Here is a 101,568-nt window from a genome sequence, read left to right as displayed (position 1 = left end):
CCGGCTGCCGCGTGTGCGGCCACCGCGCTTTGCCACAGTCTCCAAAGTAGTCCCCGCTAGATTTTGATGGGAACTACTCTGGATAGGTTCGCCTCTCGTGTCCACACGGCCATCAGCGGACGGTTACCCTGAAAAGGATGCCTACCGAAACCGTTGGCAATCACTGGTTGAGACGATTTGGGACGTGGTGCCGGCAAGGGACTCAGGGAGTAATGCTTGGAGCAGTTGTGTCAAGCAACTGATCTCGGCTGTCGATAAGGGACGTCCCGAGCGAGCAGAGGCAATTCAACGACTTACATACCTCGTGTTACGCGATTCTCTTGATCTGAGCGAGAAGGACGCCTTCGGTGCGGCTTTATGGTCAGACGTGGAGGACCGTGGCGACGCGCTTCCAGAAGGCACAAATCTGCTCACGAGCACATTCGCCGTGCTTCCTGCAGCGGATGGAATCGATGCAGTGGGGCGGGTCCATGCCCGGTTGTTTGGGGCGGGAGTTGTTGCTGATACTCTTCGAATTTCGGAAGCCGATTCGAGAAATGTGGAGGAGAAGCAATCCTATCTTCTGTCGCTGCAGCACGCCGCAAATTTGGGTTTCTATCCGACTTCGGTTGAGGCCACGAGTATGTTCGACGAAATCCTTGCATGGATTGAAGAAGCGGGCGAAAGTTCTGGCGCCCCGCGATTCTTTGCTGACTTGCCGCAATGGATTCAAGATCGGGCCGGCATCATTATCTCCACTGTACTCTTACCGTCAATGGCTGCCGAAGAGCGAACTGCGGGACGATGTGCGAAATTGTTTGCGGCAGTTGAACGAGACAGCGAATGGAACGGCTTGGCCGCCTTGTGCTACTTCTCGACTTGCCTCGATGGCGTAGCGTCCAGGCTCTCTAGGTTGGTTATGAAGGGGCTAATTGCGCCAAATCATCGTGGTGTCCAAAGCGCGGCGTTTGCTGTGGTGAGCTGGGCGGAGCGTAGTAAAGAGGCGGAAAAGGAGGTTCCGTACGAGGTCTACAACCGCTTGGCATCTGCAATTGAACTCGTCCCGGAACATGGTCTCAACGCGTTGTTAGAGTGCGCACGAAAGCTACTGGCCATCGGTGGAGTGCCTGCAGACTTTGCCGTTCGTTTGACGCACGCTTTGTCAGATCTCTTTTCTCGGACGAATTACACAGAGATTGACCCCGCCAGTAGCCGAGCGGTATCGATTTCGCTGGTACGAGCACAATGCGTAAGGCTTGCGGCGGCATTAACGTCGCAGGTCCAGGACGACGAAGCCCTCGAACGGTGGATGGAGGAGGCTAAGACCGACGCGTTACCCGAGGTGCGTTTTGCTGCCGCACATTAGTGATCCCGAGAAGCCGCCGGGGCGAGACAGCAGATGGTGGCCTACTTAGTTCGCCATGCTGCTTAATCACTGATGGCGCGCGCGACCGCCTAGCTATCGCATGAAGCCCGCCAAAGACAATGCGGTTGCCTAGAAAGGGATCTCATCAATGGAAATGTCCAAATATTCGTTGTAGTCGAAGACACCTTCAGAGGTAACTAGCTTTAAGGCGAGTGTTCCAGAAAGTTGATATTCGCTCTTCAATTCTTCACCGTTGAAGATGCTTGCCATCAGTCTAGTCCCTTTGAATTCCAACCTTCCCCATACGTCTTTTCTCAACCGTCGAATTGGAACATCGAGGAAATGCTGGATTGTGCCATCTTGCGCGGTCCCTGCTCTGGGGCAAGTTTTACCATTCTGCGAGATCGACCAGCGATCTGAGGTTAAAAGATATGCCGCCTCAATTTCAGGAGAAGGTAGATTGGAGTCGTTCTTCAAGTCGATAACGAAGTCGACTTCAGCAGTAGCTTCCCATTTATCACGCCTGACAAGTCCGGATGGCTCCCGAAACTCGACCTTAATGCGGCTGCGTCGCAGGGTGCGAATCTCTTCCTGCGCCCACTTAAGTTCAGCCTCTAAGCTCGCCGCTAGTGTCGACGCGGACGCGCCGTGTACGATATGGCGGCGATGCTTGAGGTCGAATGGGATATCCGCTGCGTCGGACGTAAGCAAGATGCAGAGTTTGCCTTTGGCGTGAGCGTATCCAACTTCGTAGAAGACATTCGGATTCTTGTCGCTCATGTCGGCGATCACGATGTCCGCTAAATCGATTTGCCGATAGATGCGCTCAAGCATCCCCTCTTGATAAATTTGCTCGTCTAGGCGCTCAGCCCGTACCCCGAGTTTCGCAGCCGTGTCCTTAATTCCGTAGAGATAGAGATCCTTGAACTTTTTGTCGAAAGGCATAACGACAAAGGCGAAGAGGTCTTCGTTTTGACTCATTCTGTGCGGCGTAGGGGCGAGTGGAAACGACATTGTATCCATGGCTGCATTCGACGACTCAACCCTACTTACCCCTCTTTCGGGGGGGGGTGATTGACGAGGCTTGAGGCTCTTTCTCGATCTTTCTGACGGTGGGTACTCTGATGCGCTACTCGGAAAGTAGGGTGAGGCGTGGGACAGCTGCGCATCGGCAGCACCCGAGAATTATTAACCCTACGGAAGTGGATGTTGCGTGACGAGCATGGAACTAGTTAAATTTCTCCTATTGATATCATAGAGGTAGTATTGTGAAGGCGATATTTATAATTATTTGGTTGTCGATTGTTTCTTTTATTGTGTTTACTACGGGATATAGCGAAAGCAATACGTTGCGATCGGTGGATACCACGTTTGTATTTTTGGGTGCCGTGTTTGGAAGTATCGTTGGTTTGCTTGGTGATACCGTCGACACAACAAAGATGACGGTAAAGCCGGAAGCTCTGGTTCCAATCTCAGGAGCTCAATGGATATTCATTGGTGTTCGCGTAACACTTGGGCTGTTTGCAGCTGCGGTCCTTATCTTCGCTGCACCCAAAGTAGTTAGTGTGGGAGGGCTAGGTGCAGTGTTTATCGCTGCTGGAGTCGGATTTTCAGTGGATACAATAAAGAAGCTGGCCGCTAAATCTGTTGGATAAGCTTCGGACAAATGCCGAAAATTAAATAGCCTGTAATTTTAAAATTTGAAGGTGTCGGCTTTTGATCGAAGTCGACATTTCTTTCCGGTACCTGGATTGCCGACACCTTGAAGAGGCCCGGCAGCGTGAATTCGCCGGCGCCCTTCTTGTGAATCGAACTCACGATTGCACAGTCTTCTTGTCCAGTTCAGTCTGGGCAACCAGGTGAGCCAACAGGCTCGACTTGCTGAAGGCGTCCTTCAGCGGCTTTGCTACAGGCACTGCGGCGACCTTCTTGGCCGCATCGTCTCTCTACAGGGAAACCGAGTAATTGAACTCCTCGGCGAATCTCCATACGAAGAAGCGCTTTGGCAAGAATCCGTTTACCGGCCAGGACCAATGGTTTGCTGCCAAGCTGGCATCCGTGAAGGTCAAGGTTCGTCCGCTGCAGAAGCTGAAGGATGCAGCGCTGTAAGGGATACGACCTTGCTCGGGCCAACCGGAGGGATACGGCCCTCTTCGCATTTTCAGACCCTGAGATTGGTAGCTTTTGATTCCGTCGGTACTCCGAGAGCACTGAAAATGGGGGCGTCGAGACGGGCTGGCTCTGTTTTGGTGGATTCATCTGCTAAGCTTGTCGTCAGCACAAAAAATATTGGAGAAAGACTGAATGGCAACCTACAAGCAATTGCTGGCCCAGAAGGAAGCTCTCGAGGCCCAACTCGCTGAAGTGCGCGCAAATGAGGTGGCGGGCGTCATTGACCAAATCCGTACGCTGATGGAGCAATACAGCCTGTCCGTTGAGGACATTCAAGGTAAGCGCCGTCGTGGTCGACCCGCCGGCAGCGGAGTCGCCAAGGCAGCCAAGGAACCGCTGCCTCCGAAGTACCGCGATCCGAAGACTGGTAACACCTGGTCGGGCCGCGGGCGTGCACCTGCTTGGCTGGGCAAGAATCCAAATCGGTTTCTGATTGAGCAAGAGTAGTCTCCACTGTTCAACAGGTCGGGGAGTTGCGTCTCATTGCATCACCTGGCCAGCTGACATCACGAGGACCTGAAATCCGAGTCACCCCAACGGCGATAATTCCCTATGCGGATGACTTGCGTGGAAACTGCTGATCTTGCAAGAATTCCCATTTTCGGTTCTAATGCCAGCGACAATGGGCTGTGTCGCGAAGTTGTACGGCGGAAATTGTGTCGTATTCCCTAGCTCAGTACGCTATCTTGCAACGTAATATTGTTGCCTACTCGGAAGTAATAACCGAACCAAGCAACCGTAGTATAGTTGCCGCGATCAGACTTTAGCTAAGTCACTTTCCGGCAGAGCGCTGAAGCAAGTGCTGGCGGCTCATTGTCACATCTTGTTCTTCAGATATGCGGAGCGCAGAACAACTCGTCGCTCGACAAGTTGGGAAAGCATAACATTGCATTCCCAATTTTCTGGATAGCGAATCTCCTCTACTACTCGAATATGTGCGACGGCATCCAACGCCGAAGATTTAGACGCATCGAGAACTTTAACCTGATCATATTTCATCAAATGCTCGCATACGCGATATGCGTAGCCATTTGAGCAGAACGTTCGATGTTCAGTAATTGCATGCTGAGAAGGCGATTGGCTGAGAAGCTTCTTGAGGTGAGGGATAAGATTCATGCTCGCCGCCTTATTCGACCTTTGCCTGCTTTTCCGGAGCATGTGCCGCCACCCGAGTCGTGTGAGCTCTATTTCTCCGATGGACGGGCAAAGAATTCTGCCAAATGCTAAGTAGGCAGCGTGAACTAGCTTTCTTCGTGCAGCTAGTGACGCTCCAGTTCTCTGGCTAATAATGATGCCGCGACCGCCTGTGTTTCCAGCGCGCTTGTGATTTGCGCATCTCGCAAGGTCATAAATCATCGCTGGAGTGACACGATGATACGCGCCGTACTCTTGCGGACGAGTTGTCGTTGTCGGATGAACATAGGCCCAATAAATCTCGTTGGCATCGCGATCGACCCATGCAAGACAGATTTCGTGGCTTGTTTTGATTGCCTCTTTTTTGGCAACCCCTTTTAACTTGAATCCACTTTTCAGCGGCTCGCCATAAGTGGGGCCAGACTTAACCTGAGAAAGGATCACCAGCCGTTCTCCTTCATACCAAGGATGCTTGGCTGAGAAGGCCATATCGATCTTAGAGTTGTCTTCTTCTCGAGAGCCCCAATGACCCTCCCCACGGCATGCCAAAATAATTTTGGCCATGGCGTACGATTCTGAATCGCTACCGTTAATAGGGTTTTGCTGCCTGCCCTGCAGTGCTGCAGGCAGTGGTTTGGAAAGCAGTAAGCTTAACATCTTCGGATCTCGTCTTCTCTCTCCTCAGATTCTATCAGTGTCCGATTTTTCTTTGCTTGTGCCTTGGGCGTCTCGACTCTTGGTCCGAACTGCGTGTTCCCCACTGCTGCGGCTCATTTCCAGTGGACTGGCCGGCCCGGCTGGGATAGGGCCTGAATCGATGTCTTGTTGTTAAGATTAAGGGACCCGGCTGCCAAGACGGCTCATGTCGAGTCCTCTATGTCAGAGCCCTTCGAGGCATTTTTGATCTTCAAGATTGGGGAAAGCCGACCGATATTGATGCGGGGAGGCTCAATTGATGAGCCGTTGCTCAGTACATGCTCATATTTGACGAAGCGGCAGAAATACTTCGGAAGGTGGAGGCCCATCTCCTAGGGGTGGATGCCCTGCCTTTCCGGCTCGCAGCGAAGATACAGTGGATCGTGCATCTTCCATTCCCTTTCCTCTCCATCGGAGTGCGCGAGAGGCGAGCGGTTGCGGTGCGATGGAGCTTGCTGTCGGCCGCATTTCTTCTGATCGGCCAAATTTTCATCGCATGGGTCGGAATTGCACGAACGGAATGGGCGAACTATGTATCCATTTCTTGCATGCTGGCGCCTATCCTGTTGATCGCCTTTGCGCTTCCAAGTACGTACGGCGCCAGCGGTGTAACTTCGGATGATGTAGTTCTGGTGAGACGCCACCTACAAGAGCGAGGGTTTTCAAAAGAGTTCGACGTCGAACTGCTGAAGAAGTGCATCAAGCAATTCGAAGATCGTGTACGCGTGCGCATCGTCGGGCTGAAATGGATTGTCGGCTTACTTTGGGCCAGCTTTCTCTACTTCTGGAGTAAGGCCATTGAGGCGTCAGCTATGACGGTGCTACGATCCGTGGGGCTGGCTGTTGGCTTGTTCTTCGCAGTTCTCGTCGGATATCTCTTGGTCTGGGGGTACGAGTCGGCCGTGAATCGTCTTTTCAACTCACTGGCGTTTGGTTGCGATGAACTCTGTAGGGAACTCAAAAATAGAGCCCCCGTCTTGCGGTGCATCGACGCGGATTGCAGCGAGCGCACCTAAATGGAGTTTTTTTCGCGTCTGCGTACCCGTCTTGCGGTGGCGCTCAAGGATGGTAGTCGCCAACAGCAACTAGGGCGAAGTCGGTAACCAGATGATCGCCGTTGCATATGAGTCGGTCGCGTCCTGTGTCCGGACGACGCATCCACCCGGATGCCCAAATCGCGAAGCGGCTTCTTTGGCGCAGCAGGTATTGGCGGAATGGTGCTCATCATCTCCTGGATTTCACCTGTACTACGCAAGCCGGAGGCAGCCTACGGCGGCGTTCATCATTGTTGCCAACGCCCTGCGAGAAGAAGGATCTTGCCAAGCAAGACGGAGGGGCTGACCAGAAGGGGGATGTCGGGCGCCGGCTTGCAATGGCTTCTCGTTTCGCTCCGAAGGTCGGCGTTCCGGTTGCTGGAGCCTCCGCGGGTAACCAAACTTGCTCGCGCCTTAAAGGCGCCCCCGATATCTGCCACGAAGCACCGGCCTCCGGACAATCTGTGCGGTCTGAAGAGGGGCGCGTCCAAACGCTGGGATCCGAAGTGAGCGCTCATAGCTCGCTACTAGCAGTCCGAGCTCACCTGCAAGCGATTGGAAGTCCGCTGCGAGCTTCGTGGCGCCGTTCCTGTGGATGGCTACGAAATCTGCTCGAGAGAACGGCGCTACATATGCGTACCCATTTGATCCCTTTGCGAGCAACCACCAAAGCGGCGTGTCGTTTCCGAAATCAAAAAGGACCGGGGCAGTGGTGTCTACCCACTCTCGTACTATGGGGCAAGCATCATGGCGAACTCGGCGCACCGGAGAGTTTGAAGGCAGCCGTAGTCCTTCATTCCACGCGTCATTGAAGCGCTTGCGGTCTGTCTTCCGCCTGGACCCATCTACCACCCAGGCAAGCTTCTTGTAGAAGACATTGCGGGATCGACGCTCGTCAGGATTGAGGTATGAGTGTTGCAGCTCAATGACCCAGCCGCTGTCGGTCTTAACATCGGCGATGTGCTTCGCCCCATTTTCATCGATTTGGACAACTTCCTGCCAGTTGCTGGGGAACTCATTTTTCCATGCTCGATGCCATTCGCCTTCGTTCTCCCACCATGGATCGCAGGCTCGCCTCGCCTTATGAGCCCAGTGCCAGGTATTTACTTCGCCGCACTTTGCGACCATCGGGCCGGCACAAACGGGGCATGCACCAGCAAGACCTGGCTCGGCCTCCCGGCGTTCTTCGTTCACGATAGAGAATTTCATGTTCGTATCGTCCTGAACTCTGCTGGAATTGGAGGCGGAACTAAGAAGTGCGCGGATTGGGGCAGCCAGCGCTGCTCTGCGGTTTCAGGGAGCTTTGGCGCGCGATTAGACCATCGTCGTCCATAGGCCAGTACGCGTGCAGGAGGCAAAGTCTTTGCCGCGTACAGGCATTGATGATCGGAGGCCAAGATAGTCTGGGTCGGCATGCAGGAACATGGCCTCCGATAGGCGACCATTTCAAGGGCGCGGCACGTCATAATCCTTCCGAATTTCCCGCCTTGTCCGAAATCGTTCCAGAGTCATGGATTTCATCAGCGAAAGAGGTAACCGCGCATCACACAATGGTTCTGTGATTGCGACGACCTTCTTACCCAGTCGCACGTAGCCCTCTTGCGTGGGGTGAATCTCGTTCTCCCAATCGGCCGTGGCCCCCGGTGCGTTCACTTCGGCAGGGGCTAACGTGCCTTGGGTCCAAACCACATGGAAGTTCTCGATCGGTGCGATGTCAAACGGCGGTGCTATGCGAGTGCCCGCAGGGGGATTGAAATCCAGAGCGCAGATGACGCCGGCAAGGCGCTGCATGAATTCGATTGTTAGCTCCTTCCAGTCTGCGGTGGGAATTTCGTAGTCTGTCAGCGCCTTGTAGAGCCACGGGCCGAGTGTCGGTCCAGCCCCCACATCTCTTGGCATAGCCAGATCGTAGACGTGAGTGACAATGGGCGTATCTTTGTTGTATTTGCTGGTGGCCCTCAGTTGGTTGATGGCGTTGTACTGCTGTACTAGGTAAGCGGCAAATACGCTCCAGCCCTCTTCCCGGATATACCGCTGGACGCCTGCGCCTGGGTCCCACTCTTCCTCAGTCAGTAGCAGACGGCAATCGGCGGGGAGTTCCTTGTCGATCTCGCCCGGATGCAATTGCAGCGCATTAATCAAATCGTTGCCCCCACCGGATAGTAGTAGCGCACTCCACCACTGCTCCCGGGCGCCGCTTAAGTACCCCTGGAAGCGCGGGTCACGTGTTAGCAGCGAAGTGGCAGGAAGTCCCGCCATTCGTGCCAGCGTCCTACCCGGGTACGCGCAGTTCACCGCGGCCGCTCGCTTGGAAAAGAACATGTTTTTTAGCATGTTCGTGCTGTTCGCCTTCAACGTGTTCGTGGAGAACCAGGAATCCCCCTGCGCGAGGAACTGGTACTGATAGCTGCTCAAGTCCACGCCCGAGTTGTAGACATCGGCGGCCCAGAAAACATCCAGTCGGTTCGACATTTCCCCTCCTTTGTGATTTTGGTTGTGAGACTGTCGCGACTCACAAGCGGATCGCAATCTGCTCAGCGTTGCAGATTAGGCGGGGGAGGCAAGCTCTTGTATTAGCCCTTGGTAGGAAGCTATGGGCGCTGACTTCCGCTGAGTCAGGCCGGGAGTCGCTGCCAAGACGTACCGCGTAATCGCCAGCGGGGGTGGGCTCCGGCGCGCTTGGCAAAATGGCCTTGGCGAAGGCGTTCTGGCTGAAGTGATGAATATTCAATAAATTTGAATAACTATGACGACGATAGCCCACTTTCTCCGGGTGGACGGTCGCTATAGTTCTGCACATGGACAGCGCAGCAACGCAGCCAAGCAAACGAAGCGGAGCCGGCGCCGTCCACCATAACCTCAAACTTATTGAATACCTTTGATTCCGGAGAACACCATGTCGAACGCCAAGCTGCAAGTCCTGACCCCGCGCAACAGCCAGCTGATCATCATCGACCACCAGCCCCAGATGGCCTTCGGCGTGCAGTCGATGGACCGCCAGACCATGAAGAACAACGTCGTGGGCCTGGCCAAGGCAGCAAAGATCTTCGACGTGCCGACCACCATCACCACCGTGGAAAGCGAATCGTTCTCCGGCTACACCTACCCCGAACTGCTCGACGTCTTCCCGGGCAAGGAAACACTGGAACGCACGTCGATGAACTCGTGGGACGACCAGAAGGTGCGCGACTCACTGGCCGCCAACGGCCGCAAGAAGATCGTGGTGGCGGGCCTGTGGACCGAAGTCTGCAACACGACGTTCGCGCTGAGCGCGATGCTCGAAGGCGACTACGAGATCTACATGGTGGCCGATGCCTCGGGCGGCACGAGCAAGGAAGCGCACGACTACGCCATGCAGCGCATGATCCAGGCCGGCGTGGTGCCGGTGACGTGGCAACAGGTGCTGCTGGAATGGCAGCGTGACTGGAAGAACAAGGAAACGTACGACGCGGTGACGGGTCTGGCGAAGGAACACTCGGGCGCGTACGGCATGGGCATCGACTACGCCTACACGATGGTGCACAAGGCGGCGCAGCGCACGCAGGCCGCGCACGCGTCGATTGCCCCGGTGCATGCGCCGGTAATCGAGTACTGATACCCAAGGTCGGCGGCGAGGAATCCGATAGCTCCAAAGCGAGCAACCGTCCGAACTGGCTGCCGTCCGATTCAGTGACACTCACATCAAGTATCGAAATCTTTTTTCACGATCGCTTCCGCCATCGTCGTTCGAAGGGTCCTGCGGCTGTAAGGCGTCGAGATGAACGGGGGAGTGGTGACCGTCTTGCGCCAGAGATTGGCGACTGGCCCTCAATATTTCACCATCCTTGGGCTCGCTCTAGGGTCTATGCGCATGAATCCGACCATACTTTAACCCCCCGTTGGTAGGGGTTCGGCTGCGTCAATCCTCGGCAGAATGCGATGGCTACCGTATTTCTCTCAGATCGTCATGACCAATCTAGATACCGAAGATAAGGAATCGTCATCGCTGCTGTTCGTAGCGAAATGCACGATGGTGTGCACACTTCTAGTCGCCACTATTGTTGCAGCCATCTACGCATTCGCCTTTTGGGGTAGGTCGATTGAAACGCAGCCCGACGCTTGGGGTCAGCTTGGCGATTACTTTGGCGGCGTAATGAATCCCATAGTCGGTTTAGCGACTGTAGTGCTGATCTTCGTTACTGTCCGCATACAAACCCGGGAGCTGCGCTCTTCGCTCGAAGAACTTCGGCAATCGAACCTAGTACTCGAAGCACAACTAAAATCGACGGCGCGGCAGAATTTTGAGCAAACCCTATTCGCATGGCTTAGCAACTACCGCGATCTTCTGGACTCTGTCGTGGTTATCGGTGAAACAACAACCTTTACCGGACGAAGAGCCCTACATTCGATGTACCTCAGATTTATTTCGCCGAAAAGGTTGTTGACATCGAAGATAGAAGCTGTGGCTCCAATACGACGCGTGATGATCGAAGCAACGCGGAACCGTGGGCATCTCACCGAACAGATGATCGATTCTATCGAAGAAGCCCCGCGCACGGCGCTAGTAGCCTTTGCCGAGGAGAGTTTCGGCGAGCTGTATGCGGAACACGAATATCAACTCGACAGTCTTTTCAGAACATTGTTCCGTATCTTCCGTTGGATAGACGAGCACGAGGAGCTGAGCGTCGAACAGAAGTGGTTCTACGCCGCGCTTGTTAGAGCACAGTTATCGTGGACGGAGCTTGCTTTCCTGTTCTACAACGGTTTGTCTGCAAGAGGCTCGCCATTTGCCACCATCGCAAACAAGTATGCAATATTCGATAACCTAAATCTCAACTCAGACATTGCGTTGTGGATCACAAAGTTGTCGAGGATCCCGGATCCCTACGGTATTGCAGCGTTCAATTCCGCCGAGGCTAAACGACTGCTTAGAGGAAACTGCCAGGAAGATCGGGGCAGGGCGGAAACGTCCTCGCGTTGCTTGCAGCAACTGTGATGACGATTACGTAAAGCCTGAAAGTCTAAAAATTAGACTCATCCCAGAACAGCGGCCGGTCACCTCAACGCGCAATTGTGTGGTCAACTACGTTGACAGGTATGCGGCCCGGGCCTTCTATCAGCGAAAGCCGTAGCAACGCTAGCTACTTGTCTATCCATTGGTGCTCCGCGAACCAGGCTGGGTCGACTGAGTACGGGGTAGCCTTCAGAGGAAGTGGGTGCCGCGTCCACCCCACCTCTGCACTAGGTAACTCACACAAAGGCCGTGGGAAAATGGGAGCCTCTCGTACCAGAAATTGCTTGGAGGAAAATGGCAAACAACCTTTTTGTGTCCTATGACCTGATGGCGGAAGGACAAAACTACGAACGGGTAGCGGCGGCCATCAAGGCATTGGGGAGCTGGGCAAAAGTTCACAAGTCGCTATGGTATGTGAACTCAAGTTTCACTGCTTCGCAGGCGCTGGATTATCTCCAGGCTGCCGTCGATCATAACGACAAGATCCTTGTTATTGATACGACAAATAACAGCGCAGCCTGGAATATCCTTGACCCACAAGTGGCAGCGCATATCAAGGAAAACTGGATCAAGTAACACCTACGCATTCAGCTGAGAACTGAATGCGTAAAAGCCTGCCTTAGGTCTATCCGACTCGCGTTGGTATCAGCGCAAGTCGGGCCAAAGCTCATCGAAGATGAGTTCGTTTAGAACTAGGCGGGATAGGTCGCGCTACTTTGAGGCAAGCTGCCTCTCCAGCTCAGTTTGCCAAGACTATCTCGCGCCGTGCTCCGCGTGCCTCAAGTTCCACCTCTCCTCCGACGATGGGCGGGCGGGCGTAATACTCGAGTACTCCATTGCGGAGCGCATTGCCGAGCCCTCCGAGCAGTTCCGGGCTCAATAGTTTTGGAATTTCCGCAACGTGAAAGATGGCCAGTTGATTTACATCGGTCCACGTTAGGCCAGCTTGCGTCAGGCTCGTGCCGATAGTATCGATGGTGAACTTGGCTCGCTTGGCCATCGCGGCAGGGCTAGTATCGCCTTCTTCAACAACGGTACCGTCACGCATGATGTCTGCGGTGCCCGAGAGGCAAAAGCCTCCCTGACGCGCCGACGTCGGTGCGGTAAAGCTGAATGCACACATCGACGGATGCTCCGGTGCATTCAATGCAAGTGCAATGTTGGAGCGGCAGACCGCACTCAAATCTCCGTACAGTAGTCCCCAACGTTTCAACTGCTCAAGATACGGAGTGTTGAAGCTCGACCAATCGGCCGGTGTGAGTTGTGCCGGGACGCGCATTTCGATTCCGCAGAAAGACTGGACAGGCCGACCAATGCCCCGCAAGTAGTTCTCGATGAATACGTAGGCGTCTGCTAGCGGCAGCCAGTTTTGCAACTGCACACGTACAACTTCGAACCCATCGTGCGGAACGATGCCGGTGCAGTACGCGATGCCACCGGGAAGGACGCGATAGCCTCCGACTTTGTTATCCAGCATGTGTGCGTAAGGGCCAGTGGGGATCGCCTCTATGACGGAGGCATTGAGGCTGTTCGACAGGGTATTCATGGTGTGAGTCCGTGAGTCAGATGGACGCCATATCCAGGCATCGGGCGTTAAGGAAGGTCTAACTCCACCGGAGCAAACCAATTGGTAAGCGACAGCCCACCGTCGACGACAATTGACGCGCCGGTGACGTAGGACGAGATTCGATCTGACAGTACTGCCAGGGCCAATGGAGCAAGGTCCGAGCTTTGGCCCAGGCGACCCAGCGGGATGTGCTGTGTAAGGGAAGGGTCTGCCACGAACCCACCGGCGGCTATTGCGCCTGGCACCAACGCGTTCACACGAATGCCGAATCGGCCGCAAGCCTTGGCCAATTCCTTGACCAGCATAGCTAGCGCCGCTTTTGCGGTACTGTAGTGCGGAAGATTGCGTGGCGTCGTCGCGTGAAGCGACGTGAGGAAAAGAAACGAGCCGGGCTCTCGCGCATCAATTAGTTTGCGGGAGAATTCCTGCGCCAAGTGAAAACCGGCATCGACGTTGACAGAGCGCATGACGTTCCATGTTGCACGGTCCACGGTGAAGATGTGGTCGCTTTCTTTACGCGCAGGCGATGCACTGTGCACGAAATGAGTAACAAGGCCAATCTCTGAAGATGCGTAGTCAATCAGCGCCGTACAGCCTTCGGGCGTCGAAAGGTCTCCGTGCCACGGCTTGGCTAAGTCCGGGCGCGGGCAACTGTTGATTGCGTCGTCGATTCTGCGGCGGTCAACGTCTGCAAAGATTGTTGGTACCCCTTCGCCGACCAATGCTGAAGCGATTGCTCGACCGATCCCATTGCCCGCCCCGGTGACTACCGCAGCATGCTTGGTGGGGTCGAAGGCGTTCGTAAACAAGCTCATGGTGGCCTCTCTGGGCTAAAAATTGGGCGAAGGCGGCTCGGAAGCCTGAGAATCACCTCAGCAAGATCGCTTTCGCGTGCACCGGAGAATCTGGTGCGCTGCGACTGGCGGCCGCTCGAACTCAAGTCATCGCGGCTAGAGGGCCGCGATGAATCGACGCATGGGCTAGCAGCAGTGCACGCAATTTCACGACTGTCCTGGTGAACGGGCAGTCTTTGGCGTTAGATTGTCGCCATGTCGATGACGAATCGATACTTGACGTCGCTCTTCTTCATACGCTCGAAGGCGGCCTCAATGTCCTTCATGTCAATCATCTCGATGTCCGAAGTGATGCCATGTTTGGCGCAGAAATCGAGCATCTCCTGTGTCTCCGGGATCCCGCCAATTAGCGAGCCAGCTAGCTGGCGACGCTGGAAGATCAGATTGGCAACATTGGGCGACGGATGGGAGGTGTCAGGCACGCCCACCATCGTCATCGTGCCGTCTCGCTTGAGCAGTGCCATGAAGGCATCCAGGTCATGCGGTGCCGCGACAGTGTTGAGGATGAAGTCAAAGCTCTTTGCGTGTGCCGCCATCTCGTCGGCATTGCGAGAAACTACGACCTGGTCGGCGCCAAGGTCTCGAGCATCCTGAATCTTCGCCGGAGAGGTTGTGAATGCAACCACCTCAGCGCCCATCGCGTGTGCGAGTTTGATCCCCATGTGGCCTAGACCGCCGATGCCGACAATCCCTACCTTCTTGCCGGGACCGACTTTCCAATGGCGCAGTGGAGACCACGTGGTCACGCCAGCGCACAGAAGTGGCGCAACTGCGGCCAAGTCAGCTTCGCCGTGTGAGATCTTCAATACGAAGTGTTCATCGACGGTGATGCCTGCCGAGTACCCGCCAAACGTATTTTCGCCACTTCCGTCGAGCCAGCCGTTGTACGTTTGAAGCCAGCCGTGCGGCCCTTCGCAGTACTGCTCAAGGCCGTCGTGGCAAGAATCGCAATGGCGGCAGCTACCTACCATGCAGCCGACACCGACTACGTCACCGACCTTATGCTTGGACACTGCGCTGCCGACGGCAGTCACGCGTCCAATGATTTCATGTCCGGGAACGAGTGGGTAACGCATCCCAGGCCATTCGCCGCGGGCGGCGTGCAAATCTGAATGGCACACGCCGCAATAGAGGATATCGATGGCGACGTCTAGTTCCCCCACTTCGCGACGGGGGATGGTGGTCGGTGCAAGCGGTGTGGTCGGCGACTGCGCCGCGTAGGCTTTTGTTTGCATGAGTTTAGGTTGTTACCTGTTCATTTCGTGGGCGTTTGTAACCAGCTGACAGCGCGTCAAGCGTTTGGCAGTTCGGTCAGGCTGTATAGGTGACTTCAGCCGTCCAGGCGTCGTTGGGTTGGCTGTGGAGTTTCCAAAATTCCTCTGCGATGCCTGCGGCCTCAATTGAGTCGGGTTTCACGAACGCGGCGACTGTTACCGATGCGACATGCACACCTTGGGTCTTGGCTGTGTTGAAGAGCCCGTGGGCCAAAGCACGGATTCCCGCCTTGCCAAGACTCAACGACAAGTACTCGGGATTGGGGCTGATCGCGAAGAATCCACCAGTCAGTAGGATTGCTCCCGACTTCCGTGTACTCATACCGGGCATGGCAGCCTGCGCTGCAACAAGCGCTCCGCCAATGTTCACAGAAAGGTCAGAGACAAACGTATCAGTCGGCTGATTCGCTAGCGTTGCCTGCCTCAGAATCGCTGCGTTGTAGTGCAGGACGTCTACAGCTCCCCGTTGGCTTTCCACGCTATTGACGAGTTCAACGAGTGCGTTGGGGTTGCTGGCATCAACGGCTCTTGCCTCGGCTGAGTAGCCTTGAGCAATCAACCGATCGCTTAGTTGGCGCGTGCGTTCCAAGTCGCGAGCAGAAAGTACGACATGGAACCCTTCGCGGGCGAAGCGCTCTGCAGTAGCGAAGCCGATGCCGGGTCCCGAACCGATGCTAAGAAACGTCTTCATTTTTTGTGTGCGGATGCTAGGAAGTGTCTAGATCCACGAAGACTAGCAAATGCATAATGAGAGATAATCCGGCAAACACGCAGAAATATCATGCAAGATATGCAGGAATTGCTCAGCAAGGTGAGCTTGGAAGAACTCTCAGCCTTTGTTGCGGTTGTTGAAGCACACAGCTTCACGGATGCGGCGAAGACTGTTGGGCGGGACGCGACCATTGTGTCGCGCCGCATCGGGCAACTGGAGCAACGTCTGGGGGTTCGGTTGCTTTCACGCACGACCCGACGGGTAGTCCTGACCGAGGTCGGCGCCCTTTACTACAAGAGGGTTCGGGCTCTATTGGACGAGTTAGGCAGCGCCAATGAGGAGGCCAGCAATTTCGCAGCGAGTCCTCAGGGCCTATTGCGCATATCTCTACCGGTCACGTTCGGCCGGCGCTGGATAGCCCCACTTTTGCCTGGTTTCTTGGCCAAACATCCGAAGATTAGGGTCGATGCAAGATTCGCAGATCGCTACGTCGACATCGTTGCCGAGGGCTTTGACGTCGCGGTTCGTGTTGGTGTCCTACGTGATAGCTCGCTGGTCGCTCGTCGCATAGCGCCATTTCGAAACTTGCTGTATGCAGCGCCGGCGTATATCCATACGCGTGGTTTGCCGAAAGAACCCGAAGATCTTGAGGCTCACGCGTGTCTCGGGTTCATCAATCACGCTAGCTGGCCGGACTGGGTGTTGAAGAAAGGGGTACAGCAAAAGACAATCCGGCCCATCGGCCCCCTGAACTCGGATAGCTCCGAGGCAATCTTGCAGGCAGCAATCGAAGGCGCGGGAATCATATTGACGCCAGACTGGCTCGCCGATGCAGCGGTAAGAGCAGGTGAATTGGTCCAAGTACTGACCGATTGGCAGGCGGCGGAAGAGGGCGGTATCTATGCAGTGATGCCGCCAGGACGGCTAGTGCCCTCCAAAACTCGAGTTTTCGTTGATGAAATTGCTCATGCGGTCTTGGCAGGGTTGGACCATGAGCGAGCAAAAACGAGAAGGCGAGTGGCAAAACGCAAGGATGGCTAGGTCGGGCGGGGCGTGGATGTAGCCACGCGACTCCGCGTCCGCACCTCAGCATTCCCGAAGGCGTTCCCTGCGCCTACTGCAGCAAATCTGTTGGTAAAACGCTCTGGACGAGCGCTTCCAAAAAGCCGTTCGCGATTTGAATCTATGACTGTCCGCTGCAGTGGGCTTCACCGAGACCTATCGTGAATTGCCATTTTCGGCTGCTTCGGAAATGCGTTGCGCGAGGAGTGTCGCCGCCGCTTGCCGACTATGTGAAGGACGCTCCACCAGACCAATTTCCCGGAAGAAGGTCGCACTGCCTAAGTCGAGTACTGCAACGCCTTTGGGAATCTCGAGAGCGTCTGTCATGGGTAGCAGCGCTACACCAAGCCCGTGGCGGACGAGTTGTGCGATGCCTTGGAGTTCGTCTAGTTCGATTGCATCCTTCACGGAAATTCTTGTGCGCCGCAAGAATTGGTCGACCAGCCTGCCACCGAAGGAGCCACGGTCGTAGCGGATAAAGGGTTCGTTCTCCAGCAACTCTTTCCAATCTGTCCTTTTGAGCTTTTGAGGTGCTAACAGCACAAAGGGTTCGGAGCGAAGCACTCGCCATTGGAGGTCAGATGGCAAGGCGAAGGGAGGCTTGATCATCACGGCAATATCGACTTCGCCGGAATCTACCTGTCCAAGCAGGTTGAGTGACACACCAGGCATCAATCGGATCCGATACCCGGGGTTCTCATTGCGAAAGACTGCGAGGGCATCTGCTAGGAATGACACCTGGGCCGACGCAATTGCACCAACCCGAATCAGGCCGGTGCGCGGGCTGCTTGCTGTACGCCCCAGCTTTCCATAGACGGCCATCATCTCTTCAGCAACCGCTAGCGCCTCACGACCAGAGGTATTCAAGACGGCGGACCGACCAGTGCGGTCGAACAGAGGAAATCCAAGCTCTTCCTCGAGCCTGTGGATTTGTGCGCTCACGGCCGATTGCGTGAGACCAATGTGGGCTGCTGCATTTGCGAAAGTACCGTAACGCACGACGGCCATGAAGGTCTGGAGTTCTCGAAGCATAGGTGTTGATCACAAATATTGTTGCTAAGGGCAAAAATATATCGCTTTTTTTGTATGGTGGACGGCAATAGACTAGCTTCACTTGCTGGCTTTGCAAAGATATTCCGGTGTTGCCAGCCGCCGAAGTACCCCCATGAATGCCATGACGACTACTCAAAACATGCCTCCGTTTCACCTCGCCTTCCCTGTCAACAATATCGCTGAAGCGCGCCAGTTCTACGGCGAGTTGCTGGGCTGCCCTGAAGGCCGCAGTGCTGAAGATTGGGTTGACTTTGACTTCTATGGTCACCAGATCGTTGCCCACCTGGCACCGGACGAAGTTGGTCATCGCAAGACCAGTGCTGTCGATGGCGACGCGGTTCCCGTGCGTCACTTCGGCGCAGTTCTGTCGATGGCGCAGTGGGAAGCTCAGGCCGAGAAGCTGAAGGCGGCAGGCATCAAGTTCATCATCGAACCGCACATTCGCTTCAAGGGCGAGCCTGGCGAACAGGCAACGATGTTCTTCCTGGATCCGTCGGGCAATGCCCTGGAAATCAAGGCGTTTGCTGACATCAGCTCGCTGTTCAAGAAGTAACACCATCCTTGGTGATCAACGGCGATGGGGGTAGGTCGGATTCCCCATCGTCGATAGCCGCAAAGACGGCACCAAAACAACACGACCATTCTCCTCAGCTCTGACTTCAGCACACAGATGCAAAGACATCTCGGTGTTGACGCGTGCGTCGACAGCAGGTGCGTGCGCAGTAGTTTCCCTTCTTTCCCGCGGACGGATCCCATCCGCCGCATGTTGGGCTCATTAGCTCAAGTCGAGACTGATTCAAGGAGAAATCATGCATAAGACCCTTCGTGTATTCGCTGCAGTAGCGCTGCTGGCGGTGGTTGGCGGCGTCAACGCCGCGGACTTGGGGCCGACGCTCCAGAAGGTTAAGGACACTGGCGTTATTACACTCGGTGTACGGGATTCATCTGTTCCCTTCAACTACAACCTCGGTGGTGTCCGTCAGGTTGGTTACTCCTACGACATCAATCTGAGGATTGTGGACGCCGTTAAGGACCAGTTGAAGCTCCCGAACCTGCAGGTCAGGGAAATCCCGATCACTTCGCAGAACCGAATTTCTCTGCTTCAAAACGGCACCATCGACATTGAGTGTGGCTCGACCACAAACAACCTCGAGCGCCAAAAGCAAGTCGCGTTCTCGAACACAATCTTCATCATCGGTACCAGGCTGCTGACACGCAAGGACTCAGGCGTGAAAGACTGGTCTGACCTTAAGGGTCGAAACGTAGTTGTCACTGCGGGTACGACGTCGGAACGCTTGCTTCGCAAGATGAATGATGACCAGAAGCTTGGTATGAACATCATCAGCGCTAAGGATCATGGCCAATCATTCCTTACGTTGGACTCGGGTCGTGCGGTCGCATTCATGAACGACGATGCAATCCTGTTTGGCGAACGTGCGAAGGCAAAGAACCCCCAAGAATGGGTGGTCGTCGCCAGACCGCAGACGCAAGAAGCCTACGGCTGCATGCTTCGGAAAGACGACGCGTTGTTCAAGAAGGTGGCTGACCAGGTCATCGCCGGTTTGATGAAGGACGGATCCATCAACGCGATGTACACAAAGTGGTTCACGCAGCCGGTACCTCCCCGTGGCTTCAGCGTTGATTTCCCGATGTCGGATGAGATGAAGGCTCTCATTCGCAATCCCAATGACAAGGCTCTCGACTGATTAGTCGCCTTGCTTCCCAGGAAGCGGAAACGAGTTTTCCGCTTCATCCTCCTGACTACGTCGTCAACATTCCGATGCTATCCAACCTACTCAATGCGGTGAAGCCTTCACCGACGCTTGCTATCACCAAGACCGCCGGCGAGATGCGACGGCGTGGGGTCGATGTTATCGGTTTGTCGCAAGGCGAACCGGATTTTCCGACTCCTGAACACATCTGCGAGGCGGCAAAGCAGGCTATCGATGCTGGCGCAACGCGCTACACAGATGTCGATGGAACACGGGAACTGAAGGAAGCCATCGCCCGGAAGTTCTGGCGAGATAACAGTTTGTCGTATGAGACAACTGAGATCAGCGTAGGAACGGGTGGTAAGCAGGTCATCTTCAACGCACTCCTCGCGACGATCAATGTGGGAGATGAGGTAATCATTCCCGCTCCCTACTGGGTGTCCTATCCAGACATGGTTCGTCTGGCTGGAGGCGTTCCAGTTGAAGTGGAGTGCAGCGAGCAGCAAGGCTTCAAGGTAACGGCTGCCCAACTCAAGGCCGCAATCACGCCGCGAACCAAGTGGATCATTTTGAATTCCCCGAGCAACCCGACGGGTTCTGGGTACTCGCGCACTGAGCTCGCGGAGATTGGCGAAGAGCTTTTGAAACACCCGCACGTGCTGGTGATGACCGATGACATGTACGAGCATATTCGCTACGACGGCTGGCAATTCTCGACAATTGCATCGGTTGTGCCTGAGCTACGCGATCGCACGCTGACGGTCAACGGTGTCTCCAAGTCATACGCCATGACCGGTTGGCGAATCGGCTACGCAGGTGGACCCACGACGCTGATTCAGGCGATGAGCACCATCCAATCGCAGAGCACAAGTAATCCATGCTCTGTGGCTCAAGCCGCCGCCTTGGCTGCCCTTGATGGATCGATGGAATTCATCACGCCGCGCAATCAGGCATTCCAGCGCCGGCGAGATGATTGTCTTTCGGCGTTGAACTCCATTGAAGGCTTGAGCTGCCGAAAGCCAGAAGGAGCGTTCTACCTTTTTCCGTCGTGCGGCGGTCTAATTGGTAAGGCGACCCAGGATGGAGTCGTCCTTAGGAATGATGTCGACGTTTGCCAGTACTTCCTGGATCGCGCCCACGTGGCGGCTGTGCCTGGTAGCGCCTTTGGGCTGGAGGGCTACTTCCGGATTTCTTTTGCGACATCCGACGAGCGACTTGCCGAAGCGTGCAAGCGTATCAAGGAAGTCTGTTCCGTACTAGCGTAAGGAGTGTAATCAATGGATTTGGGAATCGCCGGAAAGCGTGCGCTGGTGCTGAGCGCGGGTGGCGGGCTAGGGTGCGCCATCGCTGTCGCGCTTGCCAAGGAGGGTGTTGAAGTCTGCATCTCGGATCGCGACGAAGGAGCACTTAAGGCCACCGCTGACAAAGTTGGTGGTACCGGCGCTCGAGTTCATAGCTTCGTGTGGGACCTGGGCGTCCAGGAGCAATGGGTAGGTGGCGCGAAGTCCGTGCTATCTGAGGTCGGTGGTATCGACATCCTTGTGAACAACACCGGCGGGCCGCAACCAGGCCCGGCCTTTGGTCACTCTACGGCCATTTGGCACGAAGCTTTCAATTCCATGGTGCTGTCTGTGGTGGGAATTACAGACATCCTCCTCCCCGGTATGCGGGAGCGTGGTTGGGGGCGCATCATTACAAGTACGTCGTCCGGAGTTATCTCGCCGATTGCAAATCTGGCGTTGTCGAACGCTACTCGGATTTCGCTCGTAGGCTGGTCTAAGTCTCTGGCGCGAGACGTGGCGCGCGATGGTGTAACGGCAAACATCGTTGTCCCGGGGCGCATCGCCACGGCGCGCACAAAGTTCCTGGATTCGGCGAAGGCGAAAAGGGAAGGACGCGAAGCCGGAACAGTGCAGGCAGAAAGTGAGGCGAGCATCCCAATGGGACGTTATGGCACTCCTGCGGAGTACGCAGACGCCATAGCGTACCTTGCCAGCGAGAGGGCTTCCTATATTACTGGGACGACCCTGCGTGTTGACGGCGGATTGATTCCCACTGTTTGACGTACCTATCTAACTAGACGAGGAGAGCAACATGGCAGTATCTGATAGTGAAATGTTCGAGGCGTTGTCAGGCGTCACCACGGCCACGCTGACCACCATTCTCCTGAAGAAAGGGCTTCGGAATGTGTGGATCCGGGGCGCATTTCCTCTAGTCCAAGGTTCCGAGCGCATTGTTGGGCGCGCGTTCACGGTGCGCTTCGTGCCATCCCGTGAAGACCTTGCGACTCCGGAATCTTGGGCTTCTCCGAAGTCGAGCCGAGGTGCGATCGAGCAGATGCCGGCAGGATGCATCGCTGTAGTGGACGCAATGGGTGTGAAAGACGCCGGAATTTGGGGCGATATCCTTTGTGCGCGGATGGCAAAGCGTGGCGTAAAGGGACTGGTTACGGATGGGGTAGTTCGCGATTTGGCTGGCGTTTTGGGTACCGGCCTCCCAGTCTGGGCGAGTGGTGCAGCTGCGCCGCCTTCGGTGGCGGGACTAACCTTTGTTGACTGGCAGCAGCCGGTGGCGTGCGGTGGCGTGGCGGTGTTCCCGGACGATGTGATTGTCGCTGATCAAGACGGCGCCGTGATTATTCCGGCCGCCCTGGTTGCCGATATCGTGGATGCGGCTGTCGAGCAAGAGCGGTTCGAAGGCTGGATCATGGACGAAGTGAATGATGGTGCGGTCCTTCCGGGCCTTTATCCGCCGAACGAAGCCAACAAGGCTAAGTACGAAGCAAGCAAGAAGTAAGTACCGGTGTCAGTGGTGTTACGGCGATGCAGGTGGGCACCTGCATCGCTTTTTTTCGTTCGCCGCCGAGATATGCTCCATTCGGCGATTGGCGCAGGACGAATCCATACAGCCACGAAGTAACAAGAAGGCTGAAGGTCTCTTCAGGTCGGCTACAGCCCGTCGCCGCCGGGTTCTTCGGCCGCTTGGACAGTCGGGCTCTTCCCGGGTGCGGTCTCCCAAGGCGCGACACCTGAAACGGACGTTCAGATCTGGCGTATGCTCATCGCTTTACCGGACAACGGAGATATATGGCGAAGTTGAATTTGAACGGTAGAATGCCCGTTGGCGACTATATCTGGTCGATGGGGCGCACCATTGACGGGCTAGCTTGGATCGGAACATCAATTGCGTCGCTCGTACTTGCAATCGGGTTGCTCCTCGGCGTTTCGTTAGCACCGTTGCGGTACACAGACGACGCGTCCGCTATCACCGCGCTCTTGCTATATCCGGTCCTGAGCTTCGTCCTCGTGGTCCGCGCACGCTACGTTTCGCAATCTGCATGGTTCGGTGTCCTCATTTGTTGCGCATTATTTTTCGGACTCCACTTCTATAAGGGCAGAATACCTACCCTCTACGACGCAGTCAGGGTAGTAAAGTGCGCGTTCCGGAGTTGCCCAACGCCATAAGCGCTCGGGAACAGCCGTCGGTCAATGCAGGTTTCGTCCATCAAATGACCGTTGTTGGCGATATCAAAGGTCTCCTTAGGGGCGGTCAGAGGCGGTGGGACCTGAGCGATGGATCGGGCGAGCCCGGTTGCAGATTTAGCCTCTATGGCGGACCTCTAGAACAATGGCGATCCCAATTTGAGGCGTGGCAGGCTGCCCGCGGCGCGGGAGATTTCTGGGAAATGGTAAGGGAGGCTGACTGACCCTCGCTGCGCAAGGTCGCCCCTGCAACCCAGTCACCGGATCCGGACTCGAGTGAACTGGAGAGAGGCGGTAGATTCTCCCGGCACTTGCATCGTCGTGCAGGCAGGAGCCGCCAATTGTGTGAGTAGCGCCGATGCCCGTCGCAGTTGCGTCGGTTGCTTGCGGGGGGGATAGTCGAACGAACGAGACTTCTCCCAGTTGACCGGTTACGGCACTCATCCTGGATCAACCCACTCTTCAGAGTTGTTGTGCAACTTTCAGCCTTCTCAGATCGGGCTAGCGTCTAAGCGTTGCACTTCTTGCGAAGCATGGCGCTCTACCCCATGTCGGACCGTCATCCTAAACGACCACAACCTTTTGGCATAAAAAAGGATGATTCCACACGGGGGAGAGCGGCCGTTAGCCGACAGTGCTCAGTTCGACTTCGTGGGAATGTTCAACGGGACTGGCTGCGTAAGCGTCTCGGGTCGTAGGATTCGGTCGAGCTCTTCCTTTGATAGCAACCCCTTGCTCAGCACGATGTCATAGACGCTGCCACCGGTGATGTGAGCTTCCTGGGCAACGGCCGTCGCGTTCGCATATCCGATGTACGGATTCAACGCAGTTACCACACCGATTGAATTCTCCACTGTGGCGCGCAGCTTGTCTGCGTTTGCAGTAATGCCCTTGACGCAGCGCTCAGCAAGCGTCAAGCATCCGTTTCGAAGGTGGCTGACGCTCTTGAACAGGCTGTGAGCGATTATGGGCTCGAACGCGTTGAGCTGTAGTTGTCCAGCCTCAGCTGCGAAGCTGACGGTGACGTCATTACCAATGACCTCGAAGGCGATCTGATTGACGACTTCCGGGATCACAGGATTAACCTTGCCGGGCATGATGCTGGAACCGGCCTGCATCGGCGGCAGATTGATTTCGCCAAGGCCGGCTCGCGGGCCACTGGAAAGCAGGCGCAAGTCGTTGCATGTCTTGGAGAGCTTCACCGCCACGCGTTTGAGCACGCCAGAGAGCTGTACGAAGGATCCGCAATCTTGCGTGGCCTCGATCAGGTTGGGTGCGGTCTCCAGCGGAATGCCAGTAATCTCGCGCAGGCGTTGGAGAACTAGCGGTGCGTAAGAAGGATGTGCGGTAATGCCCGTTCCAATCGCTGTAGCACCGAGGTTGATTTCGCAGATAAGCATTGAGGCCTCACGAAGACGCTGTTCGTCTTCGCCCAGCATGACAGCATACGTACTGAATTCCTGTCCTAGCGTCATCGGTACCGCGTCTTGCAACTGAGTGCGACCCATTTTGATGATGTGGGCGAACTCTTCGGCCTTAGCCTCGAAAGCTCGTCGCAAGACCGCCATTGCCTCGATGAGGCCGACAATGCCAAACCAGGTAGCGACCTTGAGCGCGGTTGGGTAGACATCGTTGGTGCTCTGCCCAATGTTGACATGTTCGTTCGGGTGCAGGTGTTGATATTCGCCCTTACGGTGGCCAAGCAGCTCCAGCGCACGATTGGCAATGACTTCGTTGGCGTTCATGTTGGTCGAGGTTCCCGCACCACCTTGAATCACGTCAACAACGAACTGCTCATGGAGCGCGCCGGCCATCAGTTCCTTGCAGGCCGCCACGATTGCGTTACAGCGCGTCTCGTCGAGCAGGCCAAGCTCGTGATTGGCGAGTGCTGCAGCTTGCTTGATCGCAGCAAGTGCCTTGATTAACTCCGGGTAGATGGAGATTGGAGTACCCGTGATTGGGAAGTTCTCAACGGCGCGCAGCGTATGGACACCATAGTAGGCCTCCGCGAAGACCTCGCGGTCGCCAAGGAGGTCGTGCTCGGTTCTGAAATTTTCTACGGTCATGGCTTACGCTCCTGGCGCAAATGGGTTTAAGCGGTATGGCGAAAGTCTAGTGAGTCGACTGTTCCGTTGCTAGGCTCCATGCAAAGACAGTATCGAGAGTAGTGGGGCACAGACATCGTTATGCAAATAACGTATAGATATTTGTTGATGGCTGGACGAGGATATCTCTGGATACTCGGGGAGTAACGAGCTCGTTCTTTTCTACAGGCGAATCCAGGGCGGCGGCAGAGGTAACTGTCTGGGATTTCAGCATGGGCAGGGCACCTCTTCGCCCACAAATAGAAACGGCCCGCAGCCAAGGGTGTCTTGGCATGCGGGCCGTCTGGTAGGTATGTCTGGGCACACGCCCAGACGGAAAGCACTCTGTTAGACGGTGCTGCTCTCTACCTCGTGCTTTGCGTTTCGGTCCCACTTTGCGACAACGATTGGAGCGATTGCGTTCCCAAGGACATTAAGTGTCGTAGTGCCCATCTCCATCATGCGGAAGACGCCGGCTACGAGGGCCACACCCTCAAGAGGAAGTCCAGCACTTGCAAGTGTGGCGGAGAGGATCAGCAGAGCGAACCCCGGAACACCGGCTGCGCCCTTCGAAGTCAGAACCATCGTCACGACCAACATGATCTGCTGGCTAATGCTGAGGTCGATGCCGTAGAGCTGAGCAACGAAGATGGTCGCGACGCCAAGGAAGATGGACGCACCGTCGAGATTGAAAGCGTAGCCAACGGGTACGACGAAGCTAACGATGCGCGGCGGTACGCCAAAGTTCTTCAGCTTCTCCATCAATTGCGGCATGACGGCTGCAGAGGCTGCGCTCGAGAACGCGAGAATCAGCTCATCCTTGAAATAGCGGATCAGTGTGAAAATGTTGGTACCAGCGTACTTTGCAATCGAACCTAGAACGACAAATGCAAAGATTGCGAGGGAGAGATACACCACGGCAATCAGCTTGGCCAGCGGGAGAAGCGATGCAAAGCCAAAGGTGGCAATGGTCACCGAAATCATGCCGAAGACGCCGATTGGCGAATAGGCCATGATAAGGCCGGTCAGGCGGAACATGCCTTCCGCTACGCTGCGCATCATGGCGACGACAGGCTTCTTCGCTTCACCCGGCAACCGGTTCAGCGCGAGTCCGAACATGACAGCGAAGAAGATAATCGACAGGAGCTTGCCTTCCCCGAGCGCCGTAACGATGTTATCCGGAATGATGTTCAGGGCGATCTTCAGGACGTTGGATTCGGTGCTTTGCAGTTGAGGTGCTGAAGCATGTGCGTGGATGAGTTGGCTGTCGGAAAGCCCCACCCCAGGCTGGAAGACGTTTGCCGCGACCAGTCCGATGATGATAGCCAGCGTGGTGGCACCAAAGAAGTACACCATGGCTTTCGTTCCCATGCTGCCGAACGACTTGCTCTCATCAGAGCCGGCGATGCCTACCACCATGCTACAAAAGACAATGGGTACCACGATCATCTTCATTAGTTTGATAAAGATGTCGCCGAGTGGCTTGAGCATTTCTGCGACTAGCCAGTCTTTGTGCGCGGGATGGGTGTTGAGGTAGTACCCAACGACGATTCCAAGAACGAGGCCAATGGCTATCTGCCATACGAGGGGGATGCGCACCCTGCGAGTCGTAGCAGCATCGCCTGCAACGGAGTCGAGCAATGGGTTCGAAGTGGGGGCGTGATTCGCGCTTTGCATTGGGTCTCCAGATGGACCGCCGTGGAGATTGTTGTTGTTATCTGCGAATGTGCAGGGCCACTGACGATGAATGCCATGCCTGTGGCACAGCGGTTCACGAGTACGGGGCTGGACGGCCTCGCATCGAGTCGGGAAGTCTAGCGGCGGTCCAATCGGATTAAAAACGATATATTTTCCCGCTCACCTCCAATAATTCTGATGATTCGATGGGGCGTCCAGGTTTATCGGGGTGTTGTGTATTGTGAGATTCACATTTTCCGCGGGTGCGAAATCGATTGGCCCAGATCGCGAGCAGACCTGTACTCAGATCACCACCTGGCGAGGACTAGATCGAGTCTCGGTCGAGTGGATTTTGAAATCCGTAAGCATCAATTTTTATAGTGCTTGTGACCAAGATATATTGTTTTTTTTATTGCTGTGCTCCACCTATGATCCTCTGCACAACGAGGCCTCACAGGCCCAACTAATTCGAGTCGCGAGGAACTCCCGGCTTGTTCACCCCGCAAGATCTACATCCAGATCACGCTGAAATCGGTGTGTGCATGTCGCCTTCGTCGGCTCGACTATCGAGACGCAGACCATCATTGGAGGAGACAGAAATGCGTACAGGACCCTTGGCAAAGCGCTGGATTACCGGTCTTTCAGTTTCACTATTCGCGACAACCGCCTTCTTGGCCGGGTGTGGCGGGAGCGACGATAGCAGTAGTAGCGCCAGCACTCCGTCAACGACTCCAGCACTGCTAACGGCTGGTGCCGCAGCCACCGGCGATGACTACAGCGCCCAAGTCGCGCAGCAGGTTCTCAAGCAGGGCGGAAATGCTGTAGATGCTGCCGTTGCTACGGCGTTCACGCTGGCGGTCACCTATCCCGAGGCCGGAAACATCGGCGGCGGGGGCTTCATGAACATCTACATGGACGGCAAGCCATACTTCCTCGACTACCGCGAGGTCGCGCCGGGTGCTGCAACGAAGGATTTCTATTTGCAGTTCAAGGACGGAAGGGGAAATCAGGATCCCAACAGCAGTGTGATTGGCGCGCAGGCTGTGGGCGTGCCTGGAACTGTGATGGGCCTTTGGGAGGCGCAGAAGAAATTCGGGAAGTTGACATGGCAACAAGTCATGGCGCCGGCCATCGCGCTTGCTCGCGACGGATACCTTCCCTCGCAGCAGGCCGTAGACTGGGTCAAGTGGGTAAATACGACTTATCCGAACTCCCCCTATCCCTACAATTTGAACGAGTACTTTGGTGCCATGAAGGTGGGCGCTCTCTTTCGCCAGGCGGACTTGGCCGCTACGCTTGACCGCATTTCGTCGGGCGGTGCAGATGAGTTCTACAAGGGTAAGACTGCCGATCTTGTTGTGGCATCGATGACTCAGGATGGTGGAAAGGGGCTCATTAGTAAGGCTGATCTTGCTTCATACAAGGTGGTCTGGAGAGAGCCGATTTCCTTCAACTGGCAGGGTATGACCGTGCTCACGGCACCTCCGCCCAGCTCAGGGGGCATCGCTTTGGCTCAGCTGCTCGGAATGAAATCGACGCTGAAGAGCACGCTGTTTCAAGGGGTGACGGTCAATAGCGCACAGTACATTCATCTCAACGCGGAAATCATGAAGCGTGTGTTCGCGGACCGTGCGCAGTATCTCGGCGATCCGGCATTTGTCGATGTGCCGGTGGCAGGGCTGCTCGATTCAACCTACATTGCGCAACGTGCCGCGGAGGTCAATCCAACCTCGATTACCCCGACGGCGAACGTACAGCCTGGCGCCCCGAAGTTCCACACCACGCATTTCTCGGTGGTGGACCAATGGGGTAACGCAGTGTCAAACACGTACACGCTGAACAACCCATATGGCAGCGCCGTGGTGGTTCGGGGCGCGGGGATCGTGCTCAATGACGAGATGGATGACTTTGCCACGGTTCCTGGGCAGCCGAACGCTCTTGGGGTCATAGGTGGGGATGCCAACGCGGTGGCACCTGGCAAGCGTCCGCTGTCGTCGATGTCGCCGACGATCATGCTGAAGGATGGCAAGGTAGCGATGGTCCTCGGTACGCCTGGTGGTTCTCACATCTTTACGAACCTCTATCAAGTACTCGCCAATGTCTATGACTATGGCATGACGCTTGACAGTGCGGTGAAGAACCCCCGATTCCACCATCAACTTCCGCAAGGAACTCAAATCCAGGATGAACCATACTCGCCGCTGCCCAGCTCGCTGGTGTCTGAGCTTGGTTCGCGTGGGTACACGGTAAGTACGTCGTTCTTCAACACCGACGTGCAAGCCATTCAGATCGTGAATGGAAGCCCCGTGCCGGTCGCTGATCCGCGTGGTCGAGGCAAGGCGGTGATTGGCAACTAAGTTCGTTGCTGGCCAGCGTAGTTTCAAATCTGGGCGACGGTGTCCGTTCCAGGAGATGGAGGAACGGACAATCGTTTCCTGGTTCGCGCCGGCCGGAAGGCGTGAGTGATTTGCGTCAGCTTTTCTTACTTGCCTTCGGCTTCGCTGGAAGCATTGCCGAAGCCATCATTGCGATGCCTTTGAGCTCCGCATGGGACACGCCATCGCGCGCGGGGATCGACATGCCTTCCAGCAGGGTGTTCAGTGCCCCGCCTAGTGCATTGACGTCAGTGTTGGCCGGGAGGTGTTGGTCTTCGATTCCCCGCGCTATACGTCGCAAGAAATGGTTCTTGCCCTCTTGACGCAGCTTCTTCAATGCCTCAATGACCTCTTGGGAGTCCGGTGACACGTTGATGGCGGCTAGCACTACGAGGCACCCGCATGGTGCGCCAGGGGAGGAGAGAATCGCGGCAGACTCCGAAAAGAAGCTCCTTATTGCCTCGTGCAAGTCGGGCTCGTCGTGCATGCGCTTCCATGCGTCATCCCAATAGACGGCTTCGTAGTGACTGACTGCCTCGAGGAAAAGCTTGGCCTTGTTTCCGAACGCTGCATAGAGGCTTGGTGGATTGATTGTCATCGCCGTACACAGGTCGGCGATGGATGTGGGTTCATAGCCTCTGCGCCAGAACACGTTCAGCGCTTGGTTCAGTGCGGCCTCGCGATCAAATGCGCGTGGCCGTCCTTTCGCGCGAGACTGGGCGGGAGTGGTCGAAGTGCTCGACATGCTTTTCTAGCAACCTGAAAGAGGTGTTGACAATATCTGTAGTGGTTACTATACAATATGTATTCTGTAGTGAGAATTACAGATATTGACCGATCAACCGCAGCCACTTGACGATGGTTGCCGCAAATCTTCGTTGAAGAGACTAGGAGCTTTTATGTCTAAGAACATCAAGACTGTTTCCACTGAGGAGTACGATGACGTGGTCGCAACCGTGGTGAAGTACGTCGAAGGGCTGCGTGTGGGCAGCCCCCAGGGAGTCGCCGCAGCCTTCCACAAGGATGCCGTCATGTATGGCTTCACCAATGGCGAACTGCTCGGCGGCCCTATCAAGAACCTGCTCGATTTCGTTCAGACCCACGGCACGGCCCCTGATATCAAAACGCGTATCGACGTCATCGCGATCACGCCGACCACTGCGGTGGTGCGAGTGGACATGGAGAAGGACGCCATCGGTGCGGACTACACCGATTTCCATACGCTTCTGAAGCTGAACGGCACTTGGCAAATCGTTGCCAAGGTGTTCCATATGTACGAAGGCTAAGATTGCGCGTGTGCCTTGGCTCCATACGGCAGGGCACTTCACGTGGGAGAGAGACTTGGATATCTTGTTGGTTGGCTCGACGGGACTTGTTGGAAAGCAAGTTCTCGAACTGGCGTTGGCGGACCCCCTCGTTCAACGCGTTGTGGCACCAACAAGACGTCAGCTCCCAGGACACGACAAGCTCGTGGCACCTTTCGTGGACTATGAGCACTTACCTGATGATGCGCCTTGGTGGAACGCTGATGCCGTCATTTGTACTCTCGGAACCACGATGCGTGCCGCAGGCTCTCGACAAGCCTTCCGACGTGTCGATCACGACTATCCCCTTGAGGTTGCGAGGCGCGCAAGTATCCATGGCACGCCGACCTTTGTATTGAACTCCGCCATCGGCGCAAGCGTGTCTTCGCGATTCTTCTATAACAGGGTGAAGGGGGAATTGGAGGATGATTTGGCGACTCTGCCGTTCAGCTCGCTCACATATGTGCGGCCAGGGCTGATAGACGGTCATCGTTCGGAGTTCCGCCTTGGGGAACGACTCTTCGTCAATGCTTTGAGGCAGGTCGATTCCATTCTTCCCCGCGCTTGGCGTCTCAATCCCGCGCACGAGATTGCGATGGCACTGTTGCAAGCCGCTAAGTCTGCGCCCGCAGGTGTACACGTAGTGGCGTCAGACCAGATGGTTTGAGGTTCCTTACCTGAAGAGGGTATTCGGTCAAGGTGTCTTGAATGCGTTCTTAGCTGGGGGCATTGCCTGTCCCCTGGCGAAACCTTGAGGCATCACGCGCTATATGCGTACCAATGACGCGATAGAGGAGTAGCTCAAGCGAGTTCCCCTTTGTCCTCTCCATCGGGCCACTCCTGGCTCAGTTGGGTAGCGCAACCGAACGTTCGAGTCGTGCAGGACGGATTCCTGTTTGTTATCAATGGATTAGCTATCGCGCTTGACCTGCGTCTGACCGGGTTATGATTGTGCGATTCGCCTTCTCCAGGCCAAAGCTGACGGCGATGTTCATGGAGGCTGCACGGCGTACCATTCGGCATAGGCTCTTCGAGTGATCGGTTGTGGTGAGCGCCGCAAAGATAACAAGTTTGATCCCACTACCTCTCAGCCCCGATTTCTAGCGCTAGCAGCTGCAGCAGCAGCACAGCTCACATCCCTTACAGAACGTAAAAATCTACAGTGGGTCTAGCGCACTTGGGCAATAGCTCGCTGCAAATAGCTAGCGCACCAGTGTGAACAGCAACGGGTCATGGGCTACTCCAAGAAGCATGACTTACACCGCTATATGAGCGTGTCGAGTGCGACTTGCAGAACTGGACTATAATTTCCGTTCGTGTCATACAGTCCATCACCGAGCGAATTGCAGACCAACATATGAAACTTGCGAAATCAGCAAACGCGCTTGCCGGTCACAATGCGGGCGACGCAAAGTTCGCCTCCGTCGAGCGGTATTCGTCGGTCGCGCGAACTGTGGAGATTCTCTCGGATGCTTGGGGTTTCCTGGTTCTGCGTGAGTGTTTCTTCGGTGTTCGGAGGTTCGAGCAATTTCAGGCGCTGCTTCAAGTACCTCGGACGACGCTTGTACAACGCCTTACGAAACTCACCGAACTTGGGATTCTGACAAAGGTGCCGGTTGGTGGCCGGCATGAATACCGCTTTACTGACGCGGGGCGCGACCTGTATCCGACAATGCTCTCCCTCCTTGCGTTCGGGGACAAATGGCTCGCCGGCGACGGCTTGCCGCCACTGCAGTTATTCCACAAGTCTTGTGGCCATTCGTGTTCCCCGCGTGTTGCTTGCTCGCACTGCAATCAGAGCATCGAAGCAAAGCGGGTGCGGTACCGGGATGGTCCTGGAGCTGGCAGCGAGGTTCGCACTGAAGTAAGGAAGCGGTCGCGGCGGACTTCTGATCCTGCTGTATTGGAACGTGTTCGGCCATGTTCGGTGGCCAGAACGCTGCAGATTATTGGCGATCGCTGGTCGTTTCTAGTCATACGCGAGTTCTTCTACGGAGTGCGTCGGTTCGATGAATTTCAGTCTCGCTTAGGGATTGCTACAAACATTCTTGCCGACAGGCTACAGCGCCTGACTGAAGAGGGGGTCATCACTAAGCGCCAATATCAGGAGCGCCCCGCTCGTTTTGAATATCTCATGACTGAGATGGGGATTGATCTTTACGGGGCGATGCTCGTGATGATGCGCTGGGGCGACAAGTGGCTCTCGGGGGGTAAGCCGCCGCTAACGCTGCGGCATAGCGACTGTGATCACGATTTCTACGCCAAGGTGGTCTGTACCCAGTGCGGCGAGGAGCTAAATCCTCGTGATGTTTCTTACACCCTCCGCTATCAACTGAACGCGCCCCTTTCGGCTGCGGCTTAGTCGCTAGTCGCTCCAGCCTCAGCCATCCCTCTGCCTCGTCCATCCGCGACGAGGCCAGCATTTTCTCCGGGGCGATCCCCGGTCCATCCTCGGCGCCTCCGACTTGCGCGTGCTTATCCCTCCCGCCGCTTGACTCCCTAGGAATTGCCTCCTCCCGAAGGCCCCTAGGGAAAAAGTTACTTGCATAACTAAATTGTAATGGCTACGCTTTGGCAAAAAGCAAGGGTATTTAGGAGGAAGGCGATGTTTTCATCGCTTGCATTGTTGAGTTCAGACGACGGAGACAGAAATGAAAAAGAGTGTCTTATCGAGCATTTATGCCGCACTATCGTTCTTCACGATTGCCGGGCACGTGCAGGCTCAAAGCAAGATTTCGGATGATGCGGTGAAGATCGGTGTGCTGACCGATATGTCAGGGCAGTTCTCACACGAATCCGGGGAGGGTGCCGTCACTGCGGTGAAGATGGCTGTGCAGGACTTTGGCGGCAAAGTCCTGGGCAAGCCAATTGAAGTCATCGTGGCTGACCACCAGAACAAGCCTGACGTGGCAGCTACGCGGACACGGGAGTGGTTTGACACTCGTGGAGTGGACTTGGTCACGAACCTGATCAATTCTGCGGTCGCACTCTCCGTCGTAAACGTCGCGAAGGAGAAAAACCGGATCGCTATCATCAACGGTTCCGGGTCGTCACGACTTACAGGCGAAGCATGCACGCCAAACAGTATCCATTACACGTATGACACCTATGCCCTTGCTACTGGCACAGCAAAGGCTCTGATTGGGCAGAAGTTTGATTCGTGGTACTTCCTTACCGCGGACTATGCCTTCGGTCACTCACTTGAGGCGGATGCGATGCAAGTTGTGAAGGCCAGCGGCGGCACTGTGGTGGGAGCAATTCGCTACCCTGTGGACGCGAGCGATCATTCTTCATTCTTGCTTCAGGCGCAGGCTTCCAAGGCGAAAGTGGTGGCGCTGGCCGGATCTGGTAAAGGATTCGTCAACGCAATGAAGGCTGCGTCGGAATTCGGACTCACTGGAAAGCAGAAGATCGCTGGTCTACTGGTGTGGGATACAGATATCCACGCCCTTGGCCTGAAGCAAGCTCAAGGGCTTGTCCTCACGACTGCGTTCTATTGGGACCGTAACGAAGCCACGCGTGCCTGGGCGAAGCGCTTCTACGACAAGATGAAGCGGATGCCGCATATGGGCGACGCAGGAGACTACTCATCGACGATGCACTATCTCAAGGCCGTCCAGGCTGCTGGCACCGACGACGCTAGCGCTGTCATGGCGAAAATGAGGGAAATGCCGATCAACGATTTCTTCGCAACAAACGGCCACATTCGGGCCGACGGTCGCATGGTCCATGACATGTACGTCTATCAGGTCAAGGCACCGGGCGAGTCCAAGTATCCGTGGGACTACCTGTCTCTGTTGAAGACGATTCCCGCGAACGAAGCTTTCCGACCGCTAGCGGAGAGTAAGTGCCCATTGATTGGAAAGTAGTCGTCATAGTTGCTTCATGCCCGGAGCGACTTGCCCGTTCAGAGCTGACGTTCTAGTCATGCGCCGCAATCGAACTCCTGGCCTGGCTCCTGATCCCTGCGCCGAGACGCAGCAAGCCACGTCCCCTCACGACAAGGGCGACCACGACCTTCTGGCGTTGGGAGAGCGCATCCGCTCGCTGCGAGCATCGCGGGGTATGTCGCGCAAGGATCTGGCGCGACATGCCGGCGTCTCGGAGCGCTATTTGGCAGTGCTGGAAGGCGGCGCTGGCAACGCTTCGGTGCTGCTGTTGCGCAAAGTAGCGAGTGCGTTGGACGTGACGCTGCCGGTGGTGCTAGCGGATGTGGAAGGGTTTAAAGGGCAGCATGCAGCCGATTTCGCTCAAATGATCCAGTGGTTGGCACGATTGTCGGACGAAGACTTCATGCGTGCGCGCGAAGTATTTCGCCATGCTTTTGCGCCAACGGGAGCGGGCTGTGACGCGCGTAATCGCCGTATCGCGCTTATTGGCCTGCGGGGAGCTGGCAAGTCTACGCTGGGCCGGGCGCTGGCCGAGGCCCGGGATGTGCCGTTTATAGAGTTGCACGCCGAAATTGAGCGAGAGGCTGGCACAAGTCTGTCGGAAATACATGCGCTGTATGGGCAGGCGGCCTACCGTCGCTATGAGTTACGGGCGCTCGAGCGCACTGTGCTCGAGCACGACCGGTTCGTGTTAGCCGCACCCGGTAGTCTGGTGTCTCAGCCGGCTACGTTCAATCTCCTCTTGACGCGGTGCTATACCGTCTGGGTGCGGGCGTCACCGGAAGAGCATATGGCGCGAGTAGTTGCCCAGGGTGATATCCGCCCCATGGAAGGCAGCGGCGAAGCAATGGCCGATCTGCGTCACATTCTTCATGCGCGAGCGCCTCTCTACGCCCGAGCGGACCTGACAATCGACACGAGCGGCGAAGATCCTGCGACAACGCTGCAAAGGCTGCGCACACAACTCCCCATTGCGGCTCTTTAGCCCGGAACGATAAGAATCATTCGACAGCCCCGTGGCGAGTCGCATCTCCAGATTTTTGGGGGAGGCTCATATACAGCGAGCTGCGTTGTGACATCAACTGGTTGCTGTGAACGAGCCGGATTCCTTCGATCCAACTGCCGCCCCCGGGAAGTGGTGACCTTTCTGCGAATGTCCGACGTGCAGACTTGGTTGCTTCTAGTTGCGGCGAGCACGATCTGTTTCTGACGACATCCATGGCGGACCACCTGAGCATTTCGGGAGAGGGCAGTGCACCGCCGGCCGGACTACAGTCATGGCACCTAGCGTTGCGCATACAAAACCGGCGTCTCCTTCACCTTCTAGGGATTTCCCTCGTTAATGCAAGTGCCTAACAGGTTGCATTGAGCCAAAAAGCTCAAGTTTTATCTTGCGCAGCAAGTTAAATAGTCTAATAATGCAAGTGACACTCAGCACCTAACCCATCGTCATGAAAAGCTTCGAATTTCACAATACTCGGTCGTTGGTAGTCGAACGTGGCGGCGCCGCGAAGTTGCATGAGCGCATTGCGGCGATGGGCTGCAGCAGTGTGCTCATAGTCACGGATCCGGGTCTGCTGGCCGCGGGCGTTCTCGAGGGAGCGTTGGCAGGACTTGCTAATCATGGTCTGCGCGCAACGGTGTTTTCGGATGTGCAAGCTGACCCGCCGGAACACGTGATTCTTGCAGCGGTTGCTGCCGCAAGAACTGCCGAGGTGGATTGCGTTGTAGGCTTTGGTGGCGGAAGCTCGATGGACGCTGCCAAGCTAGCAGCCTTGCTGGCCTGCAGCGGCGAACAGATCGCAGAAGTCTATGGCGTCAATCAGGCGAAGGGCCCGCGCCTACCGCTGATCCTCGTGCCGACGACCGCTGGTACCGGTTCCGAAGTAACGCCGATTTCGATCGTGACCACTGGGGTGGGGGAAAAGAAGGGTGTCGTCTCTCCAGTGCTTCTGCCCGATGTGGCTCTGCTCGATGCTGAGTTGACGTTAGGACTGCCGTCCCAAGTAACCGCCGCGACTGGCATCGATGCCATGGTTCATGCCGTCGAGGCGTTTACCAGCAAACGGCTGAAGAATCCCATCTCTGATTGTCTTTCTCGCGAAGCGCTCAGTCTGCTCTCCGGATCAATTCGGCGAGCGTGCGTCGACGGGGGAGATCTGGAGGCTCGCGAGCATATGCTGATTGGCGCCTGTCTAGCTGGTATGGCCTTCGCGAACGCTCCCGTTGCTGCAGTACATGCGTTGGCGTATCCAATCGGCGCGCGATTTCATGTGCCGCACGGCTTGTCCAACTCGCTGGTCCTCGCACCTGTAATCCGGTTCAACATGGTGAGCGCGGCCGGCCAGTATGCGGAATTGGCGCCTATCGTCATGCCAAGGGCGACAGGAAGCGAGCACCAGAAGGCTCAAGCCCTGGCAAAGTACCTAGGTGACCTCGCCGGCGATCTCGGTCTTCCGACGCGTTTGCGCGATGTTGGAATTTCCGACCTCGATGTGAACCTGCTCGCGTGTGATGCGATGAAGCAAACACGGCTGCTGATCAACAATCCGCGAGAGCTTGGCTTCGATGATGCCGTTTCTTTGTACCAGGAGGCGCTGTGAGCGAGAAAGCTGTTCCCACCCGGCGCGAGTCATATTGGCATTTCGAAACGATGCCGACTCGTTGGGGCGACAACGATTCCTATGGCCATGTCAATAACGTTGTGTATTACGCGTTCTTCGACAGCGCCGTGAACCGACACCTCATTGAACGTGGCGCTCTCGATATCGCTTCCAGCGAGGTCGTAGGCCTCGTCATTGAGACACGGTGCACCTTCTTCGCATCCATGGGGTTTCCGGACATTGTCAACGTCGGACTCAAGGTGGTGCATCTGGGAAAAAGCAGTGTCCGCTATGAAATTGCTCTTTTCCGAAACGATGCCGAAGAGTGTTCCGCCTTGGGGCACTTCGTTCATGTCTACGTTGATCGCGCTACAAATCGACCCGTGCCCATTCCCGAAGCGGTTCGAACAGTGCTGCAAGCATTGTCGGATTGAACGGAAAAGCTCAGATAACAGGAGGGACAACAGATGGAAATGGTTGGTGAGGCACGCCTCGAGGCGGCGCGCGAGTTGGTGTGGGAGGCTCTCAATGACCCCGCCGTACTACAAGCGAGCATCCCTGGATGCGAGTCGCTCGAGCGGACCGCTGATAACGAGTTCACGGCAACGGTCATTTCAAAAGTCGGTCCGATCAAAGCACGCTTTGCCGGTAAGGTCTCCCTGTCCAACATGGTGCCTCCCAAAAGCTATACCCTGACCGGAGAAGGGTCCGGCGGCGCAGCAGGATTTGCCAAGGCGGATATTGAAGTTTCGCTCGACGCGCTTGAGCCGACCGTCACGATGCTCCGGTACGGCGTCAAGGCTAACGTGGGCGGGAAGCTGGCACAGCTCGGCTCACGCATGATTGATGCCGCCGCCCGAAAATCGGCTGACGACTTCTTCGATCTGTTCGGCAAGCAGGTTAATTCTCGGGCGGAGAAGGCGGCTCCCGCCAACGGGGCGTCTTTTGATATCAACGAGCTGGTAGCCGGGGCGCCTGCAGCGGAATCCGCCGAGTCGGTGGCCTCCGCTGCGAACCACGCTGCCACCGCGAGTGCTGCAGTGGAATCGCATGGTGCGGCGCACCGCGCTGCGGATGAGTCGCCTGCTTCGGCCGCTCCAGCGAAAAGCGCGCCAACGCCCCACTCGCAGGAGGCTGCGCCGAGCCCTGCTGCACACCAAGCTGCAGTGATGGATGTTTTGACGTCGGAAAAGATCAAGGTTTGGATCTCCGACCAGATCGCTGTGGTAACCCTCAATCGCCCAAAGAGCCGCAACGCGATGACGTACGCGATGTGGCTGGCAATCCCGACCATTCTCGCCGCCCTGGACAGGAATCCGGAGGTTCGAGCTGTGCTGATCACCGGTGCAGAAAAGGACTTCTGCGCAGGCGCTGACATCGCGGAGTTTGAGAAGGTGCGTTCCGATGTTGCGCAGGCGACGGCCTATGAGGTGGCGGTAGACGCTTGCTGTGATGCGATTACCAAGATCTCGAAGCCCACCATTGCGGTGCTGCGGGGCTATTGTCTGGGCGGCGGTGCGCATCTGGCAATGTCCTGCGATTTCCGCTTCGCTGCTGCCGATGCGATGTTTGGCATCCCTGCTGCCCGCCTCTCGATCATCTATGGTGTGAAGGGAACGCGCAAACTTTTGTCCCTTGTTGGGGTATCCCAAGCGAAGATGATTCTGTACGGCGCGCAACGCTTCGATGCTACGAAGGCTCTCAGCATCGGATTCGTGGATCGCGTCGCCGGCCTGGAAAACGACAAGCCCGCACTCTCCTTCTGGGAGCGACTGATCGGCGCCAAAGCGCGGCCAGCACAGGGCGGGGATCCGATGGCCGATGCGAGAGCCTTTGCCTCCTCGCTCACGGTCAATGCGCCGCTGAGCATGGCAGGCGCCAAGTACCAACTCAACGGAATGGTCGGAAGCACGAGCGGCTTGGATCTGGCGCGCGCCGAGGCGATGATCGCGGCAGCAGCGGGTAGTGACGACTATCGCGAAGGTCGTGAGGCATTTGCCGCGCGGCGCGAGCCGAAGTTCCAGGGCCGCTGACGAGAACTGAAATGAAACCAGCACCCTTTGACTACCGTGCGCCCGACACCATCGACGAGGTCGTCGAGTTGCTCGCGGCCCATGGCGGGGACGCCAAGATCATGGCCGCCGGGCAAAGCCTGACGCCCATGCTCAACTTCCGGGTCGTGCGCCCGAGTCTGATCATTGATGTCAGTCGCCTCATTGAGTTCGACTATGTGCGCCCGCGTTCGGATGGCGGGCTGACGATCGGAGCCCTGACGCGTCATCGCGTGCTGGAGACCTCGCCCCTCGTTGCAAGCCGCTTCCCGGTGATCCCGGAAACGATGGTGCACGTCGCTCACTTGGCCATTCGGAATCGGGGAACCATCGGCGGCAGCCTCTCTCATGCAGATCCCGCAGCGGAGCTGCCAATGATTTCCCGCCTTCTGGACGCGCAGATTGTAGCCCGCTCGGTCCGCGGTGAGCGGTCAATCGATTCCAAGGACTTCTTCCTGGGGCCACTCACCAATGCGCTCGAAGAAGATGAGATGGTGATTCGTGTCGAGGCCCCCGGGTTACCCGCCGGTATGGGTTGGTGCTTTCAGGAGTTCGCGCGTCGCGCCGGTGACTTTGCCTTGGCCGCGGTGGGTGTCCTCCTTGAGGTGCGCGACAGCACCATTCACCAGGCACGTGTCGCCATGATGGGGGTCGGTGACACGCCCTTGCGACGTACGCAAGCCGAGGAAATCCTGCTTGGGAAATCCCTGTCGGAGCCCGTGATTGCCGAGGCGGTGCGAGCCGCTTGCGCGACACTCGAGCCGAGTCTCGACCTGCACGCATCGCCGGAATTTCGCCGTCACCTGGCTGGTGTTCTCATGGAGCGCGTGTTGCGCAAGGCATGGCAACGTGCGATTGGAGACAAGACATGAGCGATTCAAAGATTCCCCTCCAGCCAGTCTGGATGCTGATTAATGGTGAGCCGTGCGAGCGCGAGGTTGAACCGCGTCTGCTGCTTTCCGATTTTCTGCGACACACCCTCGGCCTCACGGGTACCCATGTTGGATGCGAACACGGGGTGTGTGGTGCCTGTACCGTGATGGTCGACGGGGATAGTGTCCGCTCGTGTTTGATGCTTGCCGTGCGGGCCAATGGCTGCGACGTCCGGACGGTAGAAAGCATGGGCACAATTGACGCCCTCAGCCCATTGCAGGAAGCCTTCCGGGAGCACCACGGTCTTCAGTGCGGGTTCTGCACGCCCGGCATGTTGGCGACGTGCTCCGACGCCCTCGCAAAGTACCCCCTGACTTCGGAGGAAGAGATCCGCGACGTTCTGTCGGGAAACCTCTGTCGCTGCACCGGCTACCAGGGAATCGTGGAAGCGATGCACACGTGCATCGCCGCGCGCAATGCCTTGCGCGATGCTGCGGCAGATACCAATCAGGAATAGACAAAGAGACGTCCCATGAAGATGCATATCCTGAGCGGCGGTCGGCTGCGCATGCGAAAGAGCGTTTATCTACCTGAGGCAGAGCGCACCGAGACGATCGACTTGCCCGTATCTTGCGTTCTGCTTTGTCATGCGCAGGGCAACATTCTGTTTGACACGGGATGCCACCCCAGCACGACTCACGATGCAGCTAGCCGGTGGGGCACGATGGCCAAGGCCATGGTGCCTATCGGTGGAGAACAGGACAACGTCGTGTCCGAACTTTCAGCGCTCGGCTTGATGCCCGAAGACATTGACGTTGTCATCAACTCCCATTTCCATTCGGATCATTGTGGGTGCAATGAGTTCTTCAAGCGCGCAACGATCTATTGCCATAGCAAAGAACTGGAGGCCGCACAGGGAAGCGAGGCCATTCAGCGTGGCTATATCCCGGCGGACTGGCAACACCCGATGCCCACCGTTACGGTCGACAACGAGCACGATTTCTTCGGAGATGGCCGACTGACGCTCCTGCCGCTGCCCGGCCATACGCCCGGCACGCTCGGGGCTGTGGTGAATTTGTCGCGAGATGGCAGCTTCCTCCTGGCGGCAGACGCTGTGGCCTTGCGTGAGAACCTCGATCGCGAAGTGATGCCCCGCAATACGTGGGACCCGAATGCAGCGATGGCCTCACTTCGCGAGATTCAGCGTTTGGAACGGGCCGGCGCCACGGTACTTTTTGGTCACGATGCGGTGCAGTGGGAGCAGCTCCGAAAGGGGGCGGAAGCATATGAATGACCGAGACACTCAAGTCGCTCAGCCGCAGGATACCGAGGCGGATTGCGGCAGGGAAGGGCAGAAGTTTGTCGGTAAGCCTGTCCGCCGAGTGGAGGACGCCAGGCTGCTGACGGGCCTGGGGCGCTATGTCGACGATGTGCCCGCTGGACATGCGCTCCAAATGGCGCTGGTACGGAGCGATCAACCGCACGCGCGCATCGTCGATATCCATACCGCCGTGGCCAAAACGATGCCGGGTGTTGTGGGTGTCTATGTCTGGTCCGACTTGGCACACCTGGTGAAGCCCGCAATTGCGACGTCGCGCATGAGCGGTTACCAGCCAACGCCCATTCATGCGCTCGCGAATGGTGTGGTCCATTTTGTTGGCGAGCCCGTTGTGGCCATTGTCGCCCGTAGCCGATATGAGGCAGAGGATGCAGTGGATGGCATCGAGATCATCTACGATCCGCTGCCAGTCGCAACAAATCCAGAAGCCGCAGTGGAGCCCGGCGCGCCAATCTTGCACGAGGGCTTCGAGAGCAACGTTCTGGTAGAGCGCGCATTTGTGCGCGGTGAGGTCGATGCGGCCTTCGCAAATGCGGCGCTGGTGGTATCGGGAAAGTTCCGATTCCACCGCAAGACATCGGCGGCCATGGAGCCTCGGTGCTACTTTGCGGACATCGATCCCGGGCGAGATTCTCTGACGCTGTACACATCCAGCCAGGTGCCGGGAATCGTGCGGGATGCGCTAGCAGATCTCCTCAATATGCCGGGCAACCAGTTGACGGTCATAGCACCCGATGTCGGCGGCGGATTCGGTGGAAAGACGTCGGTGTACCAGGAGGAAATGCTGGTATGTACGCTCGCCCGAAAGCTGGGTCGCGCCGTAAAGTGGACTGGTGATCGACTCGAAGACCTGCTCTCCACCAGCCAGGCGTTCGACGAGCGCGTGGCGGCGGATCTGGCGCTCGATGAGGAGGGGCGCATCGTCGGACTGCGCGCGAATGTCATCGGCGACGTAGGCGCCTACTCCATCTACCCGTGGACGGCCGGGATCGAACCGGTTCAGGTCATCAGCTTTTTGCCCGGGCCCTATCAAGTGCCGGCCTATCACGGGCATGTCCGGGGCGTGACGACGCCGAAGTCACCCACAGGACCGTATCGCGGGGTGGGGCGACCGACGTCCACCTTCGTCATGGAACGTCTGATGGATATGGCTGCCGGCCGCCTGGGTATGGACCCCGCTGATATCCGGCAGCGCAATCTTGTGCAGCCCGATCAGTTTCCCTACAAGACGGCAGTTGGCATCGTGTGGGATCAGTCAGCCTTTACAGAAGGACTGCACGCCGCCAAGGAGCGCTTTGGATACACGCAAGCCAGGGTAGAGCAGGAACAGGCCAGGGCGGAGGGGCGTTGGATCGGCATTGGCATTGCGTGTTACGCAGAGCTGTCGGGCATCGGGTCCCGCATCTCCGCTTCGCCGGGCATGCCGATCAATACTGGCACGGATACGTGCGTCATTCAGCTCGATTCCACCGGTGCGATTCGGGCTTCGTTTGGCTGTGCCTCACATGGTCAGGGCCACGAGACAACGTTGGCGCAGGTGCTTGCCGATGAGCTGGGTGCACGACTGGAGGACCTTCGGGTCGTGACAGGCAATAGTGCGGCGGTTCCGCACAGCACCGGTAGCTACGCCAGCCGCACGGCTGTGATCAGTAGTGGGGCAGGCATCCTGGCCGCCAGGGAGCTTCGTCAGCGGATGCAAAGAGTCGCCGCCTTTCTGCTGTCTGTGACGGTCGACGATCTGGAGATTGTTGACAGCAACATTCGCGTCAGGTTGGGCGACGGCAAGCTTTCGTTTGGAGAGCTTGCAAGGGCTTTGTACTCGCAGATGGGTCGGGTGCCGCCAGACGTACGGGAAGAGATGTGCGTAAGCCGTGTCTACGATCCGGTCGTTGGCACAACGAGTTCGGCAACGCACCTCGTGCAAGTCGAGGTTGATCCCCAGACGTATGCCGTGCACATCCAGAAGTACGTGATTGCCGAGGATTGCGGTCGTATTATCAACCCGTTAATTGTGACCGGACAAACGCGCGGGGCTCTGGCGCAGGGTGTTGGCGCAGCGCTGCTCGAAGAGGTCGTCTATGACGCTGATGGTCAGCTCTTGACCGCCAGCCTGGTCGACTATCTGCTGCCGTCGGCTCCGGAAGTGCCTGCGCTCGACATGGTCCACCTCAAGGCCGAGGCCCCCAACACGCTTGGCGGATTCCGCGGCATGGGTGAAGGCGGAACGATTGGATCTCCCGCGGCGATTGCGAATGCGGTTGCCGATGCGCTGAGCTCTTTCGGCGTTGAAATTTCTGAGTTACCTGTCACGCCGGAACGGCTGTTCCGGCTGATTCACCAGTCAAAGCTTGATTCCACGGAGGAGTAGAAGAATGCAGTTCGAACTTGAAGGCAAGGTAGCCATTGTCACGGGTGGCGCCCGAGACGTCGGTCGCGAGATCGCCCTGGGCCTGGCCAAGGAAGGCGCAAGCGTCGTCGTGAATTATCACGGATCGAAGGCTGCGGCCGAGTCGGTGGTCAAGGAAATTGAAGACATCGGGGGACGTGCGCTCGCGATTGGCTGTGACATCGCCAATCGCGCCCAAGTGGATGCGATGGTGACCCAAACCGTCGAAACGTTCGGTGGGCTCAACATCCTCGTCAACAATGCAGGCCTGGTGTTTCGCAAGCGATTCATCGATACCACTCCTGATGAGTGGCGAAAGCAGATTGACGTCTGCCTGTACGGCACGTTGAACTGCACGCAAGCGGCGCTTCCCCATCTCGAAGAGCAAAAAGGTGCTGGCCGGATCATCAGCATCATGGGCGACTCTTCGCGGGTTGGCGAATCCGGCCTGGCCATCGGTGCGGCGGCACGAGCCGCGAACATCGCACTGATGAAGTCGATTGCTCGCGAGACCCGTGGTGGCACCACGGCAAACGCGGTCGCGCTGGGGCTGATCGAGACCGCTCACGATCCCGAGTTCATGGAGGCGAACAGGGAGAAGCTCACGAAACTCTATCCGCTGCGTCGCCTTGGTCAGCCCGCAGACGTCGCGCCGCTGGTCGTGCTGCTCGCGTCGGGTCGCGGTAGCTGGATTACCGGCCAGGTCATCAGCATCAGTGGCGGCTTCAGCATGGTCTGAGGAAAGGGCGCTCGGCGAAAAGAGCGCAAGCACGCTGAGCGTTTCCAGTATGGGGAGACAACCATGATTCACACAGAACTAATTGTTCCGGTATCGGAACTTCTTCGCCGGCACGCCAGCCAACGGGGCGAGAAGGTCTCGTTCCAAGACGCAGCAGGGTCGGTGACCTACGCAGAGTTGAACACTGCCACAGCCAATCTGGCAAGCCACCTAGAAAGACTTGGAGTCGCTCAAGGAGACCGCGTCGCTGTCATGCTACCGAGTTCGGTCAACTGGGTTGTGAGTGTACTGGCGATTGTGCGGGCCGGGGCCGTGGCAGTGCCAATCAGCATCGACGCCACGGATGCCGAGATTGGTTATCGTCTGGCAGACGCTCAATGCGCGGTGACCATCACGAGCACTGCCAAAGGGGTACAACTCGATGCGCTGACTCGAGATCTGGGAATTCGCTCATTGGTGATTGAAGTTCAGAATGCCAACGAGCCTCCATCTGAGAACTCGTTTGCAGAACTGATCAACGAAGGTACTGGCGACCTACCACGCGAAGCTTCCGACATTGATGCGCCGGCATTCGTTGTCTACACATCCGGAACGACGGGTAAGGCAAAGGGCGTGGTACTAACCACCCGCAGCATGCTGTGGGTGGTTGCTGCGTGCTGGGCGCCCATTGCGGGCCTTAATGAGAGGGATAAGGTCCTGTCCTTCTTGCCCCTGTTTCACTCGTACGCTCTCAACCTCTCCGTTCTCGGAATTCTCGCAGTGGGTGCCACTGAGTACGTCGGGGAAAAGTACTCGACAGCGGAGGCTTTGCGGTTGCTGCAGACGGGCGAGTACACCGTATTCCCGGGTGTACCAACGATGTTTCACTACCTTCTCGAGGCAACGCGTGAGACTCCCTCGTTGCGCTTCGACAGTCTGCGTGTCTGCCTCAGCGCGGGCGCGATTCTCCCAGCCGCGGTGAATGAGCAATTTGAGCGTCGCTTCGGCGTGTCGCTTCTCGATGGATATGGCATCACCGAGACTTCCACAATGGTCACGATGAACTGGAACTCCGGGACGCGTGTCATGGGGTCTTGTGGCCTGCCAATTCCTGGAGTAGAGACGCGTATCGTCGATCCGGTGGACGGGAGGGATGTGGACGTTGGTAAGGAGGGCGAGTTGATCGTCCGAGGACCCAACGTCATGAAAGGCTATTTGAACAAACCTGACGAGACGGCTGCCGCTCTGAAGGACGGCTGGTATCACACGGGCGACCTGGCGAAGCACGATGCGGCTGGCTATTTGATCATTACCGGTCGTCTCAAGGAAGTCATTATCCGCGGGGGCCAGAACATTGCGCCGGCCGAAGTCGAGGAGGCCATCATGACGTACGCCGGTGTGGCGGACTGCGCGGTTGTCGGTGTACCGCACGCCATGCTTGGAGAGGTTCCGGTCGCGTTTGTGGTTGCCCGTATTGGTGAAAGCGTTGATGCGGATGGGCTCAAAGAGCACTGCTCCACCCGGCTGTCAGCCTACAAGCTTCCGGCGAGCGTCCGGGTCGTTGACGGTATTCCACGAACCGGTTCCGGAAAGATCATGCGTTTCAAGCTGAGAGATCTCGTCACTGGCACCGAACGGTAACCGGCATACAGAAGAGTGAACCAGCACGCGCAGCAAACAAATAGTTTCAGACAGGAGTCACGCATGCAACAGAGCATTACCGGCGTAACGCTGGGCCTAAAGGACCCAGAGCTGTTCCGGCAGCAATGTTATCTCAACGGAGAGTGGATCGATGCCGACGATGGCACGGTGCTGAGGGTCAACAACCCGGCAACCGGTGAGCTCGTCGGTACCGTTCCTCGGATGTTGGCCGCCGAAACTACCCGGGCGATCCAGTCGGCGAATCGAGCGCTCCGTTCTTGGTCGAAGAAGACTGCCAAGGACAGGGCGCAGATCTTGCGCCGGTGGTTTGAGCTGATGCTGATTCATCAGGACGATCTCGCTCTTCTGATGACGTTGGAGCAAGGCAAGCCCCTGAGTGAAAGCCGCGGCGAGATTTCCTATGCAGCGAGCTTTCTCGAGTGGTTCGCGGAGGAGGCAAAGCGTGTGTACGGCGATACGATCCCGGGACATCAGCCCGACAAGCGGATTGTCGTTCTGAAGCAGCCCATCGGTGTTTGCGCAGCGATTACACCGTGGAACTTTCCAGCGGCAATGATCACCCGCAAGGTAGGCCCAGCGCTTGCGGCCGGATGCACGATGGTCCTTAAGCCTGCGAGTCAGACTCCGTTCTCCGCGCTCGCACTGTGCGTGCTGGCTGAACGAGCGGGCGTCCCGCCTGGAGTCCTGTCATGCATCACCGGTTCGGCGAGTGCCATCGGAGGAGAACTCACGGCGAATCCGATAGTGAGGAAGCTGTCTTTCACCGGGTCCACTGAAATCGGGAAAGTTCTGCTCGCTCAATGTGCAGCGACGGTCAAGAAAGCGTCGATGGAACTGGGTGGAAATGCTCCGTTCATTGTTTTCGATGACGCGGATATCGAAGCGGCCGTGAAAGGTGCGCTGGCCTCCAAGTTTCGGAACGCCGGTCAGACTTGCGTATGTGCGAATCGGCTTCTGGTTCAGGACGGGATCTATGACCGTTTTGTGGCTAGGCTGGCTGAGGAAGTGAGCAAGATGGTAGTCGGCGACGGACGGCAGTCCGAAACGACGATTGGCCCACTCATCGATGTTGCCGCAGCGAAGAAAGTCATGGAACACGTCACCGATGCAGTTTCGCGTGGCGCGAGTGTTGTGGTGGGCGGTGACTATCACGCGCGCGGCGGAAACTTCTTCATGCCAACTGTGCTCGCCAATGCAACCCGCGACATGCGCATCTTCTCAGAGGAGACGTTTGGTCCAGTTGCTCCGATCTTTCGGTTCCAGACCGAGGAGGAGGCGATTGAGATGGCGAACGACACGCCATTTGGACTGGCCTCGTACTTCTATGGCCGCGATATCGGTCGTATCTGGCGGGTATCCGAATCACTCGAATACGGCATCGTCGGCGTCAACGAAGGATTGATCTCCACAGAAGTTGCCCCGTTTGGAGGCGTCAAGGAAAGCGGCCTAGGTAGAGAGGGATCGAAATATGGGATCGAAGACTATCTCGAAGTGAAGTACGTCTGCATGGGCGGTGTGTAGGCCCACGCGGGCGGGTTAAGGCCCGCCTACAGACGTGCCTCAATCGTCCCGGCGTCGACGACCGGCCAGCGATGCATGTCTGTTGAAAGCTTCAAGATGCACGGCATGTTTCTCAGGAGCAGAACGTGGCGATATATGAGTTTGACGGTGTCAGGCCAGAGATTCATCCGACAGCGTTCGTTCATCCGCTGGCTTGCTTAATCGGGAGAGTCGTCATTGAAGCCAACTGCTACATCGCACCGTTTGCTTCGCTACGAGGCGATTTCGGCTGGATCGAAGTAGGCGAGGGTAGCAACATCCAGGAATCGTGCACCTTGCACGCAAAGCCTGAGGAAGCTTGCCGGCTCGCATCGAACTCGCATGTCGGGCACGGAGCGATTGTTCATGGGGCGAGTCTCGGGAAAAACTGTCTGATTGGGATGAATGCTGTTGTGATGGACGACGTTTGCATTGGCGAAAACTCGATCGTCGCAGCATCGGCGTTCGTCAAGGCTGGCATGGTGGTTCCGGCGAACTCGTTGGTCGCAGGGATACCTGCGGCATTGGTCCGTGTACTCAGCGATGCCGAGATTGACAGGAAGACTACCGCAACCCGTCGCTACCAGGCGTTGGCCGCGGACTGCCATCGATCCCTGCTCCTTGTGGGGTAGGCAGGCATTCTGGGAGCGTACGGCGGTGACACGTAGTGATCGCAGAGGAGGAGACGGTGTTGGATGTCTGCAGAGAGAGGACCCTCGGGTGGCGCGCCGAGCGGGCATGGCACGGACGTGGTGCAGCGTGGCATTGGTTGCGACGCGAAGGCTCCCTTACGGCTCATCTTCGCAAGCTGGGGGATGTCCGTGTGATTGTCCTCTTTGAGGGCTTCATTGAACTTCGTGCACGTGCAAGCGTCATGGGCGGCGTTACGCCCAGATCGGCCTGGGCGCGGGACGTTACCCTTTGTGTTGATGGACGGCCAGCCATTATGGCGCGAAGCTTGGTGGAGGCTAAGGACAGCATCACCGGTTGGCGCTCAATTAAGGGGTTGGGTGACAGTCCTCTCGCCACACTCCTTTACCACGATACCGGAGTATGCCGCTCGAGGTTTGAGTATGGCTTGCTTGGCCGCGAACATCGGCTCTTCCGGTTGGCTCGCCGTATCGTGCCGGAATCGCATACGCCTCGCCTTTGGGCGCGGCGGTCGGTGTTTGAGCGACAAGGAGCGAGGCTCGCCGTCGCCGAATGCTTTTTACCTTGGTTGTATCAGGAACACCCGGTGGCTATGACACCTTCATAGTCGCAGACCGGAATCCCATAGAGGAAATCACTTGCAGGCCATCGACGCGTTGTGCGCGCCGATGCGGCGACTTGCGCCCGTTGATCTCGAATAACGCCGCTCTCGTCGTCGCGCAGGTGCCAATTGATCGGTACTAACCGTGATCCCGTATGGGTTCGAAAGAACCGGAGGCCTGGCGACTGAGGGCGGTCGTCAATACTCCCACGGAATTTTGAGAACGTACGCGGCTTCTTGATATCCGCGCTACTTGGCCACCGCTATCGTGGGCCGATTCTACAAGAGCCTCCCTCGCAGTTCGAATCCAATGAACCCGAAAAACGGGTCGATACATAGCCTGACTTAGGAGACTTGCAATGCGTCACATCGACGTTCACAAACTGGCGGATGATGCCCGCCTCAATAGCTTCCATGCCGTCGTGCTGATCTGGTGTGCGGTGATTATCGTGTTCGACGGCTACGACCTGGCTGTGGCCGGGGCTGCTCTGCCGTCGATCATGACGGAAATGGGAGTCGATGCGACAAGCGCGGGCTTCATGATGAGCTCCGCGCTGTTCGGGATGATGGGGGGAGCGATTTTCCTGGGGACCATTGCAGATCGAATCGGGCGCCGCAAGGCCATTGCGATCTGTATTGGACTGTTCAGTGTCTTCACTGCGGCGGCAGGATTCACGAAGGACCCGGTTGTCTTTAGCGTGATGCGATTCCTGGCTGGCCTAGGAATCGGCGGTGCGATGCCGAACGTGGTAGCCCAAATGACCGAGTTTTCTCCGAAGCGCATCCGTAGCACGATGGTGACGCTGATGTTCAGCGGCTACGCAGTAGGAGGCATGCTGGCGGCTGCCTTAGGCAAGGGCCTGATTGAGTCGTACGGGTGGCAGTCGGTCTTCATTGCAGCCGGCTTGCCGGTGTTCTTGATTCCGATGATTCTGAAGTCCATGCCTGAATCGATGCCGTTTCTCATCAAGGAGGGACGCCGGGATGAGGTGCAGAAGATTGTAGCTCGGCTTGAGCCGGCTTACCGGCCGCAGGCAGACGATAACTTTGCTCTGCCGACAACGGACAAGGCTGACAATGCGCCCATTCGACACCTGTTCCGGGATGGACGGAGTCTCAGTACGGTGATGTTCTGGGTTGCGTTTTTCATGTGTCTGTTCATGATCTACGCCTTGAGTTCCTGGCTGGCCAAGCTGATGGCCAGTGTTGGATACAGCCTCGGCTCCGCACTTACCTTCGTGCTGGTACTGAACTTCGGTGCAGTTATCGGCGCGATCGGTGGTGGCTGGCTTTCGGATCGCTTCCACATCAAGTACGTGTTGATGAGCTTCTTCGTGCTCGCCGCGGTGTCCATCTCCATGCTCGGCCAGCCGGTGTCGACACCGGCGCTTTTCTTCCTGGTGGGTATGGCCGGCGCGACGACCATCGGCACACAGATCCTGCTATACGCGTACGTTGGGCAGTTCTACCCGATGGCCGTACGGTCTACGGGCATTGGTTGGGCGTCTGGCGTGGGTCGGAGTGGTGCCATTCTTGCCCCCATCGTAATCGGCATGCTGGTGAGCATGAAGCTCCCGCTCCAGCAGAATTTTCTGGTGATTGCTGTTCCCGCCCTCATCGCTGTGATCGCGACAGCGTTCGTGAACCACAATCGGTCGGCTTCCGCTTCCGAGCAGCATGCCGGATCGGAACCTCTCCCCGCGTCCGCGGGTGAGTCCCGTTCGACGGCGCTTCAATAAGGGCACGCCGGTTCCCGCGCTGCTACTTTTGGAGCAATGATGGAAAGCATCGACATCGACGTGTTGAGAGCATGTCAGCAATGGGCTGACAGTGGACGCGCGTGCGAACTGGTAACCGTCATCAGGACTTGGGGATCGAGTCCACGTCCTGAGGGAGCAATGCTTGCGATTCGCGATGATGGGCGGGTCGTTGGCTCGGTCTCTGGGGGATGTATCGAGGATGAACTGATTGACCGGGTACGGCGGGAGGGCATTACGCGTACCCGGCCAGAGATCGTGACCTACGGCGTCACGGGTGACGAGGCGCATCGGTTCGGGCTGCCGTGCGGCGGCACGATCCAGTTGGCCGTGGAGCCTCTTGTTGGAGCCTGGTGGATGGGGCCGCTGCTGGCCCGTCTTGCCAACCGCTATCTGGTAGCAAGGCGGGTGAACATCGCGACGGGGGCGGTCTCGCTCGAGCCGGCAACAGCCTCGATGGCATTGACGCTCGCCGGCGACGTGTTGACGACAGTTCACGGCCCACGCTGGAGGCTTCTGATCATCGGTGCAGGGCAGTTGTCGCAGTTTCTCGCGAGAATCGCGGTAGCGATGGACTATGACGTCAGCGTTTGCGATCCACGGGAAGAATACCGGGATGGCTGGCAGGTCGACGCGGTCGAGGTCATCCATGCCATGCCGGACGACTTGGTGATTGATATGGAGCTTGATCATAGGAGCGCGGTTATTGCGCTCACGCACGACCCCAAGTTGGACGATCTCGCGCTGATGGAAGCCCTGAAATCGCCGGCTTTCTATGTCGGCGCTATTGGGTCTCGGCTCAACAGTGCTCGACGACGAGAGCGCCTCAAGGAGTTCGACGTCAGCGATGCGCAGGTAGCGAAGCTCCGCGGTCCGATTGGCCTGTTCATCGGGAGTAAGACGCCCCCTGAAATCGCCATCTCCATTCTGGCCGAGCTTACTGCTGCAAAGAATGGGGTCGCGTTGCCCGATGCGATGCGGACGGCTGGCGGAAAGCAGGTCATCGCAGATGGGATGAGTTGCAGCGTCAGCAGGTAGTTGTGGCGCTCATTGAGCGCTCCATTGGATTTTTGCTTTCCTCAAGTTCAAGGATTTCGAATGCGATTTGTTTTGTTGGGTGCGCCTGGTGCCGGTAAAGGCACGCAAGCCAAGTTCCTTTGCGAGAAGTTCGGCATTCCGCAAATCTCCACCGGCGACATGCTGCGCGCCGCGGTGAAGGCTGGTACGCCGCTGGGCATCGAAGCCAAGAAGGTGATGGACGCGGGAGGACTAGTGTCGGATGACATCATTATCGGCCTGGTGAAAGACCGCCTTAAGCAGGCCGACTGCGAAAATGGCTACTTGTTCGATGGATTCCCGCGCACGATTCCGCAGGCCGAGGCTATGAAGGAAGCCGGCGTAGCCATCGACTACGTGCTAGAAATTGACGTACCGTTCGACACCATCGTCCAGCGCATGAGTGGCCGACGCGTGCATGTGGCATCGGGCCGTACCTACCACATAGCCTACAACCCGCCTAAGGTCGAGAACGTCGATGACGAAACCGGGGACGCACTAATTCAGCGCGAAGACGACAAGGAAGAGATCGTGCGCAAGCGCCTGGACGTCTATTCGCAACAGACGCGACCATTGGTGGATTACTACTTGGCCTGGGGGGCAGAAAGCGACGCACCATCCAATATGGCGCCTCCACTGTTCCGCAGCGTTCAGGGCGTCGGTAGTGTAGGCGAGATCGCGGAAAGACTGGCCAGCGTGCTTGCATAGCCTTCATTCTCGGAAGCGAGGAAACAAATGTGAATGTGGCGCGGGGGAGCGGAAGTGAATCAAACTCGGCGGAATGTCTGCGAGGCGCACGCGCAATTTTCGCTGGCGAGAGTACTTCCTCAACTACGCCGCCTCATTCGGCCCAGCAGGGAGCTATCGCAGAGGGCAGGAAGGTACGTGACTCTGCCGTGCAAACTCGGCCGATTGCGCTGTTTGGTATCTTGGAATGTCACAAGACTGAGCTTGCTTGGGGGCTTTCGCGTCGCCTTGAATCGCCTTCGATTTCCACGAAACCTTGCACATGGCATTCGGAGTTCCGTACCGGATCCTCCTGGGACTCTACACACCTGAGCACTTTGCGGAGCTTGAGCAGGATCGCCGGAAACACCGCCTTGAATGAACAAACGTTCAGGTTCCTTCTGGAACATGCTTTTGTCGTTTGCATAGACGCGGCACACTGCTCTGCTACGTCCTGAATCTTTGGTTTCGGAGAGGGCTGGTCATATCATGAGGGTACGACTTCGCACGGCACATGTGGTCGTCTATGTATCGGGGATTCGGCTTCGCCTTGGAAATACTCGGAAAAAGCGAAGCTGTGTCGAGGACGCGGTGGGCTGTTGAGCGAATTGGCTCCTAGCATGCGGAGGGTAGCATGAAGGTAGTGATTAACGACGACTGCGGGTATCTGTCGTTGTCCTTGGAGGCCTTCGCGAGATACTGCGAACTCAAGACACTGCAATCCATTGGCCTCCCGGTGACTGATGGCTGGGCAGTTGACTTTGAGCATGGCCTGGCAAGACCAGTGAACCTCGAGGCGTTGGATCGATCGGATCCGGCCCTTATTGGCGTCGCAGAGGAACTGGGTCAAAAAGCCGGCGCCCAAGGGACGGAGCTAAGGATCATTGAATTGCCGGAAGATGCCAAATGGCATGTCCGGACAGTGTGCGGCTTCGAGTTCCTGCAGCTTTCTGACGCGCTTATTCCCGCTCGCTAGCCTCTTCGTGATGCAGATCCTTGGAAATGGACCGGAGCGATGAGTTGGCACCACTTATGGCCCCGGATGCCAACTACACGGATACGTATCAGAGGATGTGCCTGATGCCTGCGCCGACGCCGGTCTGATTTACGTCAGCGTAGCCTGCGCCGCCGTTGGCACGCTAAGGGCAGACTCGCCCTTGTTATTGAGGAAGCATTCAAGAAGAGGTCTATTCACTTGGACATGCTATAAGCGGTCGCAGTTGCATAGCTGATGGCGTCATTCGGTGAGTCGCAACGATCGGTGCGTGGCAAATGCCGGCTCGGAGTACATGGTGGGGTGAAGTTGTAGGGCCTGCTCAGCCAATGCAGGTGTAAAAGAAGCGATAACCGACCGTTGCAGTGAGGGGCCCGACTAGGCGGGCCGCCGCAAAACGATGTATTAGTCAGCCAACTCCATGGAAAGCTCACTCCGCTTGATGCTGGCAATCGGACCGAGGATCGAGCTATCGAACGGACGCAGTTCGCGCTGGCTCGCAAACAGCTTCGGCATGTCAGGGTTGGCGAGCGCACTACGTCCTATTGCTACCAGGGTTGCGCCGGAGGCAAGGACCTCTTGCGCACGCTCAAGACTATGAAGGTTGCCATTGGCGATAATGGGGACCCCGGGAGCATATCGGTGAGCTAGCGCTACGAGGCTGGTCTGTCCACCTTCGAACGCTGGCTTCCATGCTTCGAATTCGGTGACGTGGAGGAAGTCGACACCCGCCGCAGCCAATGCGCGAAATATGACCTTAGCATCGGCTTCGCCTCCGGCCCACTTGCTTGGGAAGTCGTTCACTTTGCCTTGCGAGATTCGGATGCCGACTGGGATTCGCCCATTAACTTCGGTTTTCACTGCTTTTATGATTTCTACGAGCAGGGCAACACGACGCTCAACGTCACCACCCCATTTGTCTGAACGCTGATTAGTCGCGAAGCTCAGGAACTGATCCAGCAGGTAGCCGTTGGCACCGTGAATTTCGATGCCGTCAAAACCTGCTTCGACCGCGCGTCGGGCAGTGTCGACGAATCCGCATACGGCTTCTTCGATCTCTGCTGGAGAAATTTCGGACGGCTTTGCGTAGACCCCCTCGCCATAGTAGAAGGCCATCTGCTCACCCTTCGGCTGAACGGCCGATGGGGCGATGGTGTGTGACTTATAGCGGTTCCCTTGGCTCAGGGCTCCAGCGTGCATGATCTGGGCGAACATCTTCGCGCCTTCGTTCTGGATGGCCTTTGTGATATTGGCCCACGCCGCAGCCTGTTCTGAATCGGCGAGCCCAGGCTGAAACAGATAGCCTTGGGAAAATGCCTGGTCGGTATAGAGCCCTTCCGTGATTACCACGCCGAAGCCGCCGCGAGCAAAGCGGAGGTAGTAGTCCTGCATTTCTTGGGTGGGTACGCCTGCTTCCGTAGCCGTCACGCGCGTCATAGGTGCAACGACCAAGCGATTTCGCACGGGGATCCCATTTATATCGAAGGGAGATAGAATGTTGGTGGCCTTTTCGTTCGTCGTCATGTGCTTTGGTTGAGATGATGGGGAGGTTGAAGGCCATAGTAGGTTTCTGATCAGCACAAACCAAGTTGACAAATCGTGAAGGCGTTATAACGATTTTGGATATAAAAAGTGCAGTTATCTGACCTTCGTATATTTACTTCGGTTGTTGCCACGGGGAGCCTTTCGGGGGCAGCAAGACAAATCGGCATTGCGCCGATGCAGGTATCCCGGCGTATCGCGACCCTCGAAGAGGAACTCGGAGTCAGGCTGTTTCACCGTACCACCCGTTCGGTATCGTTGACTGCGGAGGGAGAAGCGTTTTTGCCCTATGCGCAGACAATGACGGAGGCAGAGGAGAGTGCTCGTGCTGAAATTGGCCCTTCGACCTCCATTGTTTCGGGGGTGTTGAGGTTAACTGCGCCAAGCGTCTTCGGTCAGACCATCGTCCTACCCTTGCTTCAACGACTGATGAGTCTGCATCCGGAATTGCGAGTTGACCTGGATCTGTCCGACCGCGTTGTCGATATCGTTGGTCAAGGGCTTGACCTGGCATTACGCGTGGCGCCGCTCGAAGACTCGGAGCTTGTCGCTCGAAAACTGGCACCGAACCCACGGATTATCTGTGCATCGCCTGGTTATCTGAGTACTCATGAGATCCCTCGGATGGTAGCGGATCTCGATAGCCATGAATGCATCCTGCTGCAGGCGGTCCCGCGATGGCCGTTGCGGATCGGAGGGGAACTGGTGCGGAAGCGCGTCATAGGTAGAGTGACGACTAGCAGCGTTGATGCAGTTCGCATTGCAGCGATACAAGGATTGGGGCTCGCAATGCTCGCGTATTGGGATGTTTACCAGCATCTCGCAGACGGAACGCTGGTTGAGGTGCCACTTCAGGACGCCGCCATGGAAGAACTGTCCGTATGGGCCGTCATGCCCACGCGTCGCTTCTTGCCGACCAGAGTAAGACTATTTCTGGACGAACTTGAAGGCGACCTTGTAGCCAAACATCGGGCCGCCAGTGTTCAACATGGATTCGGCGGGCATCTCGATCCTTTGCGCGGCGGTTGGTAGCTCGCTTTCTGGGGTTCTGGCTATCGGTGTCTCTGTCTTTGACTGGAGCAGGCTCCACGGAAGCCGATCGCAAATCCACCTCGTTCTCCAACCCTTGTTTCGCAGGCTTGTGGCCCGAATTGGTTGTGGTGCGGACGCGCCAATAACACGCTCCGCGGCCAGTTGAGTTGAGGAACGTTGCCCCGGAATTTATGGGCACGTCCTCGATCGCAAGTGGCAAATCGCTTCCGAATCAGGGTCACTAGACGACCGGTCGGTTTTTGGGTATGATGGCAACACTATGAAGAAACCGACCCACGACATGCGGCAACACATCTTGGATGTGGCCAAAGCTCTAATGACGACCAAAGGCTACACGGCAGTGGGCCTGGCGGAGGTTGTCGCCGCGGCGGGCGTGCCGAAGGGTTCCTTCTATTACTACTTCAAGTCAAAGGAAGAGTTCGGTCAAGCACTTTTGGATAGTTACTTTTCCGAATATTTGTCGACGGTAGATGAGATGCTGGGCGGTCAAGGCCAAGCATTGGCGCGGCTCCGAGGCTATTTTGCATTCTGGGCGGAGAAGCAATGCACAGGTTTAACCGACGGGAAATGTCTTGTGGTCAAACTGGGCCCAGAGGTATGCGATCTTTCGGAAGATATGCGTCTGGTACTTGAAAGAGGAACGGACGGAGTCATCGCGCGGATCGCGAAGTGCATAGAACAGGGCCAGGCTGACGGGTCCATTACGTCCCGTATGCCTTCCCTTGCCCTGGCGGAAACCCTCTACCAGTTGTGGCTGGGTGCCTCTTTGTTGTCAAAACTCAGCAAGGACGGGGCGCCGTTTGAGACGGCAATGTCCAGCATGGAGCAAATGCTCGTATGAGCATTTTTTTTGATGGTCGAACTAGACGACCGGTCTACTATTTGGATGGATGAACATGACTGACAACGCTAAACGAACAGACCTCTTCTCGCCAGTGGAATTTGGATCGCTGAAATTGGCCAATCGCATTGCGATGGCGCCGGTGACGCGCAGTCGCTACGGCGAAGAGGGAGTGCCTAATGAGCTACACGCAACCTATTACGCACAGCGCGCCGGAGCCGGGCTGATCGTGGCGGAGGCGACCAACATTTCTGCTCAAGGCCGGGGTTATGCGGCGACTCCCGGCATTTGGAACGACGAGCAAGTGGCAGGCTGGAAGAAGGTGACCGACGCGGTGCACGCCGCTGGCGGAAAAATCGTTAGCCAGCTCTGGCACGTTGGGCGTTTCTCCAGCGTCGAACTACAACCCAATGGCGAAGCGCCGGTTGCGCCGTCTGCCGTTAAGGCCGAGGGCAACACGTACACCGTTGACGGCTTCGTACCGGTCTCGATGCCTCGTGCTCTGGAGACCGACGAGATCCCTGGAATCATCGAGCAATACAAGCGCGCAGCTGAGAACGCGAAGCGCGCCGGATTCGATGGCGTCGAAGTGCATTCGGCCAACAGCTATCTGCTGGACCAGTTTCTTCGCGACTCCACAAACCATCGCACTGACCAGTATGGTGGCTCTATTGAAAATCGCACGCGTCTGACGCTCGAAGTTACCGAGGCGGTTGTGAACATCTGGGGTAGCGACCGCGTGGGTATCCGACTGTCGCCCGTGTCTCCTGATGCTGGAAACACGCCGCCCGACAGCAACGTCATGGCGACATACGGTCACCTGATTCAGAAGCTGAACAAATTCAAACTGGCGTACATGCACTTTGTCGAGGGTGCAACGGGCGGCTCGCGTACCGTCCCGGCAGGCGTTGACCTGGATGCACTGCGTGGCCTGTTTGATGGGCCTTATATCGGCAACAACGACTACAACCTCGAGTTGGCAATCGACCGCCGCAGCGCCGGCAAGATCGACGCTGTTGCATTTGGTCGTCTCTTCATTTCCAACCCCGACTTGGTGAATCGACTGCGCTATGGCGCGGACCTGACTATCGCCGCTCGCGAAACGTACTACGGCGGCGGCGCGAAGGGGTACACCGATTGGCCTACCGCGGCAGCTTGATCTCAGTCTCGCGCGCGCTCAACTGACCTGCTGCGCGATAAGGCGCGGCAGGCTCATCTACTAGGAAATGTCACCATGAACTATCTGCAGAACAAAACCGCAATCGTTACCGGTGGGTCGTCGGGTATCGGGGCAGCCACGACACGGGCACTGCTCGCGAATGGGGCGAATGTGTTGGTTGTCTCCAGGGACAAACAGGAGCTCGATTCGTTTGTGGCCGGAGTGCAAGACCTCGGCGGGAAAGCTGCCGGTTTCCAGGCTGACGTGACGAATCTTGAGCAGTTGAAGGCAGCAGCACAGTTCGCGTTCGACACTTTCGACTCCGTTGACATCCTGATCAACAACGCAGGCCTGATGCTTTTCTCGAACTGGACAGACCTTGCAGTCCACGACTGGGAAAACATGGTCAATGTGAACATCAAGGGTTATCTGAACGGCGTAGCGGCTGTATTGCCTTTTATGCTGAAGCAACAAGGTGGCCAAATTCTCAACATGGACTCAGTAGCCGGTCATCAGGTGTCTCCATCTGCTGGCGTCTACTGCGCAACCAAGTTCTTCGTACAGGCTATGACGGAGTCGATGAGGAAGGAGCTTGGTGTCCACCACGGTATTCGTGTCAATACCGTGAGTCCGGGCGTCATCAACACCGGTTGGGCAGACAAGGTAACTGATCCGGATGGTCGTAAGGCCGCCCAGGAGCTGAACAAGATTGCCATCAAACCGGAAGACGTCGCTGGTGCAGTCGTCTTCGCGCTGAACCAGCCGGCAACGGTCACTATCAACGATCTGATCGTCTCGCCGACCAGGCAGGACTGGTAAGTCCCTAATCCCAAGGAGCTATGTCATGAGCAATCCGACTTACGTACAAGAATACAAAGCCATTGTCGAAGTGCTGAACAAGTACAACGAGGGTGGTAAGCAGGCGAAGAGTAGCGTTATGAAGCCTGCGTTCAGTGACAAGGCGACCATCTTCGGTGTGGATGGCGAAGGAAAGCTGACGGGCGGCCCGATTCAAGGCCTGTTCGATACCATTGACAGCGACGTTTTTCGTCCGTCGCCTGAAGCCCAGGGCGTAATCGTGAGTATCGATATCGTCGGTACGGCAGCCAGCGCTCGAATCGACACGAACGACATTTCTGGCTTCTGCTTCACGGACTTCTTCAACCTGCTTAAGGTCGACGGGAAGTGGACTGTGGTCAGCAAGATCTATCACACGCACGTTGCCCCCTAACCCTGATCGGAAGTTGCGCAGATGCCTATCGTTAAATTCAACGCGGTTGTGGACGACGACGCCACGCGAACTTGGGATGTGCTGAAGGCCTTTGGCGAGATCAGCAAATGGCACCCGGCAATCTCGGACAGCCATATTGAGGATGGCAAAGCTGATGGCCTGGTGGGCTGCATTCGGCGTCTTACCCTGGTCGGCGGGGCAGTGTTGCGGGAGCGCCTACTTATGGTCGACGAGCGAGAGATGGCATTCTCCTACTGCTTTGAGGAGGCTCCGCTTCCGCTGGACAACTACGTCGCAAAAGTTGAGATGATTCCAGTCACTGATCAGAAGAAGGCCATCATCAGATGGACCGCAAGCTTCGACGTACGTGATTTGGCCCAACAAGTAGAGCAGGCTGAGGGAGTTCGGAAGCTGGTAGTCGATGGGCACAAGAGCTTGCAGGAATTTCTGAAACTGAACCCGGCGAACTAGGCCGGCATCGCGGTCCACGTATGCACATACGTGGACCGTTGGTTTTTCTGGATCGCCACATGGACAACCACATTGCCGCGGTTCCCCTCGACAAGGCATACCGCTTACTCAACCACGGACCGACGGTCCTTGTTTCGTCTCGCCACGAAGGCGTGGATAACGTCATGGCTGCAGCTTGGGCGTGCGCACTCGACTACGCCCCCCCAAAGCTGACAGTCGTACTCGACAAGATCGCGAAGACTCGTGAACTTGTCGAAGGGAGCGGAGCTTTTGTAATTCAAGTTCCTACGGTGGCCCAACTACAACTCACGTACGAAGTTGGTCACGAAAGCCTGTCGACGCAGCCGGACAAGCTCACGCGTACCGGTGTCGATGTGTTTGGAATCGAAGGCCATAACTTACCTTTCGTTTCTGGCTGTTCGGCATGGCTCGCCTGCCGTCTCATCTCCGAACCCCACAATCAAACTACCTACGACCTCTTTATCGGCGAGATCGTGGGCGCGTGGGCGGATACGCGAGTCTTCCAGAACGGCCACTGGCTGTTTGAAAAGGCCGAGGCTGAGTGGCGTAGCTTGCACTACATCGCGGGAGGGCATTTCTACGCGATTGGTGAGTCGCTTGAAGCCAGACAAAACTGATGGCAACGCGTGATTCCTTTGTTTCGAAAACGGTGCAGGCGTCAATGACAAGCCGTGCCATGGGCCACGATATTCTCAAGGAGCTCAATCGTGTTGGATGTGTGCAAAGAGCGGCCAATTGCCTGGCGGGACGAGCGAGATTGGAGAGGGCAGGAAGACGCCTGGAGTTGGTTAAGCCGGCAGGGCTCGCTAACAGCGCACCTTCGGACCCTCGGTGACGTGGAGGTCGAAGTCCTGTTCGAGCAACTGATTCGTATTGGCCCCCACGCTAGCGTGTTGGGGCGGAATCGGGAGTTGAACGTTTGGGCAAGGGACGTCGTACTACGCGTGGATGGTCGTCCGGCCGTTGTCGCTCGGACCTTGGTGGAGGAGTTCGCCAGCAAGACGAGTTGGCGGGAGGTCAAAGGCTTGCGCCAGACTCCGTTGGCCACAATTCTCTACGCAGACGCCCGAGTCCGACGCTCGGATTTCCAGTATGGATTCCTTGGACGTAGCCATCGTTTGTATCGACTTGCCCGAAGAGTCGATCCTCGCCTCGGTGAGAATCGATTGTGGGCAAGACGTTCTGTTTTTGAACGTAATCGCACAAAACTTGCAGTCGCTGAGTGCTTCATGCCTTGGGTCTATGGGAACTAGCCGCGCGCTTCCGAGGGTTTGATACGACTGCGTTGGAGGTCATCATTGCCGCAACAATGGCATTGCAGGCAGCAATAGTCTCAAGGACACCCCGGACTTCCCCAAACACTTCGTGGCCTCCTACCTAGATTGGTACGCGGCCCGTCGGGCGTCGCTTTACCAGTGGCCCCTTCCGTGCTTCTCAATCGCAAAATGCTAATACATTCACATTGACAGATTGTATTACGGCTCGTAGCATGAGCACAGATCAGACACCGGGGCTATCTTGCCCTGCGGACGACCTAGAGCGTCCACCGCGCCCGGTAGCGCTGCACTGCAGCTGGAGATTTGGATTCACGCGGACTGGATGCCAAGCCTTGTTGACTTGGCCGCTCGGACGGTTCTTAACTCAGCGCGCCACCCTGGCGCGCTGAGCACGTGCCGATGCACAGTAGATTTCTAGAATCCGTTCTCCGTTGCATTGTCGCGTGACGACACAAAAAAATACGTAGACGGAGGAGACATGAATTCTGCCAACCACCTCATGGCATCCACACCTGCCCGAGATGTGCTCCAACAAGGTGCCGAGGAGAATGCGGTATTCCGCAAAGTGACGGCGCGGCTGATGCCGTTTCTCCTAGTGGCATACATCCTGGCCTATCTGGATCGGATCAACGTAGGTTTCGCGAAGCTCTACATGCTGAATGACCTTCAATTCAGCGACGCAATTTACGGGCTTGGGGCGGGCTTGTTCTTTATTGGATACTTCTTCTTCGAGGTACCCAGCAACCTGCTAATGCATCGCATTGGCGCACGGCTAACGATTTCGAGGATAATGATTCTCTGGGGCATCATCTCCGGCGGGATGATGTTCGTTCAGACGCCGATGCAGTTCTACGTGATGCGCTTTCTACTTGGCGTAGCTGAGGCAGGATTCTATCCCGGTATCTTGCTTTACCTCACTTACTGGTATCCGTCGAACCGGCGTGCTAAGGCAGTCGCGCTATTCATGCTTGCTATCCCCTTGTCGGGGGTATTTGGTGGGCCATTGTCTGGTTGGCTGATGGACGGCCTGAATGGATACCACGGATTGAAGGGCTGGCAGTGGATGTTTCTTGTCGAAGCCACTCCATCCGTAATCGTTGGAATCTTGACGCTCTACTATCTCGACGATCGAGTTGCTGGCGCGAAATGGTTGAACGACGATGAGAAGCAGCTTATCGAACGGGTACTGGCAGAAGATAAATCTGCAATCACGGAGCATTCTTCCGTATCAAGTGTCTTCGCGGACCCGCGGGTATTGAAGCTTTCATTGATCTGCTTTTGCATGCTCCTTGGTCAATATGCATTGACCTTTTGGCTGCCTTCGCTAATCAAGCAGTCTGGTGTCAAGACCGCTCTTGACGTTGGTCTTCTGACGGCCATCCCGTTCGGCGTCGCAGCAGTAAGCATGGTGGCCCTAAGTCGTAGCTCTGACAGACGAGGGGAGCGCCGCATTCACCTGGCAGGCGCACTGGCCGTCGGCGCAATTGGACTGTTGTTCAGCGCAATGTTCGAAAGTGAAACCTCAATTGCAATCATCGCGTTGGCGGTTGCGGCGGGCGGCATTCTTGCAGCCGCGCCGATCTTTTGGGCCATTCCATCGGCCATCCTGAAAGGGGCGTCCTCCGCTGCGGGACTTGCCTTCATTTGCTCCATCGGGAACCTTGCCGGCTTCATCAGCCCGTACATGATCGGTTGGGTTAAGGACGCCACGCACAGCACGAGTGCTGCCCTGTACTTGCTCGCTGCGATGCTCCTCGTCGGCGCTGCATCAACGCTAAGAGTGTCGCGTTACAGCGCATAAAGACAATACGCCCCTCACTTTTACGGGCCACCAGGACCTACGCATACCAAGGTTTTGAGACAGACGGCTGCCGATTCTGCAGAAAAGGTGCGTCGTCAAACCTGTGTAAGAAGAACTACGAGGAGACACTATGTCGGAAGGAAAGGTTCGTCTTGGAAAGCTGGTGAATCTGTTGACGGCAGCTGGCGTCGTATGGGGAGGCGCGGCAATTGCTGCCCCAGCGGTGTCACTGCCTTCCTCTCCTGAGGTTATCGCGCCAAGGCTCTATGTCCTCGATTGCGGGACGCTCGTGTACAACAGACCCGAGTTCTACAATCTAACTCGGGACGAGGTCAAAGACACGAACATGCCTGTGACTTGCTACTTGGTTGTGCATCCCAAAGGAACCCTTCTGTATGACACAGGCTTGAGTGACAGCTTGGTGGGACGTCCTCTCTACGAGAACATCCAAGTTGGGTATGCGCAGATCAAGTTCAATACTCTGCGCGGCCAGCTCGCTGAGATCGGCGTAGCGCCGAAGAAGGTTGACTACCTGGTCATTTCCCATTGGCATTTCGACCACACGGGAAATGCCAACGACTACGCTGATGCCAAGTGGCTGGGCTACCAGGCCGAGCGCAACGAGATGTTCGGCCCAGAAGCTCGAAAGTCGCCGACGTTTCAAGACTACGCCGCGCTCGAGCAATCCAAGTTCGTAGCGATCAACGGCGAGTACGACGTTTTCGACGATGGCACGGTAAAGGTTATTCCGACACCAGGACACACTCCAGGTCATTCATCTCTGTTCGTCAAGCTCAAGAACACTGGACCGATTGTGCTTTCGGGTGATTTGTATCACTACGAAGAAGAACGCACACTCAATCGCATGCCGGACAGAGAGAAAACCGCCGGTACTCCTGAATCGCGAGCTGCAGTCGAAGCCCTCCTGAAGAAGACAGGCGCAAACCTATGGGTCGGCCACAGCATGGAGTTCTTCAAGAACGTGCGGAAAGCGCCAAGCTGGTACGACTAAGTCACTCATTCGGCGCCGCGTCCGGTGCGGCGCCATACCTGCAGGCCGTGCAGCTTCTGACTGCTACACCTTCCGGCTTACAGCGTCAATTCACACAATCGATCAATCATATTGTCAGACAAACTGCTATGATTGATTTCAGAACAAACAAACTAGGAGACATTCATGCTGCAATCCAAACTCATGCGGCTGCTGGGCGCCTCCGCGCTCGCGCTGGCGGCTACCACGGCATTCGCACAGACTGCAAAGCCCACTGAGCTGAAGGTCGGAATCTCCACATTCATGACTGGCCCAGCCTCCGTATTCGGGTTGCCAGCGAAGGCGGCCGCGGAGATGCTGATCGAAGATATCAATGCGAAGGGCGGTATCGGTGGGGTGAAGGTTGTGCCGTCGTTCATTGACGAGGGCGTCGGAAGCGATAGATTGCTTTCGGAGTATCGTCGGCTCGTTCAGGAGCAAGGTGTCCGCGTGATGCTGGCGTCGATCTCGAGCGGAAGCTGCAATACGCTTGCTCCGGTGGCCGAAGATCTCAAGGTCGTCAACATCATGTACGACTGCGCCGCACAGAAGATTCTTGAGGACCGTCGCTACAAATATGTGGTTCGCTCTCATGCGAACACTACGGCGGAGCACCTCTCAAGCGTGCTTTATCTGTTGCGCACCAAGCCCAACTTCAAAACTATCGCAGTCGTAAATCAAGACTACGCACACGGTCGCGACTCGTGGGAAATGTTCATCACGGCGCTGAAAACGTTCAAGCCTGATGTGCAGGTCGTCGCGGAGCTGTTCCCGAAGTTTGGGGCAACCGACTTCTCGACGGAAGTGAGCCGACTGCAGGCGCTCAAGCCGGACGTGGTGCTGTCTACTTCCTGGGGCGGCGACCTGGATACCTTTATCCGCCAGGCTTCGCAACGAGGTTTGATGCGCAACTCCACTTTTATGCTGTCTCTCGGCGAAAGCTCCCTTGAGCGTCTTGGCACGACGCTGCCGGAAGGCGTGATTATCGGCGCTCGCGGTGATCACTATTTCCTGCATCCGCAGTTTAAGGACGATCCAAAGTTCCAGGCGTTCGTGAAGCGCTTCAAGGACAAGACGGGCAAGTACCCCATCTACCCGGTCTTCCACATGGCTCAAGCGCTCGCGGCCCTGCAGACCGGCTACGAAATCGCGTTGAAGAAGAATAACGGCGCATGGCCTACCGACGCTCAGCTTGCTGAGGCTCTCCATGGCTCCGAATCGGCAGGTCTGACGAACAAGGTGAAGATTCGCGAAGATGGCCAAGGCATGGAGTGGCAACTGTGGGGGGTCACGAAGAAGTCGCCCAACTACAACTTCATGGTCTTGGACAAGATGGTCATGTACCCGCCTGAGTTGGTTACGGCACCAGTTGGCCAGAATTCGCTGACTTGGGTGAAGACCCTGAAGCCCACCATCGTCAACGATCCGAGCATCGTCTCGTTCCCGGTCACGAAGTAAGCAGCAGAGCAGGGCGACGTCTGTTCGGCGATGTTGCCGATAGGGGTCGCCCTCACTTTCCTGGGCTTTCGCTGGAGTAGTTAGTAATGGATTTCCAAACTGTATTGCTAGCGATCCTCGACGGGTTGTCGTATGGAGCGCTGCTGTTCCTGGTGGCCGTAGGTATCACCATCATCTTCGGCGTGATGAACATCATCAACATGGCACACGGGAGCATGTTCGCCATTGGGGGGTATCTCGCTGCGACAGTAGGCGGATGGATGCTGACGGCGACGATGTCGCCATATTGGTCCATCGTGCTGTTGCCGGTAGTTGCGATTGTGGTTGGCGTTTTGATCGGCGGGCTTCTTGAGTCGCTGCTTATTCGCCGAATCTACGGCAAGAACCCGGTCCTTCAGTTGCTTGTCACCTTCGCAGCATTCATGATTTTTGAGGATCTGCAACGGATGGTTTGGGGCGGGCAGCCGTACTCGTCGAGCGAGCTCGTGACAGCCCTGGGCGTAGTGGACGTCTTCGGCATTAGCTACACGACATATCAATTGCTCGTTGTTCCCGGCACGGCGCTTCTGGTTTTCTTTGCTCTGCGCCTTGCATTGCGCCACACCCTCATCGGCAAGCAAGTGGTGGCTGTGGCTCACAACCGTGAGGTTTCTACTACCCTCGGCATCAACGTCCGACGTGTCTGCTTTCTGACGTTTGTCGTCGGGTCAGCGCTTGGAGCGCTGGGCGGCGCCATGTCCGTGCAAACCACATCATGGGTCTTGGGCATCGGCTCGGAAATGATTGTCCTGTCATTTGCAGTCGCGGCGACCGCCGGCCTTGGCCAAATCGAGGGTGCGCTGGTAGCGGCAGTCATGATTGGCCTGGCTCGCTCATTCTCGGTCTACCTGATGCCAGAGCTGGAAGTTTTGACGCCATACATCATCATGACGTTGGTGCTGCTGTTCCGCCCGCAGGGCTTGTTCTCGGTTACTCAAGCACGGAGGGTGTAATGAGCTCACCAATCATTCAGTCGAGTCCAGCCATGGCACCTGCGAAGAAGGCGTCCAAGCTGTCACTATTTGCGGTTATCGCTATCGCTCTGGCCCTTGTCGGCATCCTGGTGCCGCAGGTTCTGCCCTGGATCAAGACGCCGTTCATTTTCACAACAGCGTTTGGTATTGCCGCGCTTGGCGTTTCTATCCTTGTGCGGGCCGGTCAGGTGTCCTTTGGGCACGCAATGTACATGTGCCTGTCTGGCTATTTCGTCGCCTACATGTCGCGTTGGATCCAAGGTCTGGACACGATTCTCCTTATTCTTGCCGGAACCGCGTTCGCAGCGTTCAGTGGCCTAGTGATCGGCTCGTTTGTGGTGCGCTATCGAACGATCTTCTTCGGGATGCTGAACCTTGCGCTCTCGATGGTTCTCTTTGCCGCTCTCGGTAAGTTCTATGACTACACAGGTGGCACGGACGGCATGCGGGTGACGCGGACTGCGATCTTTGGTGTCGAACTGGAGCGTGACGGTTTCGAGTCGGCGTTGCTGTACCTGTCGATTGCCTTGGCCGTCTTCGTCGGCTATGCGATCTATCGCTACTTCCGGTCGCCCGCAGGCGAGGCCCTGACGGCGGTTAAGACAAACGAGACCCGTTTGGAGTACGTTGGCATCTCAACTTATCGTGTGTTTCTGATGGGTTACGTGCTTTCGGCGACCCTGTGCGGTCTGGCAGGCGCCATCTTCGCGATTAGCCAGGGGCTTGTTACTCCAGAGATGGGGTATTGGGTCCGGTCTGGCGAAATTGTGTTCATCTCGATTCTTGGTGGGGTCCTTCATCCTGTCGGAGCGTTCATCGGTTCCCTGATTTTCGAGTTCGTCAAACTCTATGCGGCTGCCTATATCACGGGTGCATGGCAGATGACGCTGGGCATCGTGCTTCTCATCATGGTGTTCTTTGCACCGGATGGCGTTGCGGGGTTGTTGGCCAAGCGAGTGGCAAGGAAGGCCGCGGTCAATCAGAAGCAGGGAGGACAACGCTAATGGCGCAAACTCTGTTGAGCACCACGGATCTGAATCTCGCCTTCGGAGCGGTAGTGGTGGCAGACCGAATCAACTTTGAGTTGACAGAGGGCGAGCGCCTGGCCGTAATTGGCCAAAATGGCGCTGGTAAGACTACGTTTATCAATATCTGTACGGGCCTTATTCGCCCCAACAGTGGTGAGGTTCGCTTTCGCGGCGAAAAGGTTACGAATCTGCCCCCACGGGTGATCGCCCGCAAGGGGATGGTTCGCAGCTTCCAGCTTCCGCAGTTGTTCTTGGAACACTCACTTCGGGATTGTGTGCGCATTGCAGCTGCGGGCCGCGCTGGCAAGTTGGGAATGTGGCGGTCCTTGGAAGATTCCGTCTCCGCAACGACCATTGAACACGTGCTGGAGCTGGTAGGGCTGCGGGACCGCGCAGACGCGCCGTGCGAATCGTTGCCAGAAGGTCAGCGAAAGTTACTGGATATTGCGATGGCAATGGTGTTGGAGCCAAAGCTGCTCATCCTTGACGAGCCGACAAGCGGTGTATCAACTGATGAAAAACACGCCCTGATGGAGACCATTATGGCGGCGCTGGACGAGCAGAAGATCACCACAATCTTTGTCGAGCACGACGTGGACATCGTGGAACGTTACGCGACGCGGGTCGCTGCCTGGATTTCTGGCCGAGTTGCGGCCGATGGTGCGCCGGCGCAGGTTCTTAATGACCCTGAAATCCGTACCAACGTGTTGGGGGAATGAGTGCAATGTTAAAGCTATCTCAAACCACCATTCGGCTGGCAGGTATCGCAGTTCTGCGAGGGGTGAATGCCGAGTTTCACAAGGGGCAACTGGTTGCGGTGATCGGCCGAAACGGCGCCGGGAAGACCACGCTCCTGCGCTCGATTATGGGGCTTATCCCACTTGAGAGCGGGCGTATTGAGTTCGATGGCACGGACTTGGCAACAGTGCCGGCACACCGTCGCACCAGTCTAGGATTTGGTTATGCGCCTGAAGACCGCGTCATGTTTCCTACTTTCACTGTGGAAGAGAACCTTAGACTTCCCTGTCAGCTCCTTGGGCAGTCTAAGGTAGAAATTGACCAACGGCTAGAACGCGTGACGGAAGTGATTCCGCAGCTTGCGCAGCTGTTACCCCGCTCAGGGTCAGCGCTGTCGGGTGGCCAAGGAAAGATGGCTGCGCTGGCTCGTGCGCTTATGGCGGGTACCCGGTTGGTGCTGCTGGATGAGCCATTTCAAGGACTCGCCCCTGTGCTCGCAAACCAATATGCGGAAGCGTTGCGCAAACTGCGCGACCTGACGCCGGACCTTTGCGTCGTCGTGACCGAGTCGAACCGCAGCCTGCTGCGGGATCTGCCCGATGTGAATCTGATTATCGAACGCGGGGAGTGCCGTATGCAGTCGGAGCTCGACGCGGTAGCCGCTCACTAATCCAAGGAAGCTAGATGAAAATCCGTTCTGCAGTACTGCACTCGATGGATGCGAAGACACCGTTTGCAGAAACCAAGCCGTTGCGAATCGAAGAATTGGATCTGGACGAGCCAGGCCATGGGGAAGTGCTTGTTAAGATGGTCGCGGCAGGCCTTTGCCACTCCGACCTGTCGGTGATGACAGGTGTTCGTCCTCGCCCCGTTCCCATTGCATTGGGGCACGAGGCTTCAGCTCGAGTTGTGCGAACCGGTCCTGGTGTAGTAGACCTCAAGGAAGGCGATCTTGTGGTGTTGGTGTTCGTGCCAAGCTGCGGTCACTGTCTGCCTTGCGCAGAGGGCCGTCCCGCACTGTGCGAGCCGGCGGCTCAGACTAATACCGACGGTACGCTGTTCTCCGGCGCACGGCGTCTGCACCTGTCTAATCACCAGGCTGTCAATCATCACACCGGCGTTTCGGCCTTCTCGGACCATGCAGTGGTATCGCGCAACTCTTGCGTGAAGGTCGACGCGCCGATCGACCCTGTGGAGGCCGCATTGTTCGGCTGCGCAGTGCTCACCGGCGTTGGCGCAGTCATTAACACCGGTGGCATCAAGGCTGGCTCTACGGCTGCCGTCGTTGGCTTGGGAGGTGTGGGACTGTGCTCTCTGCTTGCTGCGGTCGCCTCGGGAGCCCGCGAAGTTATCGCGGTCGACATCCACGACAGCAAACTGGATATCGCACGCTCGCTCGGTGCTACCGCCGTGTACAACGCCCGCGATCCGGAAGCCATTGAGAGAATCCGTGCAGCAACGAAGGGTGGCGTGGACTATGCGTTCGAGATGGCCGGCGCGGTGCAGTCGATGGAAACCGCATATAGCATTACCCGCCGCGGTGGCACGACGGTTACTGCGGGACTTCCCGCTCCTACGGACCGTTGGCCGTTCCGTCAGCTCAGTTTGGTTGGCGAAGAGCGCACCATCAAGGGTAGCTACATTGGTTCGTGCGTGCCCGTTCGGGATGTCCCCCGTTACATTGGCATGTATCTCAACGGCAAGCTGCCTATCAACAAGCTGATGGGCAAGCGCCACACACTCGATCAAATCAACGAGGGCTTCGATAGGCTGGCCGGGGGCGAAAGTCTCCGTGACGTCGTCGTCTTCTGAATAGTCACGGATCAGGCCTAGGAGCGGTTACATGAAGACCTACAATCATTTCATCAACAACCGATTTGTTGAGCCCGCTGAGGGCGAGTGGATGGATACAATTAATCCGTACACTGGCGAGGCATGGGCACGCGTGCCGAAGGGAAGCGCGAAAGATGTTGATCTCGCTGTCGAGGCAGCCAAGCGAGCTATGACGGAAGGCCCATATGCAAAGATGACGCCTACGGAGCGCGGCAAGATGATGCTGCGCCTTGCGGAACTCGTTGCTGCAAACGCCGAGCGGTTGGCCGAGGTTGAGGTGCGCGACAATGGCAAGCTGATGTCTGAGATGCGAGGCCAGCTCAACTATCACCCGGAATGGTGGCGCTATTTCGGTGGCCTCGCGGACAAGTTGGAGGGTGGTGTCGTTCCTATCGACAAGCCCGAGCATTTTGCCTTTACCACCCATGAGCCCGTAGGCGTCGTGGGTGCTCTGACGGCCTGGAACTCTCCGCTGATGTTCATTGCATGGAAGTGTGCTCCGGCCATTGCCGCAGGATGCTCGGTGGTGGTCAAGCCCTCAGAGTTCACGTCAGCATCGACGCTTGAGTTTGCGGCGTTGACCAAGGAGGCGGGCTTCCCCGATGGCGTTTTCAACGTCGTGGCAGGCCTCGGTCCGACGGTCGGCTCAGCGCTAGTCAACCACCCGGACGTGGCAAAGATCACCTTCACGGGGTCGGACGCCACCGGTGCGGCGATCTATGCGCAAGCGGCAAAGACCATGAAACGGGTTACGCTTGAACTGGGAGGGAAGTCCCCGAACATCGTGTTTGCCGATGCGGACCTGGACAAGGCGGCAGCGGGTGCGATTTCCGGAATTTTCGCGGCCACAGGGCAGACATGTATCGCAGGCTCTCGACTTCTGGTCGAAAACTCCATCAAGGAAGCGTTTACCAAACGGCTAGTGGAGCTCGGGGCGTCGGCCAAGAAGGGCGATCCCATGAATCCCCAGACCAACATTGGACCGGTGACCACGCCCGCTCAATATCAGAAGATTTTGGATTACATCGATATCGCGAAAGGCGAGGGCGCTCGATGCGTGCTCGGCGGACAAGCCGCAAAGGATCTGCCAGGTGGGCAGTTTGTGGAGCCAACCATCTTTGTTGATGTCACGCCCCAGATGCGTATTGCTCGCGAAGAAGTCTTTGGCCCAGTGCTGTCCATTATTGGTTTTGATGGCGAAGAGGAAGCGATCCGCCTTGCCAACGACACCATTTATGGCCTGGCCGCTGGCGTGTGGACAGAGAATATTGGGCGCGCGGTTCGCATGTCGAAGGCGTTGAGGGCAGGCACCGTATGGGTCAACACCTATCGTGCCGTGAGCTATATGATGCCGTTCGGCGGAATGAAACACTCCGGCATTGGACGGGAGAGCGGGCTTGACGCGATCCGGCACTATCTTGAAACAAAGAGTACGTGGATCTCTTATGCGGAGGGCGTGCCAGCCAACCCGTTCGTGATGCGCTAGCGTCTCGCAGCGAGGTTGAGCAAGGCGGCCAGGGGGCGTTCGGACCTGGTCGCCATGTGGTATTTGGGCCGACTGCGAGTCGGCCTTATTCTTCTGCGCCGCTTTCTTTTTCGGATTCGGCGAGCATTCGCAAGGCGGCTTCCTGGGCGTTGGCAATGTGGACGCGAGCAGCCTGCTCAGCCCCTTCTTCGTCCCGTGCCTTCAATAGCTTGTAGAGCTTATCCATTTCTCGGAGGCTATCTGGCAATCTGCTCGGGTGCATCAGGGATGTCGTCCGCAGCAAATTGATGCGAGTATGCAAGCCTAGGAGTACTTCGCGAACATGCGCGTTACCGCAGTTGCTAAGCAGGATGTCGTATAGCTTTGCTTTTGCTTGCAATACGCCATCCTTGTTCTGTGCCGTGGCCTGCGCGCGGAGGTTTTTGACTGCTGCCCCGAATTCAGCAATGGCAGCGTCGCTGGCCAGTCGTGCAAATTCTCGTGCGGCGAAGCCTTCGAGCAGCCCCCGGAAGGCATACAATTGGCGCGCCTCATCGACAGACAGTCGTGCGACGATCGGCCCCTTGTGTGGCACGTTTTGTACAAGCTTCTCCGCCTCAAGCTTGCGAAGAGCTTCGCGCACAGATGTACGGCTAACGCCTAGCCGTTCGCACAACTCGCGTTCGACCAGACGGGCGCCAGGCGCGAAGCTGCCACTCGTGATGGCATCACGCAAAACGTTTTCTACCTGGCTACGCAGGGTTTCGGCCCGTATTAGGCCAATGTCCGTACTCATTTGGTTCTCGCGGTGGAAGAAGTCAATCTGAGGGGACATGCGTATGGCCCCCGGAAGGATATTATCCGAATACAATCGTACTGGAAAATCCCCGGGGGTTTACTTGCAACTTTGTTGCTTTTGAGCTACTGCGCGTAGATGCCGGCGGCCTTGATAACAGGTGTCCATCGCTCGATCTCGGCCTTAGTACGGGCACCCAAGATAGGCGCGTCGAGTTTGGGGCTCGCGGGAACGGTGACACCCAATGGGCCGAAACGCTGCAAGACAGCGGGGTCGTTCAGCGCGAAGCGCATCGCCTGGTTCAGGCGGGCAATCACAGCAGGAGGCGTCCCCTTCGGTGCGTAGAGTCCATGCCAGACTTGGAGTTCGAAGTTCGGAAGCCCAGCCTCAGAGAAGGTCGGTACGTCGGGCAGGGTATCGAGTCGGGACTGAGCCGCCAGCGCATAGGGTTTCAACATGCCGCTCTTGATGTAGGTCCCCGTCGCCACAGGCTGGTCACAAAGCAGATCCACCTGTCCACCCAGCAGGTCTTGGAGGGCGGGGCCCGTACCTCGGTAGGGCACCATTGTTACCTCGGTTCCCAATGCCTTCGCGATTAGCATGGCGCAAAGGTGCGATGTCGAGCCATTGCCCGCATGTCCGAAGCGCACACCAACTTGCTTCTGCTTGACGTACGCGATAAGGTCCTTGAGGTTCGACGGGGCTAGGCCCTTGGCGCCAACGAGGATCATCGGTACGTCCGCTGCCTGAGCGACAGGCTCCAGATCCTTGGTCGAATCGAAGCTCAGCTTTTTGTACAGCGCCGGCGCAGTGGCGATCCCCATGTTGTGGAACAGTAACGTGTATCCGTCGGGAGTTGCGTTGGCAACCCGAGCGGTGCCGATGGTGCCGCCAGCACCGCCGGCATTCTCTACGACCACCGGTTGCTTGAGATTACGGGACATCGCTTCACCGAGCGCTCGACCGATGACGTCAGTGGAGCCGCCCGGTGCATATGGGATGATGACCTGAATCGGCTTTGTCGGATATGACTGTGCGAGTACGAGTCCCGAAACCAGGCTCAGCGTCACGCCTGCAATTGTTGAACGAATGCACTGCATGAATGTCTCCTGCTTTTGATGGCGATTTACTTGGGATCGCCTTGTTTTTGCGGCTTTCGGGTGAGCGCGGCCCTCCCGCAGAAGAATGCGGGCGCATAACATGCAAGGGGAAAGGCCGGGTGCGCGGAAGCCGTCCAAATGCGCACCCGGTAAAGGGAGACCTCTACTGAGGTTGGACGTAGCGATACATCTCGGTATGGTCGGCATCCTTACCAAGTAGTTCAGACGCACGCGAGCACATCTCGCTAACGTGGCCGCCGAGTTGCATCGATGCGTGGACCGCCTCTGCCAAATCCGCAGCGATGCCGACGTCCTTGGCCATCAGTGCGAGCGAGAAGCCAGAGTTGAACGCGCCAGACAGCATGAACTGCTTAGCTTTGTTCTCGGTGGTGTTGTTTTTGCCGGTGGAGCTATTGAGCACATCGACCATGACGTTTGGATCGATGCCAAACCGTTGGCCTGCAATCAAGGCTTCCGCCGTCGCGATGAGACCTGCTGCCGAGACATAGTTGTTCAGTGCCTTCATGGCATGACCGGCACCAATGCTTCCAACCGTCGTGATGGCCTTGCCCAGATGTGCAAGAATCGGACGAGCCCGTTCGATGTCTGCAGGATCGCCCCCGGTCATGATCGCTAGCGTGCCTGCACAAGCCCGAGATACGCCGCCGGATACCGGTGCGTCAATCAGGCGCTTCCCGGCCGCACCTACAGCCTCGGCGAGCGCGCGTGTCCGAACGGGGTCCGCTGAACTCATATCGATGATAAGTGCACCGGACGGAAGCGCGCTCAGCAGCCTATGCACGGTGGCGTCCACGATGTCCGAATTGGGCAACATCGTAATCACCACATCGCAAGCGCTAAAGGCTTGCAGGTCATCGGCGACACGTGCGCCGGTGAACTCCGCACCGAAGCGCTGACGGGTCTCAGGTACAACGTCATACGCCAGTACGCTGATGTCCGCCGCCACAAGTCGTCCTGCCATGGGGAAGCCCATCATCCCCAGGCCGATGAATCCAAGCTGTTTCATGGCGTCTCCTCAGATGCCCATTTCCTTGAATACTTCACGGGCGATACGGAAAGAGTCGATGGCCGCCGGCACGCCGCAATAAATGGCCACTTGCAGGAAGACTTCCTTGACCTCGTCTTTCGTCAGGCCATTGTTGATGGCGCCACGCACGTGAAGCTTGAGCTCGTGCGGGCGATTGAGCGCTGCGATCATGGCCAGGTTGAGGAAGCTTCGCGTACGGCGTTCCAGTCCCGGGCGATTCCAGACGTCGCCCCAACAATACTGGGTCACCAACTCCTGCATCTCCCGGTTGAAATCGTCGGCGTTCTTCAGCGATGCGTCAACGTACTCGCTGCCAAGAACTTCACGGCGGGTCTTGAGGCCCTTGTCAAACAGCTCCTGATTCATCGTTCGCTCCTTTGGAAAAGTAGTTCATCGTAGAGTCTCACAGACAGTAAGTCAATACGACTGTCATACAATCTGCATGACTGAAAATCTGAGATAATTACGACTCTCCCCCAAATGTCTTGTTATGGAAACCGATCTGTTCATCAAGCGCGATATGACGACCTTGCGCCAGCAAGTGACGGCAAGGCTACGTGACGCGATCGTTGCGGGTACCTGGGCGCCAGGGTTGCGGCTCGTTGAGCGTGAGCTATGCGATAGCCTTGGCGTAAGTCGTCCTCTCGTAAGGGAGGCGCTTCAGCAATTGGAAGCTGAAGGGTTGATCAACCTGGTCCCTCACAAGGGACCGATGGTGGCGACAATTTCGGTCGAGGAATCACAGCAGATATACGCTGTGCGTGCTTACCTGGAAGCGTGCATTGGTGAGGGCTTTGCCCGATGCGCATCCGATGCGCAAATCAAACGCTTGCGAGAGGCGTTGCGCTATCTCGCTACTCCGGAGGCGTCGATGAGTACCGATGCCTTGGTAAACGGCAAGAACGAGTTCTATGCGATCCTGATGGAGGGGAGCGGAAACAAGATTGCCAGCCAGATGCTGACTCAGCTCAACAATCGCATCACACTGCTTAGGCGTGTGTCGCTTGGGAGGTCGGGGCGTCTGGCGGAGTCGCTAAAGGAACTCGATGCGGCAGTGACGGCAATCGAGAAGCGGGATGCCGAGACGGCACGCAAGCTTTGCTTCGAGCATGTCGTCAGCGCAGCGAGTGCTGCGCAGGAAGCACGAACACTCGCCGAAGCATAGTCTGCGAGAAGACTATCCCAGGCATGTGGGAGTAACCGACGGAAGACTGCGATGGTCTCCATCGTCGGCTGGAATAGGTGATTCGTCTGATGGCTCAGGCAGCCGTTGTCTTACTAGTCGATCTTGGCGCCACTCTGAGCGATGAGCTCGACGTCGAGCTTGCCTTCACGTACCGCGAATGCTCTGAATGCATCGGGCGAAGTCGACGGAGCCGCTTCTTCCCCGCGACCGGCGAGTTGCTTCTGTACCGCCGGCTCGCGAAGTACTTTTGCGCTCGCAGAAAACAGCCGTTGTACGATTGCCGTCGGTGTGTTCTTTGGAACGAACAGGCCATACCAGTTCGACAAGTCGTAACCCGGAACACCTGATTCGGCAATCGTCGGGTAAGCGGGCATCGCCGAGGATCGCTTCGCCGAGGTTACTGCGATGGGTGTCAGCTTCCCGGCGTCAATTAAAGGCTGCACCGACGCTGGTGTGGCAAAACTCAACTGCGCATCGTTGGCTGCAACTGCCTGGCCAGACTGGGCTCCGCCTTTATACGGGACATGCGTCATGCTGACATTTGCCAACTTGGCGAAATGGACACCTGCCAAGTGCGTGATGACACCGTTTCCGCTCGAAGAGTAGTTCAGTGCGCCAGGTTGCTGCTGCGCCTTCTTCAACAGGTCGGCAGTGGACTTAATGCCGGACGCCTTGCCTGCAACCAGCAGCAGTGGTGCTGTGGTCAATTGCGTGACAGGCAGAAAATCTGCATCGGTGTAACGCAGATTCTTGTACAACGCATTGTCGCCGCCCATCAGGCTCGCGCCGCCAATGTAGAGCGTGTACCCATCCGGCTGAGACTTGGCAACGTAGTCGGCTGCGATCGTGGTGCCGGCACCAGGACGGTTGTCGACGATAACGGTTTGCTTCAGTTCTTTCGAAAGTGCGTCGCCGTAGATGCGCGCGATGGTATCTGCAGCGCCCCCCGGTGGGAAGCCAATGACGATTCTGACCGGTTTGGAAGGGTAGTTTTCCTGCGCGGTGGCAGAGACGGGCGCCATGAGCGTAAACGTGGAAAGCGCGCCGAGTGTGGAAAGCGTGGCAACCAGGTGCCGAGTATGCAAACGCATGAGGTCTCCTCTTTCTGCTTCATTCGCCGATCTGCGCGGCGTTGGGTAAATTCACTTGAAAGCGCTTCGGCGAAGCTATCGCCCTTGAAACATAGGCCGACGCTTCTCACCAAAGGCACGCCTTCCTTCCGCGTAATCCTCGCTATCCGCGGCTCTGTCCACTAGGGCTTGCACCGTCGCGGGAGTGAGGGCGGGGTCAGCCGATGCGAGGCCATTCAGGATGGCTTTGGCGCCGCTGATGGAGAGCGGTGCGTTGTCGGCCAACACCGCAGCTACCGAGCGGGTGTGTCCCATAACGTCCTCGTCGACCTCGTCAACGAGCCCGATGCGGAAGCCTTCAATTGCGCCGAATGGCTCGCCAGAGAACAGGATGCGCTTTGCGTTCGATAGGCCGACAAGCTCAAACAGCCTGCGCGTGCCCTTAAGTCCGTAGACGATAGAAAGTCGTGCGGCAGGAATCGACAGTTTGGCATCCGGTACCGCGTACCGGAAATCACAGGCCATTGCCAGGTTCATTGCGCCGCCCATGCAAAAGCCGTTTATGGCGGCCATTGTCGGCTTCGATACGTTGGCAATGGCGTCACAGCATCCATCCACCGCTTCCTCGTAAATGACCACTTGCTCCGGATTCGAACGAACAGTTGCGAACTCGCTGATGTCTGCTCCTGCGCAGAAACTTGGCCCACTGCCGGTGATGGCGATCACGCGCACGTCAGCTCGTGCATCCAGTTCAGTCATCACGGCACCGATGGCCCGCCACATCGCCAGTGTCAGAGCGTTGCGCTTGTCGGCACGTTCAATCGACAGCACTGCGAGTCCATTCTCGATGCGCAGACCGAGATTGTTGCTTGCCGCGATATCGCCGGCGTTTCCGGAAGACCCTTCGATGTGTGCGTTGCGCATGGTCGTCCTTTCAGGGAGTCACGGCTTCGGCCGTGGTGGTCAAGCGGGTTTCGGTAGTGGATTCAGCCTGGAAGACGGCGCCGCAAGAAACCAGATTCTCGATTTCATCGTCGGAGAAGTCGAAATCGCGGAGGATTGCCACGCTATCCTCGCCGACCCGCGGCGGCGCACTGGCTGCGATTTGCGTTTTGCCGTTGAAAAGAATCGGCAACCCCAGTGCCCGCATACCTTGGCCATCAGGGCCATCAACGTCTACGACCATGCGGACGGCGCGCGCCTGTTCGTGTTCCAGAGCCTGGCCCACGTCGTTCACAGGGCCAGCAGGAATTGACGCCGCGTCGAAGCGTTCGAGCCAGGTAGTCAGCGTGTCAACTGCGAGCACTTCCTCAATGAGCGCAGCCAGGACCTTACGGTTCGTCAAACGTAGGTCGGGAGTGTCGAATCTCGGATCGTCTTTCCATTCCGGGTGACCGAGGACATCCGCGATACGTTCCCAGTTCGCTTGATTAGCTCCGCCAATTGCGACGCGGCCATCTGCGCAGCGGTAGACTTGGTACGGTGCGATCAGAGGATGAGCAGTTCCCGACGGCTTTGGCACGATGCCGCGTGAGAAGTAGCCGGCGGCGTGCCAATACAACTGCTGCATCGAAGCTTGCAGGAGCGATGTGTCCACATGCTGTCCCTTGCCCGTCCGCAGACGGTGGATGTATGCAGCAAGAATGCCGACGGCAGCCAGTACCCCAGCGTTCACGTCGGCAATCGAGATGCCGGGCTTTACCGGCTCACCGCCATCCTCGCCAGTCACGCTGATTAGACCGCTGAAGGCCTGAAGGACGAGGTCGAAACCGCCCTTGTTTGCCAACGGTCCTTGCCTGCCATAGCCAGTAATCGAGCAGTAGATCAGTGCGGGATTGACTTCTTTGAGGGCGTCATAGCCCAGGCCAAGCCGTTCCATCACACCCAGACGGAAGTTTTCCGTCAGTACATCCGCTTGCGCCACCATGCGCATGAGGGCAGCTTTACCCTCCGGAGACTTCACGTTGATGCCAATTGACCGCTTGCCACGGTTAAGCATCATGAAGGATGGCGGTAGGCCACTATCGCCTTCGCGACGGTAGTTGCGGGCGTCGTCGCCCGCCGGAAACTTCTCTACCTTGTAGACCTCGGCGCCCATGTCGGCCAGCATCAAACCGCATGTCGGGCCGGCCATGATCTGCGACAGTTCCAGAACTTTGACGCCTTTCAGCGGCTGCTCGAACGAATCTTGTGCCGTGCTCATCTCCACTTCCTGTCTTGTTCGCGTGGGGCCGGCAGGAATTGCCAACCTCTAATGCGCCGAAGTATAGAGACGCATTTGCTCGCAAAAAAATATGGAATGTGGATGGATCAATAGGAAATTACGATGGATCGGCGAGAGGCGACCCTGGCAGTAGCTTGGCGCCCATCCACTTCCCACTTTGGAGAAGCCTGCGCAGGATCGATAGCGATGTTGACGCGACAATGTCAGCTGCTCGACTCAGCGGGAGATTGTCCGACACGCATAGGGAGATTTCTCGATCCAGCCGATAGCCGGCTATCGGCAGTGCCGCGATGCGCGTCTGCCGAGCGACTTCATCGGAAAGCGCAGACCAGGGCAGCACCGTCCATCCAAGGTCAGCAGCTACCAGACGTATGAGCATGTCAGTTGCACTGACTTCGCTGACGAGCCGGTATTTCAAATGTTTGTCTAGAAGAGCAGCCTCGACGCGCTGGCGGATGGTGCTTGGGACGCTCGGAAGAATTAGAGGGCTGTCCGCAAGCTCGCGCAGCTTTAGCGTTTGCCGACCTTGGGCGGAGGCCTGAGGCAGGACCGCATACAGAGCCTCGGTAAAGAGTGGCGCAATCTTCACGCCGCGCCTGGGCTGAGCATCCACGGCGATCGCTATATCAAGCTTGCCGGCAGCAACCAGGTCGACAAGTTCTGCACTTGGCCTCTCGATGAGCTCCAAAAGGATCCCCCCACTCGCTAGCAGTTCACGGATCAGTGGCTCCGCCAGCATTTTCCCCGTGCTGCCCGGAATGCCAATGGCAGCTCGGCCAGTTGGATGGGCGACCTCCTGTGTGACAGCCTGCCGCACATCTTCATGCTGCCTGAGTAGTGACTTGGCGTAGCCATAGAGCACCTCGCCAGGTGAGGTGAGACGCGCGCCATACACGCCTCGGTCGAACAGGCGAGTGCCGAGCTCGGACTCGAGGTTGGCGATTTGCTGGCTCAGTGCAGGCTGTGCAATGAGAAGCGCCTCAGATGCCCGAGTCATGTTCCCGAGTTCGGCAATCTTTACGAAGTAGCGCAGTTGCTTGAATTCCATAGATGTGCAAATGAGTACCTGCCTTGTGCAGTCTTCATCGATAAGATTACACGATGGAATCATAGTTATTCCATATTTTTCATCGATTGATGCCGTCCATATACTGCCCCCACACAAATCCGTCCTGCAACAGCAGGCGACGGCACGAGTCGCATGGCCATATGCCAACTGAGCCGGCGATTCGGAGGCCGAATCAGGAGACAGTAATGACCGCTAGCATCGACGGCGCAGTTAGTGCCGCACACACGCACTCTCCGAAATCTGATCAGACCCAGCGCCGTGTCGTGCTGGCTTCGTCGCTAGGTACCATGTTTGAGTGGTACGACTTCTTCCTTGCAGGATCCCTGGCGGCACAGATTTCGGCGAATATTTTCTCCGGTGTAAACCCAACGGCGGCATTCATCTTCACGCTACTCAGCTTTGCGGCGGGGTTTGCTGTTCGGCCGTTTGGTGCTCTGTTTTTTGGAAGAATCGGCGACATTGTTGGTCGCAAGTACACGTTCATGGTGACGATCGCGCTGATGGGCGTCGCAACGTTTGCCATCGGCCTGCTGCCTGGCTATGCCCAAATTGGCATTGCTTCGCCAATCCTCTTCGTTGCCATGCGCATGCTCCAGGGCCTAGCACTGGGCGGGGAGTATGGCGGCGCGGTCGTCTACGTTGCCGAGCACGCTGGCAACCACGAGCGCGGTGCACGTACAGCCTGGATCCAGGCAACCGCTGCGCTTGGCCTGTTGCTCTCGCTCGCGGTTATCCTGCCCACCCGATTCCTGCTTGGTGAGGAGACGTTTACTGCTTGGGGCTGGCGCGTCCCATTCCTGGTATCTCTGCTTCTGCTGCTGATTTCCCTGCGAATCCGTCTGTCGCTGCATGAGTCTCCGGAGTTCGAACGCATGAAGCAGGAGGGCGCGACATCGAAAGCGCCGATCTCTGAAGCTTTCGGTCAATGGAAGAATCTTCGTCTCGTGTTCCTTGCCTTGTTCGGCATGGTGATGGGGCAGGCCGTAGTGTGGTACGCGGGACAGTTCTACACGATGTTCTTCCTCACGCAGACGCTGAAAGTCGATGGTGGAACAGCCAACCTCCTGATCATCGTGGCCACGATTGTCACCACGCCGTTCTATGTCATATTTGGCAAGCTTTCCGACCGCATCGGTCGTAAGCCCGTCTTTATGTCGGGCTGCTTGCTCGCGGCGGTCTTTTTCTTCCCATTGTTCAAGGCACTGACGCACTATGCGAATCCGTCGCTGGAGCGGTCACAGCAATCGGCGCCGATTGCTGTGCATGCTGACCCAGGACGTTGCAGCTTCCAGTTCAACCCCGTCGGTACGGCCGAGTTCAAGACTTCCTGTGATATTGCACGCGCTGCTATTGCCAAGGCCGGTCTGAATTACACGTCAGTCCCAGCTGCATCCGGTCAAACGGCAAAGATTGTCGTGGGAAACATCACGATTGACGGTTTTGAGGGCGGTACGCCCTCTGACGCGGCAAAGACAAAAGCCTTGAATGCTGCCCTGAGCAAGGCCCTTGCAGACAGTGGTTACCATGTCGGACCTGCAGATCCGAACCAGATCAATAAGCCCATGACAGTTCTGGTCCTGATCGCTCTGATGCTATTCGGCACGATGACCTACGGCCCCATCGCCGCCATGCTGGTGGAACTGTTCCCGTCTCGGATTCGATACACGGCGATGTCTTTGCCGTACCACGTCGGCATTGGCTGGTTTGGGGGATTCTTGCCGGCCACTACTTTTGCTATATCCGCTGCTGTCGGGGATATCTATGCTGGGCTGTGGTATCCCGTGGCCCTGGCTGCGGCATGTTTCCTCATTTGCGGACTGTTCGTTCGCGAGAGTAAAGGGATTAACATCTACTCGGCCAGCCAACAACGCTGACATTGAAAAATACAAACTGACGAGACTCCATCATGCAGTTCGCAGATTCTCAAGGCGTAAAGCTATTCGTCCAGTCGACCGGATCAGGCACGCCTATCGTCTTCGTTCACGAATTTGCCGGCGACTATCGCAACTACGATGACCAAGTGCGATTCTTCGGTCCACACTTCCGTTGCATCACGTTCAACGCACGAGGGTATCCTCCGTCTGAAGTACCCACGGATGTAGAGCAGTACGGACAGGCGTTTGCGGTGGAAGACATCGCAAGCGTGCTGCGCTGGGCTGGCGTGGATACTGCCCACATTGTCGGCGTGTCTATGGGAGGCTACGCCACATTGAACTTCGGACTGACTTACCCTGAGAAAGCGCGATCACTGACACTGGTCGGAGCGGGTCACGGTTCGGATCCTGCACGTCGAGATCAATTCCTCAAGGATAGTGCCGACCTGGCGGATCGACTAGTGAACTTGGGCATGGAGCAGGGGATTGTTCACTATGCCAACAGCACAATCCGTCGACGCTTCAAGGAAAAGAATCCACGCGGATTCGATGCATTCAATCGCCAATTTGCTGAACATTCGGCATTGGGGTCGTCCTTGACCACGCGCGGATACCAGATGCGTCGTCCGACGATCTACGAGCTTGAGGCGAAGATGCGGGGGTTGCGCGTCCCGACGCTGATCGTCGCGGGCGACGACGACGAACCCTGTATCGAACCTGCGCTCTTCATGAAACGCACTATCCCCGATGCCAGACTCTGGATTGTTCCGCGAACCACGCACGCGGTGAATCTGGAAGAGCCTGAGGCATTCAATCGCGTAGTTTTTGACTTCATCATGTCGGCAGACCGGCAGCGGCAGGAGTAACGGGAAATGAACCTACACTTGCAAGGAAAATCCGTTCTGATCACAGGTGGAACAAGAGGCATTGGCCTGGCCTGCGCTAGAACATTTGCGGCCGAAGGTTCGAGCGTCACCATTGCGGGCACCTCCGCAGAGTCGGCGGACCGCGCGCAACGCGAGCTCAAGGACAAGGATGGCGTAAGCGTCGATACGTTCGTCGGCGATCTTTCTTTGCCGGATGTACGGCGGGCGCTTGAATCCCGGCTTGAAACAGTGGATGTCCTTGTCAACAACGCTGGTGCGATCCCTGGTGGTGGACTAACTGCCATGAGCGATTCGCAGTGGCGTGAGGCATGGGAGTTGAAGGTCTTTGGTTACATCGAGACAACTCGACTCGCGCTGCCGAAAATGATGGCGCGTGGCTCTGGAGTCATCGTCAACGTCATCGGAATTGCAGCGGAGATGCCGCGATACGATTACCTTTGCGGGGCGACAGGTAACGCCGCGCTGTCGACATTCACTCGAGCTGTCGGTGCCCACGCGACCACGCGCGGAGTGCGTGTCGTAGGCGTCCACCCGGGCCCGACGGAGACGGACAGACTCGTGAAGCTCTACAAGGCTCGTGCGCAGGAGAAGTTCGGTGACGAATCCCGCTGGCAGGAAATGTTGGGGCATCTGCCATTCGGTCGGGCGGCGCAAGCGAGCGAGATGGCTGACCTGGTGGTGTATCTCGCTTCAGCCCGCGCATCGTACCTAAGCGGAGTTGTGGTGGACGCCGACGGGGGCGCGCGCTATGCGTGAGGCGGTTCGTGCGGATTTTCCGCACCTTGCCAATATTCAAACACGGTGGATGGACAATGATGTCTATGGCCACGTCAATAATGTCACGTACTACAGCTACTTCGACACCGCAGTCAATCAGTACTTGATCGAGCAAGGTGTGCTCAATATTCACAGCGGACGAGTGGTTGGCCTTGTCGTGGACACGGGTTGCTCCTATTTCCGATCCATTGCTTTTCCTGACAGCCTGGAAGTGGCGATACGTGTGGCGAAGCTCGGGAATTCGAGCGTTCGGTACGAAGTCGGAGTGTTTCGGGCCGGTGAGGAAGCCATCTGCGCCGCCGGTCACTTCGTTCACGTCTATGTGGACCGCGATACGGGACGGCCGGTCCCACTGCCCGATGCAACACGCGAAGTTCTCATGAAGCTAAGGGCGGAATCTGCTTCGTAGCATCTGCGGAAACTAAGTTGTCGCGCCAGATCGCAAAGCGACCCGACGCGATGACCTTGCCTAGGTGATGGCCTGCAAGGCGGCTAGCATGTACGGGCGAAAGGCGTTAGGGTCCTCACACATTGGAAAGTGTCCGAGCCCGCGCATTTCAAGCATCGAAGCGCCGGGCATGACTTCCAGTAGCTTTCGCCCATCATCGGGTGTAGCTGAGTAGTCATAGTCTCCGCAGAGCAGCATGACCGGCGTTCTTTCACAATCGATCTTCGGGCCTACGGTGGCTCCATCGAATTCATCGCTGTAGAACGCCAAATCGCCTGGGTAAATACCGGGGGCGCCCTGCGAGTAAATCCATGCAGCATGGCGCCTGTTCGCCTCAGGGCTCAGGGGGCTCATCAGCCCGCGGACATAGCTGGCATTGTGCAATGAGCCATGAACAGACGCATGATGTTGGAACGGGTTGCGTCGACCCTTGGACCGGAACGGCGGCTCCACTGCCACGACTCCCCTGACAAGCTCAGGGCGTTCTGCGGCTAAGACTAGCGCCATGGCAGCGCCCATCGATCCACCAACAATGATGGCGGGCTCGCCGACTATGCTATTGAGGATGCCCTCGCACCAGGAGAGATATAGCGCTTTGTCGAGCTTGTACGACTCGCCCCGCCAGTTTGGCGATGGCATGGATCGTCCGTGAAAAGGGAGGTCCGGGGCAATCATCTTGTAGTGCGAAGCCAGTTCGACGTCGCTCAATTGGCCGTGAAATTGGCGGGAGTCGGCACCGGCGGTGTGCAAGAAGAGCACAGGCTTGCCAGTCCCCGAGCGCTCTGAGTACACCTGATACTCGAGCCCGCTCATTTGGACAGAAGTGTAGCTGCCATGAACCTTGCTAAGGTCACGGGAGATTCGTTCGCTAGGCTCCGCGGCTGGTACTTTCACCACCAGTTCAAACAGCCTCTCCAGCATTGGCCGGCACCGGGCAATGGTGGCGGCATCGCCGGAGACTTCGAATAGAGGATTGGCCAGTTGCAGGGCAGTGAACGAGTGGAAGGTCGGCGGAGGAGGTGAGGCCAAGACTTTCTCCCACGCATCTTTCTCGGCATGAATAAGGACATCCGATCCATCGGGGTTGCCGCTGACGAGAATCGTCCCTCCATAGACGGCAATTCCGATGCCGAGACAACCGGTCTGAATGCCTATCTTTGCATCAAGACCGATGGAAACACTTCGCAGTTCGGGGTCCAAGACCGCCGAATCGACACGACTGCATAGTTGCGCAAACACGTTCATGATCTTATCTAATTGGAGCAGAACCAACTAAAAGCTACATTGCGGGAGTCAGTTGACTTCACCAGATGGAGGCGCCTCCGTCCACAGCTAGGACTGAGCCCGTCGCGAACGATGCGCGGTCGGACGCTAGCCAAAGGACGGCCTCGGCAATTTCCTCAGGCTTACCCATCCGATTCATTGGGCACCGAGCGGCGAGTTGTCGACGTAGCTCTTCTGGCTCCTTGTTCGACTCGAACGCGGGTCCAAACCACGGTGTCTCAATCGTTCCAGGCGCCACACAGTTGACTCTCACGTTCTGGCTAGCGTGGTCGAGTGCCATCGCCCGGGTGAGCGAGGCAATAGCTCCTTTTGAAGCCACGTATGCAGCTCGAGCGGGTATGGCACTTAGCGCGGTGTAGGAACCGATGTTGACAATCGCGCCTCTACCTGCCCGTTCCATGAGCGGAATCGCATGCTTCGCGCACAAGTACATGCCGCGGAGATTTATCGCCATAAGGCGGTCCCACTCTGCTACTTCCAGATCCACAACCGTGCCGACTGCACCCACACCTGCGTTGTTCACCAGGATGTCCAGCCGACCGTAGCGATGCTCGACTTCCGAAAATAGGCGTGCAACGTCGTCGGCGTCTCCAACGTCCGTCTCTATGGCGACAGAGCCCTGCAGCACCTTCGCAAGGTTTCTTGTTGCATCTGCGTCCCGGTCTGCGAGGACTACTGTTGCACCGTTCGCTGCGAAAAGCTCTGCCGTCGCTCGGCCGATTCCGCTCCCTGCGCCAGTTACTACGGCTAGTTTCCCGGCAACACTCATATGTCTCCTCCTTCACTTAGTTTTTGAGCCTAACCATCATGAGATTACAAGATGATTGACAGATTGTATGATAGGAACAATGATAGGTGGGAGTTGGCTTGTTAGGGAGGGTGCAATTGTTTAGCGCAGTCGGCCACCTTCCTTCTGAGGCGACGTAACCAGCTGCAGATGCAGCAAAGTAAAAGCGCCGCGATGAGCATTCGTTGCGGCAAACAACCAAGGAGACAGCAATGAAGCAGCTCGACGGTAAGGTGGCAATCGTCACTGGAGCCGCAAGTGGATTTGGTGCGGGGATCGCGGAAGCATATATTGCGGAGGGTGCGAAGGTCGTCGTCGCAGACGTGAATGAAGCGGGGGCACGGCGGGTGGCGGATAACTTGGGGCCTAACGCTACTGCAGTCACATGCGACGTGTCCAAGCGTGACCAGGTCGATGCGATGGTTGCGCATTGCATTGAAACGTTCGGAGTGCCTGACATTGTCGTCAACAACGCAGGTGTCACGCACGACAATAAGCCAATGCTGGAAGTTGATGAGGCTGCGTTCGACCGGGTGTTCGCTATCAACGTGAAATCCATCTATCACGTTACTCAAGCGGTCTTGCCGACGATGCGGGCCCGTGGAACTGGTGGCGTGATCCTGAACGTTGGCTCAACAGCCGGCATTCGGCCACGTCCGGGACTGGTCTGGTACAACGCTTCGAAGGGGGCAGTCAACCTTCTGTCGAAGGCGATGGCCGTCGAGTTGGGTCCGGAGAACATCCGTGTGAACGCCATCTGCCCGGTCATGGGGCTGACCGCAATGTTTGAGCAGTTCATGGGGGCGCCAGACACCCCAGAGAATCGCGCAAAATTCCTGGCGACGATCCCTCTTGGCCGCTTCTCTGAACCGCGGGACATCGCTGCAGCAGCTGTCTTCCTTGCGAGCGATGCCGCTAGCTTCCTGACCGGACTTGAACTTCCGGTAGACGGCGGTCGAACCATCTGAAGGTCGCATTCCCAAAAACCCCTGTGATATCGAGGAGTGCATGGTGCCGGCATGCCATGAAATTTACGCGGTGCGGTACGCCACCGTGAATCGCCAGCGGCGCGAAAACTTTATGGTCGCTGATGAGCACGAGGGGCCAATGCCAATGGACTACTACGTCTGGGTAATCCGTCGCGAGTCCAAGGTATGGCTTGTGGATACTGGCTTCGACGAGGTTTCGGCAACTCAAAGAAAACGGACGCTGTTGCGGTGTCCCATCTCTTCGCTTGAGCCGCTTGGCATCATGCCTCAGCACATCAGGGACGTTCTCATAACGCACCTTCACTATGACCATGCGGGAAACCTTGGAAAACTCCCGCTTGCTCGGGTGCACATACAGGAGAGCGAGATGCAGTTCGCTACCGGGTGCTGCATGCGACATGATGCGCTACGACATGCTTATACCGTTGATCACATCGTGCAGATGGTCCGCAACGTCTACGAGAAGCGCGTCGAGTTTTATAATGGGGACTCCGACCTCAACGACGGCATAGAGTTAATCCACGTCGGCGGTCATACTGCGGGACTGCAGGCAGTAAGGGTGTTCACGGAGCGTGGATGGGTCGTACTCGCGTCTGATGCTAGTCATTTCTATGCAAATGCATTCGAGCGATCCCCGTTTCCCATCGTGCATCATGTTGGCGACATGCTCGATGGCTACCTCAAACTGATGAAGCTATGCGAGAGTCCGGACCATTTCATCCCAGGCCACGATCCTTTGGTGTTGGAACGCTTCCCGCGCTACGGCGATCCTGCTGACGAAATCGTGTCTCTGCATCGTCCTCCACTAACACCCATCGCCGTAGCATAGAACGTTCCGCGGGCATAACCATCAGCCGCGGAACACCGGTGTGCTTTTGGCGGCGATTGCGCCAATTGACCTCGGCCTGCGAGGTGTGCTGCGGCGGCCGTTACGGACCGAAGCTCCGCACTGCACCGGAGATATCGTAAGCAGTGTTCATTACCAACTGCTGGTAAGCGGCTACGATCCTTTCTACGCCGCCGGGTGAGCCCAGTACCGCACGTGTTTGGCCAGTCCGTGTTGTTCCGCTGGGGGACTGGCGAACAGTCCAGCTGACCAGGGCGCTGACTTGTCCATCTAGCTCTGCATCAAGTCGTACGATTCGAACGTTAATGCGATACGCTGGCCCAGTCCGGCCGGCGTCTTGCTGGTACGTGTCCACTGCACCCAGTATCGACTGAAGTTGTGCGGACAATGCATCACGAAACTCATCCGGAAGGGGCGCCAGCCATCGATCGTGCTCCAATACTCTCTGGCTGCCGCCGCCTTGGCCTAGAATCAGATTCGTTCTGTTTAGCCGCTCCGGCACCTGGACAGGAGATACTGCGATCCAGAGGGGAGCCTTTTTCTGGTTTACGGTTTCCGTCGCTACAGGTAGCAAATCCGACGTTGTGGATAGCGTGTAATAGCGAGGTTCGCGTGAAGCGCACTCGGCCATCGCTACACTAAGCAACAACGCCAACGGCGCTAGTCGATGCCGTTTGAAAATTGCAGTCGCCTTCATGACTTTCATTCGCCTCCCTTCCCGCGGATCAACGCCTCGGGGTGGCGTTCCAGATAGTCTGTCAACGTCCGTAGCGATTGAGCCGAACGAGTCAATTCCTGCATTAGACGTCTTGCATCCGACTGAATCGGAGCCTCTGGATCCAACGCGTCGTTGGCGGATTCCAAAGTCCGATGAGCATCTTTCAGCGCAAGTCCGAGCTGTGGGACGATTTCGCCGTTGAGGCGTGATGTCAACGCGTCGGCGTTTTTCAACATCCGGTCAGCCGACGCGACAGTCGTTCTCACGTCGCGACCAATCTGATCAATGGGAACTCGATCTAGTTTGGAGACAATGTTCCCGACTTTGGTCTGCAGTTCATCAATTGTGCCTGGGACGGTAGGAAGTTCAGCCAAGCGGCCGTCCAGACGGAGCGTGGCCGGAGGTGAGCCAGGAAAGAAGTCGAGCGCGATGTATAGCTGACCGGTCAGAAGGTTTCCGGTACGCAATTGTGCTCGTAACCCTCGCTGGTTCAATGCGTCAGCGATTTCCTTGCCGTAGCGCTTATCCGCCAGATCTCCGGGCGTGATCCCGATTCGTGACGGATACAACTCCACGACGACTGGCATGTGAAAAGCCTTTTGCGATCGGCTGAATTCGATCCCTATCGACCGTACCTTGCCGACCACAATGCCGCGGAAGTCGACTGGAGCGCCAGGAGACAAACCACGAACCGATTGTTCGAAGTTCATGACGACCAGCGTTGGTGACAACTCGTCGCGCACTTTGAACGCGCTGGCTTCGTCGCTCGCAAGAGAAAACTCGGCGTTCTCGTTGATGGCGGAGGAGTCGGTGGAATCCTCGGGTGTTTGGAAGGCGATGCCCCCGAGCATTACCGTCGCAATAGATTGGGTACTCAGCCTGATTCCGGATGAATCGAGTTTGATATCAATCCCGCTCGCGTGCCAAAAGCGGGTATCGGCCGTTACCAGTTTGTCATAGGGTTTATTGATGAACACCTGGACCGTAAGCTCCCGACCGTCCGGGTTAAGCTGGTAAGCGACAATCTGTCCAACTTGGATGCGCCGGTAGAACACAGGGGATCCGATGTCGAGGGACCCAAGATCTGCAGCTCGCAGTACAAATTTCCTTCCCGATGCTGCGTCTGTCAGCACGGGGGGCGTCTCAATCCCGGTGAAATGTGTTTTTCGCGCGGTGCCCGGGCCTGCATCCACGCCGATGTAGCTGCCTGAAAGTAAGGTGTCCAGTCCGGAGACACCTGACAAGGCCACGCGCGGACGAACCACCCAGAATCGCGTGCCCTCTGTTGCAAAAGCTTCTCCATCGCTAGTGAGTGCAATGTTGGCAACGACACTTGAACGGTCCTGTGAGAGGCGTAGTGACCGAACGACGCCAACGTCGACTGCCTTGTATCGTACGGACGTTTTCCCTGGGATGATGCCGTCAGCTGAAGCGAATGCGACTGTGATATTCGGGCCTTGAGATAGCAGGACACGATCCAGCAAGGAAATCCCGATGCCTGCAGCGATCAGAGGTATCAGCCAGACAAGCGACGGCGTCCAAAGTCCGCGCGACCGTAGAACGGGGTTTGGTGCTGGAGTGAGATTGTTTGTATTGATGGAGGATTTTTCACCGTCTTGCATCGTTCGGCTCCGCTGAGTCCCATAGCAGTCGAGTGTCGAAGCTTGACGATGCCATCATGGAAAAAATAACTACCGCGCAGTAGGCGAGCGTTCCGCTTCTGGGGGAAATGGTGGCGAGCGGGCCCACTTGTACAAGAGACGCAAGGAGTGCAACCACGAAAATATCGGGCATGGACCAACGCCCGATCTTCTCTACGAATGCATGCAAATGGGTTAGCTGCCCCAGGTAACAAGTGGAGCGGAAATGCACAGTAAGTAGAAGCGCAGTGAGCAAGAGCAGCTTCATGAGTGGTACGACAATGCTTGCAACGAGCACGACGATGGCTAGCAACTTGGCGTCGGACAGCCAAAGGTAGACAACACCAGAGAATATCGTGTCATGTTGGGCCCCGAAGATTGACTGAGTTTCCATCACCGGCAGCAGATTTGCAGGGAGATAACAGATGTACGCTGCCAGTAGAAATGCCCACGTGCGTGTCAAACTATGTGGCTTTCGAGGGTGCATTGCGGTACCGCAGCGAGGGCATGCGACAGTTCCATTTGTTGGAGGAACAATCGTGCCGCAGGTGTGGCAAGCGAGGAGCCCCATGGCGGAAGCAGTGAGAGTCTTTGGGAGCGAGCGAATCTCCCCATAACACAACTCTTCTTCCGGAGCCGCCGTATTCCGAGTCTCGGATGCGCGTGCCACAGTTACTCCTCCTGCAAGTAGTCCCACAACTCTTGTGGGTCGAATGCTACGGAAGCAGCAAGCAAGATCATAAGAAGGACGTATGACCAGAAGGCAATGTCGGGCGATACGTGAGCGAATGTCGAAAGCTTGACCAGCATGACGAGCACCGAAATCACGAGCACGTCGAGCATGCCCCACGATCTACAGAGTCGGATGTGCTTGATGACGGACGTGTGATCCCGTGGCTTGCGGCGGAGCGAAACTTGCACGAGCAGATAGAGAACAAGGAGGAGTTCTGCTAGCGGGAAAACGACGATTGTCACTACTATCAACGCGGCAATCGGAAGGAGCTGTGGTTCCGTGCAGAGAACCTCAATGACGCCCCAGATAGTTGTTTCCGTGTGCGCTCCGCGGAGATTAATGTGCGCAATGGGGAATACGATGGAAACGAGAAGCACAACAAGTGCTGCCAGCACCAACGGAACTATGTACCGATGTCGGTGCCGAAATCCTCGATAGAGCTTTGTCCCACAGCGCAGACAGCATGCGTGATCTCTACCAGAGACCGGAGGACATTGATGGATAGCATCGCAGTGACGGCACGCAATCATGTTGCGAAGATCTTCGGCTGGTCTTGGGAGTAGTTGCCTGTCGTACGTCATGACTTCTGGTCTTTGAACGTCTCGGTGAATGAACCACAGGTGCAGTCATACCGACGGCAGGCAAGGTTCCTCATTTTGATAAGCCGCTAGCGATGAGACCAATTAGCCAGCCACTTCCTACACAGATTGCCAACCAACCGACGACTATCGCAACGCAACGGCGTAGGTCCATTAAGAGCTCCTAGTCGAGGCAATTGCACGACGCAGCAAACTAACGGAGGTCGGCCACCAGGGAATCTGCTCCCTTGTCGATCCCTGTCTTTGCGGCCGTTAGAGAGCCGAAGGCGGCGACGATGTTCATGGCATTCGGATACTGCTTGGTGACGTAGGACTTAAGCAACTTGTTGCTCTGCGCATCGAATATCTCGACGCTGTACATCACGTAGCCGGTCAATGCACCTTCCCGACCACGGACCGCTTGCACTCCGTTGTAAAGATTCCCGGCGATATCGAAGTGCAGAAACGGGCCGAGGACGGTTGACGTGGTGCCGGCACCTGTCAGAGTCAATTTCAGGCGGAGAGCATCAGGCGCTCCCGAGTTTCCCGTGAGGGTGAAGCGTGTTCGAAGCTTCGTGGAAAACTCCGAATGCATGTAGCGCGCCAGTTCCGCTTTGTCTTCGTTAGACATCTCCCCGAACTGTTGATCCGGGCCGCGGTAAATGGCCACGGGTTCCACGACCATCGATTTGTACTTTTGCCAGTCGACCGGTGTCACATAGGCATATGGTGTCCGTGCGTCGTCCGTTCGGGTATTCGGAGTCATGGCCGACGATGAGGCAATGCCGGAATAGGGGAGGGGCTTGGGGCTGGCGCAACCGGCCATGACGATGACGATCGGCGCTGCTGCAAGCAGATGCCTCGTGTCTCGGACAAAACGCATGATTCCATTCCTTCTGGGGGCTGATGGTGGAACGGACTATAGCAGCGTCACCTCAATTTGCAAACCAAATGTTCGGTTTTTATTTGGTGCGTGAGATGCCCCAAAACGAAGCATGCAGCCGAAGGGCTGCATGCGATTGGTTGGAGACTATGTCGTTGATTTTGCGCGACGGGGCGCGGCGCGCTTTGGTTTTTCTGGTGTGGAGTGCACCGACCACGCGTCCTTGTCGAGTAGTCGGTCAAACAGGCGACTACGATCTGCTTGCGTTAGCGGACACATACCGAGCATCTTGCCTAGCACTATCCCTCTGGCAGCCTGCCAACGTAGCAGTGCTAGATCCGCGTCGTCAGCCTCGTCCTGGATTCTCGCAATCTTCCGGGCGGTATCGGACCGCACTGTCGACATTAGTTCCGGATTCTCTGCGATGGCGCCAAGGACTGCCAGTACAAACGAATGTGGGTGAGCGGCAGACTCACGATACGCAAGAATTTGTTCCGAGAGCTGGGGCTCCGGGCTGTCAGAGCCTACGCCTTCAAAGTACTTCTTCTCGAACTGTTGGATGCGCTCAATCTGCGATTCCAGTAGCGCTTCGACCACGGCAGCTTTGGTGCGAAACTGGTGCATGACGCGCCCTTTGCTGATGCCACCTTCCAGCGCGATAGCTTCGATTGTTAGCTTGCCCGGGCCTTCACGTGCCAAGATGGCAAGGGCCGCGTCAAGGATCATCTTGCGCGAGCGCTCCGAGCGGATAGCGTTCTCCATTTTTTATATTCCCTAAGCCAAGAAGCAATGCTTACACCAAGCTAGCAACATACCGCGATTTCCGCGCAAAAACAATCGTTTCGGTCTGTTTTTGACGCGAATCCCCGTCAAAGTGTCTGAGGCGGCAAACGCGAGTGTTCGCAGCCAGGTACCCACGACGGCATTTCCGGGCGACGCCGTCGCTCCGGGCGCGAGGTGCCTTGCCGGGACTACCTGGAGGCAGCAATGTCAGAGGAAAACACAGAGACCAACCAGTCAATGAAGACGCGGAGTCGTGGCGTCAAGTGTCGGTGGTGAGGGTAGAGGACGGTGATGGGGAGCTTAGGTGGCGGATACTGAGGCAGCAATTCGAGCAATGTACCCGCCCGCAGTTGTGATGCAACGTGGTACAGGGGTACCTGAATAATCCCCAAACCTGCTTCTCCTGCGGAGACGTACGATTCACCATGCCGAGCGGTTATGCGTCCGCGCAACTGGCGCAGTTCAATTCGGTCATCACAACAGAATTCCAACGGTTGTAGGCGACCGACATTGATCGACAAGAACTCCACGCACTCGTGACCCTCTAGCTCTTCCAATGTCGAAGGCTGCCCGAATCTCGCAACGTAGTCGCTACTGGCACACGTAACCTGTGTGAGTGCAGGCAGGTTGCGCGCAACTAGTGTCGAGTCAGCAAGAGCACCGAGGCGCACCACGCAGTCGACGCCTTCGGCGACGAGATCAATCATGCGGTCGCCTACTCCGACTTCAAGCGTAATGGTGGGAAAGCGCGCGTAGAAGTCCGGGAGCGCGGGAATGACTACCAAGCGGGCAAGCGATGTTGGCAAGTCGACTTTCAAACGTCCTCGAGGGTGCGAGGCGCTCTGGGAAAACACGCTTTCCGCTTCCTCCATCTCGGCGAGAATGTTGAGGCAGTGCTGATAGTACGCGCTTCCGTCAAGCGTCGGAGTGACCTGGCGGGTTGTCCGTTGAAGCAACCGTGCGCCTAGATGGGACTCCAGTTGCTTAATCAGAATCGTTGCAGATCCGCGGGAGATTCCAAGGTCACTGGCTACTTTGGTAAAACTGCCCGCTTCTACGACCCGCACAAACACCTTCATCGCCTGAAAGTAATCCATAGCCGACAAATTGTTTAAGTTTCTTAAACTTAGATGGCAAACGTAGGTCATTTATCACGAATGACTTGGACAATACAATAGCTCTCATTGGGTGGGCGACGGCCTAGCCTGCGCACAGCAAAGGATCTTCAGGAATGATTCATCGAGATGTATCACTGTCGGCGGTCAGCGCAGGCTTGCTGGCGGTAGTGATCTCATACGCCGGCCCCGTCATCATCTTCTTCCAGGCGGGGCAGAGTGCCCATGTCTCGCCGGAGATGATGGCTTCATGGGTGTGGGCAATCTCGATTGGTGCGGGTATCTCAGGTGTCCTTCTCAGTTGGTTCTTGAAAGTTCCCGCAATGACGGCGTGGTCGGCCCCAGGTGCTGCGCTACTGGTCACGCAGTTTCCGGGCGTCACCATCAATCAAGCAGTCGGTGCTTACATCATCTGTGGCGCGGCCATTGCCTTGGTGGGGATGTCCGGCTATTTCGACAAGTTGATGAAACTGATTCCGAAAGGGATCGCAAGTGCCATGATGGCTGGCATTCTGATGCAGTTCGGGGTGAAAGGCTTTCAGTCGGTGGAGTCGATGCCACTCCTCGCCTTGTCCATGTTCGTCGCGTACATCATTTTCAAAAGACTTTCTCCGCGCTACTGCTTGGTGCTTCTGCTAGCAGTGGGCGTGACGCTTGCCGTGCATCTGGGCGGAAGCGACCTTCGGGGCATAACGCTGACCCCGACAAAGCCAGTCTTCATTGAGCCGCAATGGAGTTGGGCATCCACTCTGAGTCTTACGGTTCCATTGATACTGGTTACGATTGCTGGACAATTCCTGCCGGCGATGGCCATTTTGCGTGGCTCCGGGTACACGACGTCGGCCAAGCCCATACTCAGTACCCTCGGTCTGCTATCAATACCAATGGCCTTCTACGGTGGGGTCACGATTGCGATCGCCGCTATCACAGGTGCACTTGGCACCAGCCGAAACGCCCATGAGAACCCTGAGAAGCGCTACGTCGCCGGCATCGCCAACGGTATCTTCTTTCTCATTGGTGGTTGTTTCGCAGGAACGATTATCCAGTTGTTTGCTGTCATGCCCAAGACTTTCGTCGCAGTTTTGGCCGGCTTAGCGTTACTGGGAGCTATCACCAGTAACGTAATGGGAACGGTGAACGAGGCCGATCACCGAGAGGCCGCCATCATTGCCTTTTTGGCAACATCCTCCGGCATGAACTTCTATGGACTCGGGTCGGCCTTCTGGGGGGGGACAATTGGTGTATTAGCCTACCTGGTTCTACACAAGTCCGGATGGTGGGCGCCGAAAGCTAGTGGGTCGCGAGTTTTGGAGCGCGACGGGTGACGAGATTTTGATGCGCAAAGGCAAGCGACAGGAAACCAAAATGATGCGACATACATTCGCTAAGGTTTGCGGTCTAACGACTGAGCAGCAGATCGACTGGGCTGTGGAGCTCGGATATGACGCGATCGGAATTGTTGTCAGTCCACGCAGTAAGCGATACTGCTCACCGGAAACTGCAGTGGCGCTTGCCAAACATGCCCAGGGGAGAGTGTCGACGTTTGTGGTTGCTCTGCGATACGATGAAGTATCAAGCATCGCCGCGCATTTCGATATAGTCCAACTCTATGAGATGGCGAGCATTCCGAACCATGCCTTTTCCTCAGCGACGCCACCGTCGCAACCGACTGCGATGCAGTACTTCTTCTACGATGCCAGCGTTGGTAGTGGCATATTCAATGAAATTCCGACTTGGGTCCAGAGCGTTCCCGGCAAGGTCGTGATTGCCGGCGGCCTTAATGCCGAGAACGTGCAGGGTGTGATCGAGAGGTACTCCCCCTATGGGGTCGACGTGTCCAGCGGCGTTGAGACAGCGCCGGGAATCAAAAGCCAAGAAAAGATGCTCGACTTTATCAAGGCTGTGAGGTGCTTTCCACCGGCTCTCCAAAATGGACTTGGCCAGTAAGACTGCTCTTTCAAGCGCACGACCCTACCTCGGCGTCACCGGCGCGCTGGACGGAGAGACATTCCTCAGGCTTGGAATGCCTCCGGTCGACATGTCGTGGATGTCAAAGTATGACGGCTAGATCGGTGACTTCGGCTGGGAGCCGATCTTTCCTTCACTACACCTGTAAGCTAAGGGAGTTGCAATGATCCCAAATTCCTTCTCCGCTTTTGTTATCAACAAAGCGCCCGATGGTCAGGTAGGAGGCGCTTTTACCGAACTCTCCCTGACGGATCTAGACGATGGCGAGGTCACCATCCGTGTTCACTACTCCAGCATCAACTACAAGGACGCCCTTGCAGCCACAGGTGCGGGGAAGATAATTAGACGTTTTCCCTGTGTCGGTGGCATTGACCTGGCTGGTGAGGTCATCGACAGCACGGATAAGCGCTTCAAGCCTGGCGATGCCGTCTTGGCGAATAGCTTTGATATCGGTGTGTCGCACCATGGCGGTTATGCACAACTCGCTCGCATTCCCGCAAAGTGGGTCGTGCGAGTGCCACCTAGCCTGTCACTGCTTGAAAGCATGGCGCTCGGGTGTGCTGGGTTTACTGCCGCGCTCAGCATCATGCGCATGGAGCACAACGGTCTCACGCCGGACAGGGGGCCCGTTGTGGTAACGGGTGCGACAGGTGGTGTGGGCAGTTTGGCAATCAATATGCTTGCTGGACTCGGCTATGAGGTTGTCGCTCTTACGGGAAAGCCGTCCGAGCAGGACTACCTGAAGAATCTGGGCGCTTCGGCAGTCAAGCTGACCTCAACTATCGACCATGCGCAAGTGCGTCCATTGGAAGGCGGTCTTTGGGCCGGCGCAGTCGACAACGTTGGAGGACCGATCCTGCATTGGTTGCTTGCAACGATGATGCAAGCGGGAACTGTGGCGAGTATCGGTAATGCGGCCAGCGCCACGCTCGAAACAAGCGTTTTTCCCTTCATTTTGAGAGGCGTGAGCCTACTGGGAATTGACTCGGGATACATGCCTTTCCCGACTAGGCAGCACGCGTGGGACCGTCTGGCAACAGATCTCCGACCGGCAAACCTGATGGATATCACTCGAGTTATCAACTTCGACGCCCTCCCCATGGCGTTCGACCAGTTTGTGCAAGGTCAGGTCAAGGGGCGCACAGTTGTAAAGATCATTGAGTGAATGCACGAAGTCGCTGACCTAAAGGAATCAGCTCGGGCAATCTACCGCTACGCCTGATTTTTCCGGTCGGATTCAAGCGGCAGCGGGTTTGTAGGGCAACGTGAGCATTGCTAACGAGCTATGTGACACGCACACCCCTACATCGGTCGAATTCCGCATCTGCCATACGACCTGCCTATTGGGATCCTGTGCAAAATGGTGCTGACTGCCACCGGAGCCTACTTCGCGACGAAGCAGGGCTCTGGTGACAAAGTACTGAGGGGGCTAACAACTTACTCAGTTAGCGCCGTACTGGTGGTAGATCTTGGTGAGGATCTTCCAATTGCCGCTGTCCTTCACGAGAAGGAACATGTCGCTGAATCGGGCACCATTCCAGTTGTCCGACTCGATACGCGCAAAGGCGACCTGGTTCTGTACTTCGATCTTGGTGATGTACGCGTTCAATCCGGTTGCAGGCGGGTGGCCGTCGATGTACTCGAACAACGACTTGATTGGGCCGCCTTGCATCGAGTCGCCGGCCCCGCCATACATTACTGCGTTTGGATGGAAGGCGGGCTTCATGATCGCGCTCTTGCCTTGGCGGCCGCCTTCTAGGTACAGCCCGAGAGTACGTTTAATGGCCTCATACTCCTTGACGTCCACGGCAGTTGCGGCATTGGCGGTCGGCTTGCCGGAAGCAGCTGCATCAGTGGTGGCAGCGTTTGCAAAATTTACAGTCGATGCCAAGAAAATGATGGGCAAGATTGCGCTGCGAAGCTTCATGTGGATCTCCTTTTCGAAACGGGGATGAGAGGTTGAGGCAGCGTGAGAGTCGATGGCTCACGCCGGCTACGGGTCAAGACAGTGGTTCATTTGTGGCACCAACTTGCACCTTGAGCAACGCAAAGGCCTTCTTCAGCGCAGCTCGGTGCGTCACGACATCAGGGGGCGCGTCTGCGTTCGGCCAGTCGAGCGTCCAGGTCACCAGCGTCGTGTTGTTCATGGTCACCGGGTGCAGTTCCACGGTTGCGTCGTAGTTCAGCGAAGTGGCAATGTCATGGCGCACCGAATAGCAGACGCGATGGTCGTGATCTGAGAGACCGGTCAGAGTCTCCGTGACTAGGTCACCGTCCATTCCCAGCTTGCGTTGCCCGCCGACCTGTCCCGGACGCGCCGTCAACTGAATGGTTCCCTGCAAATCCGCGTACCAGGGTCCAATGCCGGCCAGGGCTCGCAGCACCGGCCAGACGTCGGCCAGTGGCGCGTCGATGATCTCGGCGACATAGACCTTGCCCGGCGACGGCTGCCGGCAATGATTGGTCTCGCCTGTCGTGGGTTCTTCGGCTAGCTTTGTGGCCATTGAGCGAAACCCGCCAGCAAAGACATCGCTCTCCAGGACGCTCTGGAACGACATTTGATTGTCAGGACGCTCGTCATAGGTCGAGTGCCAAATCGCCAAAGTTCTAGTGCCGTCAGTCAGCGGCTTGAGTTCGATGCGGCCGACATAATTGTCGAGTGGCAGAGGCGCCAGCTCGAAGTTGTACATCACCTGATAACGGCGGTCATCAAGCGCTAGCAGGCGTTCGCGTCCGGATGCACCGTTGGCCAGTTTCAGGCTCCGGACGGCGCCAACGACATCGGATGAGACGTTTTCCTCAATTACACTTTCGACGATTCCGGGATTCCAGTTGGGTAGCCCGTTGAAGTCCCGCACGAGCGCCCAAACCTGGTCCACGGGAGCGTCAATGATCCAGCTGGTGTATGCATTTGCCATGTTGTTCAGTCCCTGTTGGCGGGGGGATTCCGGGTGGCGATGAGGAGCAGGCGTTGTGGCAAAGCACATAGACGCCCGCTGCCTCCGTGCCCAAAGAGGCTACTGGGTAATGTCGTCGCTTCTGTCAACTAAGGTGGGAGACATGCACGAAGATCAGTTGAACCCTTCGAGAACGATCTTGCCACGCGCCTTGCCGCTTTCCAGAAGCTCATGAGCGCGCCGAAGGTTGGCGGCATTGATCGTGCCAAAGTGCTCAGCTACCGTGGATTTGAGCGACCCATCATCCACCAAGCTACTAACTCGATTGAGTAGCCGGTGCTGCTCGATCATGTCCTCGGTCTGATAGAGGGACCGTGTGTACATGAGCTCCCAATGCAGCGAAATGCTTTTTCTCTTCAATGGCATGACATCCAGTGAGTCGGGATCATCAATGACGCCAATGCGCCCTTGTGGCTTGACCGCTTCGATCAGTTGGGGCAGGTGCTGATTCGTTTCCGTGAGGCTGGCCACGAAATCCACATTCGGCAAACCAGCTGCCCTCAACTCGGACGCTAGGGGCTGACTGTGGTCGAGCACGTGATGTGCGCCCAGTTCTGTCACCCACGCCTTGGTCTCCGGGCGAGAAGCGGTCCCGATTACCACCAGATCCGTCAACTTACGAGCTAATTGCACAAGGATTGATCCGACGCCACCAGCAGCGCCGACAACCAACAGCTGCTTGTTCTTGCCGGAATCGAGCCGAGATACTTCGAGGCGATCGAAGAGCAGCTCCCATGCCGTAATGGACGTTAGGGGCAGTGCGGCAGCCTGGGTAAAACTCAGTGAAAGGGGCATGTAGCCGACGATTCGCTCGTCGACTACATGCAGTTCAGCATTGCCGCCTGGTCGCGTGATGTCGCCAGCGTAGAAGACATGATCGCCGGGCTTGAACAGTGTCACGTCCTTACCAACGGCCCGAACGACACCCGCGACATCCCACCCCAAGATCTTCGCGATGCCGGAGCCTGGTATGGTGCCGCGGCGCACCTTGGTATCCACGGGATTGACTGAGATGGCCTTTACCTCGACCAACAGATCTCGAGGGCCCGGGACAGGATCATCCGCGACGATGTCGACCAGTGACTCAGGGGCCGATGCCGGCAGATTCTCAAAGTAGCCGATTGCTTTCAAATCCGAACTCCTATCCCGCACCAATCAGCGGGAGTAACAGGTTTGCTCCATTGCGCAGGTGGAGCATAAAAAGGATGGTTGTGCTGCCGAGCGCGTCAGACGCCAAACTGGTGGTACACCTTGGAGATGATCTTCCAGCCGCCATCGGTCTTGATAAGGGTGACGAAGTCGTTGTAGTCCGCCCCGATGGAGTCCTTCTCCAGGTCGACTCTGACCACGGCGGCCGTGCTATTGATCGCCAGCACATCGATATGGGCGATAACCTCGAGGGCATTGCCGTTCTGGCGAAGAAACTCGTAGAACGTCTCTACGTTGCCGCCGGTCAGTTTTCCGTCGATGACACCGAAGTACGTTGCCTGGCGGTAGAAGGCCGCAGCACATGCCTCGGCGCTGCCATCGCGGATGCCGTCCACGTACTTCTGAACGGTTTCCACCACAGCGACGTAATCGCTCGTTGGGACCTTCTGGATCGTTGCTGCCATGGCGATGGCTCCTCCTGTCGAAGCTTAGTGACTCGGTTGCCATTCGCTTGAGTGCGGCAGGCGTCTGGTCATTTCAAGGTTGGTCCATATATCTGTATCAATCACTACAGATAGTGACGACGCATTATATAGCGCACACTACAGATATTGGCAAGCATCCCTCAAGGACGAAGGGGATCCTGAGGAGGCGAGGGTCGAAAGAGAAAAGGATTGCGATCAGACACTATGCGTGCATCAAGAGGTCAACGCAGTGCGTCTCGACGGGGCATGGGTAAGAAGAAACGGGGAGGCGGAACCAGATTCCCCAGGTCTGCAATGGCGTCGACCTGCACTGTGTGTCGCTGCTGCTTCACCGTTGTGAAGCGCATGCGTGCTGCGGTCAGTGCGATGGGGCCCGGCCGCCGGCGATTGCCGTCGGTGCGTGTAGGCAGTTGTCTGCCCTTGACCGCGAGTCTGTGTCGCTTGACGACTTTCCTTTGCTCTTGTAGCAAAGTTCGGCCCGATGGTCGGCTCACCTCGATCGAATCGGCGGTGGCCAATGCTAGCAGGTAGCCGATGGTCGCTTCAGCCGACATCGGAATATGGGCATGGCCCAACAACAAGCCATGACGGCCTTCCTTGAACGCTTCGACTCGTTATGGCAACGCACGCAAGCGCACGCGATGCGCAATCCTTTCCCGCCCTCGGTCAGCCTCGCTGGTGAGCGAAATGAGGGCATGGCAACGGTCCACTGCTTCTGCCAATGACGTCACTACTGGCATAGCTTTGCCAGCCTATCGTGAGACCCGAGACCCGAGACCCGAGACCCGAGACCCGAGACCCGAGACCCGAGACCCGAGACCCGAGACCCGAGACCC

The 101,568-nt window shown here is 56.9% G+C and carries 97 protein-coding genes and 2 pseudogenes; 64 read left to right on the top strand and 35 right to left on the bottom strand.

The features are described 5' to 3' along the window. Positions 1-304 precede the first annotated feature (304 nt). The gene (locus tag CYJ10_RS30925) at positions 305-1,345 is read left to right on the top strand and encodes a hypothetical protein (RefSeq protein ID WP_101685251.1); all 1,041 of its coding nucleotides are present in this window, start codon (positions 305-307) and stop codon (positions 1,343-1,345) included. A 129-nt stretch (positions 1,346-1,474) separates the two neighbouring features. On the opposite strand, the gene CYJ10_RS30920 is transcribed toward CYJ10_RS30925, so the two are convergent. After that, complete coding sequence (locus CYJ10_RS30920) at positions 1,475-2,368, bottom strand: hypothetical protein (protein ID WP_101685250.1); 894 nt, start codon at positions 2,366-2,368, stop codon at positions 1,475-1,477. Between the two features lie 245 nt (positions 2,369-2,613). On the opposite strand from CYJ10_RS30920, the gene CYJ10_RS33965 reads away from it, so the two are divergent. Beyond that, entirely contained in the window at positions 2,614-3,000 is a 387-nt protein-coding gene (locus CYJ10_RS33965) for a hypothetical protein (RefSeq protein ID WP_146002154.1), read from the top strand. Positions 3,001-3,055: 55 nt separating this feature from the next. Here the strand turns inward: CYJ10_RS33965 and CYJ10_RS35025 are convergent. Then, positions 3,056-3,279, bottom strand: a pseudogene (locus tag CYJ10_RS35025) (HU family DNA-binding protein); the annotation flags it as partial. Positions 3,280-3,334: 55 nt separating this feature from the next. Between CYJ10_RS35025 and CYJ10_RS30910 the strand changes: the two are divergent. Continuing rightward, positions 3,335-3,454: pseudogene (locus tag CYJ10_RS30910) on the top strand (HU family DNA-binding protein); the annotation flags it as partial. Between the two features lie 195 nt (positions 3,455-3,649). After that, positions 3,650-3,964, top strand: a complete 315-nt coding sequence (locus CYJ10_RS30905; protein WP_101685249.1) for an H-NS histone family protein — start codon at positions 3,650-3,652, stop codon at positions 3,962-3,964. Between the two features lie 369 nt (positions 3,965-4,333). Here the strand turns inward: CYJ10_RS30905 and CYJ10_RS30900 are convergent, their stop codons facing one another. After that, the gene (locus CYJ10_RS30900) at positions 4,334-5,308 is read right to left on the bottom strand and encodes a hypothetical protein (RefSeq protein ID WP_101685248.1); all 975 of its coding nucleotides are present in this window, start codon (positions 5,306-5,308) and stop codon (positions 4,334-4,336) included. Between the two features lie 317 nt (positions 5,309-5,625). Here CYJ10_RS30900 and CYJ10_RS30895 point away from each other — a divergent pair, with 317 nt between their 5' ends. Then, positions 5,626-6,363, top strand: a complete 738-nt coding sequence (locus CYJ10_RS30895) for a hypothetical protein (RefSeq protein WP_101685247.1) — start codon at positions 5,626-5,628, stop codon at positions 6,361-6,363. Between the two features lie 432 nt (positions 6,364-6,795). On the opposite strand, the gene CYJ10_RS33960 is transcribed toward CYJ10_RS30895, so the two are convergent. Both CYJ10_RS33960 and CYJ10_RS30890 read right to left on the bottom strand, forming a co-directional pair. Continuing rightward, the gene (locus CYJ10_RS33960; protein ID WP_146002153.1) at positions 6,796-7,590 is read right to left on the bottom strand and encodes a competence protein CoiA; all 795 of its coding nucleotides are present in this window, start codon (positions 7,588-7,590) and stop codon (positions 6,796-6,798) included. Between the two features lie 237 nt (positions 7,591-7,827). Next, positions 7,828-8,853 carry a hypothetical protein gene (locus CYJ10_RS30890; RefSeq protein ID WP_180863122.1) on the bottom strand — a complete coding sequence of 342 codons (1,026 nt, stop codon included), beginning with the start codon at positions 8,851-8,853 and terminating at the stop codon, positions 7,828-7,830. 424 nt (positions 8,854-9,277) lie between these two features. On the opposite strand from CYJ10_RS30890, the gene CYJ10_RS30885 reads away from it, so the two are divergent. The 3 genes from CYJ10_RS30885 (at position 9,278) to CYJ10_RS30875 (ending at position 11,950) form a co-directional block, all read left to right on the top strand. Then, positions 9,278-9,976, top strand: a complete 699-nt coding sequence (locus CYJ10_RS30885; RefSeq protein WP_101685246.1) for a hydrolase — start codon at positions 9,278-9,280, stop codon at positions 9,974-9,976. A gap of 351 nt (positions 9,977-10,327) precedes the next feature. Further along, on the top strand, positions 10,328-11,356 hold the full coding sequence (locus CYJ10_RS30880) for a putative phage abortive infection protein (RefSeq protein WP_180863121.1): 1,029 nt from the start codon (positions 10,328-10,330) through the stop codon (positions 11,354-11,356). 312 nt (positions 11,357-11,668) lie between these two features. Continuing rightward, on the top strand, positions 11,669-11,950 hold the full coding sequence (locus CYJ10_RS30875) for a hypothetical protein (RefSeq protein WP_101685244.1): 282 nt from the start codon (positions 11,669-11,671) through the stop codon (positions 11,948-11,950). 163 nt (positions 11,951-12,113) lie between these two features. On the opposite strand, the gene cnbZ is transcribed toward CYJ10_RS30875, so the two are convergent. The 4 genes from cnbZ to CYJ10_RS30855 form a co-directional block, all read right to left on the bottom strand. After that, the gene (gene cnbZ, locus CYJ10_RS30870; protein WP_257993605.1) at positions 12,114-12,920 is read right to left on the bottom strand and encodes a 2-amino-5-chloromuconate deaminase CnbZ; all 807 of its coding nucleotides are present in this window, start codon (positions 12,918-12,920) and stop codon (positions 12,114-12,116) included. A gap of 47 nt (positions 12,921-12,967) precedes the next feature. Continuing rightward, the gene (locus CYJ10_RS30865) at positions 12,968-13,756 is read right to left on the bottom strand and encodes an SDR family NAD(P)-dependent oxidoreductase (protein ID WP_101685243.1); all 789 of its coding nucleotides are present in this window, start codon (positions 13,754-13,756) and stop codon (positions 12,968-12,970) included. Between the two features lie 221 nt (positions 13,757-13,977). Beyond that, positions 13,978-15,030, bottom strand: a complete 1,053-nt coding sequence (locus CYJ10_RS30860) for an NAD(P)-dependent alcohol dehydrogenase (RefSeq protein WP_101685242.1) — start codon at positions 15,028-15,030, stop codon at positions 13,978-13,980. A gap of 76 nt (positions 15,031-15,106) precedes the next feature. After that, positions 15,107-15,760 (bottom strand): SDR family NAD(P)-dependent oxidoreductase, encoded by a 654-nt coding sequence (locus tag CYJ10_RS30855; RefSeq protein WP_101685241.1) that lies wholly within the window; start codon positions 15,758-15,760, stop codon positions 15,107-15,109. A 90-nt stretch (positions 15,761-15,850) separates the two neighbouring features. Between CYJ10_RS30855 and CYJ10_RS30850 the strand changes: the two genes are divergently transcribed. Next, the gene (locus tag CYJ10_RS30850) at positions 15,851-16,822 is read left to right on the top strand and encodes a LysR family transcriptional regulator (RefSeq protein ID WP_101685240.1); all 972 of its coding nucleotides are present in this window, start codon (positions 15,851-15,853) and stop codon (positions 16,820-16,822) included. Positions 16,823-16,999: 177 nt separating this feature from the next. Here the strand turns inward: CYJ10_RS30850 and CYJ10_RS30845 are convergent, their stop codons facing one another. Continuing rightward, on the bottom strand, positions 17,000-17,875 hold the full coding sequence (locus CYJ10_RS30845) for a LysR family transcriptional regulator (protein WP_101685239.1): 876 nt from the start codon (positions 17,873-17,875) through the stop codon (positions 17,000-17,002). A gap of 142 nt (positions 17,876-18,017) precedes the next feature. Here CYJ10_RS30845 and CYJ10_RS30840 point away from each other — a divergent pair, with 142 nt between their 5' ends. From CYJ10_RS30840 to CYJ10_RS30820, 5 genes are all read left to right on the top strand, one after another. Further along, a complete protein-coding gene (locus CYJ10_RS30840; protein WP_101685262.1) occupies positions 18,018-18,449 on the top strand; it encodes a VOC family protein in 432 nt (143 codons plus the stop codon). Between the two features lie 256 nt (positions 18,450-18,705). Beyond that, entirely contained in the window at positions 18,706-19,602 is an 897-nt protein-coding gene (locus CYJ10_RS30835; protein ID WP_101685238.1) for a glutamate/aspartate ABC transporter substrate-binding protein, read from the top strand. 74 nt (positions 19,603-19,676) lie between these two features. Further along, positions 19,677-20,873: a pyridoxal phosphate-dependent aminotransferase gene (locus tag CYJ10_RS30830; RefSeq protein WP_101685237.1), complete on the top strand. Its 1,197-nt coding sequence runs from the start codon at positions 19,677-19,679 to the stop codon at positions 20,871-20,873. A 12-nt stretch (positions 20,874-20,885) separates the two neighbouring features. Beyond that, on the top strand, positions 20,886-21,671 hold the full coding sequence (locus tag CYJ10_RS30825) for an SDR family oxidoreductase (RefSeq protein WP_101685236.1): 786 nt from the start codon (positions 20,886-20,888) through the stop codon (positions 21,669-21,671). Positions 21,672-21,702: 31 nt separating this feature from the next. Continuing rightward, positions 21,703-22,404, top strand: a complete 702-nt coding sequence (locus CYJ10_RS30820; protein ID WP_101685235.1) for a ribonuclease activity regulator RraA — start codon at positions 21,703-21,705, stop codon at positions 22,402-22,404. A 1,324-nt stretch (positions 22,405-23,728) separates the two neighbouring features. On the opposite strand, the gene aspA is transcribed toward CYJ10_RS30820, so the two are convergent. Then, positions 23,729-25,156, bottom strand: a complete 1,428-nt coding sequence (aspA, locus tag CYJ10_RS30810) for an aspartate ammonia-lyase (RefSeq protein ID WP_101685233.1) — start codon at positions 25,154-25,156, stop codon at positions 23,729-23,731. A gap of 366 nt (positions 25,157-25,522) precedes the next feature. Next, positions 25,523-26,851, bottom strand: coding sequence for a cation:dicarboxylate symporter family transporter (locus CYJ10_RS30805; protein WP_101685232.1), 1,329 nt, complete (start codon positions 26,849-26,851; stop codon positions 25,523-25,525). A 599-nt stretch (positions 26,852-27,450) separates the two neighbouring features. On the opposite strand from CYJ10_RS30805, the gene ggt reads away from it, so the two are divergent. Beyond that, positions 27,451-29,208 (top strand): gamma-glutamyltransferase, encoded by a 1,758-nt coding sequence (ggt, locus tag CYJ10_RS30800; protein WP_101685231.1) that lies wholly within the window; start codon positions 27,451-27,453, stop codon positions 29,206-29,208. A 115-nt stretch (positions 29,209-29,323) separates the two neighbouring features. Here ggt and CYJ10_RS30795 read toward each other — a convergent pair whose 3' ends face one another. Further along, on the bottom strand, positions 29,324-29,971 hold the full coding sequence (locus CYJ10_RS30795; RefSeq protein ID WP_101685230.1) for a TetR/AcrR family transcriptional regulator: 648 nt from the start codon (positions 29,969-29,971) through the stop codon (positions 29,324-29,326). 154 nt (positions 29,972-30,125) lie between these two features. Between CYJ10_RS30795 and CYJ10_RS30790 the strand changes: the two genes are divergently transcribed. The 21 genes from CYJ10_RS30790 (at position 30,126) to CYJ10_RS30685 (ending at position 53,358) form a co-directional block, all read left to right on the top strand. Beyond that, the gene (locus CYJ10_RS30790) at positions 30,126-30,512 is read left to right on the top strand and encodes a nuclear transport factor 2 family protein (protein WP_101685229.1); all 387 of its coding nucleotides are present in this window, start codon (positions 30,126-30,128) and stop codon (positions 30,510-30,512) included. Positions 30,513-30,567: 55 nt separating this feature from the next. Then, the gene (locus CYJ10_RS30785) at positions 30,568-31,197 is read left to right on the top strand and encodes an NAD-dependent dehydratase (RefSeq protein WP_101685228.1); all 630 of its coding nucleotides are present in this window, start codon (positions 30,568-30,570) and stop codon (positions 31,195-31,197) included. Between the two features lie 690 nt (positions 31,198-31,887). Continuing rightward, on the top strand, positions 31,888-32,892 hold the full coding sequence (locus CYJ10_RS30780) for a winged helix-turn-helix transcriptional regulator (RefSeq protein WP_101685227.1): 1,005 nt from the start codon (positions 31,888-31,890) through the stop codon (positions 32,890-32,892). 289 nt (positions 32,893-33,181) lie between these two features. Further along, positions 33,182-34,399: an ABC transporter substrate-binding protein gene (locus CYJ10_RS30775; protein ID WP_101685226.1), complete on the top strand. Its 1,218-nt coding sequence runs from the start codon at positions 33,182-33,184 to the stop codon at positions 34,397-34,399. Between the two features lie 58 nt (positions 34,400-34,457). After that, positions 34,458-35,405, top strand: a complete 948-nt coding sequence (locus CYJ10_RS30770) for a helix-turn-helix transcriptional regulator (RefSeq protein WP_101685261.1) — start codon at positions 34,458-34,460, stop codon at positions 35,403-35,405. A gap of 466 nt (positions 35,406-35,871) precedes the next feature. Continuing rightward, the gene (locus CYJ10_RS30765) at positions 35,872-37,023 is read left to right on the top strand and encodes an iron-containing alcohol dehydrogenase (RefSeq protein ID WP_101685225.1); all 1,152 of its coding nucleotides are present in this window, start codon (positions 35,872-35,874) and stop codon (positions 37,021-37,023) included. Between the two features lie 50 nt (positions 37,024-37,073). Next, positions 37,074-37,457 carry an acyl-CoA thioesterase gene (locus CYJ10_RS30760; protein WP_180863123.1) on the top strand — a complete coding sequence of 128 codons (384 nt, stop codon included), beginning with the start codon at positions 37,074-37,076 and terminating at the stop codon, positions 37,455-37,457. Positions 37,458-37,490: 33 nt separating this feature from the next. After that, entirely contained in the window at positions 37,491-39,056 is a 1,566-nt protein-coding gene (locus CYJ10_RS34485; RefSeq protein ID WP_219621558.1) for an enoyl-CoA hydratase-related protein, read from the top strand. Between the two features lie 11 nt (positions 39,057-39,067). Continuing rightward, a complete protein-coding gene (locus CYJ10_RS30745; RefSeq protein ID WP_101685223.1) occupies positions 39,068-39,946 on the top strand; it encodes an FAD binding domain-containing protein in 879 nt (292 codons plus the stop codon). Then, a complete protein-coding gene (locus CYJ10_RS30740) occupies positions 39,943-40,464 on the top strand; it encodes a (2Fe-2S)-binding protein (RefSeq protein WP_101685222.1) in 522 nt (173 codons plus the stop codon). The genes CYJ10_RS30745 and CYJ10_RS30740 overlap by 4 nt, the downstream gene beginning before the upstream one ends. A gap of 15 nt (positions 40,465-40,479) precedes the next feature. Further along, positions 40,480-41,241 (top strand): N-acyl homoserine lactonase family protein, encoded by a 762-nt coding sequence (locus CYJ10_RS30735; RefSeq protein WP_101685221.1) that lies wholly within the window; start codon positions 40,480-40,482, stop codon positions 41,239-41,241. Next, positions 41,234-43,654: a xanthine dehydrogenase family protein molybdopterin-binding subunit gene (locus CYJ10_RS30730; RefSeq protein ID WP_101685220.1), complete on the top strand. Its 2,421-nt coding sequence runs from the start codon at positions 41,234-41,236 to the stop codon at positions 43,652-43,654. Before CYJ10_RS30735 ends, CYJ10_RS30730 begins: the two co-directional genes overlap by 8 nt. Positions 43,655-43,658: 4 nt before the next feature. After that, positions 43,659-44,411 carry an SDR family NAD(P)-dependent oxidoreductase gene (locus CYJ10_RS30725; RefSeq protein ID WP_101685219.1) on the top strand — a complete coding sequence of 251 codons (753 nt, stop codon included), beginning with the start codon at positions 43,659-43,661 and terminating at the stop codon, positions 44,409-44,411. A gap of 63 nt (positions 44,412-44,474) precedes the next feature. Continuing rightward, entirely contained in the window at positions 44,475-46,031 is a 1,557-nt protein-coding gene (locus CYJ10_RS30720) for a class I adenylate-forming enzyme family protein (protein WP_101685218.1), read from the top strand. A 63-nt stretch (positions 46,032-46,094) separates the two neighbouring features. After that, a complete protein-coding gene (gene gabD, locus CYJ10_RS30715; RefSeq protein ID WP_101685217.1) occupies positions 46,095-47,573 on the top strand; it encodes an NADP-dependent succinate-semialdehyde dehydrogenase in 1,479 nt (492 codons plus the stop codon). Between the two features lie 125 nt (positions 47,574-47,698). Then, positions 47,699-48,223, top strand: a complete 525-nt coding sequence (locus tag CYJ10_RS30710) for an acyltransferase (RefSeq protein WP_101685216.1) — start codon at positions 47,699-47,701, stop codon at positions 48,221-48,223. A gap of 35 nt (positions 48,224-48,258) precedes the next feature. Further along, on the top strand, positions 48,259-48,849 hold the full coding sequence (locus CYJ10_RS35315) for a chorismate--pyruvate lyase family protein (protein ID WP_101685215.1): 591 nt from the start codon (positions 48,259-48,261) through the stop codon (positions 48,847-48,849). 353 nt (positions 48,850-49,202) lie between these two features. Beyond that, positions 49,203-50,582 carry an MFS transporter gene (locus CYJ10_RS30700; protein ID WP_101685214.1) on the top strand — a complete coding sequence of 460 codons (1,380 nt, stop codon included), beginning with the start codon at positions 49,203-49,205 and terminating at the stop codon, positions 50,580-50,582. Between the two features lie 39 nt (positions 50,583-50,621). Then, positions 50,622-51,638, top strand: a complete 1,017-nt coding sequence (locus tag CYJ10_RS30695; RefSeq protein ID WP_101685213.1) for an XdhC family protein — start codon at positions 50,622-50,624, stop codon at positions 51,636-51,638. 60 nt (positions 51,639-51,698) lie between these two features. Then, positions 51,699-52,364 (top strand): adenylate kinase, encoded by a 666-nt coding sequence (gene adk / locus CYJ10_RS30690; RefSeq protein WP_101685212.1) that lies wholly within the window; start codon positions 51,699-51,701, stop codon positions 52,362-52,364. A 652-nt stretch (positions 52,365-53,016) separates the two neighbouring features. Then, positions 53,017-53,358: a hypothetical protein gene (locus tag CYJ10_RS30685; protein ID WP_101685211.1), complete on the top strand. Its 342-nt coding sequence runs from the start codon at positions 53,017-53,019 to the stop codon at positions 53,356-53,358. Between the two features lie 423 nt (positions 53,359-53,781). Here CYJ10_RS30685 and CYJ10_RS30680 read toward each other — a convergent pair whose 3' ends face one another. Next, a complete protein-coding gene (locus tag CYJ10_RS30680; RefSeq protein ID WP_101685210.1) occupies positions 53,782-54,900 on the bottom strand; it encodes an NADH:flavin oxidoreductase in 1,119 nt (372 codons plus the stop codon). Between the two features lie 108 nt (positions 54,901-55,008). On the opposite strand from CYJ10_RS30680, the gene CYJ10_RS30675 reads away from it, so the two are divergent. The 17 genes from CYJ10_RS30675 to CYJ10_RS30595 all read left to right on the top strand — a co-directional run bounded on the left by CYJ10_RS30675 (position 55,009) and on the right by CYJ10_RS30595 (position 71,358). Continuing rightward, positions 55,009-55,950 carry a LysR family transcriptional regulator gene (locus CYJ10_RS30675; RefSeq protein ID WP_101685209.1) on the top strand — a complete coding sequence of 314 codons (942 nt, stop codon included), beginning with the start codon at positions 55,009-55,011 and terminating at the stop codon, positions 55,948-55,950. A gap of 280 nt (positions 55,951-56,230) precedes the next feature. Next, a complete protein-coding gene (locus CYJ10_RS30670; protein ID WP_101685208.1) occupies positions 56,231-56,812 on the top strand; it encodes a TetR/AcrR family transcriptional regulator in 582 nt (193 codons plus the stop codon). A 55-nt stretch (positions 56,813-56,867) separates the two neighbouring features. After that, entirely contained in the window at positions 56,868-57,971 is a 1,104-nt protein-coding gene (locus CYJ10_RS30665) for an alkene reductase (RefSeq protein WP_101685259.1), read from the top strand. A gap of 75 nt (positions 57,972-58,046) precedes the next feature. Beyond that, positions 58,047-58,790 carry an SDR family oxidoreductase gene (locus CYJ10_RS30660; protein ID WP_101685207.1) on the top strand — a complete coding sequence of 248 codons (744 nt, stop codon included), beginning with the start codon at positions 58,047-58,049 and terminating at the stop codon, positions 58,788-58,790. 25 nt (positions 58,791-58,815) lie between these two features. After that, positions 58,816-59,202 (top strand): nuclear transport factor 2 family protein, encoded by a 387-nt coding sequence (locus tag CYJ10_RS30655; protein ID WP_101685206.1) that lies wholly within the window; start codon positions 58,816-58,818, stop codon positions 59,200-59,202. A 21-nt stretch (positions 59,203-59,223) separates the two neighbouring features. Next, entirely contained in the window at positions 59,224-59,673 is a 450-nt protein-coding gene (locus CYJ10_RS30650; protein ID WP_101685205.1) for an SRPBCC family protein, read from the top strand. Positions 59,674-59,732: 59 nt separating this feature from the next. After that, positions 59,733-60,311, top strand: a complete 579-nt coding sequence (locus CYJ10_RS30645) for a flavin reductase family protein (protein WP_101685258.1) — start codon at positions 59,733-59,735, stop codon at positions 60,309-60,311. Positions 60,312-60,365: 54 nt separating this feature from the next. Then, a complete protein-coding gene (locus tag CYJ10_RS35310; RefSeq protein ID WP_101685204.1) occupies positions 60,366-60,947 on the top strand; it encodes a chorismate--pyruvate lyase family protein in 582 nt (193 codons plus the stop codon). Between the two features lie 502 nt (positions 60,948-61,449). Beyond that, entirely contained in the window at positions 61,450-62,772 is a 1,323-nt protein-coding gene (locus CYJ10_RS30635) for an MFS transporter (protein WP_101685203.1), read from the top strand. Between the two features lie 130 nt (positions 62,773-62,902). Next, entirely contained in the window at positions 62,903-63,784 is an 882-nt protein-coding gene (locus CYJ10_RS30630) for an N-acyl homoserine lactonase family protein (protein WP_101685202.1), read from the top strand. A gap of 165 nt (positions 63,785-63,949) precedes the next feature. Beyond that, entirely contained in the window at positions 63,950-65,260 is a 1,311-nt protein-coding gene (locus CYJ10_RS30625; protein WP_101685201.1) for an ABC transporter substrate-binding protein, read from the top strand. A gap of 86 nt (positions 65,261-65,346) precedes the next feature. After that, positions 65,347-66,252, top strand: a complete 906-nt coding sequence (locus CYJ10_RS30620; protein ID WP_101685200.1) for a branched-chain amino acid ABC transporter permease — start codon at positions 65,347-65,349, stop codon at positions 66,250-66,252. A gap of 32 nt (positions 66,253-66,284) precedes the next feature. Next, a complete protein-coding gene (locus CYJ10_RS30615) occupies positions 66,285-67,277 on the top strand; it encodes a branched-chain amino acid ABC transporter permease (RefSeq protein ID WP_101685257.1) in 993 nt (330 codons plus the stop codon). Next, a complete protein-coding gene (locus CYJ10_RS30610) occupies positions 67,277-68,020 on the top strand; it encodes an ABC transporter ATP-binding protein (protein WP_101685199.1) in 744 nt (247 codons plus the stop codon). The genes CYJ10_RS30615 and CYJ10_RS30610 overlap by 1 nt, the downstream gene beginning before the upstream one ends. A gap of 5 nt (positions 68,021-68,025) precedes the next feature. Then, positions 68,026-68,709: an ATP-binding cassette domain-containing protein gene (locus tag CYJ10_RS30605; RefSeq protein ID WP_101685198.1), complete on the top strand. Its 684-nt coding sequence runs from the start codon at positions 68,026-68,028 to the stop codon at positions 68,707-68,709. A gap of 14 nt (positions 68,710-68,723) precedes the next feature. After that, positions 68,724-69,851, top strand: coding sequence for a zinc-dependent alcohol dehydrogenase family protein (locus CYJ10_RS30600; RefSeq protein WP_101685197.1), 1,128 nt, complete (start codon positions 68,724-68,726; stop codon positions 69,849-69,851). A 31-nt stretch (positions 69,852-69,882) separates the two neighbouring features. After that, a complete protein-coding gene (locus CYJ10_RS30595; protein ID WP_101685196.1) occupies positions 69,883-71,358 on the top strand; it encodes an aldehyde dehydrogenase in 1,476 nt (491 codons plus the stop codon). Between the two features lie 85 nt (positions 71,359-71,443). Here CYJ10_RS30595 and CYJ10_RS30590 read toward each other — a convergent pair whose 3' ends face one another. The 4 genes from CYJ10_RS30590 to pcaC all read right to left on the bottom strand — a co-directional run bounded on the left by CYJ10_RS30590 (position 71,444) and on the right by pcaC (position 74,647). Continuing rightward, a complete protein-coding gene (locus tag CYJ10_RS30590) occupies positions 71,444-72,133 on the bottom strand; it encodes a GntR family transcriptional regulator (RefSeq protein ID WP_101685256.1) in 690 nt (229 codons plus the stop codon). A 125-nt stretch (positions 72,134-72,258) separates the two neighbouring features. Beyond that, a complete protein-coding gene (locus CYJ10_RS30585) occupies positions 72,259-73,233 on the bottom strand; it encodes a tripartite tricarboxylate transporter substrate-binding protein (protein ID WP_101685195.1) in 975 nt (324 codons plus the stop codon). Positions 73,234-73,396: 163 nt separating this feature from the next. After that, positions 73,397-74,260 (bottom strand): NAD(P)-dependent oxidoreductase, encoded by an 864-nt coding sequence (locus CYJ10_RS30580; protein WP_101685194.1) that lies wholly within the window; start codon positions 74,258-74,260, stop codon positions 73,397-73,399. A 9-nt stretch (positions 74,261-74,269) separates the two neighbouring features. Next, positions 74,270-74,647 carry a 4-carboxymuconolactone decarboxylase gene (gene pcaC / locus CYJ10_RS30575; protein WP_101685193.1) on the bottom strand — a complete coding sequence of 126 codons (378 nt, stop codon included), beginning with the start codon at positions 74,645-74,647 and terminating at the stop codon, positions 74,270-74,272. 124 nt (positions 74,648-74,771) lie between these two features. On the opposite strand from pcaC, the gene CYJ10_RS30570 reads away from it, so the two are divergent. Beyond that, positions 74,772-75,446, top strand: a complete 675-nt coding sequence (locus CYJ10_RS30570) for a GntR family transcriptional regulator (RefSeq protein ID WP_101685192.1) — start codon at positions 74,772-74,774, stop codon at positions 75,444-75,446. Between the two features lie 113 nt (positions 75,447-75,559). On the opposite strand, the gene CYJ10_RS30565 is transcribed toward CYJ10_RS30570, so the two are convergent. The 4 genes from CYJ10_RS30565 to CYJ10_RS30550 all read right to left on the bottom strand — a co-directional run bounded on the left by CYJ10_RS30565 (position 75,560) and on the right by CYJ10_RS30550 (position 79,809). Continuing rightward, complete coding sequence (locus CYJ10_RS30565; protein WP_308303027.1) at positions 75,560-76,558, bottom strand: Bug family tripartite tricarboxylate transporter substrate binding protein; 999 nt, start codon at positions 76,556-76,558, stop codon at positions 75,560-75,562. A gap of 75 nt (positions 76,559-76,633) precedes the next feature. Beyond that, positions 76,634-77,461 (bottom strand): enoyl-CoA hydratase-related protein, encoded by an 828-nt coding sequence (locus tag CYJ10_RS30560; RefSeq protein ID WP_101685191.1) that lies wholly within the window; start codon positions 77,459-77,461, stop codon positions 76,634-76,636. A 10-nt stretch (positions 77,462-77,471) separates the two neighbouring features. After that, entirely contained in the window at positions 77,472-78,740 is a 1,269-nt protein-coding gene (locus CYJ10_RS30555) for a CaiB/BaiF CoA transferase family protein (RefSeq protein ID WP_101685190.1), read from the bottom strand. A 118-nt stretch (positions 78,741-78,858) separates the two neighbouring features. Next, positions 78,859-79,809: a LysR substrate-binding domain-containing protein gene (locus CYJ10_RS30550; protein ID WP_101685189.1), complete on the bottom strand. Its 951-nt coding sequence runs from the start codon at positions 79,807-79,809 to the stop codon at positions 78,859-78,861. 206 nt (positions 79,810-80,015) lie between these two features. Here CYJ10_RS30550 and CYJ10_RS30545 point away from each other — a divergent pair, with 206 nt between their 5' ends. From CYJ10_RS30545 to CYJ10_RS30530, 4 genes are read left to right on the top strand one after another with little or no spacing between them, the layout of a single operon-like run. After that, positions 80,016-81,704: an MFS transporter gene (locus tag CYJ10_RS30545; RefSeq protein ID WP_101685188.1), complete on the top strand. Its 1,689-nt coding sequence runs from the start codon at positions 80,016-80,018 to the stop codon at positions 81,702-81,704. 32 nt (positions 81,705-81,736) lie between these two features. Further along, positions 81,737-82,570 carry an alpha/beta fold hydrolase gene (locus CYJ10_RS30540; protein ID WP_101685187.1) on the top strand — a complete coding sequence of 278 codons (834 nt, stop codon included), beginning with the start codon at positions 81,737-81,739 and terminating at the stop codon, positions 82,568-82,570. Between the two features lie 6 nt (positions 82,571-82,576). Then, a complete protein-coding gene (locus tag CYJ10_RS30535; protein WP_101685186.1) occupies positions 82,577-83,347 on the top strand; it encodes a short-chain dehydrogenase/reductase in 771 nt (256 codons plus the stop codon). Continuing rightward, entirely contained in the window at positions 83,340-83,777 is a 438-nt protein-coding gene (locus CYJ10_RS30530) for an acyl-CoA thioesterase (protein ID WP_101685185.1), read from the top strand. Before CYJ10_RS30535 ends, CYJ10_RS30530 begins: the two co-directional genes overlap by 8 nt. A 60-nt stretch (positions 83,778-83,837) precedes the next feature. Here the strand turns inward: CYJ10_RS30530 and CYJ10_RS30525 are convergent, their stop codons facing one another. Then, positions 83,838-85,061: an alpha/beta fold hydrolase gene (locus CYJ10_RS30525; protein WP_101685254.1), complete on the bottom strand. Its 1,224-nt coding sequence runs from the start codon at positions 85,059-85,061 to the stop codon at positions 83,838-83,840. A 58-nt stretch (positions 85,062-85,119) separates the two neighbouring features. Then, the gene (locus CYJ10_RS30520) at positions 85,120-85,869 is read right to left on the bottom strand and encodes an SDR family oxidoreductase (protein WP_101685184.1); all 750 of its coding nucleotides are present in this window, start codon (positions 85,867-85,869) and stop codon (positions 85,120-85,122) included. A gap of 230 nt (positions 85,870-86,099) precedes the next feature. Between CYJ10_RS30520 and CYJ10_RS30515 the strand changes: the two genes are divergently transcribed. After that, complete coding sequence (locus tag CYJ10_RS30515; protein ID WP_101685183.1) at positions 86,100-86,855, top strand: glucose 1-dehydrogenase; 756 nt, start codon at positions 86,100-86,102, stop codon at positions 86,853-86,855. A gap of 40 nt (positions 86,856-86,895) precedes the next feature. Next, the gene (locus CYJ10_RS30510) at positions 86,896-87,705 is read left to right on the top strand and encodes an N-acyl homoserine lactonase family protein (RefSeq protein ID WP_101685182.1); all 810 of its coding nucleotides are present in this window, start codon (positions 86,896-86,898) and stop codon (positions 87,703-87,705) included. Positions 87,706-87,805: 100 nt separating this feature from the next. On the opposite strand, the gene CYJ10_RS30505 is transcribed toward CYJ10_RS30510, so the two are convergent. The 7 genes from CYJ10_RS30505 to CYJ10_RS30475 form a co-directional block, all read right to left on the bottom strand. Beyond that, positions 87,806-88,354, bottom strand: a complete 549-nt coding sequence (locus tag CYJ10_RS30505; protein WP_257993607.1) for a PqiC family protein — start codon at positions 88,352-88,354, stop codon at positions 87,806-87,808. Between the two features lie 71 nt (positions 88,355-88,425). After that, positions 88,426-90,063 carry a PqiB family protein gene (locus CYJ10_RS30500; RefSeq protein ID WP_101685181.1) on the bottom strand — a complete coding sequence of 546 codons (1,638 nt, stop codon included), beginning with the start codon at positions 90,061-90,063 and terminating at the stop codon, positions 88,426-88,428. Beyond that, positions 90,050-90,568 (bottom strand): paraquat-inducible protein A, encoded by a 519-nt coding sequence (locus CYJ10_RS30495; RefSeq protein ID WP_308303026.1) that lies wholly within the window; start codon positions 90,566-90,568, stop codon positions 90,050-90,052. The genes CYJ10_RS30500 and CYJ10_RS30495 overlap by 14 nt, the downstream gene beginning before the upstream one ends. A 185-nt stretch (positions 90,569-90,753) precedes the next feature. Beyond that, a complete protein-coding gene (locus tag CYJ10_RS30490) occupies positions 90,754-91,344 on the bottom strand; it encodes a paraquat-inducible protein A (RefSeq protein WP_257993606.1) in 591 nt (196 codons plus the stop codon). 262 nt (positions 91,345-91,606) lie between these two features. Beyond that, positions 91,607-92,275 (bottom strand): DUF3313 domain-containing protein, encoded by a 669-nt coding sequence (locus CYJ10_RS30485; protein ID WP_101685179.1) that lies wholly within the window; start codon positions 92,273-92,275, stop codon positions 91,607-91,609. Positions 92,276-92,422: 147 nt separating this feature from the next. Next, positions 92,423-93,037 carry a TetR/AcrR family transcriptional regulator gene (locus tag CYJ10_RS30480; protein WP_101685178.1) on the bottom strand — a complete coding sequence of 205 codons (615 nt, stop codon included), beginning with the start codon at positions 93,035-93,037 and terminating at the stop codon, positions 92,423-92,425. Positions 93,038-93,246: 209 nt separating this feature from the next. After that, positions 93,247-94,155: a LysR family transcriptional regulator gene (locus tag CYJ10_RS30475; RefSeq protein WP_101685177.1), complete on the bottom strand. Its 909-nt coding sequence runs from the start codon at positions 94,153-94,155 to the stop codon at positions 93,247-93,249. A gap of 134 nt (positions 94,156-94,289) precedes the next feature. Here CYJ10_RS30475 and CYJ10_RS30470 point away from each other — a divergent pair, with 134 nt between their 5' ends. The 3 genes from CYJ10_RS30470 to CYJ10_RS30460 all read left to right on the top strand — a co-directional run bounded on the left by CYJ10_RS30470 (position 94,290) and on the right by CYJ10_RS30460 (position 97,306). Beyond that, complete coding sequence (locus tag CYJ10_RS30470) at positions 94,290-95,498, top strand: benzoate/H(+) symporter BenE family transporter (RefSeq protein WP_101685176.1); 1,209 nt, start codon at positions 94,290-94,292, stop codon at positions 95,496-95,498. A 10-nt stretch (positions 95,499-95,508) separates the two neighbouring features. Next, a complete protein-coding gene (locus tag CYJ10_RS30465; RefSeq protein WP_146002152.1) occupies positions 95,509-96,120 on the top strand; it encodes a phosphoribosylanthranilate isomerase in 612 nt (203 codons plus the stop codon). A 184-nt stretch (positions 96,121-96,304) separates the two neighbouring features. Beyond that, on the top strand, positions 96,305-97,306 hold the full coding sequence (locus CYJ10_RS30460) for an oxidoreductase (RefSeq protein WP_101685174.1): 1,002 nt from the start codon (positions 96,305-96,307) through the stop codon (positions 97,304-97,306). Between the two features lie 276 nt (positions 97,307-97,582). On the opposite strand, the gene CYJ10_RS30455 is transcribed toward CYJ10_RS30460, so the two are convergent. The 4 genes from CYJ10_RS30455 to CYJ10_RS30440 all read right to left on the bottom strand — a co-directional run bounded on the left by CYJ10_RS30455 (position 97,583) and on the right by CYJ10_RS30440 (position 100,711). Beyond that, positions 97,583-98,068 (bottom strand): nuclear transport factor 2 family protein, encoded by a 486-nt coding sequence (locus tag CYJ10_RS30455; protein WP_101685173.1) that lies wholly within the window; start codon positions 98,066-98,068, stop codon positions 97,583-97,585. A 73-nt stretch (positions 98,069-98,141) separates the two neighbouring features. Next, a complete protein-coding gene (locus CYJ10_RS30450) occupies positions 98,142-99,059 on the bottom strand; it encodes an SRPBCC family protein (protein ID WP_180863118.1) in 918 nt (305 codons plus the stop codon). A gap of 153 nt (positions 99,060-99,212) precedes the next feature. Beyond that, complete coding sequence (locus CYJ10_RS30445; RefSeq protein WP_101685171.1) at positions 99,213-100,229, bottom strand: zinc-binding alcohol dehydrogenase family protein; 1,017 nt, start codon at positions 100,227-100,229, stop codon at positions 99,213-99,215. Between the two features lie 95 nt (positions 100,230-100,324). Beyond that, positions 100,325-100,711, bottom strand: coding sequence for a nuclear transport factor 2 family protein (locus CYJ10_RS30440; protein WP_101685170.1), 387 nt, complete (start codon positions 100,709-100,711; stop codon positions 100,325-100,327). Positions 100,712-101,298: 587 nt separating this feature from the next. Between CYJ10_RS30440 and CYJ10_RS34345 the strand changes: the two genes are divergently transcribed. Continuing rightward, positions 101,299-101,457: a hypothetical protein gene (locus CYJ10_RS34345; RefSeq protein ID WP_180863117.1), complete on the top strand. Its 159-nt coding sequence runs from the start codon at positions 101,299-101,301 to the stop codon at positions 101,455-101,457. The last annotated feature ends 111 nt before the right edge of the window (positions 101,458-101,568 follow it).

This window comes from Cupriavidus pauculus (genome assembly GCF_002858765.1).
Classification (GTDB): Bacteria; Pseudomonadota; Gammaproteobacteria; order Burkholderiales; family Burkholderiaceae; genus Cupriavidus; species Cupriavidus pauculus_B.
Note: the sequence above shows the minus strand (reverse complement) of the source record. Positions and strands in the feature narration are given on the sequence as shown.

Bases quoted from the DNA above. Each gene is read 5' to 3' on its own strand.
- CYJ10_RS30530 (WP_101685185.1), top strand. From the start codon at position 83,340: ATGCGTGAGGCGGTTCGTGCGGATTTTCCGCACCTTGCCAATATTCAA.
- CYJ10_RS30770 (WP_101685261.1), top strand. From the start codon at position 34,458: ATGCGCCGCAATCGAACTCCTGGCCTGGCTCCTGATCCCTGCGCCGAG.
- CYJ10_RS30880 (WP_180863121.1), top strand. From the start codon at position 10,328: ATGACCAATCTAGATACCGAAGATAAGGAATCGTCATCGCTGCTGTTC.
- CYJ10_RS30550 (WP_101685189.1), bottom strand. From the start codon at position 79,809: ATGGAATTCAAGCAACTGCGCTACTTCGTAAAGATTGCCGAACTCGGG.
- CYJ10_RS30620 (WP_101685200.1), top strand. From the start codon at position 65,347: ATGGATTTCCAAACTGTATTGCTAGCGATCCTCGACGGGTTGTCGTAT.
- CYJ10_RS30440 (WP_101685170.1), bottom strand. From the start codon at position 100,711: ATGGCAGCAACGATCCAGAAGGTCCCAACGAGCGATTACGTCGCTGTG.
- CYJ10_RS30865 (WP_101685243.1), bottom strand. From the start codon at position 13,756: ATGAGCTTGTTTACGAACGCCTTCGACCCCACCAAGCATGCTGCGGTA.
- CYJ10_RS30465 (WP_146002152.1), top strand. From the start codon at position 95,509: ATGCGCAAAGGCAAGCGACAGGAAACCAAAATGATGCGACATACATTC.
- CYJ10_RS30740 (WP_101685222.1), top strand. From the start codon at position 39,943: ATGAGCGATTCAAAGATTCCCCTCCAGCCAGTCTGGATGCTGATTAAT.
- pcaC (WP_101685193.1), bottom strand. From the start codon at position 74,647: ATGAATCAGGAGCTGTTTGACAAGGGCCTCAAGACCCGCCGTGAAGTT.
- CYJ10_RS30765 (WP_101685225.1), top strand. From the start codon at position 35,872: ATGAAAAGCTTCGAATTTCACAATACTCGGTCGTTGGTAGTCGAACGT.
- aspA (WP_101685233.1), bottom strand. From the start codon at position 25,156: ATGACCGTAGAAAATTTCAGAACCGAGCACGACCTCCTTGGCGACCGC.
- CYJ10_RS34485 (WP_219621558.1), top strand. From the start codon at position 37,491: ATGGAAATGGTTGGTGAGGCACGCCTCGAGGCGGCGCGCGAGTTGGTG.
- CYJ10_RS30560 (WP_101685191.1), bottom strand. From the start codon at position 77,461: ATGCGCAACGCACACATCGAAGGGTCTTCCGGAAACGCCGGCGATATC.
- CYJ10_RS30615 (WP_101685257.1), top strand. From the start codon at position 66,285: ATGGCACCTGCGAAGAAGGCGTCCAAGCTGTCACTATTTGCGGTTATC.
- CYJ10_RS30830 (WP_101685237.1), top strand. From the start codon at position 19,677: ATGCTATCCAACCTACTCAATGCGGTGAAGCCTTCACCGACGCTTGCT.
- CYJ10_RS30725 (WP_101685219.1), top strand. From the start codon at position 43,659: ATGCAGTTCGAACTTGAAGGCAAGGTAGCCATTGTCACGGGTGGCGCC.
- CYJ10_RS30775 (WP_101685226.1), top strand. From the start codon at position 33,182: ATGAAAAAGAGTGTCTTATCGAGCATTTATGCCGCACTATCGTTCTTC.
- CYJ10_RS30695 (WP_101685213.1), top strand. From the start codon at position 50,622: ATGGAAAGCATCGACATCGACGTGTTGAGAGCATGTCAGCAATGGGCT.
- CYJ10_RS30600 (WP_101685197.1), top strand. From the start codon at position 68,724: ATGAAAATCCGTTCTGCAGTACTGCACTCGATGGATGCGAAGACACCG.
- CYJ10_RS30660 (WP_101685207.1), top strand. From the start codon at position 58,047: ATGAACTATCTGCAGAACAAAACCGCAATCGTTACCGGTGGGTCGTCG.
- CYJ10_RS33960 (WP_146002153.1), bottom strand. From the start codon at position 7,590: ATGAAATTCTCTATCGTGAACGAAGAACGCCGGGAGGCCGAGCCAGGT.
- CYJ10_RS30835 (WP_101685238.1), top strand. From the start codon at position 18,706: ATGCATAAGACCCTTCGTGTATTCGCTGCAGTAGCGCTGCTGGCGGTG.
- CYJ10_RS30555 (WP_101685190.1), bottom strand. From the start codon at position 78,740: ATGAGCACGGCACAAGATTCGTTCGAGCAGCCGCTGAAAGGCGTCAAA.
- CYJ10_RS30680 (WP_101685210.1), bottom strand. From the start codon at position 54,900: ATGACGACGAACGAAAAGGCCACCAACATTCTATCTCCCTTCGATATA.
- CYJ10_RS30520 (WP_101685184.1), bottom strand. From the start codon at position 85,869: ATGAGTGTTGCCGGGAAACTAGCCGTAGTAACTGGCGCAGGGAGCGGA.
- CYJ10_RS30510 (WP_101685182.1), top strand. From the start codon at position 86,896: ATGGTGCCGGCATGCCATGAAATTTACGCGGTGCGGTACGCCACCGTG.
- CYJ10_RS30700 (WP_101685214.1), top strand. From the start codon at position 49,203: ATGCGTCACATCGACGTTCACAAACTGGCGGATGATGCCCGCCTCAAT.
- CYJ10_RS30795 (WP_101685230.1), bottom strand. From the start codon at position 29,971: ATGTCGAGCACTTCGACCACTCCCGCCCAGTCTCGCGCGAAAGGACGG.
- CYJ10_RS30650 (WP_101685205.1), top strand. From the start codon at position 59,224: ATGCCTATCGTTAAATTCAACGCGGTTGTGGACGACGACGCCACGCGA.
- gabD (WP_101685217.1), top strand. From the start codon at position 46,095: ATGCAACAGAGCATTACCGGCGTAACGCTGGGCCTAAAGGACCCAGAG.
- CYJ10_RS30460 (WP_101685174.1), top strand. From the start codon at position 96,305: ATGATCCCAAATTCCTTCTCCGCTTTTGTTATCAACAAAGCGCCCGAT.
- CYJ10_RS30840 (WP_101685262.1), top strand. From the start codon at position 18,018: ATGACGACTACTCAAAACATGCCTCCGTTTCACCTCGCCTTCCCTGTC.
- CYJ10_RS30665 (WP_101685259.1), top strand. From the start codon at position 56,868: ATGACTGACAACGCTAAACGAACAGACCTCTTCTCGCCAGTGGAATTT.
- CYJ10_RS30645 (WP_101685258.1), top strand. From the start codon at position 59,733: ATGGACAACCACATTGCCGCGGTTCCCCTCGACAAGGCATACCGCTTA.
- CYJ10_RS30635 (WP_101685203.1), top strand. From the start codon at position 61,450: ATGAATTCTGCCAACCACCTCATGGCATCCACACCTGCCCGAGATGTG.
- CYJ10_RS34345 (WP_180863117.1), top strand. From the start codon at position 101,299: ATGGCCCAACAACAAGCCATGACGGCCTTCCTTGAACGCTTCGACTCG.
- CYJ10_RS30525 (WP_101685254.1), bottom strand. From the start codon at position 85,061: ATGAACGTGTTTGCGCAACTATGCAGTCGTGTCGATTCGGCGGTCTTG.
- CYJ10_RS30845 (WP_101685239.1), bottom strand. From the start codon at position 17,875: ATGCTTCGAGAACTCCAGACCTTCATGGCCGTCGTGCGTTACGGTACT.
- CYJ10_RS30805 (WP_101685232.1), bottom strand. From the start codon at position 26,851: ATGCAAAGCGCGAATCACGCCCCCACTTCGAACCCATTGCTCGACTCC.
- CYJ10_RS30580 (WP_101685194.1), bottom strand. From the start codon at position 74,260: ATGAAACAGCTTGGATTCATCGGCCTGGGGATGATGGGCTTCCCCATG.
- CYJ10_RS30475 (WP_101685177.1), bottom strand. From the start codon at position 94,155: ATGGATTACTTTCAGGCGATGAAGGTGTTTGTGCGGGTCGTAGAAGCG.
- CYJ10_RS30505 (WP_257993607.1), bottom strand. From the start codon at position 88,354: ATGGCCGAGTGCGCTTCACGCGAACCTCGCTATTACACGCTATCCACA.
- CYJ10_RS30625 (WP_101685201.1), top strand. From the start codon at position 63,950: ATGCTGCAATCCAAACTCATGCGGCTGCTGGGCGCCTCCGCGCTCGCG.
- CYJ10_RS30730 (WP_101685220.1), top strand. From the start codon at position 41,234: ATGAATGACCGAGACACTCAAGTCGCTCAGCCGCAGGATACCGAGGCG.
- CYJ10_RS30495 (WP_308303026.1), bottom strand. From the start codon at position 90,568: ATGCACCCTCGAAAGCCACATAGTTTGACACGCACGTGGGCATTTCTA.
- CYJ10_RS30670 (WP_101685208.1), top strand. From the start codon at position 56,231: ATGAAGAAACCGACCCACGACATGCGGCAACACATCTTGGATGTGGCC.
- CYJ10_RS30605 (WP_101685198.1), top strand. From the start codon at position 68,026: ATGTTAAAGCTATCTCAAACCACCATTCGGCTGGCAGGTATCGCAGTT.
- CYJ10_RS30545 (WP_101685188.1), top strand. From the start codon at position 80,016: ATGACCGCTAGCATCGACGGCGCAGTTAGTGCCGCACACACGCACTCT.
- adk (WP_101685212.1), top strand. From the start codon at position 51,699: ATGCGATTTGTTTTGTTGGGTGCGCCTGGTGCCGGTAAAGGCACGCAA.
- CYJ10_RS30535 (WP_101685186.1), top strand. From the start codon at position 82,577: ATGAACCTACACTTGCAAGGAAAATCCGTTCTGATCACAGGTGGAACA.
- CYJ10_RS30780 (WP_101685227.1), top strand. From the start codon at position 31,888: ATGAAACTTGCGAAATCAGCAAACGCGCTTGCCGGTCACAATGCGGGC.
- CYJ10_RS30480 (WP_101685178.1), bottom strand. From the start codon at position 93,037: ATGGAGAACGCTATCCGCTCGGAGCGCTCGCGCAAGATGATCCTTGAC.
- CYJ10_RS30920 (WP_101685250.1), bottom strand. From the start codon at position 2,368: ATGGATACAATGTCGTTTCCACTCGCCCCTACGCCGCACAGAATGAGT.
- cnbZ (WP_257993605.1), bottom strand. From the start codon at position 12,920: ATGAATACCCTGTCGAACAGCCTCAATGCCTCCGTCATAGAGGCGATC.
- CYJ10_RS30885 (WP_101685246.1), top strand. From the start codon at position 9,278: ATGTCGAACGCCAAGCTGCAAGTCCTGACCCCGCGCAACAGCCAGCTG.
- CYJ10_RS30685 (WP_101685211.1), top strand. From the start codon at position 53,017: ATGAAGGTAGTGATTAACGACGACTGCGGGTATCTGTCGTTGTCCTTG.
- CYJ10_RS30450 (WP_180863118.1), bottom strand. From the start codon at position 99,059: ATGGCAAATGCATACACCAGCTGGATCATTGACGCTCCCGTGGACCAG.
- ggt (WP_101685231.1), top strand. From the start codon at position 27,451: ATGCGTACAGGACCCTTGGCAAAGCGCTGGATTACCGGTCTTTCAGTT.
- CYJ10_RS30875 (WP_101685244.1), top strand. From the start codon at position 11,669: ATGGCAAACAACCTTTTTGTGTCCTATGACCTGATGGCGGAAGGACAA.
- CYJ10_RS30565 (WP_308303027.1), bottom strand. From the start codon at position 76,558: ATGCGTTTGCATACTCGGCACCTGGTTGCCACGCTTTCCACACTCGGC.
- CYJ10_RS30895 (WP_101685247.1), top strand. From the start codon at position 5,626: ATGCTCATATTTGACGAAGCGGCAGAAATACTTCGGAAGGTGGAGGCC.
- CYJ10_RS30655 (WP_101685206.1), top strand. From the start codon at position 58,816: ATGAGCAATCCGACTTACGTACAAGAATACAAAGCCATTGTCGAAGTG.
- CYJ10_RS30825 (WP_101685236.1), top strand. From the start codon at position 20,886: ATGGATTTGGGAATCGCCGGAAAGCGTGCGCTGGTGCTGAGCGCGGGT.
- CYJ10_RS30590 (WP_101685256.1), bottom strand. From the start codon at position 72,133: ATGAGTACGGACATTGGCCTAATACGGGCCGAAACCCTGCGTAGCCAG.
- CYJ10_RS30585 (WP_101685195.1), bottom strand. From the start codon at position 73,233: ATGCAGTGCATTCGTTCAACAATTGCAGGCGTGACGCTGAGCCTGGTT.
- CYJ10_RS30900 (WP_101685248.1), bottom strand. From the start codon at position 5,308: ATGTTAAGCTTACTGCTTTCCAAACCACTGCCTGCAGCACTGCAGGGC.
- CYJ10_RS30820 (WP_101685235.1), top strand. From the start codon at position 21,703: ATGGCAGTATCTGATAGTGAAATGTTCGAGGCGTTGTCAGGCGTCACC.
- CYJ10_RS30540 (WP_101685187.1), top strand. From the start codon at position 81,737: ATGCAGTTCGCAGATTCTCAAGGCGTAAAGCTATTCGTCCAGTCGACC.
- CYJ10_RS30760 (WP_180863123.1), top strand. From the start codon at position 37,074: ATGCCGACTCGTTGGGGCGACAACGATTCCTATGGCCATGTCAATAAC.
- CYJ10_RS30515 (WP_101685183.1), top strand. From the start codon at position 86,100: ATGAAGCAGCTCGACGGTAAGGTGGCAATCGTCACTGGAGCCGCAAGT.
- CYJ10_RS30790 (WP_101685229.1), top strand. From the start codon at position 30,126: ATGTCTAAGAACATCAAGACTGTTTCCACTGAGGAGTACGATGACGTG.
- CYJ10_RS30855 (WP_101685241.1), bottom strand. From the start codon at position 15,760: ATGAAGACGTTTCTTAGCATCGGTTCGGGACCCGGCATCGGCTTCGCT.
- CYJ10_RS30610 (WP_101685199.1), top strand. From the start codon at position 67,277: ATGGCGCAAACTCTGTTGAGCACCACGGATCTGAATCTCGCCTTCGGA.
- CYJ10_RS30905 (WP_101685249.1), top strand. From the start codon at position 3,650: ATGGCAACCTACAAGCAATTGCTGGCCCAGAAGGAAGCTCTCGAGGCC.
- CYJ10_RS30455 (WP_101685173.1), bottom strand. From the start codon at position 98,068: ATGAAGCTTCGCAGCGCAATCTTGCCCATCATTTTCTTGGCATCGACT.
- CYJ10_RS30595 (WP_101685196.1), top strand. From the start codon at position 69,883: ATGAAGACCTACAATCATTTCATCAACAACCGATTTGTTGAGCCCGCT.
- CYJ10_RS30735 (WP_101685221.1), top strand. From the start codon at position 40,480: ATGAAGATGCATATCCTGAGCGGCGGTCGGCTGCGCATGCGAAAGAGC.
- CYJ10_RS30630 (WP_101685202.1), top strand. From the start codon at position 62,903: ATGTCGGAAGGAAAGGTTCGTCTTGGAAAGCTGGTGAATCTGTTGACG.
- CYJ10_RS30570 (WP_101685192.1), top strand. From the start codon at position 74,772: ATGGAAACCGATCTGTTCATCAAGCGCGATATGACGACCTTGCGCCAG.
- CYJ10_RS30720 (WP_101685218.1), top strand. From the start codon at position 44,475: ATGATTCACACAGAACTAATTGTTCCGGTATCGGAACTTCTTCGCCGG.
- CYJ10_RS30485 (WP_101685179.1), bottom strand. From the start codon at position 92,275: ATGCGTTTTGTCCGAGACACGAGGCATCTGCTTGCAGCAGCGCCGATC.
- CYJ10_RS30890 (WP_180863122.1), bottom strand. From the start codon at position 8,853: ATGTCGAACCGACTGGATGTTTTCTGGGCCGCCGATGTCTACAACTCG.
- CYJ10_RS30860 (WP_101685242.1), bottom strand. From the start codon at position 15,030: ATGCAAACAAAAGCCTACGCGGCGCAGTCGCCGACCACACCGCTTGCA.
- CYJ10_RS30850 (WP_101685240.1), top strand. From the start codon at position 15,851: ATGCAAGATATGCAGGAATTGCTCAGCAAGGTGAGCTTGGAAGAACTC.
- CYJ10_RS30490 (WP_257993606.1), bottom strand. From the start codon at position 91,344: ATGATTGCGTGCCGTCACTGCGATGCTATCCATCAATGTCCTCCGGTC.
- CYJ10_RS30745 (WP_101685223.1), top strand. From the start codon at position 39,068: ATGAAACCAGCACCCTTTGACTACCGTGCGCCCGACACCATCGACGAG.
- CYJ10_RS30470 (WP_101685176.1), top strand. From the start codon at position 94,290: ATGATTCATCGAGATGTATCACTGTCGGCGGTCAGCGCAGGCTTGCTG.
- CYJ10_RS30500 (WP_101685181.1), bottom strand. From the start codon at position 90,063: ATGCAAGACGGTGAAAAATCCTCCATCAATACAAACAATCTCACTCCA.